Annotated in this window: 108 protein-coding genes, 1 pseudogene and 1 riboswitch (2 of these 110 cut by a window edge); of the genes and pseudogenes, 71 read left to right on the forward strand and 38 right to left on the reverse strand. The window is 73.3% G+C overall.

Annotation, left to right across the window (positions count from 1 at the left end; all coding sequences use genetic code 11):
* From aroC to ACIOGZ_RS17700, 6 genes are all read left to right on the forward strand, one after another.
* A protein-coding gene (gene aroC / locus ACIOGZ_RS17675) for a chorismate synthase (protein ID WP_350877858.1) crosses the window boundary here: on the forward strand, positions 1–1,016 show its 3' portion. It extends 169 nt beyond the left edge of the window; only the last 1,016 of its 1,185 coding nucleotides appear in the window; its start codon lies beyond the left edge, outside the window; the stop codon is at positions 1,014–1,016.
* Positions 1,013–1,534, forward strand: a complete 522-nt coding sequence (locus ACIOGZ_RS17680; RefSeq protein WP_063346780.1) for a shikimate kinase — start codon at positions 1,013–1,015, stop codon at positions 1,532–1,534. The genes aroC and ACIOGZ_RS17680 overlap by 4 nt, the downstream gene beginning before the upstream one ends.
* Positions 1,527–2,636: a 3-dehydroquinate synthase gene (gene aroB / locus ACIOGZ_RS17685; protein ID WP_363583114.1), complete on the forward strand. Its 1,110-nt coding sequence runs from the start codon at positions 1,527–1,529 to the stop codon at positions 2,634–2,636. The genes ACIOGZ_RS17680 and aroB overlap by 8 nt, the downstream gene beginning before the upstream one ends.
* 8 nt (positions 2,637–2,644) lie before the next feature.
* Positions 2,645–3,073: a type II 3-dehydroquinate dehydratase gene (gene aroQ, locus ACIOGZ_RS17690; protein WP_063350970.1), complete on the forward strand. Its 429-nt coding sequence runs from the start codon at positions 2,645–2,647 to the stop codon at positions 3,071–3,073.
* Between the two features lie 79 nt (positions 3,074–3,152).
* Entirely contained in the window at positions 3,153–4,007 is an 855-nt protein-coding gene (locus ACIOGZ_RS17695; RefSeq protein WP_363627478.1) for an AAA family ATPase, read from the forward strand.
* Positions 4,008–4,087: 80 nt separating this feature from the next.
* Entirely contained in the window at positions 4,088–4,897 is an 810-nt protein-coding gene (locus tag ACIOGZ_RS17700; RefSeq protein ID WP_400986383.1) for an Fpg/Nei family DNA glycosylase, read from the forward strand.
* Between the two features lie 54 nt (positions 4,898–4,951).
* Here ACIOGZ_RS17700 and ACIOGZ_RS17705 read toward each other — a convergent pair whose 3' ends face one another.
* The gene (locus ACIOGZ_RS17705; RefSeq protein WP_363583120.1) at positions 4,952–5,335 is read right to left on the reverse strand and encodes a metalloregulator ArsR/SmtB family transcription factor; all 384 of its coding nucleotides are present in this window, start codon (positions 5,333–5,335) and stop codon (positions 4,952–4,954) included.
* 81 nt (positions 5,336–5,416) lie between these two features.
* Positions 5,417–5,631: riboswitch (cobalamin riboswitch) on the forward strand.
* 29 nt (positions 5,632–5,660) lie between these two features.
* Here ACIOGZ_RS17705 and ACIOGZ_RS17710 point away from each other — a divergent pair.
* Positions 5,661–6,773 (forward strand): HoxN/HupN/NixA family nickel/cobalt transporter, encoded by a 1,113-nt coding sequence (locus ACIOGZ_RS17710; protein WP_363583272.1) that lies wholly within the window; start codon positions 5,661–5,663, stop codon positions 6,771–6,773.
* A 112-nt stretch (positions 6,774–6,885) separates the two neighbouring features.
* On the opposite strand, the gene rpmG is transcribed toward ACIOGZ_RS17710, so the two are convergent.
* Positions 6,886–7,050, reverse strand: coding sequence for a 50S ribosomal protein L33 (gene rpmG, locus ACIOGZ_RS17715; RefSeq protein ID WP_363618280.1), 165 nt, complete (start codon positions 7,048–7,050; stop codon positions 6,886–6,888).
* Between the two features lie 125 nt (positions 7,051–7,175).
* On the opposite strand from rpmG, the gene rpmB reads away from it, so the two are divergent.
* From rpmB to ACIOGZ_RS17765, 10 genes are all read left to right on the forward strand, one after another.
* Positions 7,176–7,412, forward strand: coding sequence for a 50S ribosomal protein L28 (gene rpmB, locus ACIOGZ_RS17720; RefSeq protein WP_363627479.1), 237 nt, complete (start codon positions 7,176–7,178; stop codon positions 7,410–7,412).
* Positions 7,412–7,717, forward strand: coding sequence for a 30S ribosomal protein S14 (rpsN, locus tag ACIOGZ_RS17725; RefSeq protein ID WP_363627480.1), 306 nt, complete (start codon positions 7,412–7,414; stop codon positions 7,715–7,717). Before rpmB ends, rpsN begins: the two co-directional genes overlap by 1 nt.
* 5 nt (positions 7,718–7,722) lie before the next feature.
* Complete coding sequence (locus ACIOGZ_RS17730; protein WP_400986386.1) at positions 7,723–8,889, forward strand: CobW family GTP-binding protein; 1,167 nt, start codon at positions 7,723–7,725, stop codon at positions 8,887–8,889.
* A 12-nt stretch (positions 8,890–8,901) separates the two neighbouring features.
* Entirely contained in the window at positions 8,902–9,138 is a 237-nt protein-coding gene (gene rpsR, locus ACIOGZ_RS17735; protein WP_363583130.1) for a 30S ribosomal protein S18, read from the forward strand.
* A 53-nt stretch (positions 9,139–9,191) separates the two neighbouring features.
* Positions 9,192–9,365, forward strand: a complete 174-nt coding sequence (gene rpmF, locus ACIOGZ_RS17740; protein WP_063346769.1) for a 50S ribosomal protein L32 — start codon at positions 9,192–9,194, stop codon at positions 9,363–9,365.
* A gap of 90 nt (positions 9,366–9,455) precedes the next feature.
* On the forward strand, positions 9,456–10,562 hold the full coding sequence (locus tag ACIOGZ_RS17745) for a M24 family metallopeptidase (RefSeq protein ID WP_400986387.1): 1,107 nt from the start codon (positions 9,456–9,458) through the stop codon (positions 10,560–10,562).
* 79 nt (positions 10,563–10,641) lie between these two features.
* Entirely contained in the window at positions 10,642–11,205 is a 564-nt protein-coding gene (efp, locus tag ACIOGZ_RS17750; RefSeq protein WP_350877845.1) for an elongation factor P, read from the forward strand.
* Between the two features lie 4 nt (positions 11,206–11,209).
* Positions 11,210–11,647: a transcription antitermination factor NusB gene (gene nusB / locus ACIOGZ_RS17755; protein WP_063346766.1), complete on the forward strand. Its 438-nt coding sequence runs from the start codon at positions 11,210–11,212 to the stop codon at positions 11,645–11,647.
* A gap of 159 nt (positions 11,648–11,806) precedes the next feature.
* Positions 11,807–12,634, forward strand: a complete 828-nt coding sequence (locus ACIOGZ_RS17760) for a thioesterase family protein (RefSeq protein ID WP_363583134.1) — start codon at positions 11,807–11,809, stop codon at positions 12,632–12,634.
* Positions 12,635–12,854: 220 nt separating this feature from the next.
* The gene (locus tag ACIOGZ_RS17765; RefSeq protein ID WP_400986389.1) at positions 12,855–13,796 is read left to right on the forward strand and encodes a hypothetical protein; all 942 of its coding nucleotides are present in this window, start codon (positions 12,855–12,857) and stop codon (positions 13,794–13,796) included.
* Between the two features lie 124 nt (positions 13,797–13,920).
* Here ACIOGZ_RS17765 and ACIOGZ_RS17770 read toward each other — a convergent pair whose 3' ends face one another.
* A complete protein-coding gene (locus tag ACIOGZ_RS17770) occupies positions 13,921–14,424 on the reverse strand; it encodes a transcriptional regulator (protein ID WP_031072501.1) in 504 nt (167 codons plus the stop codon).
* Positions 14,425–14,754: 330 nt separating this feature from the next.
* Between ACIOGZ_RS17770 and pyrR the strand changes: the two genes are divergently transcribed.
* The 14 genes from pyrR to ACIOGZ_RS17840 all read left to right on the forward strand — a co-directional run bounded on the left by pyrR (position 14,755) and on the right by ACIOGZ_RS17840 (position 31,467).
* Positions 14,755–15,402, forward strand: a complete 648-nt coding sequence (gene pyrR, locus ACIOGZ_RS17775; RefSeq protein WP_363583138.1) for a bifunctional pyr operon transcriptional regulator/uracil phosphoribosyltransferase PyrR — start codon at positions 14,755–14,757, stop codon at positions 15,400–15,402.
* Between the two features lie 5 nt (positions 15,403–15,407).
* On the forward strand, positions 15,408–16,382 hold the full coding sequence (locus tag ACIOGZ_RS17780) for an aspartate carbamoyltransferase catalytic subunit (RefSeq protein WP_363583140.1): 975 nt from the start codon (positions 15,408–15,410) through the stop codon (positions 16,380–16,382).
* Complete coding sequence (locus tag ACIOGZ_RS17785; protein ID WP_400986391.1) at positions 16,379–17,683, forward strand: dihydroorotase; 1,305 nt, start codon at positions 16,379–16,381, stop codon at positions 17,681–17,683. Before ACIOGZ_RS17780 ends, ACIOGZ_RS17785 begins: the two co-directional genes overlap by 4 nt.
* Entirely contained in the window at positions 17,680–18,246 is a 567-nt protein-coding gene (locus tag ACIOGZ_RS17790) for a hypothetical protein (protein ID WP_363583142.1), read from the forward strand. The genes ACIOGZ_RS17785 and ACIOGZ_RS17790 overlap by 4 nt, the downstream gene beginning before the upstream one ends.
* Positions 18,243–19,460: a glutamine-hydrolyzing carbamoyl-phosphate synthase small subunit gene (gene carA, locus ACIOGZ_RS17795; protein ID WP_363583144.1), complete on the forward strand. Its 1,218-nt coding sequence runs from the start codon at positions 18,243–18,245 to the stop codon at positions 19,458–19,460. Before ACIOGZ_RS17790 ends, carA begins: the two co-directional genes overlap by 4 nt.
* Positions 19,453–22,761 (forward strand): carbamoyl-phosphate synthase large subunit, encoded by a 3,309-nt coding sequence (carB, locus tag ACIOGZ_RS17800; RefSeq protein ID WP_363583146.1) that lies wholly within the window; start codon positions 19,453–19,455, stop codon positions 22,759–22,761. Before carA ends, carB begins: the two co-directional genes overlap by 8 nt.
* Positions 22,762–22,867: 106 nt before the next feature.
* Entirely contained in the window at positions 22,868–23,983 is a 1,116-nt protein-coding gene (locus tag ACIOGZ_RS17805; RefSeq protein WP_363583148.1) for a quinone-dependent dihydroorotate dehydrogenase, read from the forward strand.
* Between the two features lie 100 nt (positions 23,984–24,083).
* Complete coding sequence (gene pyrF / locus ACIOGZ_RS17810) at positions 24,084–24,917, forward strand: orotidine-5'-phosphate decarboxylase (protein ID WP_350877835.1); 834 nt, start codon at positions 24,084–24,086, stop codon at positions 24,915–24,917.
* A 365-nt stretch (positions 24,918–25,282) separates the two neighbouring features.
* Positions 25,283–25,609 (forward strand): integration host factor, actinobacterial type, encoded by a 327-nt coding sequence (gene mihF, locus ACIOGZ_RS17815; RefSeq protein WP_063346755.1) that lies wholly within the window; start codon positions 25,283–25,285, stop codon positions 25,607–25,609.
* Between the two features lie 48 nt (positions 25,610–25,657).
* On the forward strand, positions 25,658–26,215 hold the full coding sequence (gene gmk / locus ACIOGZ_RS17820; protein WP_350877834.1) for a guanylate kinase: 558 nt from the start codon (positions 25,658–25,660) through the stop codon (positions 26,213–26,215).
* A gap of 37 nt (positions 26,216–26,252) precedes the next feature.
* Positions 26,253–26,519 (forward strand): DNA-directed RNA polymerase subunit omega, encoded by a 267-nt coding sequence (gene rpoZ / locus ACIOGZ_RS17825; RefSeq protein ID WP_030240625.1) that lies wholly within the window; start codon positions 26,253–26,255, stop codon positions 26,517–26,519.
* A gap of 150 nt (positions 26,520–26,669) precedes the next feature.
* Entirely contained in the window at positions 26,670–27,917 is a 1,248-nt protein-coding gene (gene coaBC / locus ACIOGZ_RS17830) for a bifunctional phosphopantothenoylcysteine decarboxylase/phosphopantothenate--cysteine ligase CoaBC (RefSeq protein ID WP_400803551.1), read from the forward strand.
* Positions 27,918–28,067: 150 nt separating this feature from the next.
* Positions 28,068–29,276: a methionine adenosyltransferase gene (metK, locus tag ACIOGZ_RS17835; protein WP_350877833.1), complete on the forward strand. Its 1,209-nt coding sequence runs from the start codon at positions 28,068–28,070 to the stop codon at positions 29,274–29,276.
* A 94-nt stretch (positions 29,277–29,370) separates the two neighbouring features.
* Complete coding sequence (locus ACIOGZ_RS17840; RefSeq protein ID WP_400986393.1) at positions 29,371–31,467, forward strand: primosomal protein N'; 2,097 nt, start codon at positions 29,371–29,373, stop codon at positions 31,465–31,467.
* 191 nt (positions 31,468–31,658) lie between these two features.
* On the opposite strand, the pseudogene ACIOGZ_RS17845 reads toward ACIOGZ_RS17840, so the two are convergent.
* Positions 31,659–32,200, reverse strand: a pseudogene (locus ACIOGZ_RS17845) (hypothetical protein); the annotation flags it as partial.
* 288 nt (positions 32,201–32,488) lie between these two features.
* On the opposite strand from ACIOGZ_RS17845, the gene def reads away from it, so the two are divergent.
* The 3 genes from def to ACIOGZ_RS17860 all read left to right on the forward strand — a co-directional run bounded on the left by def (position 32,489) and on the right by ACIOGZ_RS17860 (position 35,542).
* A complete protein-coding gene (def, locus tag ACIOGZ_RS17850) occupies positions 32,489–33,034 on the forward strand; it encodes a peptide deformylase (protein WP_063346750.1) in 546 nt (181 codons plus the stop codon).
* Positions 33,035–33,074: 40 nt separating this feature from the next.
* Positions 33,075–34,019 carry a methionyl-tRNA formyltransferase gene (fmt, locus tag ACIOGZ_RS17855; protein WP_363583154.1) on the forward strand — a complete coding sequence of 315 codons (945 nt, stop codon included), beginning with the start codon at positions 33,075–33,077 and terminating at the stop codon, positions 34,017–34,019.
* 89 nt (positions 34,020–34,108) lie between these two features.
* Complete coding sequence (locus ACIOGZ_RS17860; protein WP_363618305.1) at positions 34,109–35,542, forward strand: transcription antitermination factor NusB; 1,434 nt, start codon at positions 34,109–34,111, stop codon at positions 35,540–35,542.
* Between the two features lie 60 nt (positions 35,543–35,602).
* On the opposite strand, the gene ACIOGZ_RS17865 is transcribed toward ACIOGZ_RS17860, so the two are convergent.
* The 6 genes from ACIOGZ_RS17865 to ACIOGZ_RS17890 all read right to left on the reverse strand — a co-directional run bounded on the left by ACIOGZ_RS17865 (position 35,603) and on the right by ACIOGZ_RS17890 (position 40,121).
* Entirely contained in the window at positions 35,603–36,073 is a 471-nt protein-coding gene (locus ACIOGZ_RS17865; protein ID WP_400986394.1) for a hypothetical protein, read from the reverse strand.
* Positions 36,074–36,209: 136 nt separating this feature from the next.
* Positions 36,210–36,542 carry a sulfurtransferase TusA family protein gene (locus tag ACIOGZ_RS17870; RefSeq protein WP_363583160.1) on the reverse strand — a complete coding sequence of 111 codons (333 nt, stop codon included), beginning with the start codon at positions 36,540–36,542 and terminating at the stop codon, positions 36,210–36,212.
* 160 nt (positions 36,543–36,702) lie between these two features.
* Complete coding sequence (locus ACIOGZ_RS17875; RefSeq protein ID WP_400986396.1) at positions 36,703–37,248, reverse strand: MarR family winged helix-turn-helix transcriptional regulator; 546 nt, start codon at positions 37,246–37,248, stop codon at positions 36,703–36,705.
* A 72-nt stretch (positions 37,249–37,320) separates the two neighbouring features.
* A complete protein-coding gene (locus ACIOGZ_RS17880) occupies positions 37,321–37,674 on the reverse strand; it encodes a DUF6204 family protein (RefSeq protein WP_363583164.1) in 354 nt (117 codons plus the stop codon).
* Between the two features lie 84 nt (positions 37,675–37,758).
* Positions 37,759–38,460, reverse strand: a complete 702-nt coding sequence (locus ACIOGZ_RS17885; protein WP_400986397.1) for an alpha/beta hydrolase — start codon at positions 38,458–38,460, stop codon at positions 37,759–37,761.
* A 191-nt stretch (positions 38,461–38,651) separates the two neighbouring features.
* Positions 38,652–40,121 carry a serine/threonine-protein kinase gene (locus ACIOGZ_RS17890; RefSeq protein ID WP_400986399.1) on the reverse strand — a complete coding sequence of 490 codons (1,470 nt, stop codon included), beginning with the start codon at positions 40,119–40,121 and terminating at the stop codon, positions 38,652–38,654.
* Between the two features lie 171 nt (positions 40,122–40,292).
* Between ACIOGZ_RS17890 and ACIOGZ_RS17895 the strand changes: the two genes are divergently transcribed.
* Both ACIOGZ_RS17895 and ACIOGZ_RS17900 read left to right on the forward strand, forming a co-directional pair.
* Entirely contained in the window at positions 40,293–41,807 is a 1,515-nt protein-coding gene (locus tag ACIOGZ_RS17895) for a hypothetical protein (RefSeq protein WP_400986401.1), read from the forward strand.
* 123 nt (positions 41,808–41,930) lie between these two features.
* Positions 41,931–42,740 (forward strand): alpha/beta hydrolase, encoded by an 810-nt coding sequence (locus ACIOGZ_RS17900; protein ID WP_363583172.1) that lies wholly within the window; start codon positions 41,931–41,933, stop codon positions 42,738–42,740.
* Between the two features lie 78 nt (positions 42,741–42,818).
* Here the strand turns inward: ACIOGZ_RS17900 and ACIOGZ_RS17905 are convergent, their stop codons facing one another.
* The 5 genes from ACIOGZ_RS17905 to ACIOGZ_RS17925 all read right to left on the reverse strand — a co-directional run bounded on the left by ACIOGZ_RS17905 (position 42,819) and on the right by ACIOGZ_RS17925 (position 47,534).
* Positions 42,819–43,424: a hypothetical protein gene (locus tag ACIOGZ_RS17905; protein ID WP_400986403.1), complete on the reverse strand. Its 606-nt coding sequence runs from the start codon at positions 43,422–43,424 to the stop codon at positions 42,819–42,821.
* Positions 43,421–44,563, reverse strand: coding sequence for a serine hydrolase domain-containing protein (locus tag ACIOGZ_RS17910; protein ID WP_400803536.1), 1,143 nt, complete (start codon positions 44,561–44,563; stop codon positions 43,421–43,423). Before ACIOGZ_RS17910 ends, ACIOGZ_RS17905 begins: the two co-directional genes overlap by 4 nt.
* Before the next feature lie 153 nt (positions 44,564–44,716).
* Complete coding sequence (locus ACIOGZ_RS17915) at positions 44,717–46,237, reverse strand: glycosyl hydrolase family 18 protein (RefSeq protein WP_400986405.1); 1,521 nt, start codon at positions 46,235–46,237, stop codon at positions 44,717–44,719.
* A gap of 206 nt (positions 46,238–46,443) precedes the next feature.
* Positions 46,444–46,677 (reverse strand): DUF397 domain-containing protein, encoded by a 234-nt coding sequence (locus ACIOGZ_RS17920; protein ID WP_363583180.1) that lies wholly within the window; start codon positions 46,675–46,677, stop codon positions 46,444–46,446.
* Entirely contained in the window at positions 46,674–47,534 is an 861-nt protein-coding gene (locus tag ACIOGZ_RS17925; protein ID WP_363583182.1) for a helix-turn-helix transcriptional regulator, read from the reverse strand. Before ACIOGZ_RS17925 ends, ACIOGZ_RS17920 begins: the two co-directional genes overlap by 4 nt.
* Before the next feature lie 178 nt (positions 47,535–47,712).
* On the opposite strand from ACIOGZ_RS17925, the gene ACIOGZ_RS17930 reads away from it, so the two are divergent.
* The 4 genes from ACIOGZ_RS17930 to ACIOGZ_RS17945 all read left to right on the forward strand — a co-directional run bounded on the left by ACIOGZ_RS17930 (position 47,713) and on the right by ACIOGZ_RS17945 (position 50,792).
* A complete protein-coding gene (locus ACIOGZ_RS17930; protein ID WP_363583184.1) occupies positions 47,713–48,156 on the forward strand; it encodes an ATP-binding protein in 444 nt (147 codons plus the stop codon).
* On the forward strand, positions 48,153–48,344 hold the full coding sequence (locus ACIOGZ_RS17935; protein ID WP_350887235.1) for a hypothetical protein: 192 nt from the start codon (positions 48,153–48,155) through the stop codon (positions 48,342–48,344). The genes ACIOGZ_RS17930 and ACIOGZ_RS17935 overlap by 4 nt, the downstream gene beginning before the upstream one ends.
* Before the next feature lie 18 nt (positions 48,345–48,362).
* On the forward strand, positions 48,363–49,103 hold the full coding sequence (locus ACIOGZ_RS17940) for a hypothetical protein (RefSeq protein WP_363583186.1): 741 nt from the start codon (positions 48,363–48,365) through the stop codon (positions 49,101–49,103).
* Between the two features lie 240 nt (positions 49,104–49,343).
* Positions 49,344–50,792: a PLP-dependent cysteine synthase family protein gene (locus tag ACIOGZ_RS17945; protein ID WP_400986408.1), complete on the forward strand. Its 1,449-nt coding sequence runs from the start codon at positions 49,344–49,346 to the stop codon at positions 50,790–50,792.
* Between the two features lie 65 nt (positions 50,793–50,857).
* On the opposite strand, the gene ACIOGZ_RS17950 is transcribed toward ACIOGZ_RS17945, so the two are convergent.
* Positions 50,858–51,592 carry a TetR/AcrR family transcriptional regulator C-terminal domain-containing protein gene (locus ACIOGZ_RS17950; protein WP_363583190.1) on the reverse strand — a complete coding sequence of 245 codons (735 nt, stop codon included), beginning with the start codon at positions 51,590–51,592 and terminating at the stop codon, positions 50,858–50,860.
* 100 nt (positions 51,593–51,692) lie between these two features.
* Here ACIOGZ_RS17950 and ACIOGZ_RS17955 point away from each other — a divergent pair, with 100 nt between their 5' ends.
* From ACIOGZ_RS17955 to ACIOGZ_RS17965, 3 genes are all read left to right on the forward strand, one after another.
* Entirely contained in the window at positions 51,693–52,664 is a 972-nt protein-coding gene (locus tag ACIOGZ_RS17955; protein WP_363627496.1) for an ATP-binding cassette domain-containing protein, read from the forward strand.
* Positions 52,664–53,485: an ABC transporter permease gene (locus ACIOGZ_RS17960; protein WP_363583194.1), complete on the forward strand. Its 822-nt coding sequence runs from the start codon at positions 52,664–52,666 to the stop codon at positions 53,483–53,485. Before ACIOGZ_RS17955 ends, ACIOGZ_RS17960 begins: the two co-directional genes overlap by 1 nt.
* A 112-nt stretch (positions 53,486–53,597) precedes the next feature.
* A complete protein-coding gene (locus ACIOGZ_RS17965) occupies positions 53,598–54,584 on the forward strand; it encodes an aldo/keto reductase (RefSeq protein WP_363583196.1) in 987 nt (328 codons plus the stop codon).
* A gap of 70 nt (positions 54,585–54,654) precedes the next feature.
* On the opposite strand, the gene ACIOGZ_RS17970 is transcribed toward ACIOGZ_RS17965, so the two are convergent.
* From ACIOGZ_RS17970 to ACIOGZ_RS17990, 5 genes are all read right to left on the reverse strand, one after another.
* Positions 54,655–58,878: a hypothetical protein gene (locus tag ACIOGZ_RS17970; RefSeq protein WP_400986409.1), complete on the reverse strand. Its 4,224-nt coding sequence runs from the start codon at positions 58,876–58,878 to the stop codon at positions 54,655–54,657.
* Between the two features lie 74 nt (positions 58,879–58,952).
* A complete protein-coding gene (locus ACIOGZ_RS17975) occupies positions 58,953–59,990 on the reverse strand; it encodes a hypothetical protein (protein ID WP_400986410.1) in 1,038 nt (345 codons plus the stop codon).
* Positions 59,987–60,283, reverse strand: a complete 297-nt coding sequence (locus ACIOGZ_RS17980) for a DNA-binding protein (RefSeq protein ID WP_363583201.1) — start codon at positions 60,281–60,283, stop codon at positions 59,987–59,989. The genes ACIOGZ_RS17975 and ACIOGZ_RS17980 overlap by 4 nt, the downstream gene beginning before the upstream one ends.
* On the reverse strand, positions 60,280–61,032 hold the full coding sequence (locus tag ACIOGZ_RS17985) for a hypothetical protein (RefSeq protein ID WP_400986411.1): 753 nt from the start codon (positions 61,030–61,032) through the stop codon (positions 60,280–60,282). Before ACIOGZ_RS17985 ends, ACIOGZ_RS17980 begins: the two co-directional genes overlap by 4 nt.
* On the reverse strand, positions 61,023–61,802 hold the full coding sequence (locus ACIOGZ_RS17990; protein WP_363583205.1) for a hypothetical protein: 780 nt from the start codon (positions 61,800–61,802) through the stop codon (positions 61,023–61,025). The genes ACIOGZ_RS17985 and ACIOGZ_RS17990 overlap by 10 nt, the downstream gene beginning before the upstream one ends.
* Positions 61,803–62,039: 237 nt before the next feature.
* Here ACIOGZ_RS17990 and ACIOGZ_RS17995 point away from each other — a divergent pair, with 237 nt between their 5' ends.
* Positions 62,040–62,756: a cyclic nucleotide-binding domain-containing protein gene (locus tag ACIOGZ_RS17995; RefSeq protein ID WP_363583207.1), complete on the forward strand. Its 717-nt coding sequence runs from the start codon at positions 62,040–62,042 to the stop codon at positions 62,754–62,756.
* A gap of 17 nt (positions 62,757–62,773) precedes the next feature.
* Here ACIOGZ_RS17995 and ACIOGZ_RS18000 read toward each other — a convergent pair whose 3' ends face one another.
* On the reverse strand, positions 62,774–63,232 hold the full coding sequence (locus tag ACIOGZ_RS18000) for a hypothetical protein (RefSeq protein ID WP_400986412.1): 459 nt from the start codon (positions 63,230–63,232) through the stop codon (positions 62,774–62,776).
* 94 nt (positions 63,233–63,326) lie between these two features.
* Between ACIOGZ_RS18000 and ACIOGZ_RS18005 the strand changes: the two genes are divergently transcribed.
* From ACIOGZ_RS18005 to ACIOGZ_RS18015, 3 genes are all read left to right on the forward strand, one after another.
* Positions 63,327–63,956 (forward strand): TetR/AcrR family transcriptional regulator, encoded by a 630-nt coding sequence (locus ACIOGZ_RS18005; protein WP_363583211.1) that lies wholly within the window; start codon positions 63,327–63,329, stop codon positions 63,954–63,956.
* Between the two features lie 112 nt (positions 63,957–64,068).
* Positions 64,069–64,653, forward strand: a complete 585-nt coding sequence (locus ACIOGZ_RS18010; protein WP_400986447.1) for a DUF4188 domain-containing protein — start codon at positions 64,069–64,071, stop codon at positions 64,651–64,653.
* 69 nt (positions 64,654–64,722) lie between these two features.
* Entirely contained in the window at positions 64,723–65,514 is a 792-nt protein-coding gene (locus ACIOGZ_RS18015) for a C39 family peptidase (RefSeq protein ID WP_363583213.1), read from the forward strand.
* A gap of 66 nt (positions 65,515–65,580) precedes the next feature.
* On the opposite strand, the gene ACIOGZ_RS18020 is transcribed toward ACIOGZ_RS18015, so the two are convergent.
* On the reverse strand, positions 65,581–66,432 hold the full coding sequence (locus ACIOGZ_RS18020) for an SCO6745 family protein (RefSeq protein ID WP_363583215.1): 852 nt from the start codon (positions 66,430–66,432) through the stop codon (positions 65,581–65,583).
* Positions 66,433–66,696: 264 nt separating this feature from the next.
* Between ACIOGZ_RS18020 and rpe the strand changes: the two genes are divergently transcribed.
* Both rpe and ACIOGZ_RS18030 read left to right on the forward strand, forming a co-directional pair.
* Positions 66,697–67,380: a ribulose-phosphate 3-epimerase gene (gene rpe, locus ACIOGZ_RS18025; RefSeq protein WP_363583217.1), complete on the forward strand. Its 684-nt coding sequence runs from the start codon at positions 66,697–66,699 to the stop codon at positions 67,378–67,380.
* 206 nt (positions 67,381–67,586) lie between these two features.
* Positions 67,587–68,546, forward strand: a complete 960-nt coding sequence (locus ACIOGZ_RS18030; RefSeq protein WP_363627503.1) for a pirin family protein — start codon at positions 67,587–67,589, stop codon at positions 68,544–68,546.
* 25 nt (positions 68,547–68,571) lie between these two features.
* On the opposite strand, the gene ACIOGZ_RS18035 is transcribed toward ACIOGZ_RS18030, so the two are convergent.
* Both ACIOGZ_RS18035 and ACIOGZ_RS18040 read right to left on the reverse strand, forming a co-directional pair.
* Entirely contained in the window at positions 68,572–69,234 is a 663-nt protein-coding gene (locus tag ACIOGZ_RS18035; RefSeq protein ID WP_400986414.1) for a hypothetical protein, read from the reverse strand.
* Positions 69,231–69,791, reverse strand: coding sequence for a sigma factor-like helix-turn-helix DNA-binding protein (locus tag ACIOGZ_RS18040; RefSeq protein WP_363627504.1), 561 nt, complete (start codon positions 69,789–69,791; stop codon positions 69,231–69,233). The genes ACIOGZ_RS18035 and ACIOGZ_RS18040 overlap by 4 nt, the downstream gene beginning before the upstream one ends.
* 422 nt (positions 69,792–70,213) lie before the next feature.
* Between ACIOGZ_RS18040 and ACIOGZ_RS18045 the strand changes: the two genes are divergently transcribed.
* Positions 70,214–71,032, forward strand: coding sequence for an SAM-dependent methyltransferase (locus tag ACIOGZ_RS18045; protein WP_400803489.1), 819 nt, complete (start codon positions 70,214–70,216; stop codon positions 71,030–71,032).
* Positions 71,033–71,299: 267 nt separating this feature from the next.
* Here the strand turns inward: ACIOGZ_RS18045 and ACIOGZ_RS18050 are convergent, their stop codons facing one another.
* A complete protein-coding gene (locus ACIOGZ_RS18050) occupies positions 71,300–73,915 on the reverse strand; it encodes an ABC transporter permease (protein ID WP_400986416.1) in 2,616 nt (871 codons plus the stop codon).
* Between the two features lie 391 nt (positions 73,916–74,306).
* Here ACIOGZ_RS18050 and ACIOGZ_RS18055 point away from each other — a divergent pair, with 391 nt between their 5' ends.
* From ACIOGZ_RS18055 to ACIOGZ_RS18075, 5 genes are all read left to right on the forward strand, one after another.
* Positions 74,307–74,429: a hypothetical protein gene (locus tag ACIOGZ_RS18055; protein ID WP_363585920.1), complete on the forward strand. Its 123-nt coding sequence runs from the start codon at positions 74,307–74,309 to the stop codon at positions 74,427–74,429.
* Positions 74,430–74,446: 17 nt separating this feature from the next.
* Positions 74,447–77,053: a hypothetical protein gene (locus tag ACIOGZ_RS18060; RefSeq protein WP_363585921.1), complete on the forward strand. Its 2,607-nt coding sequence runs from the start codon at positions 74,447–74,449 to the stop codon at positions 77,051–77,053.
* 52 nt (positions 77,054–77,105) lie between these two features.
* Positions 77,106–78,059, forward strand: a complete 954-nt coding sequence (locus ACIOGZ_RS18065) for a Gfo/Idh/MocA family oxidoreductase (protein WP_363585922.1) — start codon at positions 77,106–77,108, stop codon at positions 78,057–78,059.
* Positions 78,060–78,522: 463 nt separating this feature from the next.
* The gene (locus tag ACIOGZ_RS18070) at positions 78,523–78,831 is read left to right on the forward strand and encodes a hypothetical protein (protein WP_400986418.1); all 309 of its coding nucleotides are present in this window, start codon (positions 78,523–78,525) and stop codon (positions 78,829–78,831) included.
* Positions 78,832–78,981: 150 nt separating this feature from the next.
* Positions 78,982–80,442 carry a DUF2079 domain-containing protein gene (locus ACIOGZ_RS18075; RefSeq protein WP_400843229.1) on the forward strand — a complete coding sequence of 487 codons (1,461 nt, stop codon included), beginning with the start codon at positions 78,982–78,984 and terminating at the stop codon, positions 80,440–80,442.
* Between the two features lie 169 nt (positions 80,443–80,611).
* Here the strand turns inward: ACIOGZ_RS18075 and ACIOGZ_RS18080 are convergent, their stop codons facing one another.
* On the reverse strand, positions 80,612–81,196 hold the full coding sequence (locus ACIOGZ_RS18080) for a hypothetical protein (protein ID WP_363627509.1): 585 nt from the start codon (positions 81,194–81,196) through the stop codon (positions 80,612–80,614).
* A gap of 309 nt (positions 81,197–81,505) precedes the next feature.
* Positions 81,506–82,558 carry a bile acid:sodium symporter family protein gene (locus ACIOGZ_RS18085; RefSeq protein ID WP_363627510.1) on the reverse strand — a complete coding sequence of 351 codons (1,053 nt, stop codon included), beginning with the start codon at positions 82,556–82,558 and terminating at the stop codon, positions 81,506–81,508.
* A gap of 124 nt (positions 82,559–82,682) precedes the next feature.
* On the opposite strand from ACIOGZ_RS18085, the gene ACIOGZ_RS18090 reads away from it, so the two are divergent.
* Positions 82,683–83,561 carry a LysR substrate-binding domain-containing protein gene (locus ACIOGZ_RS18090; protein ID WP_363585927.1) on the forward strand — a complete coding sequence of 293 codons (879 nt, stop codon included), beginning with the start codon at positions 82,683–82,685 and terminating at the stop codon, positions 83,559–83,561.
* A gap of 70 nt (positions 83,562–83,631) precedes the next feature.
* On the opposite strand, the gene ACIOGZ_RS18095 is transcribed toward ACIOGZ_RS18090, so the two are convergent.
* The 4 genes from ACIOGZ_RS18095 to ACIOGZ_RS18110 all read right to left on the reverse strand — a co-directional run bounded on the left by ACIOGZ_RS18095 (position 83,632) and on the right by ACIOGZ_RS18110 (position 87,756).
* The gene (locus tag ACIOGZ_RS18095) at positions 83,632–84,819 is read right to left on the reverse strand and encodes a cytochrome P450 (RefSeq protein ID WP_400986420.1); all 1,188 of its coding nucleotides are present in this window, start codon (positions 84,817–84,819) and stop codon (positions 83,632–83,634) included.
* A gap of 21 nt (positions 84,820–84,840) precedes the next feature.
* Positions 84,841–85,599: a class I SAM-dependent DNA methyltransferase gene (locus ACIOGZ_RS18100; protein WP_400986421.1), complete on the reverse strand. Its 759-nt coding sequence runs from the start codon at positions 85,597–85,599 to the stop codon at positions 84,841–84,843.
* 76 nt (positions 85,600–85,675) lie between these two features.
* Positions 85,676–86,815 carry a YcaO-like family protein gene (locus ACIOGZ_RS18105; RefSeq protein ID WP_400986422.1) on the reverse strand — a complete coding sequence of 380 codons (1,140 nt, stop codon included), beginning with the start codon at positions 86,813–86,815 and terminating at the stop codon, positions 85,676–85,678.
* Positions 86,812–87,756 carry an aKG-HExxH-type peptide beta-hydroxylase gene (locus ACIOGZ_RS18110; protein ID WP_363585931.1) on the reverse strand — a complete coding sequence of 315 codons (945 nt, stop codon included), beginning with the start codon at positions 87,754–87,756 and terminating at the stop codon, positions 86,812–86,814. Before ACIOGZ_RS18110 ends, ACIOGZ_RS18105 begins: the two co-directional genes overlap by 4 nt.
* An 867-nt stretch (positions 87,757–88,623) precedes the next feature.
* Between ACIOGZ_RS18110 and ACIOGZ_RS18115 the strand changes: the two genes are divergently transcribed.
* From ACIOGZ_RS18115 to ACIOGZ_RS18135, 5 genes are all read left to right on the forward strand, one after another.
* Positions 88,624–88,968 (forward strand): ferredoxin, encoded by a 345-nt coding sequence (locus tag ACIOGZ_RS18115; RefSeq protein WP_363585932.1) that lies wholly within the window; start codon positions 88,624–88,626, stop codon positions 88,966–88,968.
* 6 nt (positions 88,969–88,974) lie between these two features.
* Positions 88,975–90,135 carry a glycosyltransferase family 4 protein gene (locus ACIOGZ_RS18120; protein WP_400986424.1) on the forward strand — a complete coding sequence of 387 codons (1,161 nt, stop codon included), beginning with the start codon at positions 88,975–88,977 and terminating at the stop codon, positions 90,133–90,135.
* A 43-nt stretch (positions 90,136–90,178) separates the two neighbouring features.
* Positions 90,179–91,600 (forward strand): N,N-dimethylformamidase beta subunit family domain-containing protein, encoded by a 1,422-nt coding sequence (locus ACIOGZ_RS18125; RefSeq protein WP_400803470.1) that lies wholly within the window; start codon positions 90,179–90,181, stop codon positions 91,598–91,600.
* Positions 91,601–91,687: 87 nt separating this feature from the next.
* Complete coding sequence (locus ACIOGZ_RS18130; protein ID WP_363585935.1) at positions 91,688–93,037, forward strand: nucleotide sugar dehydrogenase; 1,350 nt, start codon at positions 91,688–91,690, stop codon at positions 93,035–93,037.
* A gap of 15 nt (positions 93,038–93,052) precedes the next feature.
* Positions 93,053–93,985, forward strand: coding sequence for an NAD-dependent epimerase/dehydratase family protein (locus ACIOGZ_RS18135; protein WP_400986425.1), 933 nt, complete (start codon positions 93,053–93,055; stop codon positions 93,983–93,985).
* 17 nt (positions 93,986–94,002) lie between these two features.
* On the opposite strand, the gene ACIOGZ_RS18140 is transcribed toward ACIOGZ_RS18135, so the two are convergent.
* Positions 94,003–94,830: an aldo/keto reductase gene (locus ACIOGZ_RS18140; RefSeq protein WP_400986427.1), complete on the reverse strand. Its 828-nt coding sequence runs from the start codon at positions 94,828–94,830 to the stop codon at positions 94,003–94,005.
* Between the two features lie 217 nt (positions 94,831–95,047).
* Between ACIOGZ_RS18140 and ACIOGZ_RS18145 the strand changes: the two genes are divergently transcribed.
* Together ACIOGZ_RS18145 and ACIOGZ_RS18150 are read left to right on the forward strand one after the other, a co-directional pair.
* Positions 95,048–95,341, forward strand: a complete 294-nt coding sequence (locus tag ACIOGZ_RS18145) for a helix-turn-helix transcriptional regulator (protein WP_363585938.1) — start codon at positions 95,048–95,050, stop codon at positions 95,339–95,341.
* Between the two features lie 39 nt (positions 95,342–95,380).
* The gene (locus ACIOGZ_RS18150; RefSeq protein ID WP_363585939.1) at positions 95,381–95,560 is read left to right on the forward strand and encodes a hypothetical protein; all 180 of its coding nucleotides are present in this window, start codon (positions 95,381–95,383) and stop codon (positions 95,558–95,560) included.
* 36 nt (positions 95,561–95,596) lie between these two features.
* Here the strand turns inward: ACIOGZ_RS18150 and ACIOGZ_RS18155 are convergent, their stop codons facing one another.
* Positions 95,597–95,971: a helix-turn-helix transcriptional regulator gene (locus ACIOGZ_RS18155; protein WP_363585965.1), complete on the reverse strand. Its 375-nt coding sequence runs from the start codon at positions 95,969–95,971 to the stop codon at positions 95,597–95,599.
* A 697-nt stretch (positions 95,972–96,668) separates the two neighbouring features.
* Here ACIOGZ_RS18155 and ACIOGZ_RS18160 point away from each other — a divergent pair.
* A complete protein-coding gene (locus ACIOGZ_RS18160; protein ID WP_400986429.1) occupies positions 96,669–99,227 on the forward strand; it encodes an SdrD B-like domain-containing protein in 2,559 nt (852 codons plus the stop codon).
* Positions 99,228–99,262: 35 nt separating this feature from the next.
* Positions 99,263–100,132 carry a hypothetical protein gene (locus ACIOGZ_RS18165; protein WP_400986430.1) on the forward strand — a complete coding sequence of 290 codons (870 nt, stop codon included), beginning with the start codon at positions 99,263–99,265 and terminating at the stop codon, positions 100,130–100,132.
* A gap of 42 nt (positions 100,133–100,174) precedes the next feature.
* On the opposite strand, the gene ACIOGZ_RS18170 is transcribed toward ACIOGZ_RS18165, so the two are convergent.
* Positions 100,175–101,539, reverse strand: coding sequence for a nitrous oxide reductase family maturation protein NosD (locus tag ACIOGZ_RS18170; RefSeq protein WP_400986432.1), 1,365 nt, complete (start codon positions 101,537–101,539; stop codon positions 100,175–100,177).
* Positions 101,540–101,570: 31 nt separating this feature from the next.
* On the opposite strand from ACIOGZ_RS18170, the gene ACIOGZ_RS18175 reads away from it, so the two are divergent.
* Positions 101,571–102,779, forward strand: coding sequence for a Dyp-type peroxidase (locus ACIOGZ_RS18175; RefSeq protein WP_400986433.1), 1,209 nt, complete (start codon positions 101,571–101,573; stop codon positions 102,777–102,779).
* Positions 102,780–102,855: 76 nt separating this feature from the next.
* On the opposite strand, the gene ACIOGZ_RS18180 is transcribed toward ACIOGZ_RS18175, so the two are convergent.
* On the reverse strand, positions 102,856–104,085 hold the full coding sequence (locus tag ACIOGZ_RS18180) for a cytochrome P450 (protein WP_363585944.1): 1,230 nt from the start codon (positions 104,083–104,085) through the stop codon (positions 102,856–102,858).
* 149 nt (positions 104,086–104,234) lie between these two features.
* Positions 104,235–105,812: an FAD-dependent monooxygenase gene (locus ACIOGZ_RS18185; protein WP_400986434.1), complete on the reverse strand. Its 1,578-nt coding sequence runs from the start codon at positions 105,810–105,812 to the stop codon at positions 104,235–104,237.
* 105 nt (positions 105,813–105,917) lie between these two features.
* Here ACIOGZ_RS18185 and ACIOGZ_RS18190 point away from each other — a divergent pair, with 105 nt between their 5' ends.
* Both ACIOGZ_RS18190 and ACIOGZ_RS18195 read left to right on the forward strand, forming a co-directional pair.
* A complete protein-coding gene (locus ACIOGZ_RS18190; protein ID WP_400986435.1) occupies positions 105,918–106,541 on the forward strand; it encodes a TetR/AcrR family transcriptional regulator in 624 nt (207 codons plus the stop codon).
* 64 nt (positions 106,542–106,605) lie between these two features.
* Entirely contained in the window at positions 106,606–107,148 is a 543-nt protein-coding gene (locus ACIOGZ_RS18195) for an MOSC domain-containing protein (protein ID WP_363585947.1), read from the forward strand.
* 96 nt (positions 107,149–107,244) lie between these two features.
* Here ACIOGZ_RS18195 and ACIOGZ_RS18200 read toward each other — a convergent pair whose 3' ends face one another.
* Complete coding sequence (locus ACIOGZ_RS18200) at positions 107,245–107,577, reverse strand: heavy-metal-associated domain-containing protein (protein ID WP_400803447.1); 333 nt, start codon at positions 107,575–107,577, stop codon at positions 107,245–107,247.
* Between the two features lie 250 nt (positions 107,578–107,827).
* On the opposite strand from ACIOGZ_RS18200, the gene metF reads away from it, so the two are divergent.
* The 3 genes from metF to ACIOGZ_RS18215 form a co-directional block, all read left to right on the forward strand.
* The gene (metF, locus tag ACIOGZ_RS18205; RefSeq protein WP_363627526.1) at positions 107,828–108,766 is read left to right on the forward strand and encodes a methylenetetrahydrofolate reductase [NAD(P)H]; all 939 of its coding nucleotides are present in this window, start codon (positions 107,828–107,830) and stop codon (positions 108,764–108,766) included.
* A 103-nt stretch (positions 108,767–108,869) separates the two neighbouring features.
* Positions 108,870–110,033 carry a permease gene (locus tag ACIOGZ_RS18210; protein ID WP_363627527.1) on the forward strand — a complete coding sequence of 388 codons (1,164 nt, stop codon included), beginning with the start codon at positions 108,870–108,872 and terminating at the stop codon, positions 110,031–110,033.
* A 210-nt stretch (positions 110,034–110,243) separates the two neighbouring features.
* Positions 110,244–111,016, forward strand: the beginning of a protein-coding gene (locus tag ACIOGZ_RS18215; RefSeq protein WP_400986436.1) for a heavy metal translocating P-type ATPase. It continues 1,468 nt past the right edge of the window; the window shows 773 of its 2,241 coding nt (coding positions 1–773); the start codon lies at positions 110,244–110,246; its stop codon lies off the right edge, out of view.

Below are 111,016 nucleotides of genomic sequence, written 5' to 3' on the forward strand. Positions count from 1 at the left end.
ACGAGGTGACGTTCCTCGGCGGCGTCCGGCACGGCGAGACCATGGGCAGCCCGGTGGCGGTCATGGTCGGTAACACCGAGTGGCCGAAGTGGGAGCAGGTCATGTCGGCCGACCCGGTCGACCCCGAGGTGCTGGCCGGTCTGGCCCGCAACGAGGCGCTCACCCGCCCCCGCCCCGGCCACGCCGACCTGGCCGGCATGCAGAAGTACTCGATCGACGAGGCCCGTCCGATCCTGGAGCGCGCCAGCGCCCGTGAGACGGCCGCCCGGGTCGCGCTCGGTGCCGTCGCCCGCGCGTACCTGAAGGAGACCTGCGGGATCGAGATCGTCAGCCACGTGGTCGAGCTGGCCGCCGCCAAGGCCCCGGCCGGTGTGCTGCCGCTGCCCTCGGACGAGGCGCGGCTGGACGCGGACCCGGTCCGCTGCCTGGACGCCGACGCCTCGAAGGCGATGGTCGCCGAGATCGACCAGGCCCACAAGGACGGCGACACCCTCGGCGGCGTGGTCGAGGTGCTCGCGTACGGCGTGCCGGTGGGTCTGGGCTCGCACGTGCACTGGGACCGCCGGCTGGACGCCCGGCTGGCCGCTGCGCTGATGGGCATCCAGGCGATCAAGGGCGTCGAGGTCGGCGACGGCTTCGAGCTGGCCCGGGTGCCCGGCTCGCAGGCGCACGACGAGATCGTCCCGACCCCCGAGGGCGTCAAGCGCACTTCCGGCCGCTCCGGCGGCACCGAGGGCGGCCTGACCACGGGCGAGGTGCTGCGGGTGCGTGCCGCCATGAAGCCGATCGCCACCGTGCCGCGGGCGTTGCAGACCCTGGACGTGCGCACCGGCGAGCCGGCCAAGGCGCACCACCAGCGCTCGGACGTCTGCGCCGTGCCGGCCGCCGGGATCGTCGCCGAGGCGATGGTCGCGCTGGTGCTGGCCGACGCGGTGAACGAGAAGTTCGGCGGTGACCACGTCTCCGAGACCCGCCGCAACGTGCAGGGCTACCTCGACAACCTGATCATCCGATGACCGTTCCGGTCGTTGTGCTGGTCGGCCCGCCCGGCAGTGGCAAGTCCACCGTCGGGCGGGCCCTGGCCGAGCGCCTGGGCGTCGGCTTCCGGGACACCGACGCCGACATCGAGGCGCTGGCCGGCAAGCCCATCCCGGAGATCTTCATCGACGAGGGCGAGCCGCACTTCCGCGAGCTGGAGGTCCGGGCCGTGCGCACGGGCGCCACGGAGCACGACGGCGTGCTGGCACTCGGCGGCGGCGCGGTGATGGCCGAGGCCACCCGCGCCCTGCTGCGCGAGCTGCCGGTCGTCTTCCTGGAGGTCCCGCTGGCGGACGCGGTCAAGCGGGTCGGCCTGGACGCCCCGCGCCCGCTGCTGGCCATCAACCCGCGGGCCCGCTGGCGCGAGCTGATGGAGGCCCGCCGGCCCCTCTACCTGGAGGTGGCCACCGCCGTCGTCGACACCGCCGGCCGCACCCCCGAGCAGGTCGCGGACGCCGTACTGGAAGCACTGGAGCTGAAGACCCCCCATGACTGACCCCATCGTCAGGATTCACGTCGGCGGCAGCGCCGGCCACGACCCGTACGACGTGCTGATCGGGCACCAGCTGCTCGGCGAGCTGTCGGCGCTGATCAGTCCCCCCAGTCTGGGGACAAGAGGCGCCAAGCGGGTCGCGATCATCCACCCCGAGGCGCTGGCCGCCACCGCCGACGCCATCCGCGAGGACCTGCTCGGCGAGGGCTACGAGGCGATCGCGCTCCAGGTGCCCAACGCCGAGGACGCCAAGAGCGCCGAGGTCGCCGCGTACTGCTGGTCGGTGCTCGGGCAGACCGGCTTCACCCGCAGCGACGTCGTCGTCGGCCTCGGCGGCGGCGCCACCACCGACCTGGCCGGCTTCGTCGCCGCGACCTGGCTGCGCGGCGTCCGCTGGATCTCCATGCCCACCACGTTGCTCGGCATGGTCGACGCGGCCGTCGGCGGCAAGACCGGCATCAACATCGCCGAGGGCAAGAACATGGTCGGCGCCTTCCACCCGCCGGTGGGCGTGCTGGCCGACCTCGACACCCTGGCGACCGTGCCCAAGCACGACTACGTCTCCGGCCTCGCCGAGGTCATCAAGTGCGGCTTCATCGCCGACCCGGCCATCCTCGACCTGATCGAGGCCGACCCGGAGGGCGCCAAGACCCCGGACGGCACGCACACCGTCGAGCTGATCCGCCGCGCCATCCAGGTCAAGGCCGACGTGGTCTCCGGGGACCTCAAGGAGTCCGGCCGGCGCGAGATCCTCAACTACGGCCACACCCTCGGCCACGCCATCGAGCGCAACGAGCGCTACAAGTGGCGGCACGGCGCCGCGATCTCCATCGGCATGGTCTTCGCCGCCGAACTCGGCCGCCTGGCGGGCCGGTTGGACGACGAGACGGCCGACCGGCACCGCACCGTACTGGCCTCCGTCGGCCTGCCGCTGCGCTACCAGGCGGACGCCTGGCCGAAGCTGCTGGACGCCATGAAGATCGACAAGAAGTCGCGCGGCGACCTGATCCGCTTCATCGTCCTGGACGGCCTCGGCAAGACCTCCGTCCTGGAGGGCCCCGACCCGTCCCTGCTGGTCGCCGCCTACGCGGAGGTCTCGGCGTGACCAGGGTCATGGTGCTCAACGGCCCCAACCTCGGGCGGCTCGGCAGCCGCGAGCCGGACGTCTACGGCGCCACCTCCTACGCCGGGCTGGTCGAGCGCTGCACCGCGCTCGGCAAGGAGTTCGGCTTCGAGGTCGAGGTGCACGAGACCAACTCCGAGCAGCAGATGGTGGAGTGGCTGCACGAGGCGGCCGACGGCAAGGTGCCCGTGGTGATCAACCCGGGCGCGTTCACGCACTACTCGTACGCGATGCGGGACGCCGCCTCGCAGCGCACCGCGCCGCTGATCGAGGTGCACATCTCCAACCCGTACGCCCGGGAGACCTTCCGGCACACCTCGGTGATCGCCGCGGTGGCCTCCGGCACCATCGCGGGGTTCGGGCTCGGCTCGTACGAGCTGGCCCTGCGCGCCCTGGCCGAGCAACTCACCACGCGCTGACGCCTGGTCAGCGGCCCGGCGGCGGACTGTGCCCGCCGCCGGGCCGCCGTGTAGTCTCCCCGCTGAGAGGTGTCGGGAGGTGACCGTGACGCAGTACGCCGGGGGTGGGCAGGTCCCGCCGCGTCCCGTCGCTCCGCCGGGGCCGCAGCCGTCGGGGGCCGCCGCGCCGCCGCCGGTGCCGCCCGCTCCGGCTCCTGTTCCCGCCGCCGCGCCGCCGGTTCCGGCCGCTCCGGTGCCGCCCGCTCCTGTTGCCGCGCCCGCCCCGGCCGCACCCGCGCCCGGCGCGCCGGTCCCCGTCGGGTCCACCGGGCACTTCGTGCTGCCCTCCGGCACGCCCGTGCAACTCCCCGCCCACCCGCCGCAGCGGCACGCGCCCACCAGTCCGATCGCCGTCCTGCTGATCGGCCCGGCCGGGGCCGGCAAGACCACCGTCGCCCGGTACTGGGCCGAGCGCCGGCCCAGCCCGACCGCGCACATCAGCCTGGACGACGTCCGCGAGTGGGTGCAGTCCGGCTTCGCCAACCCGCAGTCCGGCTGGAACAACGCCTCCGAGGCGCAGTACCGGCTGGCCCGCCGCACCTGCGGCTTCGCCTGCCGCAACTACCTCGCCAACGGCATCTCCTGCATCATCGACGACGCCGTCTTCCCGGACCGCCCGGCCATCGGCCTCGGCGGCTGGAAGCGGCACATCGGCCCCGGCATGATCCCGGTCGTGCTGCTGCCCAGCCTGGACTCCGTGCTGCACCGCAACGCCCGGCGCGGCGGCACCCGGCGGCTCGGTGACGAGGAGGTGGCGCGGATCCACGGCCGGATGGCCGGCTGGTACAACTCCGGGCTGCCGATCATCGACAACTCGTACCTGGACGTGGCCGGCACCGCCGCCGAGCTGGACCGCGTCATCCTGGCCCGGCTGATGGGCATGCCGGTGCGCTGATCTGCGACGATCCGGCGGTGTCGGTGCCGGCTGCGATGATGTGCGGGTCCTGTCGAACCACCCCGGGGGAGCTGACGCCCGTGCCGGAAGGCCACATCATCCACCGCCTCGCCGCCGAGAACCGGAAGGCCTTCGGCGGCCGCCCGGTCGAGGTGTCCAGCCCGCAGGGCCGGTTCGCCGACGAGGCCAAGGCCATCGACGGGCAGCTGCTCACCGCGGCCGAAGCCGTCGGCAAGCACCTGTTCCTCGGCTTCGAGGAGGGCGCCTGGGTGCACGTCCACCTCGGCCTCTACGGCGGCTTCGCCTTCGGTACCGGGCCCGCGCCCGAGCCGGTCGGCCTGGTCCGGCTGCGGCTGGCCAACGACGACGGCTACGCGGACCTGCGCGGCCCCAACACCTGCGCGCTGGTCACCGGAGCGGAGAAGGCCGCCGTCGCCGCCCGGCTGGGCCCCGACCCGCTGCGCGCCGACGCCGACCCGGAGGCCGCCTGGCGCCGGATATCGGCCAGCCGGACGACCGTCGCCGCGCTGCTGATGGACCAGAAGGTGCTGGCCGGGGTGGGCAACGTCTACCGGGCCGAGGTGCTGTTCCGCCACGGGATCAACCCGCACCGCGCCGGCCGCGACCTCACCCGGGGCGAGTGGGACGCGATCTGGGCCGACCTGGTCGCCCTGATGCACGAGGGCGTCGGCGCGGGCCGGATCGACACCGTCCGCCCCGAGCACACCCCCGAGGCGATGGGCCGCCCGCCGCGCGTCGACGACCACGGCGGCGAGGTGTACGTCTACCGGCGGGCCGCGATGCCCTGCCTGGTCTGTGGCACCGACGTCCGGACGGAGCAGCACGCCGCGCGCAACCTCTTCTGGTGCCCCGCCTGCCAGGCGGCCTGACCGCGTTCGAGGGTTGCTCCGGCCGGGCCCCGGCGCGTCCTCCGGGGGAGCCGGTCAGACGACGGCCGCGCTGGGCTCGTGGTGTTCGGCGGCGGCGCACGCGTCGAGGAGGGGGCGCAGGGCCTCGTCCACGAGCCGGTAGCGCACGATCCGCCCGTCCTTGTCCCCGGTGACCACGCCCGCGGTGCGGAGCAGCCGCAGGGCCTGGGACACGGCGGGGTCGCGCATGCCGGTGGCGACGGCGAGGTCGGAGACGGCGAGCGGGCCGGCCCGGTGGAGGGCGAGCAGGAGGGCGAGCCGCCCGGGGTCGGCGAGCAGGGAGAACCGCTCGGCCCAGGTGCGGACGTGCGCGGGGTCGCCGATCGCGGCGATGGCCTCGCAGACCCGGTGTCCGTCGATGGTGCGGTGGCCCGCGCGGTCGGCCGGTACGAGATGCATGCGCACATTGTTGCAGGAGGGGGCCTGTGATCCTGGACACCTGCGCAGGTGCGCAGCCTTGCAAGGGTGGGTCCTGGCCCCTACGGTGTTCCCCGCCGTGGTGCTCGGGAAGACCGGTGACGGATCCTCAGGGGTCCCAGTCCGGAGCGGCCCTCGCCACTGTGATCGGGCCATCGTGATCGTCGACGATGGAGAGACGTCCGTACCCACGACGCCACTGGGAGCCTCGCGCACCTGGGAAGGCGGGTACGGGACCCCCGTAAGCCAGGAGACCGGCCACGGCATCTCACGAAGTGTTTCCACGAGGTGCTGGAGCGTGACCCGAATGACCCTGCCCGAAACCGCCGCCGCCGAGGCGCCGGCGACACCGTCCGTGCTGCCCACGTTCCGCTGGAAGCGCGAGGACACCGTCCGCACGGCCGGGCTGATGGGGGTGATCCTGGCCATGCACGTGGTGGCCTTCGGGACGCTCGTCTTCCTGGTCGCGCCCCACAACTACGCGGTCGGCACCCAGGTCTTCGGGGTGGGCCTCGGGATCACCGCGTACACCCTCGGCATGCGGCACGCCTTCGACGCCGACCACATCGCGGTGATCGACAACACCACCCGCAAGCTGATGGCGGACGGCAAGCGGCCGGTCTCGGTCGGCTTCTGGTTCGCCCTCGGGCACTCCTCGATGGTGGTGCTGATGGCCGCCCTGGTGGCGGGCGGCGCGCAGCTGGCCAGCACGCTGATGGACGACGACTCGGCCACCCACAAGTGGCTCGGGATGGTCGGCACGACGGCCTCCGGCGCGTTCCTCTACCTGATCGGCGCGCTCAACCTGGCCGCGCTGCTCGGCATACTCAAGGTGTTCCGGGCGATGCGGGCCGGGTCGTACGACGAGGCGCAGCTGGAGGAGCACCTCAACTCGCGCGGCTTCATGGCCCGGGTGCTGAACCGGGCGACCCGGTCGATCACCCGGCCCGGGCAGATGTTCCCGGTGGGCATGGTGCTGGGGCTGGGCTTCGACACCGCGACCGAGGTCACCCTGATGGTGATGGCCGGGTCGGGCGCGGCGGCCGGGCTGCCCTGGTACGCGATCGTCTGCCTGCCGCTGCTGTTCGCGGCCGGGATGAGCCTGTTCGACACCCTGGACGGGACGTTCATGAACTTCGCGTACCAGTGGGCCTTCGCGAACCCGGTCCGGAAGGTGTACTACAACCTGACGATCACTGGGCTGTCGATCGCGGTGGCCTTCGTCATCGGCACCATCGAACTGGTCGGCGTGCTGCACGAGAAGCTCGATCTGACCGACCCGGTCACCGGCTGGATCGCGGGCATCTCGCTGGACAACGTCGGCTACGCGATCGCCGGGCTGTTCGTGGTGGTCTGGGCCGCGGCGATCGCCTACTGGAAGCTGGCCCGGGTGGAGAAGCGCTGGGTGGCCGCCGAGTAGCGACGGCTGCGATCAGCGACGGCAGCGATCAGCGACGGCGCCTCCCCCGGGATCCCGGGGGAGGCGCCGTTTCGTCGCTGCGGGCCGGTGCCGGTCGTCGGGCGGGCGGGGTTCAGCGCTCTTCGCGGAAGTCGACGTGCCGGCGCGCGACCGGGTCGTACTTGCGCAGGACCATCCGGTCCGGGTCGTTGCGGCGGTTCTTGCGGGTCACGTACGTGTAGCCGGTGCCGGCGGTGGAGCGGAGCTTGATGACGGGGCGCAGTTCGCTGCGGGCCATGGGTGTCCTCCCGGGTTGGCGGGGTGTTCGGGGCTGGGGCGAAACCGTACACCGAAATGGAAGTCATTTTCATCTGGTGTAACGTGGGCTCCGTCCCGCCCATTCCCGGACGCCAGGGAGCACCCATGTCCGCCCACTGCCAACTCACCGGCCGCCAACCCGGATTCGGCAACGCGATCTCGCACTCGCACCGCCGCACCCGCCGCCGCTTCGACCCCAACATCCAGCACAAGCGCTACTGGCTGCCCGGTGAGGGCCGGTACGTCCGGCTCGCCCTCAGCGCCAAGGGCATCCGCACCATCGACACGATCGGCATCGAGGCCGCCGTCGCCCGCATCCGCGCCCGAGGGGGGAAGGTCTGATGGCCAAGCAGAGCAAGATCGCCAAGAACGAGCAGCGCCGCGCCGTCGTGTCCCGGTACGCCGAGCGCCGCGCCGAGCTCAAGCGGATCACCGCCCACCCCGGCACCGCCCCCGCCGAACGCGCGGACGCCCAGGCCGAACTCGCCCGCCAGCCCCGCGACGCCAGCGCCACCCGGATCCGCAACCGCGACGCCGTCGACGGCCGCCCCCGTGGCTACCTGCGCGCCTTCGGCCTCTCCCGGGTCAACCTCCGCGTCCACGCCCACGCCGGCCACCTGCCCGGCGTCCGCAAGGCCAGCTGGTGAGCGGCGTGGACGGGATCAAACTGCCCGTGGTGGTCGTCGCCGGACTGCACGCCGACGAACGCCGCGCCGCCGTCCGGGAGTTGGCGGCGGCAGCGGTGGACGCGGTGGTCCTCCACCATGACCTGCGGGAGGCCTCGCAGGGCGTCGTCCGCCGTGAACTGCGCGACGCGGGAGGCGGGTTCGACGTCGCCGACGTCCCGCTGGTGAACGACTGCCCCTGCTGCGCCCTGCGCGAGGACCTGCTGCCGCGACTGCTGCGGATCGCCGACGAGGGCCGGTACGGGCTCGCGATCGTCGAACTGTGGGGCGGCAGCGACCCGCACCCGGCCGTCGAGGTGATCGCCGGGGGAGAGGCGGACGGCCGCCACCTGGAGGACGCCGTCGAACTCGCGGGCGTGGTCACGGCCGTAGACCCGGACCGGCTGATCGGCGAACTCTCCGTCTCCGACGACCTGGTGGAGCACGGCGAGCACACCGCCGTCCAGGACCAGCGGACCCGCGCGGAGGCGCTCGCCCACCAGGTCGAGTACGCCACCACCCTCGCCGTCCCGCGCGCGACGGCGCACGCGCCCGGGCTCGCGTTGCTCCGCCAGCTCCACCCCACCGCCCGGGTCGTCCGGCTCGGCACCGGGGCGCTCACCCGGGCCGCCCTCGGCGGCTTCGACGTCGCCGCCGCCCGCGACCGGGTCAACCCGGCGATCGCGCTGCTCCCGCAGGAGAGCGACGAGGCCGGCGTCACCACGCTGGTCTGGGAGCGCCGACGCCCGCTGCACCCCGAGCGGCTGCACCGGGCGCTGGAACTGCTCGTCCCCGCCGCCCAGCGCAGCCGCGGCCGCTTCTGGCTGGCCAACCGGCCCGACCTGATGCTCGCCTGGGACGCCGCCGGGGCCAACCTCGCCGTCGAGGAGTGCGGCCCCTGGCTCACCTCCCTGCCCGACGCCGCCTGGGAGCTCTACCCGCCCGCCCGCCGGGCCGCCGCCGCCCTCGACTGGCACCCTCTGCACGGCGACCGGGTGCAGCAGCTCAGCTTCACCGCGGAGGGCCTCGACGTCGACGGCGTCACCGGGCTGCTCGACTCCTGTCTGCTCACCGACGCCGAACTCGCGGCGGGCGAACCCGGCTGGAAGGCCCTGCCGGACGCCTTCCGGGACCTGCTCGACCCCGTTCACTAAGGAGCCGTCACTGTGCGTAAGCGACCGAACCCGCCCAAGGCCCGGCCGAACCCGTTGTTCACGGCCGGCATCGAGTACATCGACTACAAGGACACCGACCTGCTGCGGCGCTTCGTCTCCGACCGCGGCAAGATCCGGAGCCGCCGCGTCACCCGGCTCACCGTCCAGCAGCAGCGCGCCGTGGCCAGGGCCGTCAAGAACGCCCGCGAGATGGCCCTCCTCCCGTACGCCGCCGGCACCACCCGGTAACCGGACCACCGTCACCACCGCCACCACCGTCACCACCCGACAAGGAGCCCCCGATGGCCGTCCCCAAGCGCAAGACGTCCCGCAGCAACACCCGGCACCGCCGGGCCCAGTGGAAGGGCAAGGCCCCGAAGCTCGTCCCGATCACCCTCAACGGCCGCGAACTGCTCGTCCCCCAGAACCTGGTCCCCGCCTACCGCCGCGGCCTGATCGACCCGGAGGGGGCGTAGCGACCACGGAGGGGGCGTGCGGGGGTGGGGGCGCGCCCTGTCGGGGGTGCTCGGCGGGCGGATCGGAGTGGGGGTTCGTAGGCTCGACGCATGTCTGATGCGTACGCGGGTCGGCGGGAGCGGGTGAGGGAGCACTGCAGTGCGGCCGGGGCCGATGCGGCGCTGATCACCCGGGCGGCGAACGTGCGGTATCTGACGGGCTGCGCGCCCTGCGGGGCGACGCTGCTGCTGACCCGGGAGCGGGTGCTGCTGGCAGTGCCGGACGATCTGCCGGCGGACGACACCGGGGAACACCTGATCGCGCCGGACGTCACCCAGGTGCCGGTGGCGGCCTCGGCGGACACCGCCCTGGCGGCGGCCGCCGCCGCCGTGCGACTGGGCGTGGCGGACCTGGCGGTGGAGGAGCACGACCTGACCGTCAGCCGCCACCGCGCGGTGGCGGGCCTGGCGGAGGGGGCCCGGCTGGCCGACCTGGGGCAGGTGGTCGAGCGGCTGCGGGTGGTCAAGGACGAGCACGAGATCGCCGACCTGCGGATCGCCGCCGAGATCGCCGACCAGGCGCTCGGCGAACTGCTGGAGTCGATCCTGGTCGGCCGCACCGAACGGCACCTGGCGATGGAGCTGGAACGCCGGATGATCGACCACGGCGCGGACCGGGCGGCCTACCCGGTGTCCGTCGGCACCGGCAGCCACTCCGGCCAGCCCGCCCACCAGCCGACCGACCGCCGGGTGGAGGAGGGCGACTTCCTCACCGTGGTGATGGGCGCCCAGTACCGGGGCTACGGCGTCTCCACCGCCCGGACCTTCGTGATCGGCGCCGCGCCCGCGCCCTGGCAGGTGGAGCTGCACCGGCTGGTGTTCCGGGCCCAGCGGGCCGCCCGGGAGGCGCTCGGGCCGGGCGTGGAGCAGTGCGTGCCCGACCGGGCCGCGCGGCAGATCCTGGAGGCGGCCGGCCACACCGAGACCTCCCCGCACCCGGTGGGCCACGGCATCGGGCTGGAGATCCGGGAGGCGCCGCGCCTCGGTCCGTCGGACATGGGTAAACTGGACAGCCGCGTGCCGGTCACCGTCGGCCCAGGGGTCCACCTCCCGGGCAAGGGCGGTGTCCGGATCGAGGACACGCTCGTGGTGCGTCCCCCAGAGGAGGGCGGGCCCGAGCTGCTCACCATCACCACCAAGGAGCTCCTCGCCCTGTGACCGCGGCCGCCCGTCGGCCGTCGGCGGCAGGACGCAAGCCTTGGTTCCTTGACAGCTATATCCAGGAGTAAGTGCGCCCGTGGCTTCCACGAACGATCTCAAGAACGGCATGGTCCTCAAGCTGGAGGGCGGCAAGCTCTGGTCCGTCGTCGAGTTCCAGCACGTCAAGCCCGGCAAGGGCCCGGCCTTCGTGCGCACGAAGCTCAAGGAGGTCCTGACCGGCAAGGTCGTCGACAAGACCTTCAACGCCGGCACCAAGGTCGAGACCGCCAACGTCGACAAGCGCGGCATGCAGTTCTCGTACAAGGACGGCGAGAACTTCGTGTTCATGGACACGGACACCTACGACCAGATCGTGGTCGAGCCGGCCGTCGTCGGCGACGCCTCCAAGTACCTGCTGGAGGGCTTCGAGGCCCTGGTCGCCATGTACGAGGGCTCCCCGCTGTACATCGAGCTCCCGGCCTCCGTCGAGCTGCTGATCTCCCACACCGAGCCGGGCGTCCAGGGCGACCGCTCCACCGGCGGCTCCAAGCCGGCCACGCTGGAGACCGGTGCCGAGATCGCCGTGCCGCTCTTCATCGTCACCGGTGAGAAGATCAAGGTCGACACCCGCGACGGCAGCTACCTCGGCCGGGTGAAGTAAGTCCGTGTCGGCCGCACGTAGCAAGGCCCGCACCCGGGCCTTCCAGATCCTCTTCGAGGCCGACCACCGCGGGGTCGACCCGCAGCGGGTCCTCGCGGACTGGGTGGCCCGCGCCCGCGAGCCGAAGCCCGACGAGGGCACCCCGCAGGTCGGCGAGTACACCATGGAGCTGATCGAGGGGTACGTCCAGCACGCTCGCCGGATCGACGACCTGATCTCGCAGTACGCGGTGGGCTGGACCCTCGACCGGATGCCGATCGTGGACCGCAACGTCCTGCGGCTCGGCGCCTACGAGCTGATCTGGGAGGACGGCGTCCCGGACGCGGTCGTCCTGGACGAGGCCGTGGAGATCGCCAAGGAGTTCTCCACGGACGACTCCCCGGCCTTCGTCAACGGCCTGCTCGCCCGCTTCCTGGAGCTGAAGCCGAGCATCCGCCGGTAGGTCCCGACCACCGGCGGTGGTGAGACCCGCAGAACGGCCGCTGGACCCGGATTCCGGGTCCAGCGGCCGTCGCGCGTTTCACCCGGGCGGCGTAAGGTGGTGCCCTACTCGCCAGTAACTTGGCGTTCGGAAACCCGCAGTGAAGGGCAGGCCACCCCCATGACCACCGCGACCCGCAGCGAGTTCGACCAGGGCATCGCCCTGACCCGGCACCCTGACGAGCCCGGCCGCTACGAGGCCGAACTCGGTGCCGGCTGGCAGATCGGCGGCGGGGTCAACGGCGGGCTGCTGCTCGCCGTCGCCGGACACGCGCTGTCGCTGGAGCACGGCGACCACCCCGACCCGGTGTCGATCAGTGGTTACTACCTGTCCGCCTCCACGCCCGGCCCGGCCACCGTCCGCACCGAGGTGCTGCGCACCGGCCGCGGGCTCTCCACCGGCACCGCCTCGCTCAGCCAGGACGGCGTGGAGCGGCTGCGGGTGGTCGCCAGCCACGGCGACCTCTCCACCGCCGACGGCGAGGTGCGCACCAGCGCCGTGCCGCCGCAGCTGCCGCCGCCGGACCAGTGCGTCGGCGTCGAGCACGCGCCCCGGGAGCTGATCGCCCAGGCCGAGCTGCTGGAGCGTTTCGACCTGCGGCTGGACCCGGCCACCATCGGCTGGGCGCTCGGGCAGCCGTCCGGCAACGGGCGGATCCAGGGCTGGTTCCGGCTCGCCGACGGCCGCGATCCCGACCCGCTGCTGCTCCTGCTGGTCGCCGACGCGCTGCCGCCGGTGACCTTCGACCTGGGCCTGCCCGGGTGGGCCCCGACCGTCGAACTGACCGTCCACCTGCGGGCCAGGCCGGTCCCGGGCTGGCTGCGGGTCACCCACGCCACCCGCAACGTGGCCGGCGGGTACTTCGAGGAGGACGCCGAGGTCTGGGACGAGTCCGGCCGCCTGGTCGCGCAGTCCCGCCAGCTCGCCCGGGTGCCGCGGACGGCGTGAATCACATCGTCTTACCGTCGGTTACATTCCTGTGACACGCCGTACGTGTGCGGCGCGCGCGGATGGGGAGATAGACGGTCAGCGGCGAGCCGGCCGCTGACCGTCACCCGCCGACGGTACCCGTCGATGCCAGGAGCCATCCCGTGAGCGAGCGCAGCGAGCGAACCACCGAGAGGCGCGCAGGGGCGCAGGCCCGTGCCGAGCGCAGCGAGGTGGGCGCATGAGCCGCAACGGCCGTGCCCGCCGCAACTCCGACTGCACCGCCGGCGGCCCGCGACCCACGGTGCGGGCGCCGCACCAGCGGCGGCGGGCCGAGGGGGCCGAGCAGGCGTTCGTCATCGGGATCCTGACCAGCGCGGCCGACTTCGCCCGGGCCCGTGCCTGGGGGCTGTCGAACGCCGCCGCCCACGAGCACTACCTGGCCGAGACCGCCGAGCTGCTGGCCGACGCCCTGGAGCGCTTCGACACCGTGCGGGCCCGGATGTTCCACCCGCAGGACTTCGCGGAGTTCTGCGTGCTGCACGGGCTGGACCCGGCCGAGCCGCTCGCCCGCGATCGCTACCTGGTCAATCCGCCGTTGCAGACCCAGCTGTTGGCCTATCAGGGCGAGGAACTGGCCGGGGACTTCGTGCCGCGCCTGGTCCGGGCCCGGGAGAACGGGCTGACGCTCTGCCACGCCGACCTGCTGCTGGACGGCGGCCTGTCCGGGGCTGCGGGCGAGGTCGACGAGGAGCACGCCCGCTGGGTGCGCGCCGCCCGCCAGCGCGGCGCCGAGGTGTTCCGCCGGATGCTGGTCGGCGCGGGCGCCGGGGTGTACGAGCTGCGGCTGCGGGTGGACGCGCCGGGCGGGCGGCTGACCGCGGCGGCCCGGGTGCTGCAGTGGGAGGACGGCGTGGTCCGGATCAACGACGAGGACCTGGAGCTGGTCTGCGCGGTGCTGTGCGCCGGATTGGCGCTGGAGCTGCCGGGGGTGGCGGTGCTGCACGGCTCGCAGGGCTCGGTGGCGGCGGGCGGCGCCCGTGGCGGAGCCGCCGACGAGCACTTCCTGCCGGCCTCCTGGGCCTGGTCGAGCGGCGGGCAGGACTGGGCGCCGGCTGCCGGGCCGGTGCGGCTGGACGGCGTGGCGGCGCAGCCCGGCTACAGCCTGGGGACGGTCTGCTGAGCCGGCCGTGGACGCGCGACGGCGCGGCCCCCGGGATGCGGGGTGCCGCGCCGTGACGTTTCTGCACGGCCCGGGGCGTGGCCCGGACCGCGGACCGAGCCGGCGGGAGCCGGTGCGGCGAGCGTCAGCTCGCCTCCTCCTCGCGCACCGCGCGGCGCGCGTCGGGGTTCAGCACGCCCCAGGAGATCAGCTGCTCGGTGAGGATCGACGGCGACTGGTCGTAGATGACCGCCAGGGTGCGCAGGTCGTCCTGGCGGATCGACAGCACCTTGCCGTTGTAGTCGCCGCGCTGGCTCTGGATCGTCGCCGCGTAGCGCTGCAGCGGGCCGGCCTTCTCGGACGGGACCTGGGTCAGTCTCTCCAGGTCGAGCACCAGGCGCGGCGGCGGCTCGGCCGCGCCGCCGGGGGTGCCGCCGGGCAGCAGCTCCTGCACCGGGACGCCGTAGAACTCCGCCAGCTCGGCCAGCCGCTGCACGGTGACCGCACGGTCGCCGCGCTCGTACGAGCCGACGACGACTGCCTTCCAGCGCCCCTGGGACTTCTCCTCGACACCGTGCAGGGAGAGACCCTGCTGAGTGCGGATCGCTCGGAGCTTGCCTCCGAGTTGCTTCGCGTAGTCGCTGGACATTGATCTCCCCGGACGAGATTGCTTCGCGTTCAGTGGTGGGTCACGGACGATTGCCGACGCCGTTACCGGTGGGTTCGACGTCCGTCTCGTAACTCACTGTGAGGTTACGTAGAGTAAGGTAGCTGCGTCAAGCCGAATGGGGCAGTCGTGCGAATGGCCCGCATCCGCGGCGCGTCCGGGGCGTGAACCCGGCGAAGCGGAATGGTGCGTGTCCGGTTGCCTCCCGGCCCGCTGCTAGGATGGCTCGAAGCCCGCGCCCGGTCGGCGGGGGCAGTCCCAGACATCCTTTAAGGCCCGTCCAGTGAGGCGGGGAAGGAGGTCCGCTTCGGCATGACCACACACCAAGATTCGACGCCGCGACCGCCGCACCAGGTGCTGGACGGCACGGACATCGCCCGGGTCGTCACCCGGATAGCGCACGAGATCGTCGAGCGCGCCAAGGGCGCCGAGGACGTCGTGCTGCTCGGCATCCACACCAGGGGCGTCCACCTCGCCCGCCGCCTGCACGGCCGGCTGGCCCAGATCACCGGGCGCGAGATCCCGCTCGGTGCCCTGGACATCACCATGTACCGGGACGACCTGCGGCTCAAGCCCGCCCGCGCCCTGGAGCACACCGAGATCCCGTCCGGCGGCATCGACGGCAAGCTCGTCATCCTCGTCGACGACGTGCTCTTCTCCGGCCGCACCATCCGGGCCGCGCTCGACGCGCTGAACGACATCGGCCGCCCGCGCGCCGTCCAGCTCGCCGTCCTGGTCGACCGCGGCCACCGCGAGCTGCCGATCCGGGCCGACTACGTGGGCAAGAACCTCCCCACCTCGCTGCGCGAGGCCGTGCAGGTGCGCCTGTCCGACAGCGACGGCGTGGACGCCGTGCTGGTCGGCGACCGCGACTACACCGATGCGTCGCGCTCCGCGCGCGATGAACAGGGTTCGCAGGCCCTGGCCTCCCAGCCGTCCGAACCGCACCTTTCGGAGTAACCCGCGTGAAGCGCCACCTCGTCTCCGCCGCCGATCTCACCCGCGACGACGCGCTGCTGATCCTGGACACCGCCGAGGAGCTGGCCCAGCTCTCCGGACGGGCCGTCAAGAAGCTGCCCACGCTGCGCGGCCGGACCGTCGTCAACCTCTTCTTCGAGGACTCGACCCGCACCAAGACCTCCTTCGAGGTCGCCGAGAAGCGGCTCTCCGCCGACGTCATCAACTTCTCCGCCAAGGGCTCCTCGGTCTCCAAGGGCGAGAGCCTCAAGGACACCGCGCTCACCCTCCAGGCGATGGGCGCCGACGCGGTCGTCGTCCGGCACCACGCCTCGGGCGCGCCGGCCCGTCTCGCCCAGTCCGACTGGCTGCACGGCAGCGTGATCAACGCCGGTGACGGCACCCACGAGCACCCCACCCAGGCCCTGCTCGACGCCTTCACCATGCGCCGCCACCTCAACGCCGGGCTGGGCCACGACCTCGCCGGGCGCCGGGTGACCATCGTCGGCGACATCCTGCACAGCCGGGTCGCCCGTTCCAACGTGCACCTGCTGACCACCCTCGGTGCCCAGGTGACCTTCGTCGCCCCGCCGACGCTGCTGCCGATCGGCATCGAGAACTGGCCCTGCGAGGTCAGCTACGACCTGGACCGCGTGCTCCCCAAGACGGACGCGGTGATGATGCTGCGGGTGCAGCGCGAGCGGATGAACGCCGCGTTCTTCCCGACCGAGCGCGAATACAGCCGTCGCTACGGCCTGAACGGCACCCGGATGTCCCAGCTGCCCGAGCACGCCATCGTGATGCACCCCGGCCCGATGGTGCGCGGCATGGAGATCACCGCCGAGGTCGCCGACTCGCCGCGCTGCACCGTGGTCGAGCAGGTCGCCAACGGCGTGTCGGTCCGGATGGCCGTCCTGTACCTGCTGCTCGGGGGAGCCACCCTCAACGACGCCCGCACCGACTCCGTGGAGACCGCTCAGTGACCACCTACCTGATCCGCAACGCCCAGATCCTCGGCGGTGCCCCGCAGGACCTCCACCTCGCCGACGGTGTGATCAAGGCGATCGGCACCGACCTGGCGGTCGAGGCGGACATCGAGATCGACGCCAGCGGCCTGATCGTGCTGCCCGGTCTCGTCGACCTGCACACCCACCTGCGCGAGCCCGGCCGCGAGGACGCCGAGACCGTGCTCACCGGCACCCGGGCCGCCGCGATGGGCGGCTTCACCGCCGTGCACGCGATGGCCAACACCACCCCGGTGGCCGACACCGCCGGCGTGGTCGAGCAGGTCTGGAGGCTCGGCCAGGAGGCCGGCTACTGCGACGTGCAGCCGGTCGGCGCCGTCACCGTCGGCCTGGAGGGCAACAAGCTCGCCGAGCTGGGCGCGATGCACGAGTCCGCCGCGAACGTGCGGGTCTTCTCCGACGACGGCAAGTGCGTGGACGACGCGGTGCTGATGCGCCGCGCCCTGGAGTACGTCAAGGCCTTCGACGGCGTCGTCGCCCAGCACGCCCAGGAGCCGCGGCTCACCGAGGGCGCCCAGATGAACGAGGGCCAGGTCTCCGGCGAGCTCGGGCTCGGCGGCTGGCCGGCCGTCGCCGAGGAGTCGATCATCGCGCGGGACGTGCTGCTCGCCGCGCACGTCGGCTCCCGGCTGCACGTCTGCCACGTCTCCACCGCCGGTTCGGTCGAGATCATCCGCTGGGCCAAGGCCAAGGGCTGGGACGTCACCGCCGAGGTCACCCCGCACCACCTGCTGCTCACCGACGAGCTGGTCCGCTCCTACGACCCGGTCTACAAGGTCAACCCGCCGCTGCGCACCGCCGAGGACGTCCAGGCGCTGCGCAAGGCGCTCGCGGACGGCACCATCGACGCCGTCGCCACCGACCACGCGCCGCACCCGGACGAGGACAAGGACTGCGAGTGGGCCGTCGCCGCGATGGGCATGGTCGGCCTGGAGACCGCGCTGTCGGTCGTGCAGCAGACCATGGTGGACACCGGCCTGCTGAACTGGGAGGGCGTCGCCGACCGCATGTCGCACCGCCCGGCCCGGATCGGCCGTCTCGCCGGACAGGGCCGTCCCGTCTCGGTCGGTGAGCCGGCCAACCTGGTGCTGTTCGATCCCGCGTACCGTGGTGCCGTGAACCCGGACAGCTTCGCCACCCGTAGCCGCAACACCCCCTACAAGGGCCTTGACCTGCCCGGACGGGTGCACGCCACCTTCCTGCGCGGGCGCGCCACCGTGCTGGCCGGCGAGCTGGCCGAGCAGGGCGGGGCGGCGTGACCGGCCCGGCCGCGCTCGCCCAGGAGCAGGCCAAGGTCACCAACTGGCCCGGGTACATCGGCTGGGCCGTCGGCCTGCTGATCGTCATCGGGCTCGTCTACTGGCTGATGCGGCAGGGCTGGAACTGGCGGCGCACCCTCCAGTCCGGCATCCCGCCGCTGCCCGCCGTGCCGGCCGGCGCCGGGCGGACCATCCTGGAGACCAGCGGGCGGTACCACGGCTCCACCACCGCCGGGAACTGGCTCGACCGCGTCGTCGCGCACGGCCTGGGCACCCGCAGCCGCGCCGACCTCACCCTCGGCGAGGACGGCCTGCTGGTGCGGCGCCCCGGTGACGTCGACCTCTGGATCCCGGCCGGACACCTGACCGGTGCCCGCACGGACTCCGGGATCGCCGGCAAGGTCGTCCCGGCCGGGCTGCTCGTCGTCACCTGGACGCACGAGGGCACCGAGCTGGACTCGGGCTTCCGGGCCGACCACCCGGACGAGCACGCCGCCTGGGTCGAGGCGATCGCCCAACTCGCAACACGTACGAAGACGAAGACGGAAGAGGCCGCTCAATGACCGCACCTGCCCCCACCACGCAGCGCCGACGGCGGGAGCGCACCCCCGCCGTGCTCGTCCTGGAGGACGGCCGGACCTTCCGCGGCGAGGCCTACGGCGCGACCGGCGAGACCTTCGGCGAGGCCGTCTTCAACACCGGCATGTCCGGCTACCAGGAGACCCTCACCGACCCGTCGTACCACCGCCAGGTGGTCGTGATGACCGCCCCGCAGATCGGCAACACCGGCTGGAACGACGAGGACGACGAGTCCAAGCGGATCTGGGTCGCCGGGTACGTCGTGCGCGACCCCGCCCGGGTGGCGTCGAACTGGCGCTCCACCCGCTCGCTGGACGAGGAGCTCGTCCGCCAGGGCGTCGTCGGCATCAGCGGCATCGACACCCGGGCGCTCACCCGCCACCTGCGCGAGCGCGGCGCGATGCGCTGCGGCATCTTCTCCGGCGAGGCGCTGACCGACCAGGCCGAACTGCTCGCCCGGGTGCAGCGGTCGCCCGAGATGAAGGGCGCCGACCTGTGCGCCGAGGTGGCCACCACCGAGGCGTACGTCGTGCCCGCGATCGGTCCCGGCGGCGAAGCCCTGCCCATCGGCACTGCGGAGTTCACCGTCGCCGCGCTGGACCTCGGCATCAAGGGGATGACCCCGCAGCGGATGGCCGAGCGCGGCATCGAGGTGCACGTGCTGCCGGCCAACTCCACCCTGGAGGACCTCTACGCGGTCCAGCCGGACGGCGTGTTCTTCTCCAACGGCCCGGGCGACCCGGCCACCGCCGACCACCAGGTCGCCGTCGCGCAGGGCGTGCTGGAACGCGGGACCCCGTTCTTCGGGATCTGCTTCGGCAACCAGATCCTCGGCCGCGCGCTGGGCTTCGGCACCTACAAGCTCAAGTACGGCCACCGCGGCATCAACCAGCCGGTGCAGGACCGCACCACCGGCAAGGTCGAGGTGACCGCGCACAACCACGGCTTCGCCGTGGACGCACCGCTGGACCGGGTGAGCGACACCCCCTTCGGGCGGGTCGAGGTCTCCCACGTCTGCCTCAACGACGACGTGGTCGAGGGCCTCCAGGCGCTCGACGTCCCCGCCTTCAGCGTGCAGTACCACCCCGAAGCGGCGGCCGGCCCGCACGACGCGGCCTACCTCTTCGACCGGTTCGTCGAGCTCATGCGAGGCGACGACAAGCACAGCGTGAAGCTCATGGAGGGCCAGCGTGCCTAAGCGCACTGACATCAAGTCCGTCCTGGTGATCGGGTCCGGCCCGATCGTGATCGGCCAGGCCGCCGAGTTCGACTACTCGGGCACGCAGGCCTGCCGCGTCCTCAAGGCCGAGGGCCTGCGGGTCGTGCTGGTCAACTCCAACCCGGCCACGATCATGACCGACCCGGAGATCGCCGACGCCACCTACGTCGAGCCGATCACCCCGGAGTTCGTCGAGCGGATCATCGCCAAGGAGCGCCCCGACGCGCTGCTGCCGACCCTCGGCGGGCAGACCGCGCTCAACACCGCGATCTCCCTGCACTCGGCCGGCACGCTGGAGAAGTACGGCGTCGAGCTGATCGGCGCCGACGTGGTGGCGATCAACAAGGGCGAGGACCGCCAGCTGTTCAAGGGCGTCGTCGAGGCGGTCAACGCCAAGATCGGCCACGGCGAGTCCGCCCGCTCGGTCATCTGCCACTCGATGGACGACGTGCTGGCCGGCGTCGACACGCTCGGCGGCTACCCGGTCGTCGTGCGCCCCTCCTTCACCATGGGCGGCGCCGGCTCCGGCTTCGCCCACGACGAGGAGGACCTGCGCCGCATCGCCGGCCAGGGCCTGGCCCTCTCGCCGACCACCGAGGTGCTCCTGGAGGAGTCCATCCTCGGCTGGAAGGAGTACGAGCTGGAGCTGATGCGCGACAAGAACGACAACGTCGTGGTCGTCTGCTCCATCGAGAACTTCGACCCGATGGGCGTGCACACCGGTGACTCGATCACCGTCGCCCCGGCGATGACCCTCACCGACCGTGAGTACCAGATCCTGCGCGACATCGGCATCGCCGTGATCCGCGAGGTCGGCGTCGACACCGGCGGCTGCAACATCCAGTTCGCCGTCAACCCCGACGACGGCCGGGTCATCGTCATCGAGATGAACCCGCGGGTGTCGCGCTCCTCCGCGCTGGCCTCGAAGGCGACCGGCTTCCCGATCGCCAAGATCGCCGCCAAGCTGGCCGTCGGCTACACGCTCGACGAGATCCCCAACGACATCACCGAGCAGACCCCGGCCTCCTTCGAGCCGGCCCTCGACTACGTCGTGGTGAAGGTTCCCCGGTTCGCGTTCGAGAAGTTCCCGAGCGCCGACGCCACGCTGACCACCACCATGAAGTCGGTCGGCGAGGCCATGGCCATGGGCCGCAACTTCCCCGAGGCGCTGCAGAAGGCGCTGCGCTCGCTGGAGAAGAAGGGCTCCCAGTTCTCCTGGACCGGCCCGGTCGGCGACAAGGCCGAGCTGCTGGTCAAGGCGGTCGTGCCGACCGACGGCCGGATCAACACCGTGATGCAGGCCATCCGGGCCGGCGCCACCCCGGAGGAGGTGTTCGAGGCCACCAAGATCGACCCGTGGTTCGTCGACCAGCTCTTCCTGCTCGACGAGATCGCCGGCGAGCTGACCGAGGCCGCCGAGCTCACCCCCGAGCTGCTGCGCCACGCCAAGCGGCACGGCTTCTCCGACCAGCAGATCGGCGAGATCCGCGGCCTGAAGCCGGACGTCGTCCGCGAGGTCCGGCACGCGCTCGGCATCCGCCCGGTGTTCAAGACCGTCGACACCTGCGCCGCCGAGTTCGCCGCCAAGACCCCGTACTTCTACTCGTCCTACGACGAGGAGAACGAGGTCGCCCCGCGCACCAAGCCGGCCGTGATCATCCTCGGCTCCGGCCCGAACCGCATCGGCCAGGGCATCGAGTTCGACTACTCCTGCGTGCACGCCTCCTTCGCGCTGGCCGACGCCGGGTACGAGACCGTGATGGTCAACTGCAACCCGGAGACCGTCTCCACCGACTACGACACCTCCGACCGGCTCTACTTCGAGCCGCTCACCCTGGAGGACGTGCTGGAGATCGTCCACGCCGAGCAGCAGGCCGGCCCGCTGGCCGGCGTGATCGTCCAGCTCGGCGGCCAGACCCCGCTCGGCCTGGCCCAGGCGCTCAAGGACAACGGCGTGCCGATCGTCGGCACCCAGCCCGAGGCGATCGACCTCGCCGAGGAGCGCGGCGCCTTCGGCCGCGTGCTGCGCGACGCCGGCCTGCCCGCCCCCAAGCACGGCACCGCCTTCTCCTTCGCCGAGGCCAAGGCCATCGCCGACGAGATCGGCTACCCGGTGCTCGCCCGCCCGTCGTACGTGCTCGGCGGCCGCGGCATGGAGATCGTCTACGACGAGGCCTCGCTCGCCTCCTACCTGGAGCGCCACGCCGGCCTGATCTCCGAGCACCCGGTGCTCATCGACCGCTTCCTCGACGACGCGGTGGAGATCGACGTCGACGCGCTCTACGACGGCACCGAGCTCTACCTCGGCGGCGTCATGGAGCACATCGAGGAGGCCGGCATCCACTCCGGCGACTCCGCCTGCGCGCTGCCCCCGATCACCCTCGGCGGCTACGACATCAAGCGCCTGCGCACCTCCACCGAGGCCATCGCGCGCGGCGTCGGCGTCCGCGGCCTGATCAACATCCAGTTCGCACTGGCCGGGGACATCCTGTACGTGCTGGAGGCCAACCCGCGCGCCTCCCGCACCGTGCCGTTCACCTCCAAGGCGACCGCCGTGCCGCTGGCCAAGGCCGCCGCCCGGATCTCGCTCGGCGCCACCATCGCCGAACTGCGGGCCGAGGGCCTGCTCCCGGCCGAGGGCGACGGCGGCACGCTGCCGGCCGACGCGCCGATCGCGGTCAAGGAGGCCGTGATGCCGTGGAGCCGCTTCCGTGACATCCACGGCCGCGGCGTGGACACCGTGCTCGGCCCGGAGATGCGCTCGACCGGCGAGGTCATGGGCATCGACAAGGTCTTCGGCACGGCCTACGCCAAGGCCCAGGCCGGCGCCTACGGCGCGCTGCCGACCAAGGGCAAGGTCTTCGTCTCGGTCGCCAACCGCGACAAGCGCAACCTGGTCTTCCCGGCCCGCGCGCTGGTCGGCCTCGGCTTCGAGGTGCTCGCCACCGCCGGCACCGCCGAGGTGCTGCACCGCGGCGGCATCCCGTCCACGCTGGTGCGCAAGCACAGCGAGGGCGAGGGCCCCAACGGCGAGCGGACCATCGTCCAGCTGATCCACGACGGTGAGGTCGACCTCATCATCAACACGCCGTACGGCACCGGCGGGCGCCTCGACGGCTACGAGATCCGCACCGCCGCCGTGTCCCGCGGCGTGCCCTGCCTGACCACGGTCCAGGCGATGGGCGCGGCCGTCCAGGGCATGGACGCGCTGCTGCGCGACGAGGTCGGGGTGATGTCGCTCCAGGAGCACGCCGCGCTGATCAACGCCGGCCGCAAGTAGCACCACCGCAGTGGGGGGCACCGAGGCCGGCCGGGTGCCCCCCACTTCCATGCCCTGATCCGGGTGCTCACGCCCAGATCCGGGCCCTGATCCGGGAGTTGGGTTTTTGTACAAGCTGCTGTTCGACCTCGTCTTCAAGAAGATGGACCCCGAGAAGGCCCACCACCTCGCCTTCTTCTGGATCCGGCTCGCCTCCTCGGTGCCCGGCCTGCGCACGCTGGTGCGGCTGGTGCTCGCCCCGCGTGACCGGGCGCTGCACACCACCGCCCTCGGCCTCGACCTGCCGGGGCCGTTCGGCCTGGCGGCCGGCTTCGACAAGAACGGCGTCGGCATCGACGGCCTGGCGATGCTCGGCTTCGACTACGTCGAGATCGGCACCATCACCGGCGAGCCCCAGCCGGGCAACCCGACGCCCCGGCTGTTCCGCCTGGTCGAGGACCGCGCGCTGATCAACCGGATGGGCTTCAACAACCAGGGCTCGGCCCGGGTCGCCGCGCGCCTCGCCGCCCGCCCGCACACCAGCTCCACCCCGGTGATCGGCGTCAACATCGGCAAGACCAAGGTGGTCGAGGAGGCCGACGCCGTCGCCGACTACGTCAAGTCCACCGAGCGGCTGGCCAAGTACGCCGACTACCTGGTCGTCAACGTCAGTTCGCCGAACACCCCCGGGCTGCGCAACCTCCAGGCCGTGGACCACCTGCGCCCGCTGCTCTCCGCCGTCCGCGAGGCCGCCGACCGCACCACCGCGCACCACGTCCCGCTGCTGGTCAAGATCGCCCCCGACCTGGCCGACGAGGACGTCGACGCGGTCGCCGACCTCGCCCTGGAACTGGGCCTGGACGGCATCATCGCCACCAACACCACGATCGGCCGCGAGGGCCTGCGCGCCGACGCCGCCCGGGTCGAGGAGATCGGCATGGGCGGCCTGTCCGGCGCCCCGCTCAAGGCCCGCGCCCTGGAGGTGCTCCAGCGCCTGCGCGCCCGGACCGGGGGCCGGCTGACGCTGGTCTCGGTCGGCGGCGTCGAGACCGCCGAGGACGCCTGGCAGCGGATCGTCCACGGCGCGGACCTCGTCCAGGGCTACAGCGCCTTCATCTACGAGGGCCCGTTCTGGTGCCGCCGGATCCACCGGGGCCTCTCCGCCCGGATCCGGGCCGCGGGCTTCCGCGACCTGGCCGCCGCCGTCGGCAGTGCCGTCGACGGCACCAGGGCCGCCTCCTGAACCACCGTGCGGCCCCGGCCCGTACGACGCCCCGTACGAGCCGCGCACGACCTCCGTACGGCCTCCGTGCGGCCTCCCCACGACCTTCCGGAAGGACGACATGACCCTCGCCCCGTTCGGCGCCCGGCTGCGCCAGGCCCTCGACACCCGCGGCCAGCTCTGCGTCGGCATCGACCCGCACGCCTCCCTGCTCGCCGCCTGGGGGCTCGGCGATGACCTCGCCGGCCTGGAGACCTTCAGCCGCACCGTCGTCGAGGCGCTGGCCGACCGGGTGGCCGTGCTCAAGCCGCAGGCCGCCTTCTTCGAGCGCTTCGGCAGCAAGGGCGTCGCGGTGCTGGAGAAGTCCGTCGAGGAGGCCAGGGCGGCCGGCGCGCTGGTCCTGATGGACGCCAAGCGCGGCGACATCGGTTCCACCATGGCCGCCTACGCGGAGGCCTTCCTGTCGCCCGGCAGCCCGCTGTTCTCGGACGCCGTCACGGTCAGCCCGTACCTGGGCTTCGGCTCGCTGCGCCCGGCCCTCGACCTGGCCCGCGCGCAGGGCTGCGGCGTGTTCGCGCTGGCGCTCACCTCCAACCCGGAGGGCCACGAGGTGCAGCGGGCGGTCGGCGCGGACGGCGAGTCGGTCGCGGCCTCGGTGCTGCGGCAGCTGGCGGCGGAGAACGGCGACGCCGCCCCGCTGGGCTCCTTCGGCGCGGTCGTCGGCGCGACGCTCGCCGACGCGGGCGTGGAACTGGCCATCAACGGCCCGCTGCTGGCCCCCGGGATCGGCGCCCAGGGCGCGACGATGGCCGACCTGCCGCGGGTGTTCGGCGCCGCGGTGATCAACGTGGTGCCGAGCGTCAGCCGGGACGTGCTCAAGCACGGTCCGTCGGTGGCGGCCCTGCGCTCGGCGGCCGAGCGGTTCGTCGGCGAGTACGCGGACGCGGTGAAGTAGCGGCGATCGAGGGCGCGAGCGCGTAGCGGGGCGATGACCCTGCGCAGTGTGCGCAGCCCGGCGAGGGTCCCCGGACCTCCCCGGAGTTGACGTGAGCGCCGTCACATTGGCGGTGTCAAAGTTTCGCAATCGCGGTCATTTTGCCCTGGAAAGTCCTGGTCGGCCTTGGCTGACCAGGACTTTTCGTGTTCTTTTCCTGACGTGGCGCCGCAATCCGGGTAGTGTCCGGCGATAGGTCATCGGCGAGCCGCGAAACCCGTAGCTCCCGCAGGTCAAGGGCCCTCTGGTTCCCCTTGCGGACGGTGTCCTGGGATCCAAACCAGTCATAGCTCAATCCCTTCCTTCCACACCCTGAGGTGAACGGCGTGGCTCTTCCGCCCCTTACCCCTGAACAGCGCACCGCCGCGCTCGCCAAGGCCGCCGAGGCTCGCCGGGAGCGCGCCGAGGTCAAGAACCGGCTCAAGCACTCCGGCGCCTCCCTGCACGAGGTGATCAAGGCCGGAAAGGCCGAGAACGACGTCATCGGCAAGATGAAGGTCTCCGCACTGCTGGAGTCCCTTCCCGGCGTCGGCAAGGTCCGTGCCAAGCAGATCATGGAACGCCTCGGCATCAGCGAGAGCCGGCGCGTCCGCGGCCTCGGTACGAACCAGATCGCCTCCCTGGAGCGGGAGTTCGGCGGCGGTGCCGCCTGACCGTGCCCCGTGGTCCCGGGACCGTCCGCGATCCGGGATAATCGGTGCATGAGTGAGCGTCCGCGGCTGACCGTGCTCTCCGGCCCTTCGGGGGTCGGCAAGAGCACGGTCGTCGCTCATATGAGGAAGCAGCACCCCGAGGTCTGGCTCTCGGTGTCGGCGACGACCCGGCACCCGAGGCCGGGCGAGCAGAACGGGGTCCAGTACCACTTCGTCGACAACGACGAGTTCGACAAGCTGATCGCCAACGGCGAGCTGCTGGAGTGGGCCGTCTTCGCCGGCAACCGCTACGGCACCCCGCGCTCGGCGGTGCTGGAGAAGCTGGAGCGCGGCGAGCCCGTCCTGCTGGAGATCGACCTCCAGGGCGCCCGCCAGGTGCGCGAGTCGATGCCCGAGGCGCAGCTGGTCTTCCTGGCCCCGCCGAGCTGGGACGAGCTGGTCCGACGGCTGACCGGTCGGGGCACGGAGTCGCAGGACGTGATCGCGAAGCGGCTGGAGGCGGCCAAGGTCGAGCTCGCGGCCGAGCCCGAGTTCGACACGACCCTTGTCAACACCTCCGTCGAGCAGGTAGCGGCCGAACTGCTAGCCTTGCTCGGTGTAGCCTGACCTGTCTGTCTTTTCCACCCTTTCGGAAGGTTTTCGCGTGTCCTCTTCCATGACCGCGCCCGAGGGCATCATCAACCCGCCGATCGACGAGCTGCTTGAGGCCACCGACTCCAAGTACAGCCTCGTGATCTACGCCGCCAAGCGCGCGCGCCAGATCAACGCGTACTACTCCCAGCTCGGTGAGGGCCTGCTCGAGTACGTCGGCCCGCTGGTCGACACCCACGTGCACGAGAAGCCGCTGTCGATCGCGCTGCGCGAGATCAACGCGGGCATGCTGACCGCCGAGGCGATCGAAGCCGCCTGAGGCGGTCTCCGAAGCTTGTGGAAGGGCCCGGCGGAATCGTTTCCGCCGGGCCCTTCGGCGTTCCCGGGGGCTGTGGGATCGACCACGGTGCGCGCGGTGGCTGAGGGGCCGTAGGGTGTGCACGTCCCAGGAGTGGAGGAGAGCGGGAGTATGAGCGCGACTTCGGACCGGAGCGGGTCGGCGGACGCGCCGCGCGTCGCCCTCGGCGTCAGCGGCGGCATCGCCGCCTACAAGGCGTGCGAGCTGCTCCGCCGGTTCACCGAGTCCGGCCACCAGGTCACCGTGGTGCCCACCGAGGCCGCGCTGCACTTCGTCGGCGAGGCCACCTGGGCCGCGCTCTCCGGCCGCCCGGCCGCCACCGAGACCTGGGAGCGCGTGCACGAGGTGCCGCACGTGCGGATCGGCCAGCAGGCCGACCTGGTCGTGGTCGCCCCCGCCACCGCCGACCTGATCGCCAAGGCCGCCCACGGCCTCGCCGACGACCTGCTCACCAACACCCTGCTCACCGCCCGCTGTCCGGTCGTCCTGGCGCCCGCCATGCACACCGAGATGTGGGAGCACCCCGCCACCCGGGACAACGTCGCCACGCTGCGCCGCCGGGGCGTGATCGTGCTGGAGCCGGCCGTCGGGCGGCTCACCGGCAAGGACACCGGCAAGGGGCGGCTGCCCGAGCCGTCCGCGATCTTCGACGCCTGCCGGGCCGTGCTGCGCCGGGGCGGGGCCGCCCCGACCGACCTGGCGGGCCGACACGTGGTGGTCTCGGCCGGCGGCACCCGCGAGCCGCTGGACCCGGTGCGCTTCCTGGGCAACCGCTCCTCCGGCAAGCAGGGCTACGCGCTCGCCGTGACGGCCGCGGCCCGTGGGGCGCGCGTGACGTTGGTCTCGGCCAACGCGGAGCTCGCCGACCCGGCCGGGGTCGACGTGGTGCACGTCTCGACCGCGCTGGAGCTGCGCGAGGCGGCGCTGAAGGCGGCCGCGTCGGCCGACGCCGTGGTCATGGCCGCGGCCGTGGCGGACTTCCGGCCCGCCGAGTACGCCAGCGGCAAGATCAAGAAGGTCGAGGGGGTCGAGCCGGCGCCGGTCGCCCTCGTCCGCAACCCCGACGTCCTGGCCGAGCTGGCGGCGCACCGCGCCCGTTCGGGCCAACTCGTGGTGGGTTTCGCGGCGGAGACCGACGACGTGCTCGCCAACGGCCGCGCCAAGCTCGCCCGCAAGGGCTGCGACCTGTTGGTCGTCAACGAGGTGGGCAACGGCAAGGCCTTCGGGACGGACGTCAACGAGGCCGTGGTACTGGGCTCGGACGGCAGTGAGACGGCCGTTCCGGTGGGCCCGAAGGAGGCGTTGGCGGACGTGGTCTGGGACCTGGTCGTCAAGCGGCTGGAAACGATCGGCGGCTGATCAAGCCCTGCTGGAGATCGGTCGCGATTTCCGGAAGCGGGTGACGTTCGGCGGAGGCATCCCGTTAGACTCCAGGAATCAAGTCTTTCCGGATGTCCCCGGTTCGCCGGGGGCCTTCAGTCAGCAGCCGCTGCAACCCCAGGGAGCGCTGTGTCTCGCCGCCTGTTCACCTCGGAGTCCGTCACCGAGGGACACCCCGACAAGATCGCTGACCAGATCAGCGACACCATCCTTGACGCTCTCCTCCGGGAGGACCCGACCTCCCGGGTCGCCGTGGAGACGCTCATCACCACCGGCCAGGTGCACGTGGCCGGCGAGGTGACCACCAAGGCGTACGCGCCGATCGCCCAGCTCGTCCGGGACAAGATCCTGGAGATCGGCTACGACAGCTCCAAGAAGGGCTTCGACGGCGCCTCCTGCGGCGTGTCGGTGTCCATCGGCGCGCAGTCGCCCGACATCGCCCAGGGCGTCGACACCGCGTACGAGGCTCGGGTCGAAGGCGACGAGGACGACCTGGACAAGCAGGGCGCCGGCGACCAGGGCCTGATGTTCGGCTACGCGTCCGACGAGACGCCCGAGCTGATGCCGCTGCCGATCACCCTCGCGCACCGCCTCTCGCGCCGCCTGACCGAGGTCCGCAAGAACGGGACCATCCCGTACCTGCGCCCCGACGGCAAGACCCAGGTCACCATCGAGTACGACGGCGACAAGGCCGTCCGCCTCGACACCGTGGTGGTCTCCACCCAACACGCCAGTGACATCGACCTGGAGTCGCTGCTCACCCCGGACATCCGCGAGTTCGTGGTCGAGCCCGAGCTGAAGGCGCTCGCCGAGCAGGGCATCAAGCTGGTCACCGAGGGCTACCGCCTGCTGGTGAACCCGACCGGCCGCTTCGAGATCGGCGGCCCGATGGGCGACGCCGGCCTCACCGGCCGCAAGATCATCATCGACACCTACGGCGGCATGGCCCGCCACGGTGGCGGCGCCTTCTCCGGCAAGGACCCGTCCAAGGTCGACCGCTCGGCCGCGTACGCGATGCGCTGGGTGGCGAAGAACATCGTCGCCGCCGGCCTCGCCCGCCGCGCCGAGGTGCAGGTCGCGTACGCGATCGGCAAGGCCGAGCCCGTGGGCCTGTTCGTCGAGACCTTCGGCACCGAGACCGTGCCGGTGCTGACCATCCAGAAGGCCGTCACCGACGTCTTCGACCTGCGCCCGGCCGCGATCATCCGCGACCTGGACCTGCTGCGCCCGATCTACTCCCAGACCGCGGCGTACGGCCACTTCGGCCGTGAGCTGCCCGAGTTCACCTGGGAGCGCACCGACCGGGTGGAGCAGCTGAAGGCGGCCGTGAAGGACTGAACGGCCTGATCGTCCGGAAGCGGCGCCTACCTCCGGGCGGGGTGGGCGCCGCTTCTGTGCGTTCTGTCGGTGTGACCTGGTAGTACTGGGAGCGATGAGCAGCACAGGGGAGACGGAGAACACGGAGAACGGGGCCGAGCCGGAGCAGCTGGCGTTCATCCGGGAGACGGTCAAGCGGGCCAAACCCCGGACGTGGCGCGGCGCCAAGCGGGCCGAGCACCTGCCGGTGGCCCGGGTCGTGGTGGACAAGGGCGTGCTCACCATCGACAAGTTCTTCGACTACGAGGTGCCGGCCGCGATGGCCGAGGAGGCCCGCCCGGGCGCCCGGGTGCGGGTGCGCTTCGGCGCGCGCGTGGTGAAGGGCCAGCGCGAGGGCGGGGAGCTGCACGACGGGTTCATCGTCGCCCGGCTGGAGAAGAGCGACTTCCCCGGCCCGCTCGCCCCGCTCGCCCAGGTGCTGTCGCCCGAGCCCGTGCTCACCCCCCAGCTGCTCCGGCTCTGCCGGACCGTCGCCGACCGCTACGCCGGCACCCTCGCCGACGTCCTCCAGCTGGCCGTCCCGCCCCGCCACGCCAAGGCCGAGGCGGAGCCCTCGCCGCCGGCGCTCCCGCGCCCCCCGGCCCCCGCCCCCGGGGGCTGGCAGCGCTACCCGGCCGGGCCCGACTTCCTCGCCGCGCTGGCCGACGGCGGCTCGCCGCGCGCCGTCTGGGCGGCGCTGCCCGGCCCCGGCTGGCCGTACGAGATCGCGCGCGCCGTCGCCGCCACGCTGGCGGGCGGGCGCGGCGCGCTCGTCGTGCTGCCCGAGGGGCGGTCGGTGGCCCGGGTCGACCAGGCGCTCACCGAACTGCTCGGCGCGGGCCGGCACGTGGCCCTGGAGGCCGACCTCGGCCCGCGCGAGCGTTACCGGCGCTGGCTGGCGGTGAGCCGCGGCTCGGTGCACGCCGTGATCGGCACCCGCGCCACCATGTTCGCGCCGGTGCGCGACCTCGGGCTGATCGTCGTCTGGTCCGACGGCGACAACAGCCACAGCGACCCGCGCGCCCCGCACCCGCACGTGCGCGAGGTCGCGCTGCTGCGCGCCGCCGACGAGGGCGCGGCCGTGCTGCTCGGCGGCCACGCCGTCACGGTGGAGGGCGCGCAGCTGGTCAGCACCGGGTGGGCCCGCCCGCTGACCGCCGACCGGGAGACCGTGCGCCGGATCGCGCCGCGGGTGCGGACCGTCACCGACCAGGACCAGCACCGCGACGGCGCGGCCCAGGCCGCCCGGCTGCCCTCGGTGGCCTGGGAGGCCGCCCGGGAGTCGCTGGCCGCCGGGCGCCCGGTGCTCATCCAGGTGCCCCGGCGTGGCTACGTGCCCCGGCTGTCCTGCGGGCGCTGCCGCACCCCCGCCCGGTGCCGGCGGTGCGAGGGCCCGCTGGAGGCGCCCGCGGCCGACGCCGCGCTGAACTGCGGCTGGTGCGGGGAGGCGGAGACGGACTGGCACTGCCCCGAGTGCGGCTCGTTCCGGCTGCGCGCCCAGGTGGTCGGCGCCCGGCGCACGGCGGAGGAACTGGGCAAGGCGTTCCCGCGCATCCCGGTGCGCACCTCCGGGCGGGACGCGGTGCTGGCCACCGTCCCGGACGAGCCGTCGCTGGTGATCTCCACGCCCGGTGCGGAGCCGGTGGTGGACGGTGGTACCGGGTACGGGGCCGCGCTGCTGCTGGACGGCTGGGCGCTGCTCGGCCGGCCCGACCTGCGGGCCGGGGAGGAGACGCTGCGGCTCTGGTTGACGGCCGCCGCGCTGGTCCGGTCCGCCGAGGAGGGCGGCTCGGTGGTCGTGGTCGCCGAGCCGTCGGCGCGGCCGGTGCAGGCCCTGGTCCGCTGGGACCCGCTGGGCCACGCCGGGCTGGAACGCGACGAGCGGGCGCAGCTGCACTTCCCGCCGGTGTCGCGGATGGCGTCGGTCAGCGGCAGCCCGGCGGCCGTGGCCGACCTGCTGGGGCTGATCCGGCTGCCCTCGGAGGCGGACGTGCTCGGGCCGGTACCGGCCCCGGCCCTGCGCGGGGAGGAACAGGAGCGCGCGCTGCTGAGGGTGCCGCCCGGGCAGGGGGCGGCGCTGGCGGCGGCCCTCAAGGCGGCGCAGATCGCGCGGATCGCGCTGCGGACGCCGGAGGCGGTACGGGTGCGGGTGGATCCGACCGACATCGGGTGAGGCCGGCGGGGGCGGGGTGAGTGGCCACCCCGCCCCGGATGGCGCTGGTCGGACGGCGGCGTCAGCCGCGCAGCGGGATGCCGGTGCGGTCGACCGGGGTGCGCTCGGGGGTGGTGCGGTCGACCGGGGGGCGGTCGAGGTTGCCGCGCTCCGGGGTGGTGCGGTCGAGCGCGGTGCGCTCCAGGGTGCCGCGCTCCAGGGCGGTGCGGTCGAGGTTGCCGCGCTCCAGGGCGGTGCGGTCGAGGCTGCTGCGGTCCAGGCCGCCCTGGCGGGCCGCCGGGACGGTCGCCGCCAGGCCGCCGGACGGCGCGGCGGGCAGCTCCTCCGAGCGGTCCGGGCGGCTCTGGCCCGGGACGGCGCCGCTGGCGGCGAGGAGTTCGCTGGTCGGGCGGCGCATCCCGTACCGGCGGTGCACGGCCTGCTTGGTGACCCCGAGGGCCGAGCCCACCGAGTCCCAGGAGAAGCCCAGCGCCCGGTCGAACTCGACCGCCGCCGCGACCAGGGTCTCCACGCTCTCCCTCAGCTCCTGCGCCAGGCGCACGGTCGGCGCGGGCGCCCGCCCGTACACGACGAAGCCGGCCGACGTGCTGGGCCGGCGCGGACGGTAGACGTTGCCCAACTGGGCGGTGAGCGTCCGCAGCGCGTCGACCTGCCGCCTCACCCGCTCGATGTCCCGCACCAGCAGGTGCAGGCTCGCCCGCGCCCGGGCGTCGTGGTTGATCTGCTCGGCCATGGCCTACGTGCCACCTTCCGTACGGTTCGGCTCGGCCGGGGCGCGGTGTCCCGTGCGCCCGGCCCCGGTCAATCTCACTTGACCAACGCCGAAGCGGGGGCCGGGGTAACGCCGCCGGGCACACTCGGGATATGCCAGAAGCCGGTGCCGGGGTGGGGGAGGGGCGTTCGGGGCGGTGTGAGGAGCCGGGTGAGGGCATGGGCGGCGGGCGCGGTGCGTTGCATAGACTTGCCGGGAACCCGTAGTTGCCCGCAGCCCCGCACCCTCGACGGACAGGAGCCCGTACCCGTGGCGATCCAGCCGATCCGGCTCTTCGGAGACCCCGTCCTGCGGGCCACCGCCCAGCCGGTGACCACGTTCGACAAGGAACTGCGCACCCTGGTCGGCGACCTCACCGAAACCATGCTCAACGCCCCCGGCGCCGGCCTCGCCGCGCCCCAACTCGGCGTCTCCCTGCGGGTGTTCACCTACCACGTGGACGGTGTCACCGGGCACCTGATCAACCCGGACCTGTCGCTGACCGAGGAGGAGCAGGACGGCCCCGAGGGCTGCCTCTCGCTGCCCGGACTGCGCTACGACACCAAGCGCGCCTACGGCGTGGTCGCCAAGGGCTTCACCATGTACGGGGATCCGGTCACCCTGGAGGGCACCCAGCTGCTCGCCCGCTGCATCCAGCACGAGACCGACCACCTCGACGGCATCATCTTCATCGACCGGCTCGACCGCGAGCAGCGCAAGGCCGCGCTGAAGGCGATCCGTGACACCGACTGGGGCGGCGCGCCCGCGCCGGTCGTCAAGGTCTCCCCGCACAGCACGTTCGGCGCCGCGCGCTGAACCCTCTGATCTCCAACGTTCTTTTGCAGAAAGGCACTTGATGCGTCTCGTCTTCGCCGGCACCCCCGAGGTCGCCGTTCCCGCCCTGGACGCCCTGCTCGCCTCCGACCGGCACGAGGTCGTCGCGGTGGTCACCCGCCCCGACGCCCCCGCCGGGCGAGGGCGCAAGCTGGTCGCCAGCCCCGTCGCCCAGCGCGCCGAGGAGGCCGGGATCGAGGTCCTCAAGCCGGCGAAGCCCAGCGACCCGGAGTTCGTCGCCCGGCTCACCGAACTCGCCCCCGACTGCTGCCCGGTGGTCGCCTACGGCGCACTGCTGCGCCCCGGCACCCTGGAGATCCCCAAGCACGGCTGGGTCAACCTGCACTTCTCGCTGCTGCCCGCCTGGCGCGGCGCGGCCCCCGTCCAGCACGCCGTGCTGGCCGGCGACGAGGTCACCGGCGCGGCCACCTTCCTGATCGAGCAGGGCCTGGACTCCGGTCCGGTCTACGGCGTGATCACCGAGGAGATCCGCCCGACCGACACCAGCGGCGAACTGCTCACCCGCCTCTCGGTGTCCGGCGCGCGCCTGCTCACCGCCACCATGGACGGCATCGAGGACGGCTCCCTGCACGCCCTCCCGCAGCCGGCCGAGGGCGTCACGCTCGCCCCGAAGATCACCGTCGAGGACGCGCGCGTCGAGTGGAGCCACCCCGCCCTGCGGATCGACCGCGTGGTGCGCGGCTGCGCCCCGGCGCCCGGCGCCTGGACGGAGTTCCGCGGCGAGCGGCTGAAGATCACCGGGCCGGTGAAGCTGCTGACCGACTCGTCCGCCCTGGCGCCCGGGGAGCTGGCCGTGGTCGGCAAGAACAGCGTGCGGGTCGGGACGGGCAGCCACGAGGTCGAACTCGGGGAGGTCCGCCCGCAGGGGAAGAAGGAGATGCGGGCGGCGGACTGGGCGCGCGGGGCGCGGCTGGAGTCCGGGGAGCGCTTCGGCTCCGAGGGCTGAGGCTCAGGTTTAGCGTTACTGTTCGTCCAATAACCACTGATAATCCTCTGATAACCACCGATAACCACCGCAGCACCTTGAGGCATCCTGTGACCACCCCCAGCGCCCAGCGCGCCCCCCGCCCGCACCGCCGCCCGAAGAAGGACCCGGCCCGGATCGTCGCGTTCCGCGCGCTGCGCGCCGTCGACGAGCGCGACGCGTACGCCAACCTGATCCTGCCGTCGCTGCTCCGCGAAGCCGAGCAGAAGGGCATGGACCGGCGCGACGCCGCCCTCGCCACCGAGCTCGTCTACGGCACCCTGCGCCTTCAGGGCACCTACGACGCGATCATCGCCGCCTGCATCGACCGGCCGCTCGGCAAGGTCGACCCGCCGGTCCTGGACGTGCTCTCGCTCGGCGCCCACCAGCTGCTCACCACCCGCATCCCCAGCCACGCGGCGGTCTCGGCCACCGTCGAGCTGGCCCGGGTGGTGCTCGGCGACGGCAAGGCCAAGTTCGTCAACGCCGTCCTGCGCCGGATCAGCGCCCACGACCTGGACGCCTGGATCGAGAAGGTCGCCCCGCCGTACGAGAAGGACGCCGAGGACCACCTCGCCGTCGTCCACTCGCACCCGCGCTGGGTCGTCTCCGCGCTCTGGGACTCGCTCGGCCGCTGGCAGCCCGACGCCTCCGGGCGCAGCGCCCTGGAGGACCTGCTGCGCGCCGACAACGCCCGGCCCGAGGTGACCCTCGTCGCCCGCCCCGGCCGGGTCGACGTCGGCGAACTCGCCGACGCGCTGCCCGAGGCCGAGCCCGGCCGCTGGTCCCCGTTCGCGCTGCGGCTCGCCGAAGGCGGCGACCCGGGCTCGCTGGAGGCCGTCCGGGACAACCGGGCGGGCGTCCAGGACGAAGGCAGCCAGCTGGTCGCCCTCGCCCTGGCCAACGCCCCGCTGGACGGCCCGGACCGGCTCTGGCTGGACGGCTGTGCCGGCCCCGGCGGCAAGGCCGCGCTGCTCGCGGCGCTGGCCGCCGAACGCGGCGCCGGGCTGGTCGCGAGCGAGAAGCAGCCGCACCGCGCGCGGCTGGTCGCCCGGGCGCTGGAGGGCAACCCCGGCCCGTACACGGTGATCACCGCGGACGGCACCCGCCCGGCCTGGCGCTCCGGAGGCTTCGACCGGGTGCTGGTCGACGTGCCGTGCTCCGGCCTGGGCGCCCTGCGCCGCCGCCCGGAGGCGCGCTGGCGCCGCCGCCCCGCCGACGTCGCGGCCTTCGGCCCGCTCCAGCGGGACCTGCTGCGCTCGGCGATCGACGCCACCCGGGTCGGCGGGGTGGTCGGGTACGCGACCTGCTCGCCGCACCTCGCGGAGACCCGGGCCGTCGTGGACGACGTGCTGCGGGCCGAGGGCGGCCGGGTCGAGTGGATCGACGCGCGCCCGCTGCTGCCGGGCGTCCCCGCGCTCGGGGACGGGCCGGACGTGCAGCTCTGGCCGCACCTGCACGGGACGGACGCGATGTACCTGGCGCTGCTGCGGCGGACGGCGTGATCCGGTGATCCGGTGATCCCGTGATCCGGTGATCCGGGGGGACTGGGGAGGGCGGTGCGCTCAGCCGGGTGAGGGGGGCTGCGGCCGGGCGGGCGTGGGCCCGGGGAGGTCGGTGAGGAGGGCGTGGGCCTGGGCGCGGAGGCGGTCGACCGGGGGGTCCTCGCAGATCACCTCCAGGCCGAGCCCGCTCGCCTGCCCGAAGTGGTAGTACGACTGGTAGGCGAGGTAGGGGCGGTGGCCGTCGGTGGGGTCCAGCCCGACGGCGAGCGTCGCGAAGTGGGTGCGCTCGTTCTCGGTGCGCTCGAACTCCGTCCGGGAGAGCCGCCATTCGAACTCGTACGGCTCCGGATCGGACGGCAGGTCCAGCAGCGCCTGGGCGAGCCGGCGGACGTCGTCCGGCCCGGCGAACGGGAGCGACTCGGACCAGCGGGGCGCGGCGGCGAGCAGCTCCCAGCCGTCGCCGTTGCGGCTGACGGACAGTGCCCACTCGCCGTCCTGGTCGTGCCAGTGGCAGCTGAGGATCGGATCCATGGTGGTCAACCTCCCTGTGAGGCTTGGCCGTTCGGCTCTCCCCATCGTGGCACACCGGACCGCCGAAGGGAGCCGGGCGGCCGGCGGTGGGCGGGGGCGCGTGGGGCTTTCGGGCCGAGGGCGGGGGCCGGGGTGGTCAGTCGGTGGCCGGGGTCGGCGCGGGGTGCCAGGGGCGGTCGGCGCGGGTCGGGCGGGCCGCGGCGGTGAGGCGCAGGGCGTACACCTCGCGGTCGGTGGCCGGGTGCGGGACGGGGCCGAGGTAGTCGTGGCCGGTCAGGTGGCACCAGGCGGGCAGGTCGAGGGGGGCGGCGGGGTCGGTGGTGTGGATGTGCACCACCGCGCCGGCGGGCAGGTCGGCGATCCGGGCGCGCAGGCGCAGCAGCAGTTGGACGCAGAGCAGGCCGGTGCCGTCGACGGTCAGGTCGGGGGCGGGTTCCTGGCCGGGCTGCTGTCCGGGGGTGTGGGTCATGGGGTTGCTGCCCTTCGCGGTGGTGCGGCGGTGCCGGGGTGCAGGGGTGCAGGGGTGCCGGGCTCAGCCTAGGCGCCGGGACGGTGCGGTACGCGGCGCCGTTCGGGATCTGGCGGTTTCGTAGTCCGACAGTCCGACAGTCCGACGGTTCAACAGTCCGTTAGTCGCGGGCTGTGGCCGCCCCCGGCCGCTGGTCGGGGGCGGTGCCGCCGAGGCGGGTGAGCAGGACGGCGAGGCGGTCGAGGTCGTCGGGGCTCCACTGGTCGGCCGCGAAGAGGTCGGCGGCGACCTTCCGGGCCGTGTACAGCATCTCGGCGAGCCGGTCGCGGCCGGTCGGCGTCAGGGCCGCGTAGGCGACCCGGGCGTCGCGGGCCGCCGCCTCCCGGCTCACCAGGCCGATCCGCTCCAGCGGTGCCAGTCCGCGGGTGACGCCCGAGGCGGTGAGGCCGAGGGCCTCGGCGAGGTCGACCCGGCGCATCCGGCCGCCGGGGGCGTGGCCGAGGTGGAGCAGCAGGGTGAAGTCGGACAGGCTCACGCCGTGCAGGCCGCCGAGGCTCGCGTCGAAGCGCTTGGCCACGGCCGCCTGGGCGCGGACCAGCCGCAGGGCGGTGTCCAGCGGGTCGGGCCGGGTGCCCGGGTCGGCCGGTGGGTCGGCCGGTGGGTCGGCCGGTGGGTTCGTGTGCGGGTCGGCGTGCGGATCTGTCATTGCTACCTCCTTGACTACTCAAGCATACCGGTGCGGCGAGCCGTCAAGGAGGTAGCGGGAGGGGGGAGGGGGCTAGCCGGCGTTGGCGGCGCGGCGCTGCCGCTTGCCGAGCGGTGCCTGCGAGAGGTCCTCGGCCTGGGACCGCAGGTTCTTGTAGCCGTAGCCGCGCTCGGCCAGCCAGGCCCGTGCCGCCTGCTCGGCCCGCTCGGCCGCCGCCAGGATGTCCTCCTCCGCCTCGCCCGAGTCGAGGAAGCGGAAGGTGAAGGCGGCCCGCGCGCCGAGGTCGTAGCTGAGGTGTCCCTCGCGGGTGAAGGCCGCGCGCAGCACGTCGTGTTCGGGCGCGCGGGCGAGGAGTTCGGCGTGCTGCTCGACGCTGAGGTCGTCGAAGACGCCGCGCACCATGATGCGGAAGGTTCGAGTGGTCATCCCCCGACCATAGGCAGGACGGACGGCCGACCGCCAACCCGATTTCGTGCCGCTCGCTGGTCGACAGTGGGTTCCCGGGCGGACCTAGGCGCGTCTGCCGGGCAGGCGGGTGCAGACGGTGCCGGAGGCGAGCGGGGCCGGTTCGGCCTTGAGGGCGTCGAGGGTGAAGTCCGTGGTGAGGGCGCTGATGTCGGCGGTCTGCCGGATGAGGTAGTGGTTGGCGCCGGGGGCTTCGTAGCGGGCGAGGTCGGGGACGACCGGGCGGGCCCGCAGGGCGTATTCGAGGGACTGGTTGGCGTTGGCGGCGCTGTGGTCGCCGGTGCCGTGGACGATCAGGACGCGTCGGCCGGCGAGGTGGTCGACGGGGTCGCCGCTGGGCAGCCAGGGCGCGATGCCGGCGACGCCGACGACGTTCGGGTGCCCGGCGCACCAGAAGGCGGCGCGCCCGCCGAGGGAGTTGCCGATGAGGACGACGGGTACGTCGCCGTAGCGGCGGGCGAGTTCGTCGAGGGCCCAGCGGGTGTCGACGGCGGTGTCGGCGTCGGCGCCGTTCCAGCCGCTGTAGCGGTAGCGCAGCAGGTGGACGGCGAGGCCGTGCGGGCGGCCGCGGTCGGCGAGTTCGGCGGTGAGGTCGCGCAGGCCCAGTTCGGCGACCTTCAGCGGTCCGCGCCGGCTGCGCAGGAACCCGCCGGGCAGTAGCAGGGCGACGCCGTCGACCCGCCCCGTCCCGTCGTCGCCGAGTCGTGGGGTCAGTTGTGCGGTGCGCGGCCGCTGCGCCTGGAACACGCGAAATCCCTCCCTGGTGTCTACCTCCGGATTCTACGGTTCGGCGGGCGGGTCGCGGTGCGCGTGCAGGGGCCGCAGGGCCCAGCCGGTGGCGCGGGTGCGGGGCCCCCGTGGGCCCGGCCTGGCGGGCGGGGGGAGGGCGTTGGGTGGGCGGGCCAACTCGCCTGCGGGTGCGAGGCGTTGGGGCGAGGTCAGGAGCGGCGGCCCGGCTGGTCGCCGCCGCCGGTGGAGCGGCTCCGGCCGGAGAGCAGTTCCTGCATGCTCGGGAGCTTCCGGCGCTGCGAGCCGGTCTGCGAGCCGGTCTGCGGGCCGCTCTGAAAGCCGGTTTGCGTGCCGGCGGGCGGGGCGATCGAGCGGCGGGGTTCGGGGGCCGGGCCGAGGCCGGCCTTGGCGGCCGCGTCGGCGAGGAAGTCGGAGGCCTGGCGGCGGGCGTTGTCGACCGTGCGGCGCAGGCTCTCGGCGTCGTTGCGCAGCTTGTCGGTCTGCCGGCGCAGCAGGTCGGTGCGCTGTTCGGCCTCGGTGAGCTGCTTGAGGCTGGCCGCCGCCCGGGCGGCGGCCTCCCGTTCGAGCTCCTCGCCACGTTGCTGGGCTTCGGCGACGATCTGTTGTGCCCGGGCCTCGGCGCGGGCCCGCTGGTCGGCGAGGTCCTGGTCGAGCCGGCGGCGCCGCTGGGCGATGCTGGTCTCGAATTGCAGCGCGACCTGGGCGGCCTGGTCGCGGGTGCGCTGGAACAGCGCGTCCGCCTCCTGCCGGCGGGCGAGGACGTACGGGTCCTCCTCGGCGGCGGGGACGTCCCGGACGGTGGCGTGGTAGCCGGCCGGGGGCCGTTCGGCCTGCTCGGCGAGGTGGAGCAGGCGTTCGGCGACCTGGTCGGCGTGCGGCGGCCGTCGGTCGGGGTCCTTGGCGAGCAGTTCGAGGACGAGGGTGTCGACGTCGGCGGGCAGGCCGGGCTGGAGGGTGCCGGGGGCGGCCGGGTGGACCTCGCCGTGCTGGCGGATGAGTTCGTAGAGGGTGCCGCGGAACGGCGTGCGGCCGGTGAGGAGTTCGTACAGGAGGCAGCCGAAGGCGTAGAGGTCGGAGCGGGCGTCGAGGCCGCCGCTGTCGAAGCGTTCGGGGGCCATGTAGGCGGGTGTGCCGACGATGACGTTGGTGCTGGTGATGCCGTCGTCGGCGGTGCCGACCCGGGCGATGCCGAAGTCGACGACCTTGACCTCCCCGGACGACTGGATCATCACGTTGGCCGGCTTGACGTCCCGGTGGACGACGCCGGCCCGGTGCGCGGTGGCGAGGGCCTGGGAGATCTGGACGGCCCAGGTGAGGGCCTGGCGCAGGGGCAGCGGTCCGTCGCCGAGGTGGCGGCTGAGCGGGGCGCCGTCGAGCAGTTCCATGACCAGGAAGTAGAGCGGCCGGCCGGCCTCGTCGTGCCGGCCGAAGTCGTGCACGGTGACGATGGACGGGTGGTTGAGCGCGCCGGCGGTGGCCACCTCGCGGACGAACCGGGCCGCGTCCTTGGGGGTGTTGTTGCTGCCCGGGAGCATCACCTTGACGGCGACGAGCCGTTGGATCCGCGCGTCGCGGGCCTTCCAGACCGCGCCGAAGGCGCCCTCGCCGATCTGCTCGACCAGCTCGTACCGCCCGTCGAGTACGTCGCCCGGCTGCATCCCCGCCCCTTTCACGCCCCCGGTGCCGCGCCCCGGCCCCCGGGTCAACCTACCGTCCGTCGCCGGGGCCGGGAGTTTTCCGTTGTCTTTGTTCAGGATCGAGCCAGGCTCTGCGATCATCCGATGATCGTCGTTCGTGCGTGGGCGGCGCTTGACGGGGGAGTGACCGACATGGCCGAGGGGCCCGTGGACAGTGCCGCCGGGGCCGGGCGGGCCCGCAGGTCCGTCCGCCTCGCCAGGGGCGGGTTCGCCATGGACAAGGAGGCCTGGATGGTGGTCTCCGGCGGGGTGCTGGGGGCCATGTTCGCGAGCATGGGCCTGGCCGTGCTGATCGGGCCGTCCCAGGGGTACGGCGGCGAGAGCCTCGACTTCATGGGCATCGTCAGCATCCTCGGCCTGATGCCCTGCGGGGCCGGCCTGCTGTGGGCGCTGCTCCACCCCCGGCGCGGCCTCCCCGCGGTCGCCGTGGGGATCCTGTTCGGGCTCGCCGCGTTCGTCTCCTTCGCCGGGACCGGCCTCAACGACGCCTGGGAGGCGCCGCTGGACCGGCCGTCGTCGATCCGCGCCGTCGGCAGCTGGACCAGCGGGGACGTGGTGGTGCGGGTCCGGCCCGACCAGGTGGTGGCCTACCGCGGCACCACCGGGCAGGTCGCGTGGCGGTGGACGCCGCCGGGCGAGGACTCCGTCTGCGCCATGAGCCGCGGGACGGGCCACGGCCTCGGACTGCTCGGCCACTCCCCGCACGACCGGCCGTGCGCGGCGGTGACGGCGCTCAACCTCGCCGACGGCAAGGCCGCCTGGACCGCCGCGGCGGACGCGCCCGGCCGCGTCGGGGACACGGCGGCGCCCGATCTGCTCGCCGTCGCCGGGGACGAGGCCGTCCTCCAGGAGCGGACCGGCTGGCGCGCGGTGCACCTGGCCGACGGGCGCGCTTCCTGGCGCGGCGACGCGGACGCCGGCTGCTCGCCGTTGCAGGTGGCGGGCGGGGCGGCGGAGGTGGTGACGGTCGCGCAGTGCGGCGACGCCGCGCCGGTGCTGCGGTCGCTGGCCCCGGCGGACGGGCGGGAGCGGACCCGGGTCGCCCTGCCGGTCACGGGCGGGCTGAAGGACGTCGCGGTGGTCTCCACCGAGCCCCTCGCGGTCTGGGTCGACGCGCAGGGCGAGCGCGGGACGCACGCCGTGCTCAGCTTCGACGGGGCGGGGCGGCAGCGGGCGTCGATCCCGGTCGCGGGGGACGAGTACGACCTCGACGTCATGCTGGGCGGCGCCCACGCGTACGACGCGTTCGCCGCCCGCCCGCTGTTCGGCGGGGTGGTCGTCGGCGACCAGCTGATCGTCCCCGGCGAGAAGCCGGACGACGTCCGGATCAGCGGGGGGAAGAACCCCAGCCGCATCGCCACCGGGCGCCTGGTCGCCTACTCGCTCGCCGACGGCGGTAAGCGCTGGACGTCCGGGCTGGACGACCAGGTGACGGGGCTGCTGGTGGACGGCGCGTCGGTGTGGGCGCTGACCCGGGACAAGCTGACCCGGGTCGACGCCGCGACCGGGCGGAAGAGCAGTGAACTGGACGTCAACGACTCCAAGTCCGTCCACCCGGTGGACCTGTCGGTCTCCGGGCCCGGCCGGTTCACGGTGGTGGCGGAGGACGGCACGCGGGACGAGCCGCCGGCTCGGGGCATGGGCTGAGCTTGCGGGGCGCTTGATCGCCCGTTGTTCGTCACGCTCGGTCACGGCCACGGCCCGGGGGTGCCGCCCCGAGCGGCTGTGTCAGGCTGGTGGGGGAGCACCGCCGAGATCGGGAGGCTCGTGATGGCCGAGATCAGGGTGAACGGGGTGTCGCTGCACTACGAGGCCCGTGGCGAGGGGCCCGGCGTCGTCCTGGTGCACGGCTCGTGGAGCGACGCCGACAGCTGGGCGCGCGTGATGCCGGGCCTGGCCGAGTCGACCACCGTCGTCGCCTACGACCGGCGGGGCCACAGCCGCAGTGAGGACCCGCTCACCCAGGGTTCGGTCCACGAGGACGCGGCCGACCTGGCCGGGCTGATCGACGGGCTCGGACTCGCGCCGGCGTTCGTCTGCGGGAACTCGTACGGTTCGCTGATCACGCTGCGGCTCGCCGCCGCCCGGCCCGACCTGCTGCGGGGGATCGCCGTGCACGAGCCGCCCGGCGCCGGCATCCTGCTCGCCGACCCCGAGCTGAGGCCGGTCGCCACCGCGCTCGCCGACCGGATCACCGCCGTCCGGGAGCTGCTGGAGCAGGCCGAGTCGGCCGCGGCGGCGGAGCTGTTCGTGGAGACGGTCACCTTCGGGCCGGGGGCCTGGGCACAGCTGCCCGCGCCGGTGCGGCACACGTACGTGCGCAACGCGCCGACCTACCTGGACGAGCTGCGGGACCCGGACGCCCTGGACCTCGACCTGAACGCGTTGGCCCGCTTCACGGAACCGGCTCTACTCACGCAGAGTGACAACAGTCCGCCGATGTACGGCGAGGTGCTGGACATCATCGACCTCACCCTGTCGAAGGTGGAACGACACCTGTACCGGGGTGCCGGCCACGCACCGCACCTGTCGCAGCCGGAGGAATGGGTGCGGGTGGTGCTGCCGCGCGCCCTGGCGTGAGCCCCCACTCCGGGAGCGCGCCCGGCCCGTTGCGCGCTGGGGCGTAACGGGCCGGGCGTAACGGGCCGACCGCACGCGTCAGTTGGGCGAGGCGCCCCAGCCGTCGTCCGGGAGGGTGCGGTCCGGCTCGGGGCAGTCGGTGTGGTCGTAGCCCCACAGCAGGGCCTTGTTCAGCACCCAGTCGTCTGGCGGCGGCGCGTCATCATGGCCCTCGGGGGCCGCGTGGCCGTCGCGGGCCTGGTGGCCGTCGCGGTCGGTGAGGACGAACGCCACCCGGACCTCCTCGGCCACCGCCACCTCCAGGGTGCGCTGGTCGGGGACGTTCTCGTACGTCACGGTCTCCCAGCGGCAGCCGGCGGCGGTCAGCGCGGCGATCAGGGCCGACTCGGTGACGTGCGTGTCGAGCGTCAGCAACCCGCCACCGGCCAGCGGGAGTTCGAGTTCGCCGTGCCACACGGGCAGGGACAGCGACTGGAGCCGGCGGCAGTGGCAGAACACCGTCTGCACGTCGCCCCAGCTGAAGCCGTGCGGCCAGCGGGACTCGCGGTGGATCCGCCCGCCGTCCCAGGGATCGCCGTAGTGGCCGGCGAGTTCGGGCAGCGGGGCGTTGTAGCGCAGCCCGTCCGGACCGTCCAGGCCGCCGGTGGCCGCCAGCGCGGTGAGCCGCGCGAGGAAGTCCGTCATCCCAGGCACCCGCGCACCGCCTCGATCAGCCGGTTGGCGCGGGCGTCGCCGTGGCCGATCATCCGGTTGGCGACGTAGCCGAAGCCGACGCCGAACTCGTCGTCCCCGAAGGCGAACTGGCCGCCCGCGCCGTCGTTGCCGAAGCTGCGCGCGCCCAGCAGCGGGCGGAAGGCGGGGGAGTCGAGCAGCAGGCCGGAACCCCAGCGGGCGCCCATGTCGAAGCCCAGGAAGCCCGCGCCGGAGGAGACTTCGCGCACCGCGTCGGTGACGGTCTCGTGCGAGAGCAGGCGCGGGCCGCCGTCCAGGCCGGTGGCGGCGGCCGCGTACAGCCCCGCCAGCCCGGTGGCGGAGGCGACCGCGCCCGCGCCGGGCAGCTCGATCGCGTGCAGGGCCGGGTCGTTCCAGCCGTGCGGCACGTCCAGGCCGGGGAAGACCAGGGCGCCGTTCATCGTCACGATCCGGGTCAGCAGGTGCTCCGGGCCGGGCATCGGACGGCGGCCCTCCGCCTCCACCAGCCGGGCCAGGCGCGGGAGTTCACTCTCCGGCAGGCCGATCCGGACCGGCAGGCCGAGCGGCTCGGCGATCTCCTTGCGGAGGAACTCGCCCGGCGTGAGCCCGGTGATCCGGCGGATCACCTCGCCGACCGCGAAGCCCAGGACGTGGCCGTGGTACTCGTAGGCCGTGCCGGGCTCCCAGAGCGGCTCCTGCGCCTCGATCGCGCGGACGACGGGAGCCCAGCCGGCGATCTCCTCGAAGGACAGCACCGCGTCCAGGGCCGGGATGCCCGCGCGGTGGCCGAGGATCATGCGGGTGGTGATGTCCTGCTTGCCGTGGCGGGCGAACTCGGGCCAGTAGCGGGCGATCGGCGCGTCGAGGTCGAGGCGGCCCTGCTGGGCGAGCAGGTGGGCGCTGATGCTCACCGCGCCCTTGGCGCAGGAGAAGACCGGGACGACGGTGTCCTGCGTCCAGGCCCGGCCGGTGCGTTCGTCGGCCGTCCCGCCCCACAGCTCGACCACCTTGCGGCCGCCGGAGAACACCGTGACGGCGGCGCCGAGTTCGGGGAACTCGTCGAAGTTGCGGGCGAAGACGTCCGCCACGGCGCCGAACCGTTCGTCGGTCCAGCCCTGGTACTGCTGCATGGTGTTCCGCCCCGTTCCTTCGTTCACGTGGAGCCGCTGGCCCCAAGATCGTCGACCGGACCACGGTACGGCGTCGGGGCGGTCGGCACGACCGGTTTCCCACCCGGGCGGCGGTGGGGAGCCGGCGCCCGGGCGGTGGTCCGTCGCCCGCCGTCAGCTGCGGCCGGTGACGTAGAGGGGCTTCATGTCGACGGCCGTCGCGGTGGCGGTGTGCCCCAGGCCCTCGCGGGCGGCGTTGGTGAGCACGCCGGGGTCGGCCTCGGCGTGCTCGGCGAACAGGCCGCCGAGGCCCCGGGCGCGGGCGTACTCGGCCTTGGCGCGGACGGAGCGCGGGGTGTCGAGGGAGAGGAAGACGCCGGTGCTCGGGTTGTGGAGGTAGTCGGCGTCGGCGGAGATGTCCGTGTACAGCTCGAAGCCGTTGCGGCCCTCGCCCTGCTCCAGGTCGAGGTAGTTGCGCAGCACGTCGGCGTAGGTGCTCGTGCCGGGGGCGAAGGAGCCGACCGTCTGGCCCGACGCGGTGTCGTACGTGCCGCGCAGGGGCGAGCTGCGGGTGAGCCGGGCCCGCTTGGCGTTGCGGGTGGTGGTGGCGTAGCCGAGGTGGATGCGGTGCGGGGCCACGCCGGCGTGCTCGATCAGGTGGGTGACGGCGTTGTCGACGCAGTCCGTCTGGCTGCTGCTCGGGTCGCGGCGAAGCGAGGTGTGGTGCCCGAGCCCGGCGGACCAGGGGCTGCCGAAGAAGTCGAAGGACATCAGGTCCAGCCGGTCGGCGCCGGCCTCGACCAGGAGCGGGACGTTCATCGCGTCCAGTTGGGCGGCGGAGGCCGGCACCGCGACGGCGATCGTCGCGCTCCGGTCGGCGGCGGACAGCGCGGCCCTGGTCTCGCGGATGAGTTCGGCGAAGTTCCCGGCGTCCTCCGGGCCGTACCCCGCCTCCGGGGCGCCGGCCGAGCCGGGCCAGCGCCAGTCCAGGTGGAGGGTGGAGAACATCGGGAAGGCGCGGAAGATCCGTACCACGGACTGGGCGAACCGCCGCCGGGAGGCGGGCTCCTGCGCGATGGCGTGGAAGGCCTCGCTCAGGTCCCAGCCGCCGATGTGCAGTCCGACCGCGAGGTCCGGGTTGCGCTCCTTGAGGCGACGGGCGGCGCCCAGCAGGCCCTGGGCCTGCTGCTGGGTGAACAGGTCCTGGTAGTCGTTGGAGACCCAGCCGTCGAACCCGTAGCCGAGGTAGGCGGCCGCCGCGCTCCAGGCGTCGATGAAGGTCACGGCGCCGCGCTCGGAGGAGGCGATGCCGAAGTCCTGGGCGGCCTGGGCGGTGGCGGGCCCCAGGCTGCCCCGGCCGCCGACGAGGCCGACCAGGCCGACCACGATCTCGTCGAAGGCGCCGTTCGCGGCCTCCAGCCGGGTGACGTCCGCGCCCGGCCCGCCGGTGGGTCCGCCGGTGTCGTCGGTCAGGCGGCTGTCGTAGGCCCAGGTGGTGTCCAGGAAGCCGGACACGGTCTGCTCGCCGCTGCGCCGGTAGGTGTTGAAGGCGGGCTTGGCGACCCGGCAGGGGGTGAAGGAGAGCTTCGAGTCCTCCCGCGCCGGGTCGAAGCCGTTCATCTCGTACGTGCGCTCGGCCGCGTCCACCGCCTGGCCGTTGAGGCCGGGGTCGGACGGGTACACCAGCTCGCTCATGGCATGCGCTCCCTGTGGTGGGGATGACGGAATGCGCCCGGATCGACGCCGGGCGTGATCACGCTTGGGAGCGTAATGGCGGGAGCTGTGCGTGTGGGGCGGTTCGGACGAACTGGTTGACGGTCGATCAGATGAGCGGTAATGCCGACGCCGCTCACCGCAGGGCATGCGGTGAGCGGCGCAGGGTGGTGCGGGGCGGTGGCCAGTTAGGCGGTGAAGCGGGGGTCGCGGGCTTCGATGGCCTGGACGAAGGCGGTCCATTCGGCCTGGTCGAAGGCGAGGTGGGGGCGGCCGGGGTTCTTGTCGTCGCCGAGCCAGACGTCGCCGTTGGGGAAGCGGGCGATGATCACGCAGTTGCCATTGGAGTCGCCGGAGAAGGGGGACTTGGCCCAGTCGGCGTCGGCGGGGTTGTGGTTGTACGGGTCGCGCTTCTCGCTCACGTGATCTCTTCCAACTTGCGTTCAAGGGCGGCAATGGTGGCGGTCGGCGAAAGCGCGCACCGCTTCAGCCGAGCGAAGGCCCGCTCGGCCCGACGGACTTCACGTCCCGATTTACGCGGGAGCATACCGCCGACGGCTTCGACGAATGCGAAGCTCTCACCTGGCTCCCCAGGGAAGCGAAGAAGCGTAAGCCCCGACGCCAGAATCCCAGGTCGCCCAGCGCTGAGCGGAACCATGCGAAGGATGACGTTGGGGTACTGAGCCACCTTGAGAACGTGCCGGATCTGACCGGCAAGAACCTCTTCGTCGCCGCCGACGAGTAGGGCCACCTCGCCAAAGTAGGCGTCGAGATTGAGTAGTGGCGCTTTGGTGAGCCTGCGTTGGCGAAGAATGCGGATCTCGGCAGCAGCCTCGTTCTGGTCCTCGCTGAGACCGTCGAGACCGGCGGCGATCACCTCGCGTGCGTAATCCTCGGTCTGCAGCAGTCCAGGGAAGGCCGACAGGTAGTAGTCGAGCATCTGAGTGGCATCGGCCTCAAGACTGAGGTACTCGGCGAAAGCGGAGCTGATCGTGTCGGCAAACTCGTGATCCTGCCACCAGTGCCGTGAAGGGCCGTCAGTGGCCAACGCCTCGATCTCTGCCCTTTCCGGGCCGGTGATCCCGCAGTGGTCCATGAACGCGGCCAAGTCAGCTGCGGTCACCGGCAGCAGCGCCCTCTCGACCTTGCTGAGTCGAGCCGGGTTCCAGCCCTTCAGGCCGGCGGTCACGTCGGCGAGCGTCTTGTTGTTCTCTGTGCGCCATGCTCGTAGCTCGTCTCCGAGCCGGATCTGCCTGATCGCTGACGGGTCCTTGCTCAACGCGCCCCTCCCTTGGTCTGCGGCCCCAGTCTTGCTGGCCGTGCTACAGGGCTCAAGCCAAGTCCAAGATCAAATAATTTATTTTTCTCTTGGCATTGTTCGGGTTGCAAATTCGATTTTCGATGCCCCACACTCACTGTGACCGCACGAACACGCCACTGAAGGTGTGGGGTGACTCATGTCCACCTTGCGTAACCCGGTCCTCCGAACCTGGGAGACCACCCTCACCGAGCACGAGACCTCGGTCCGTACCGCCCGCCGCCTGGTCCGTGACCAGCTCACCTCCTGGGGCTGGGCCGGTGACCCGGTCGACGACCTCGTCCTCATCGCCTCCGAGTTCGTGACCAACGCCGTCGTCCACGCCTGTCACGGCGACGGCGAAGTCCGGCTCTACCTCCAGGAGTTCGACGGCGACTGCCGCCTCGAAGTCTGGGACCCCCGCAGTGACCTCCCGCTCCTGGAGCGGCGTCCGGGCCGTTTCAACGAGTGCGGCCGTGGGATCGAACTCGCCCGCCGGCTCGCCGTCGACTTCGGGGTGATCGCGCGGTGCGGCACGGGCAAGCGCGTCTGGGCGCGCGTCCTCCGTACCGCGAACAGCAACGTTCCCTCGCCCGAAAGTTGAGCGTCATCAAGCTCGCCACCACGGCTGCGATCACCGCCGCCAGCCTCGCCCTCGCCTGCTTCGCCTCGGACCTCGTTCCGCCGCGCGAGCCGGCCACCGCCGACGTCGTCTGGTGGACCACCCTGGCCGCCGCCCTGATGACCGGCATCAACCGCCACAGCGACAACTCCGACGACGACAACGACTGAACCGAGGCCGCTCACCCCATGACGACCATGCACCCCGCCGCCATCGCCTTCCGCGACCCGGCGGCCCTCCGCGCCCGCTGCGACATCGGCAACGTCCGCAGAGTCCACGGCGAGCCCGACTACGAGAACGGAGCCCTCGTCCCCGCCGGCGACTGGTCCCCGCTCCCCGAGGACCACCCCGAGCGCTACGCGCCAGGCCCCTTCACCAAGGACAGCGGCCTGGTCGAGTTCTTCCGCCTCCCCGGGACCGTCACCGACGTCCACACCGTCGCCGCGCTCGTCGGCCTCCTCGGCGATCCGCTGCACGTTGCCCTGGACGAGGCCGACGACCCGCCCGGCGAGTTGGTCACCCACCGGTTGCCCGAGAACGGCCTGTGCCTCGGCCTGCATGTCGACAACCACCAGAACCTGCCGTACCCGGACCGCGACACCGCCCGCCGCCGCCTCTGCGTCAACCTCGGCCCCGGCAGCCGCTACCTCCTGCTCGCGGACACCGACATCAAGTCCATCTGCCGTACCGTCCACGACCGTTACGAGACCCACTGCCCCCACACCGACGACCTGCGGATGTTCGTCGCCCTGCGCAAGCCGCTCAAGCTGCTGCGGGTCCGCATCGACCCGGGGGAGGGCTGGCTCGCCCCGACCGCCGTGCTGCCGTACGACGAGTCCACGGAAGGTGTGGAAGGTCAGGGCCGGTGGTCCACCACCGCGTCCTGGCTCGGCCACTGGGGGCGCGACCTCTTCGACCCGCTGATCTGATCGCGCGCCGATCACTCTCCGCACACACCCCGATCGGCGGGGCGGGCGCAGGCCGCACCGTTGCGCACTTTGGAGCGCGGCAAATCTGAGGGGCGCGCAAGAGGCACCACGCGCCTCTGTTCGCGCCCCTTTGAGGTCGAGAACCCTCGCACGCCCGGCCCCGACGATCCGGGGCTGCCAGCGACTATCTGACCGCGCGTTCGGGCAGGCTCGGGCGGACACCGATCGAAGGAGGCCGTGATGGCCGCAGTGCACGAATCCGTACTCGACGCGATCGGCGGGACACCGCTGTTCCGCCTCGCCCGGCTCGGCGCCGGACTGCCCGCGCCGATCTACGCCAAGGCCGAGTTCCTCAACATCGGCGGCAGCGTCAAGGACCGCGCCGCGCTGTCCATGGTGCTGGCCGCCGAGCGGGACGGCCTGCTGCGGCCGGGCGGGACGATCGTCGAGGCGACCTCCGGCAACACCGGCATCGGGCTGGCCATCGTCGGGCGGCAGCGCGGCTACCGGGTGATCGCCGGGGTGTCCGACAAGTCGGCGCCCGAGAAGTCCGACATCCTGCGGGCGTACGGCGCCGAGGTGGTGCTCGCCCCGACGGCCGTGCCCGCCGAGGACCCGGCGCACCTGTTCAACGTCGTGCAGCGGCTGGTGGAGGAGATCCCCGGCGCCTGGCTCGCCAACCAGTACGACAACCTGGCCAATCCTGACGCCCATGTGCGCACCACCGGTCCCGAGATCTGGGAGCAGACCGGCGGCCGGGTGACCCACTTCGTCGCGGGCGTCGGCACCGGCGGTACCGTCACCGGCACCGGCGGGTACCTCCAGCAGGTGTCCGGCGGCTCCGTGACCGTGATCGGCGCCGACCCGGAGTCCTCGATGTACGGGGGCGGGGACGGCAGCCCGTGGTTCGTCGAGAGCATCGGGCACTTCCTCCACCCCGGCACCGTCGAGGACCGCTGGCCGCAGGCCTACCGGTCGGAGGTGGTGGACGCCTTCGAACGCATCCCGGACCGCGAGTCGCTGCTGACGGCCCGTCGGCTCGCCCGCGAGGAGGGCATCCTGGCCGGTCCTTCCTCGGGCACGGCGGTGGCGGCGGCGCTGCGGGTCGCGCGGCGGCTCGGGCCGGACGACCTGGTGGTGGTGCTGCTGCCGGACTCCGGGCGCTCGTACCTGTCCAAGGTGCACAGCGACGACTGGATGCGGCAGTGGGGCTTCCTGGAGGCGGAGGCGGAGTCGGAGGCGGCGAACAGCCTTCGGTCGCTGCTCGCCGGGGCCGGCCCGCTGGTCGCGGTCGACGCCGGCGCGACGGTCGGCGAGGCGCTGGAGGCGCTGCGCGCCGTGCCCGACGGGGTGGCGCCGGTGGTGCTGGCGCGGGCGGCGAGGCCGTACGGGGTGAGCGCGACGGAGGTGGTCGGCTCGGTGTCGCGGGCGGTGCTGGCGGCTGCGCTAGCGGACGGCGGCGCCAAGCCGGGCGATCCGTTGGGCGGTCCGTCGGGTGAATCGCCGGGTGATTCGCCGGGTGGTCCGTTGGGCGCACTGCTCGGGCCGGCGCTGCCGGCGGTGGGCGTCGGGCAGTCGCCGGCCGAGGCGCGGGCGGCGCTGGGGGGCGCGCACGAGGCCGTGTTGGTGCTGGTCGACGGGCGGGCGGTGGCGGTGCTGTCGCGGGCGCGGCTTGGGGGCGGGGCTTGAGGGCGCGGTTTGGGGGCGGGGCCTGAGGGCGGGGCCGTTCGGCGGGCTCAGCGGGCTCAGCGGGCTCAGCGGGGCGTCGGCGGGGCCAGGATGGCCGTGATCACCCGGTCCAGCGAGCGGTCGAAGGCGGCGTCCGGATCGGAGGGCGGTCCGGACGCCGCGAACGCCTGGGCCAGGTGCGGGTATTCGCCGCTCATGGCGGCCCGGGTGAGGTAACCGACCAGCTCCGCCTGCCACTTGGCGCCTGAGGCCGCCGTCTGCTCGTACTGGGCGTACTGGCAGACGAAGCCGTTGAACAGGGCCATGGCCTCCATCCGGGCGCCGCCGTCCAGGCCGGTGGAGGCGGTGACGGCGAGGAAGTGGTCGGTGTAGCGCAGGGCGTTGGGGCCGATGCCCGGGCGGGCGAGCACCAGGGCCGGCAGCCAGGGGTGGCGGCGGAAGATGGCGAGTTGCTGGCGGGCGAGCGCCGCCAGGTCGGCGCGGACGTCGCCGCTCGGCGCGGCCGGCAGCTCGTACTCGGCGGTGACGGCGTCGAGCATGAGGTCGAGCAGGTGCTCCTTCTTCGGCACGTAGTTGTAGAGCGACATGGTGCCCGCCCCGAGGGCGGCCGCGACCCGGCGCATGGAGGCGGCGTCCAGGCCCTCCGCGTCGGCGATCTCGACGGCCGCGGCGGCGATGGACGTCCGGCTGTGGGCCGGTTTCGGTCCGCGGCCGGTGCGTTCGGGGCGCAGCCAGATCAGTTCGGGCGCCTCGGGGGCGGCCGGGCGCTCGCTGGTGCTGGGGGGTTCGTTGGACGGCACTGGATGATCACCTCGCCCCCCATCTTAGATACGTACGACGTACGTAGTAGCATCTGACCCACGCTTCTACGTACGCTGTACCTAGAGAAGGGGCAGAGCCATGTCCGACACCGCCCGACCCGCCATCGAGATGGCAGGCGTGGAGAAACGATTCGGGACCACCGAGGCCCTCCGCGGCCTCGACCTCGCCGTTCCCGCCGGCACCGTCTGCGGGTTGCTCGGCCCCAACGGCGCCGGCAAGACCACCGCCGTCCGCGTCCTCGCCACCCTCGTCGCCCCAGACCGGGGCACCGTCCGCGTCGCCGGCCACGACGTCGTCAGCGCCGCCGAGGACGTCCGCCGGGCCATCGGCCTCGCCGGGCAGTACGCCGCCGTCGACGAGGGCATCACCGGGCGCGACAACCTCCACCTGTTCGGTCGGCTGCACCGCCTCGGCGCCCGCCGCGCCCGTGCCCGCGCCGACGAACTGCTCGAACGCTTCGACCTCACCGAGGCCGGCGACCGGCTCGTCCGCACCTACTCCGGCGGCATGCGCCGACGCCTCGACCTCATCGCCAGCCTGGTCACCAGCCCCCCGGTGCTCTTCCTCGACGAGCCGACCACCGGGCTCGACCCGCGCAGCCGTCAGGAAATCTGGGACACCGTCAAGGAGTTGGCCGACGGGGGCACCACCGTGCTGCTCACCACCCAGTACCTGGAGGAGGCCGACCGGCTCGCCGACGACATCGTCGTCGTCGATCACGGCGCCGCCATCGCCACCGGCCCACCGGCCCGGCTCAAGGCCGCGATCGGCAGTCAGCTGTCCGTCACCCTCGCCGACCCGGCCCAACTCGCCGCCGCCGCCGTGGTGCTGTCCACCCTCTCGGGCGGCGACGCGCACGTGGACGCGGCCGAACGGACCGTGACGGTGCTGACCCAGCCCGGCGTGTCCGTCCTGCTGCCCTCGCTGGTACGGGAGTTGGACACCGTCGGGATCACCGCCGAGGACGCCGCCGTACGGGCCCCCTCGCTGGACGACGTGTTCCTCGCGCTCACCCGCGAATCCGCCGAAACCCTGAGGAGGGCCGCCTGATGGCCGCCGTGTACGCCCCCGCGCCGATGCCGTCCCGCCCCGCCCGGCTGGCCGTCGACACCTGGACGTCGATGCTCCGCATCCTCCTCAACTACCGCCACTCGCCAGGCCTGTTGGCCGCCTCGCTGGGCGTCCCCGTGATCATGGTGGTGGTCTTCGGGTACGTCTTCGGCAGCGCCATGCGGATCCCGGGCGGCGGCGACTACCGCGAGTTCCTGATGCCCGGCCTGTTCGCCATGGTCGCCACCAACGGCGTCATGGTGACCATGGTCGGCGCCGCCCGCGACGTCGGCCGCGGCATCACCGACCGGCTGCGCTCCATGCCCGTCTCCCGCACCGGACTGCTGCTCGGGCAGACCCTCGCCGACCTGCTGGTCAGCGTCGTCGTCCTGACCCTCCTCGCGCTCGTCGGCCTCGCCGCCGGCTGGCGCGTGCGCGAGGGCGCCGGGGACGCGGCGGGCGCGTTCGCCCTGCTGCTGCTCTTCCGCTTCGTGATGACCTGGGTCGGCACCTGCCTCGGCCTGGCCATCGGCAAGGAGGACGCCGCCGGCCAACTCTCCGTCGCGGTCTTCCCGATCGCGATGGTCACCAACGCCTACGTCCCCACCGGCGGCATGCCCGGGTGGCTGCGGGTCGTCGCCGACTGGAACCCGGTCAGCGCCGTCGTCCAGGCCTGCCGCGAACTTTTCGGCAACCCCTCGGCGGCCGGCGACGCCTGGCCCATGCAGCACGCCGTCCTCGCCTCGGTGCTCTGGAGCGGTCTGCTGCTCGCGCTCTGCATGCCGCTCGCCGTACGGAAGTTCGCGACGCACGGGCGCTGATCGGGGCGGTCGGTCGTTCATCCGTCCGTCCGTCCGTAAGTCCGTCCGCTCACCCGTTTCGTCTGACGGAATGTGCTGGACACCGCTGCCGGTACGGTCGAAGGTGGGCGCCATGGAGTACACCCACCTCGGCCGCACCGGCCTGACCGTCTCCCGACTCTGCCTGGGCACCATGAACTTCGGCCCCCACACCGAGGAGTCCGAGGCCCACCGCATCATGGACACCGCCCACGAGCGGGGCATCAACTTCTTCGACACCGCCAACGCCTACGGCCGCGACAGCGAGGGCAACCTCAGGGGCCGGACCGAGGAGATCATCGGCCGCTGGTTCGCCCAGGGCGGCGGCCGCCGCGAACGCACCGTCCTCGCCACCAAGGTGTACGGGCCGATGGGCGACTGGCCCAACGAGGGCAAGCTCTCCGCCCTCGCCATCCGCCGCGCCGTCGAGGCCAGCCTGCGGCGCCTGAACACCGACCACATCGACCTCTACCAGATGCACCACATCGACCGGGACACGCCCTGGGAGGAGATCTGGCAGGCGATGGAGGTCCTGGTCGCCCAGGGCAAGATCATCTACGTCGGCTCCAGCAACTTCGCCGGCTGGCACCTCGCCCAGGCCCAGGAGGCCGCCCGCTCCCGCCACTTCCTCGGCCTGGTGAGCGAACAGTCCCTCTATAACCTCCTCGACCGCACCATCGAACTGGAGGTCATCCCCGCCCTCCAGCACTACGGCCTCGGCCTGCTGCCCTGGTCCCCGCTGCGCAGCGGCCTCCTCGGCGGCATCCTCCGCAAGGAACGCGAAGGCACCCGCGTCCGCGGCGCCCTGCCCCAGGCCGACGCACTCCTCGCCACCCACCGCGACCGCCTCCAGGCCTACGAGGACCTCGCCGCCGACCTCGGCACCGAGCCCGCCGACCTCGCCCTCGCCTGGCTCCTCACCCGCCCCGCCGTCACCGCCCCCATCATCGGCCCCCGCACCCCCGCCCACCTCGACGCCGCCGTCGCCGCCCTCGACCTGAAGCTCGACCAGAAGACCCTCGACCGCCTCGACGAACTCTTCCCCGGCCACCAGCCGGCCCCGGAGGACTACGCCTGGTAGCCGCGCACGGGCGCTGTCCTGCCCCGGCGGTACGACCGGGGCAGGACAGCGGGGCAGGACATCGGCGAGGTCAACCGGCGCCGTTCGAGGAGGCGTCGGGCCAGTCGGTCAGGCCCAGCTGCGGCCATCTCGTCGCCGGTACCCTCCGGTTAGTCGATGGCCCGGGGCACGGCAGTGTGTGGACCGAACCCGAGTCGAGGACGCAGTACGACGACCAGCTCGCTGCCCGCGCCTCACCTGGGTCGACCAGCGTCACGGCCCAGAGCAGCACGCTGTCGTCCCCGGGCAGGCGGTCGACGGCGGATCCTGCGAGGAGGATGGCATTGGGCCCTCCGCCGGCGAACCCGGGATCGGTCAGTAGGAGGCCACCTGTGGACGGGTCGGTGAAGTCCAGATGGTGGCCGGTCCAGTGACCCCTGAGCGCCTCCGTGAGCCGGCGGCTTGGGACGGGCTGGGAGACCGGGTCGGCGAAGCGCCCGTACGCCGGCGGCCCGGCTTGGCTCCCCGGGTGATTGACGACGGTCGGCAGCGGGGCAGACCAGTCGACGCGCGGCACGCCGAACTCGGGTCGGGTGTAGTACTCCGCCAGGAAGCTGTGGCCCGGCCAGCTCTCCAGGGGCCGCAGCCGCCTCGGCACGCCGTCGCCCTGCGTCAACGCCCCGCTGAGTGCGCTCCGTGGCACCAGGTGTGACTCGACCCGCAGCACGGGAGGGATCCGGGGGATCCGGTGCGCGGGCGAGGCATGCCGCCAGGAGTCGGTGAGGCGGATGATGTGTGGCGGTAGATGCAGACGTGGCAGATCCTCCTTCGGCTGGTCCTCCTCGCTGCGCAGGTGGTGGAGGCCGTTGAGCAGCAGCCATGGTGCGCCGGTGGGATCGGAACGGATGAGCACCTCTGTCAGAGCTGCCGGAGGTCCGACCGTCGAGGCCCGCGCCTCGGCGGCCGAGAATGGCGGTGTCCACCAGTTCTCTGATCGTGCAAGGGTGTTGAGACGGGTTCTCCACCTTGCGCCAAGAGTCGGATCGACGGCGCGCCGACAGTATCGGGCCTCCTCCTGTTCTTCCGGATCCGGCGGGGACGCCGTCTGCAGGACACGGGTGGCCTGTTCGGCGAACCACTCCTGTTGAGCACGCTGGAGGGCCTTGGCCACGGCGGGGCTGGAGGTGTCGAACTCCCCGGCGTCGGTTCTGTGGAGAAGTCGGCTGGGCAGTCCGAGGGTGAGGAACCACGCCCGAGAGGCCAGCCAGGACTGACGGGGCCTCGGGCTTTCTTCCTCGAACGGACACCAGGAGAGCGTCGAGGCCGCCCGCGCGATGATTCGGCTGCCGAAGGGGAGGACCGCTACACGCGGGCGGCGCAGAGGGACGGCGGGGAAGGTGCTGTCTGCGATGGCGTCCGGGCGGAGCACCCCCCGGACGGCGAGGACCGCGTCGTGGATGCGCAGGTGCGGCCAAGCGATCGCACGCGTGATCGCAGCTGTGATCGGATCCGTGATCCGGTGGTCCGAGCCCGTGGGCGAGCTGCGGGCGAGGGCCCCGTATGCGGCGAGCCAAGTCGCCTCCGCCACGAGTTCGTCCCGGTGGTGGCCCGATCGGGTGAGCTGTCGGCCGATCAGTTCCGGCCGGTTCACCCAGAGGTCCGCCGCCGTGCGAATGCAGGCGTCGCGGAAGCTGTGGTGGCCGACGCCGGAGAGCCAGAGCAGCAGAGAGGTGACCTCTTCGACCACTGCGTCGCCCCGAGGGCCGATGGATTCGGCCCAGTGGACGAGCCTTCGGAGAAGGGCGATTCCGTTCGGATCGGCGAGGAGGTCGACGATGGGCCCCGCGAATCGGCGCTCAAACCGGCTACGGCGCCAGGCGGTCAGCTGATCCTGCAGGAACTCCACGCCCAGCGGGTGCTTGTGGCAGGTCGCGTTCACCAGGATGGAGTACAGCGCATTCGGGGCGGACCCGGGGTCGCGAAGCTGCCGGATCAGGAAGGCCCGGGATGAGCGGCCGGCCCGCTTCGGGTCCCGGCCCTCCAGTGACTCCAGAACCGCGCCGGCGACGAGGGACCGATGTCGACGGGGCACCAGGTCCGACAGCTCGGCGCCCTCGACGACATGCGGTGTCGCACCTGCCAGCGCCTCCAGCATCCTTTGGTGGTCGGCACGTTGGCCGGACTCCGGATCGCCGTCGCGCGCCCGGTGCGCCGCGTGAACGATCCGGGCGACGGCCCTGGAGGGACGTCGGCCACGAAGCAGGTTCACGGCTCGGACGTGTTCGGCGAACCGCTGGATCGCGAAGCGGACGTGCCGGGTGTTCGGATCCAGGGCCAGTACGCCCGCGTTCTCCAGCCAGCGCAGGAGCACGGCCGGATCGCTCAATCCGGGAGTGTCTGCCAGCACCTGGCAGGCTGCGCGGTATTCGAGGGTGCCCTCCTCTCCGACCTGCTCGGACAGGACCTCGCAGGCGAGGGTGACCAGGGGCGCCGGGGTCGGCGACGGACCGGCGCGGAGCGCGTGCGCCGCGTCCAGGTGTGCGGCGTAGTCGCCGTCGAGGATGAGCAGCCAGGACTGGAAGAGGTCGCCGACGGTCGGTGTGACGATCGGCCCAGGGGCCGGCTGAGGGGAGCGGTGCAGGCACCAGGCCAGCACGGCGAGCATCAGCGGTCGGCGCAGTTCGGAGACGTCCGGCGGGAGCAGCAGTTCCGGGAGCCCGTACATGTCCTGGTACACCCGCCAGGCCTGGCCTGGGCGGGAGATCCCGGGATTCCAGAGGAAGCCATGAACCCGGGTGACGGCCGCCTCCGAGGTGCCCACGGGGCCGGCCGGCCGGGTGTCCATCCGGACGGTGCCGACCAGAGTCACCAGTGGGTAGCGCCGCACCAGTTCGGCCAGGGAGGCGAACGCCGTCCGGACGTCCCCGTGCAGGCAGCGGACCTCGTTCAACGCGTCGATTGCGAGCACGGCGCGACGGCCGGTCAGCAGGGCCTGTTGTTGGAGGGCCGCGAGCAGGTCGCGCAGGCCGTGGGCCCGGGTGCCGGGTGAGACCCGACGGGGGAGTTGGGCCTCGAAAGCCTCGTCCGGACCGAACTCGTGTCCACAGACGAAGGCCGTGGGCGCGCCGTCCGTGATGCGTTCCTGGACCCAGCCGCCCAGCCCGTAGGACTTGCCGGTTCCCCAACCGCCGCCGACGAGGAGGGCGCCGGTCTGTCGGGCCGCGAGGGCGGGGTCGTCGCATACGGTCCGGAGCCGGTGCCCGCAGGTCTGGAGGTCGTCGAGCGCGGCGAGCAGACGGCCCACGGAAGCGCGTTGCACGTACGGGAGCGAGTCGAACGGTTTGGCGGCGCACACGGCGGCCAGCAGCTCGTCGTACATGGCGGTGATGCTCTCGGTCACCCGGCCGCAGAGTTGGAGCACCTGGTCGATCTGTCTGCGAACGGACTGCGGGTCGGTTCGGCTCTCCGTGTTGAGCAGGTTCGCGGTCGCGTCCAGCTGTTCGGCGCAGAGGGCGCGGTCGCTGTCGGAACGGGTCCATCTCCGGCCGGCCTGCGCTGCCGGACCGGCGGACGGTGCGGGCAGGTCGTCGAGCGCCGGGCGCCAGCCATCCCATACCCGAAGGACGGATGCGGTCTCGGCAAGCCGGTTCGCGAGTACCGAAGGGTCGTCGAGCTCGGCGAGGGCGTCGGACAGGAAGGTGGCGAGCGGCGGAGGCTGGATGTCGACCCGTCCCCGATGGCGGCGAACGGTGCGGGCGGCGGCCGCGGCGTGCCGGTGAAGGTCGGACAGCCGTAGGTAGGCGGGGTCGAAGTACGCCGGAATGGCCTCCTCGGCGAGCGATACGAGGGCGCGCTCGATATCGCTTCTGGTGTAGGCGAGGAACCGCATGGGCGAACCGGGGCGCGCACGGTCGACCTGCGCCGCCCACCGCTCGGCCGCCGCCCGCCACTGCTTCGTGCCAGGTGCGGCGCCTCCCCCGGCGGTGAGGTCCTGCGGGAGGAAGACCAGGAGGTCGGTGAGGTCAGGGTGGTGGGTGAGGGCCGATTTGATGGACTCGTCCACGGCACCGAGCGCGGAGCTCAGTTTTCCGTGGTACTTCGCCTGGATCCCGACCATCCGACCGTCCGCGAGCCGCGCGCAGGCCTCCAGTCCGCCGTCCGGGGGCCGGAGAGCCAGCAGCGTCCCGGCGATGGCGGGGGCGAAGTCGCGTTCGAGGATCGCGGGGAAGAGATGGACGCAGAGCTTCTCGAACACCTGGGCCGGTGCGGCCCCGAGGTCGCTACGGAGCCGGGTGAGATCTACTCCGAGAGGCAATTCGCAGTCCTTTCCGCGGAGCTTGGCCTGTGGAGGGGGACGGCGCGGGGAACCGACGGCCCCCGCGCCTCAGGTCACGCCAGAGAACGGGCGATGCGGTCCCAGGTCTCGACCTGGGCCATGGCATCGGTGACGAGGTCGAGCGCGGCGGCGATGTCTCGGCCCGGCCCGTGGAGAGTGGGAGCGGTGGTGGTGAGCCAGTCCAGGGTGATGCGGAGGAGCCGGAGGGTTTCGAGAGCCTCGCGGGCGAACCGGGACATGTCGGTGAGCTGGCGTGCGACGTCACGGTTCTGGATGTTGTCGCGGGTCTGTGGGTGGTGGTCGAGTCTGCTGAGCGCGGTGTGTACGGCGGCATCGATGTCGGGAATCAGCGCGGCGAACTCCGCAGCGCAGGACCTGAGTTCCACGGCGGGGCGGGCGATCGCGGTGCTGAGGCGTTCGGCTGCCGTGCCGTCCGGTGCGGTAGCCAGGTCCGGCACGAGCTCCTCGGCGAGCGCGGCGATGTCGTTCACCAGCCCGGTGACCGCCTTGAGGCCCTCGGTCAGTGGGGGCATGGTCGTCTGGAACGTGGCGAAGAGGTCGGTCGGGGTGGTGACGGCGGTCGGCGTCGGCTCCTGCCGGGAACGGAGGCCGAGCAGGATCCGAACGGGGAGGAACGGCGTGAAGCCGTCCCGGAGGGCTCGGACCAGTGCGCCCTGGAGATCCCGGCGGGCGTGTGCGAGACCGGTCTCGGATCGCTCGAACACGACCCTGCCAGTGCGTGGAAGGCCGGGCGGTTGCCGATTGCGTTCACCGATCTGGAGGGTGGGCCGCCCGGTGGTGTGGCGCAGACCGAGCTCGTACATGACGGACGGCCTGCCGTCGGTCACGTCGGCGATGACGATATCGGCCCCGAGTACCTGCCGGTAGCGCAGCTCGTCCGGCTGGGCAGGGTCCGAGCGGAGTGGCCGGAGACCGAGGGCGGCACAGGCGGGGCGGACGATCCGCTGGTAGACCTCCAGGCCGGCGTCGTACGCGTTGCGGTCCCCGGCGGGACCGATCACGACACAGGTCAGGTGGCCCTGGGAAGGCTCCGGGACACTGGGCTTGGGTACCGTGGCCGCAGCGATCATGCGAGGTCCTTCCAGCTGAGCCCCGGGAGCGGTGGCGCAATTGTCAGGTGGGACAAGTCATCCTCATAGATGGGGAGTTCATCGATGCCGAGGGCGCTGAGCAGTCCGACGGTGGGCACCCGGTAGCGGTGCCCGGCGCGGACCACCGGGCAGGGGAAGACTCCGCGGTGAACGAGGTTGTAAGCGGTGCCCAGACAGATGCCGAACGCGCGCGCGGCGGTCCGCAGGTCGACGGCCAGTGGGAGCCCGAACAGCTCGGGGAAGGTGAGTGCCCCCTGGGCGTGGGTGGTCATCGGTCGGCCCCCGCCGGGCGGAGGGGGAGCGTCCCGAGCCGCGGGCCCCGGCGGCGCCGATGGGCGTGCTGGACGACCTCGCGCAGACCGAGATGGTCGGCGAGTTCGCCGAGCCGCGCGCCCTCGATCGCCGAGCGGGAGGAGAGGCGCAGCGGTGCGGTCAGGCCGTCCGGGCGGTCCGGCGAGGTGATCGCGAGATCCCACAGGTCCTCGGCCGATTCCGAGGTGCGGGCGTCGGCCACCGCGACGATGTCCTCGACCGGCCGTCCGCCCGAGGCCGAGCGGCGGGCGAAGTCCCATCCCCGGCGGCCCGCAGCCTTGAGCAGCTGCGGGCCGACGTCGGGGTCGTCCGGGGAGACCTCGGCCAGCCGTTCGATCAGGGCGAGCATGACCTCGGATTCGACATCGCGCCGGTCCGCGCCCAGCCGGGCGGAGGCCTGGCGGGCGACCCGCTGAAGCCGAGGCAGGGCGAGCCAGACCACGGCCTCGACCCACCCGGCTACCTCCGTCGAGCCGATGGCCATGGCCAGCGAGTCGTGCTGAGCGAGTGCGACGGCACGACGCCAGATCTCGCGGCGCAGCGACTCGTCAACCGGCTGCTCGTACAGGGCTGCGCGCGCCTGCGGCAGCTCGAGGAGGCGGGTTGCTCCGCCGACCTCGACCTGGAGAGCGTTCGGCCGCAAATGGGCGGCGCTGGTCACCCGCTGGTGGATGACGTCGAGCACACTGTTGTACGTGATCAGAGCCATGGGGCGGTTCCTCCAGTCGAACGGTGCGGGTCGATGTAGGGCTTGAGCGCCGAGTGAAAGCGGTTGATCGCTCGGGAAAGCCTTCCGACTTCCCTGGGCGGCTGGTGTGGGGCGCTGTCGGGGGCGATGAGGAGGTTGCCTGAGGGGGTGGGGATGTACAGCCACGCCCGACGGGCGAACTCCTTGTCGGGGACGGTCGCCAGGATGCGGCGGAACCGGTCGGGGTGCAGGCCGGTGTGCCGGGACACGACCGCGTCCTCGTACACCCGGTCGGAGACGATCGCCACCAGGTGCGTCGTCTCCTCGCTGGCCTTGGCCAGGACGGCCTTGACCTCCTGGGAGTCGAGCAGTCGGTGCAGTTCGTTCCTCGCGGGCCCGTTCCCCTCGCCGGGTACGCCTTCGGGCGCCACGTGGCCGGAGTGGACGCTGACCCGCATTCGCAGTCGGACGTGGCCCGAATCGGCGTTGTGCTTGGCGAGTTTCTCGTCGAGGCGGTCGAGGAAGGGGTGGACGACGAATCCCAGCAGTGTGGGATCGAAGCCGAACGTGACCCCGTCGCCGGAGTTGACGGGGAACCGCTTTGTGGTCCGGAGGTCGTCGAGGCCGGCTGCGGTGAGGGCGGCGTCCAGGATCTCCTCAAGGTAGGCACTGACCGGCGCGTGGACGGCGCCGGGCAAACTGGTGAAGCCCTTCAGGTCGACGCAGAGCAGGCCGGAGAGCGGCGGCAGGGGCCGACTGACGATGCCGGGGAGTGACGGGGGTTCGGGCATGGCGGTCTCCAGGAACGCAAGGTTCGGCGGTCGCCGGGCTGACGACGAAGAGTCTGCGGTCGGCCGGCGAGGATTAGGGGGCCCGCGACCCCTTAGCCATGTGTCCTGCGCCACACCTGGTTCGTGGCCGGCGAAGGGGCGCGGCAGGGTAGCAGCCGGTGCCGGGCGGATCGCGCCTCATGCGCCAACTCGTCCTACCCGGGCCTTGGTTGGCGATCGCTCCCCTAATCTCCCGCCATGAACTTGTGCAACAACTCCTCGTCGGGGCTGCTCATGGGCCCGAACCGGACCTTTCAGGCGCTCGTGGGGCCGGCCGCGTGGAACGGCGTCCTCAAGGGCACCGAGCGGAGGAAGCTTCCGGCGGGCCGGAAGCTGGTGGGGCAGGGCGACGTGGGCGCCTTCGTGATCGTCGTGATCAGAGGTGTGGTGAGGGTCGACCAGATCGGGGGTCGTGCCGGTGCGGGTAAGCGGCTGCTTGCCTTCCGGCGTGGCGGCGACCTCATCGGGGACCTCGCGGTGCTCGGTTTCGGCGTGCGGACGGCCACGGTGACGGCGTACACCGACTGTGAGGTGGCGATCGTGCCCGGGGAGACGTTTCGGAGCCCCGGTTTCCAGCGCGACTACGGTTTGGCGATCTCGTCGTACATCGCCGGCCGACACTGGGAGGCCCAGATGCTGGCGCAGCCCGGCGACAACCGGGCCCGGGTCGCATGGGTCCTTGTGCCGCTGCTCGACCACGAGGAGGGGATTACGCGGAGTGTGGCGAATGACGTCCAACTTCCGGTTGTCCAAAGGGATCTCGCAAGTTGCCTGGGCATCGGCGCCAAGCAGGTACGGCAGGTCGTGTCGGTGACGCCGTTCGGCGGGACGCTGGCCGGTCGGCGGGGGCGGCTCGTGGTCGAGGACCCCGAGGGTCTGCGCGCCGCCGCCGCGCGGCTCGGCGGACTGTCGTGAGCGGTTGACGGCCGTTGTCACGTCGCGGCGATCAGGGCGGCGCCGGTCTCGAACACGTGGTGCCAGGCCTGGTCCAGGAGGTAGGCGCCGTTCATGCCGTGGTCGGCGAGCCGCACGAAGTCTCCCCGCCGGGTGAAGTCGGCCGCCCGGCGGAGGGGTTCGCGGCGGTCGGCGAGGTAGTGGGTGGCGGCGGACAGCGCGAGGGCGGCGAGGAGGCGGCGGGGTTTGGGGCGGAGGCCGAGGGCGCGGGTGCCGAGGAGGAGGGCGGCGGCCTGGGTGGCGGTGTAGGCGGCGACGTGTGCGGTGCAGGCGCGGCGGCCGGCCGGGGTGGGCCGGCCCTTGGTGCCGGCCTGGTGGTCGGTCTGGATCCAGTGGTCGGCGAGGGTGGCGGAGGCGCGGAGGAGGGCGTAGGCGGCGGCGAAGGCGGCGGCGCGGGAGGCGGGTCGGGGGGTGGAGGCCGGCGTGGGCACGGGCATGGGCATGGGCGTAGGTGCGGGCGTGGGCATGGGGCTCCGATCGGTGGGGTGACGGTTTCCTGGTGGGGCGGCCTGCTGTGGTAGCAAGGCAGGCATGACGGAACGGCCTGGCGGGCGCAGCTCGTACCACCACGGATCGCTGCCGGAGGCGCTGGTCGCCGCGGCGTTCGAGCTGCTGGACGAGTACGGGCAGGAGAAGGTGAGCATGCGGGAGGTGGCGCGGCGGGCCGGGGTGTCGGCGGGGGCGCCGTTTCGCCACTTCGCGGACCGGCAGGCGTTGTTGACGGCGCTGGCGGACCGGGTGCTGGCGGACTTCGCGCGGTGCCAGGAGGCCGAGGTGGCGGCGGTGGATCCGGCCGGGGGGTCGGCCGGGGGGTCGGTGATGCGGGCGGTCGGGCTCGGGTTCGTCCGGTACGCGCTGCACCATCCGCACCGGTTCGATCTGGTGCGTTCGCGGGTGTTCGTGGCCTCGCGGGAGCCGGAGCTGCGGGATCAACTGGACGGCATGGACAGGGCGTTCACCGGTCTGATCGTGGCGGACCAGGAGGCGGGCCGGTTGCGCCCGGGGGATCCGGGGCTGATGGGGCTGGCCGGGCAGGCGCTGGTGTTCGGGCTGGCGCAGATGATCGTGGACGGCTACCTGCCGGAGGAGGAGGCGGAGGAGCTGGCCGGGAAGGTGCTCGACACCTTCGGTCAGGGAATCGCCAACCTTCCTTCGCAGTAACCGATTTGTGCGTGCAGTGAGCCTTGACCGGGTTTCCCGGCCCTGATGTAATCACCGATTACATGGGGTGCGGGAGGCTGAGATGTCCATGGGAACGACGTTCGTCCGATCGATGTTCGCCAAGCCGACGCCGGGCTACACCACCGCGGGCGCCACCGGCGACACCGTGGTGCTGCTGATCGGCATGCGGATCAACCGCTTCTGGGCCGTCCACCACTGGGGCCCGGTGATGTTCGCGATGTTCCGGATGCTGTACGAACTGGGGCGCAGCCCCGAGCGCGGCCTGCGCGGACGGATCCTGCTCACCGCCTCGCCGCGCACGTACTACGTCGTCCAGTACTGGGAGTCGAAGGAGAAGCTGTACGGCTACGCGAGCGCGCCGGACGGCTTCCACCACAGCGTCTGGGGCATCGTCAACCGCAAACTGCGGGAGGGGAAGGCCCGTCGGCACGTCGGGCTGTGGCACGAGACGTACGTGGTGCCGGAGGGCGGGTACGAGTCGATCTACTTCGACATGCCGCCGTTCGGTCTCGCGGGCGCCACCGGCTCCCTGCCGCTCGAGGCGCGCGGGCGCCGCGCGTCGCAGCGGCTGGCCTACCGGTCGGGGGAGGGCCCGCAGGGCGGCTCGAAGGAGGGCCGGCAGGAGGGCTCGAAGGAGGGCTTGAAGGAGGTCTCGGGGGAGCGGGTGCCCGAGTAGGGGTGCTCACCGGGCGCTCAGGGAGTGTCGCGGGTCGGCCCGGGCGCTGCGGCGTGAGAGCGTCGGGGGATGGCGGAGGAGCAGGGCGGGATGCCGGCGGGCGCGCCGAGAGGTGTACGGGCGGGCGCGCCGACCGGCGCATCGACCGGGGCACCGGCGGGCGCACAGGCGGGCGGCGCACCCACGGGCGGGCCGGTGGTGCACGAGGTGCCGTACCACGCGCAGTGGGAGTCGGCCGAACTGGTGCGGGTGATCATCGACGGGCAGGTCGACGCGGCCGAGGACCCTCGGTGGGGGCAGTCCGGTGCGGCCACCCCGGAGGAGTACGCGTGGTGGTCGTGGCGGCTGTGCGGGGTGGCCTGCCTGCGGATGGCGCTCGACCACTGGTGGGGCCTGGCGCCGCCGGCGCTCACGCTGGCCGGGGAGTGCGTGGCGGCGGGGGCCTACGTCCGGGACGGCGAGAGCCTGCGCGGACTGATCCACACGCCGTTCGCCGACTACGTCCGGCGGCGGTGGGGACTGGCCGCGCAGGCACGGGAGTTGGCGCCCGCGGAGCTGGCGGCCGAGGTGGCCGGCGGGCGGCTGGTGATGGTGTCGGTGCATCCCGCGATCCGGGAGCCGGCCGGTCCGGCACCGGTGCGGCGGGGCGGACACCTGGTGCTGGTGGTGGGCGCCACGGACACGGCGGTGGTGATCCACAACCCGTCCGGATTCCCGGGGGAGTCGCAGTCCTTCGCGCACGTGCCGTGGCGGTCGTTCGAGCGCTTCTACGCCGGGCGGGGGATCGTCCTCGGCCCGCCGGGCGCGGGTGGCGCGGGTGGCGCCCGATCGGTTCCCGACCAGCAACCGGTCGGGAGCTGACCGGCGGCTGGTCGGGACCTGATCAGCCCCTGATCAGGAGCTGATCGGGGGCTGATCAGGGGCTGATCAGGGGTTGTCCGGCAGGCCGGCCGGGTTGACCGGGAGCTGGCTGCGACAGAGCGCCGATATCGGCTTCAACGCGGCGGCCAGGCGGTCGAGTTCGGCGCGCGGGTAGTCCTCCCAGACCCGCGCGGCGGCCAGGTCGGTGGCGGCCTCCAGGGACTGGTGCCGGATCCGGCCGAGTTCGGTCACCGAGCCCGCCGTGGTCAGCCAGCCCCGCTCGACCAGGCGCGCCGCGGCCGCGTCCCACTCCTCGTCCGTCCAGCCGCGCATCGGCTGGAGCATCTCGCGCCGGACGTCCATCGCGCACCGGACCACCAGCGCCTCGCACCCGTCCAGGCCGGCCGCCACCAGGGCCGCCACGTGGCCGTCCCCGCGGTGCTCGCGCATCACCGTGGCGGCCTGCCACAGCCGTTCGTACAGGCCGGAGGGGCGGGGCAGCGCGGCGTTGGCGGCGGCCAGCACCCGGCCGACGCAGTCGAGCCGGCCAGCGGCCCGCTCCAGGGCCTCCACCACCAGTTCGACCTGCGCCGGGTCCACGTGCTCCAGCAGCCGGGCCAGCGCCCCCGCCGAGCCCTTCAGCCGGGCGGCCAGCGCCTCCTCCGGGCTCGCGTGCGTCCACACCTCCGGCAGCGCGCGCTCGACCATCGCCGGGGAGAAGCTGAAGAACGCGGCGATCACCGGCGGCGCGTCCACCGCACCCAGCGGCGCCGACCGGCTGGCGAAGTAGCCGCGCCAGCCGCCGTGCAGTCCGGCCGCCTCGTAGGCCTCGCGGCTCTCGGGCAGGAAGTAGGTGACGGAGTGCACCGGTTCGAAGAGCCACCACAGGGCACGGGCGGGGTGGACGAGATCGGCCATCGAAGGACCTTCCTCGGAGAGGGGCGGGGCGAACCCGGCCGGACGGGGCGGCTCGGCGGGCGCCGACGGATCGGGCGCGCGCGGGCCGCTTCAGTGCTGATGACCACGGCGGCGGCCACGGTAATCCCGGACCGGGTGTGATGACGGTCACGGGGAGGTCCCGGTGTGCGCCCGGCGGGGCGGCGGCGCGAGATGATGGGACGAGGTGCCCGCTCCCGGGACGCCGCAGCCCTCCAGTGAACCCTCGTGTGAAGGTAGTCGGTAATGGCGCAGATCAACCCCAGCATCCTGTCCGCGGACTTCGCCCGGCTCGCCGACGAGGCCGAGGCCGTCAGGGGCTCGGACTGGCTGCACGTCGACGTGATGGACAACCACTTCGTCCCCAACCTCACCCTCGGCATCCCGATCGTCGAGTCGCTCGCCCGCGCCACCGACATCCCGCTCGACTGCCACCTGATGATCGAGGACCCGGACCGCTGGGCCCCCCAGTACGTCGAGGCCGGCGCCGGCTCCGTCACCTTCCACGTCGAGGCCGCCGCCGCGCCCGTCCGCCTCGCCCGCGAGATCCGCGCCAAGGGCGCCCGCGCCTCCATGGCCCTCAAGCCGGGCACGCCCATCGAGCCGTACGAGGACCTGCTGCCCGAGCTCGACATGCTGCTGATCATGACCGTCGAGCCCGGCTTCGGCGGCCAGGCGTTCCTCGACATCATGCTGCCGAAGATCCGCCGCACCCGGGAGCTGATCGCCAAGCACGACCTGGAACTGTGGCTCCAGGTCGACGGCGGCGTCTCCGCCGGCACCATCGAGCGCTGCGCCGAGGCCGGCGCCGACGTGTTCGTGGCCGGCTCGGCGGTGTACGGGGCCGAGGACCCGGCCGAGGCCGTGCGCAAGCTGCGGGAGCTCGCGACCAAGGCCTCGGCGGACGCCTGGTGGGCCTGCGGGCACTGAGCCCGGGCGGAGCCGTTCAGAGACGGAGCCGTTCAGGGGCCGGGCCGTTCAGAGACGGGGCTGTTCAGGGGCCGGGCCGGCCGTCATCCAGGGGCCCGGCCGGCCTGGCCCGCCCGGCGAGGGGTGGAGGATCCAGCGGTCGTCAGGGATGATCGTTGGCGAACGCCCCTCGCCCGGCCCCTCTCCGCACGGTGGTGGAACCGCACATGAGCAACCTCGACCGCAAGCCCTCCCCGACCACCTGCGGCCGCGAGGCCGACACCGGACCGGTCAAGGATCTGTTGACCGGACGTCAGGTCCAGCTCGGCGAGAGCACGATGGTCCGCCGACTGCTCCCCAACCTGGGCCGCCGGATGGTCGGCGCCTGGTGCTTCGTCGACCACTACGGACCCGACGACATCGCCGACGAACCCGGCATGCAGGTCCCGCCCCACCCCCACATGGGCCTCCAGACGGTCAGCTGGCTCCACCAGGGCGAGGTGCTGCACCGCGACAGCCTCGGCAGCCTCCAGACCGTCCGCCCGTACGAACTGGGCCTGATGACCTCCGGCCGGGCGATCTCCCACTCCGAGGAATCCCCGCGCCCGCACGCCCGCTACCTGCACGGCGCCCAGCTCTGGGTCGCCCTCCCGGACGCCCACCGGCACACCGCCCCCACCTTCGAGCACCACGGCGACCTGCCCGTCGTCACCGCCCCCGGCCTGCACGGCACCGTCATCCTCGGCACCCTCGACACCGCCACCTCGCCCGGCACCGCCTACACCCCCCTCGTCGGCGCCGACCTCGCCCTCACCGAGGGCGCCGACCTCAAGCTCCCGCTCGTCCCCGACTTCGAGTACGCCGTCCTCTCCATGTCCGGCAGCGTCGACGTCGACGGCGTCCGCGTCGAACCCGGCTCCATGCTCTACCTCGGCTGCGGCCGCCCCGAACTCCCCCTCCACGCCCGCACCGACGCCGCCGTCCTCCTCCTCGGCGGCGAACCCTTCGACGAGCAGATCCTCATGTGGTGGAACTTCATCGGCCGGTCCGGCGAGGAGATCACCCGGGCCCGCGAGGACTGGATGTCCACCGCCCGCTTTGGTGACGTCCACGGCTACGCCGGCGACCGGCTGCGGGCGCCGGAGCTCCCCGCCCTTCCGCTGAAGGCGCGGGGGCGCGTGCGCTGAGGCAGGGAGACGGGGTTCGCGGTCGCTAGCGTTCGTCGGTGAGGTCGCGGACGAGGGTGCTGCTCATCTGGGGGAGTTCGCCGTACTCGGGGTCGTCGCCGGCGACGGGGAGTTGGTGGATCACGGCCGCGAGGCGGGGGGGCAGCTTCACGTCGAGGCCGTAGTGGCACCGGGTGAGGATGTCGGTGAGCACCTGGGCCGGCAGCAGTGCGTGAGGAGTGCTCAGGACGCGCTGTGGCGGGCGGGGGTTGGTGGCCAGTGCTTCGGCCTGTTGGCGCCAGACTTCCGCGTCCAGGAACTCCCCGATGCTGCGGTGCAACAGGCTCAGGAACGACGCGGAGGTGTAGGAACCGCCGCCGGCCGCGAACTGCCACCAGAACTGGGCGCCGTCGCGATGGCCCGCGACGTACAGCAGCGCGCCGAGGACGAGGGCGCCCTCGGGGTGGATCTGCTCGGCGTTGACGAGGAGGCCCAGGGAGGCCGCGGCGGACGGCATCGAGAGGACCAGGGACGCGGCGAGGTCGAGTTCGTGGGCCGCCTGCTTGTGCTCGGAGGACAGCGGACTCGGGGCGGTCAGCAGCCGCTCCCAGGAGACGCCCGTGCCCCCTGGCTGCGGTCGCGGGGCCCGGGTGGGCAGGTGGATGCCGGCCATGTTCGGGTGCAGGGCCCGGTCGTGCTCGGTGCTCACCGGCTCTCCCCGCGTCGGCCGCCGAGTGCCGCGGCCAGACGGTCGAGAGCCTGGCTCGCGGTCGAACGGACGTTGGCCTCGGTCGTCCCCAGGCAGTCGGCGATCTGCTCGTCCGGCAGGTCGAGCAGGTAGCGCAGCACGATCACGTCGTGTCGCCGCTCGGACAACCGCCGCAGCGCGACGTACAGTTGCTCGTGACTGCCCCCGGTCTCCATCAGGTGCTGCGCCCGCTCGGCGGCGATCCGCACGGCGTAGACCCACCCGGGGACGCTCGCCTGGGTGGGCAGCGGCTCGCCGTTCATCATCAGTTCCGCCAGGGTGGCGCCGATCTCCTCCTTGAGGATCGTCCAGGCGTGGAACGGTGGGATCTTCTCGCGCAGGATGCGCGGCCACTCCTTCCACACGCGGACCTTCGCGATCTCCACCGCTCTGTGTGCGGCGTCGTCGTCGCGAAGGCGCGCGCGGGCGAACCCGGTCCACGCCCCCTCGTGCGTGTCGCAGAACGCGTCGAACGTCAGGCGGTCCCGGTCTCCGACCACCCAGTCGCTCTCGGTCACGTCCCATTCCTCCCCTGCGGCACGCCTGTCGGCTGCCGTCCGGCGCGGGCCGCCGACCGTGGCTGAACCCCACGGCCGTGCGGCGGTCACAGTGGGAACTCGCTTCCCTGGTAGGAACATTAAGGCGGATTGGATGCCGAGATGTTAAACCGCGACAAGGTGTTTCGAGATCAGACATAAGGTGCGGCGGATGATGGAGATACCGTGCGGAACATGGTCAGAGTGAGTCACTACATGCTCTGATTCGGTCGTCCTGCTTCACGGTCGCGTCGTCACCGGCGGCGGCCCTTGCTTGGCCGTTCGGGCGTGTGGGCATAGTGGAAGGGGCCGCGCCAGGGTCCGCCACCGTTCGCCACGGTGGCACGGGCGCGGATCGGTCCTGTCCTGCGCAGGGCGAGTCGATGACGTATCAGGGGGAACGCATGACGGACGGCACCGCCAGGACCGACGACGTAGAGGTCAACCTCGACATACACCTGGCCCACTCGGCACGGATGTACGACTACTACCTCGGCGGCACGACGAACTTCCCCGCCGACCGTGAGGCCGCCGGCCGGGCCCTGGCGGTCTTCCCCTACGCCCGCTCCGCCGCGCGCGCCAACCGTGCCTTCATGCGCCGGTCGACGCAGTTGCTCGCCGAGGCCGGGATCCGGCAGTTCCTCGACATCGGCACCGGGATCCCCACCTCGCCGAACCTGCACGAGGTCGCGCAGTCGGTCGCACCGGACGCCAAGGTCGTCTACGCCGACAACGACCCGATCGTGCTCCTCCACGCTCAGGCGCTCCTGCGCGGCACCGAGCAGGGCGTCACCGCCTACGTGCAGGCCGATGTGCGCGAGCCCGGTGACCTGTTGGACTCGGCCCGGGCGATCCTGGACTTCACCCAGCCGATCGCGCTCAGCATGAACGCCCTGCTGCACTTCGTGCCGTTCGATGCCCAGCGGATCACCGAAGGACTCAAGGCACAGCTGCCCAGCGGCTCCGCGCTGGTGGTCAGCCACTTCACGCAGGACTTCGCCGCCGAGGAGACCGCTCGGCTCATCCAGGTCTACACCGCCGCGGGAACCCCCGTCGCCGCCTGCACCCGTGACGAGTTCGCGCAGTTCTTCACCGGCTGGAACCTCCTGGAGCCGGGTGTCGCGGCCACTCCGCGCTGGCACCCGGCGGCGCCTGCGGACGACACCGAGCACATCACCGACGCAGCGGCCTCCTGCTACGGGGCCGTCGCCATCCGCCCCTGAGCCGTCCTCCCAGTCCGGCAGCTTCCAGTCTGGCAGCTTCGAAGCCCGGATGTTCAAGCCCGTACATCGGCATTCCGGGACCCGGGTGCGCCCACCGCCGGTGGCGGCAGGAGTCGTTGTCAGTCGCGGTCAGCGGTCAGCGGTCAGCGGTCGGCGGTCGGCGGTCGGCGGTCGGCGGTCGGCGGTCGGCGGTCGGCGGTGAGCGGTGAGCGGTGAGCGGTGAGCGGTGAGCGGTCGGCGGGCCGCATCAGCCGCTCGCCGGGCGGCTCACTCGCGCCCGCCGATCGCGTCGACCGGCGCCGGCCGCAGGGCGGACCGGGTGGCCACCGCGATCGAACCCCAGGAGAGCGCGACGGTGACCGCCACGATCGCGACGAGGCCGACGAGGCCGAAGGGGGAGACGGACGGAACGGGTGACTCCGTCAGCCCGAGGCTGATGCCGACCAGGGGCGGGATCGTCGCCAGCAGACCGAACAGCAGCGCCGAGAAGACCACGATCCTGGCTTCGCCGTTCATCATCGCGCGGACCTGGGCCCGGTCGGCGCCGATGAGTTGCAGCATCGCGAACTCGCGCACCCGCGCCGCCGTCGCCATCACCAGGGTGTTCACCACGGCGATGGCGATGTAGCCCAACAGCACGGTCTGGAACAGGAGGTTGAGCGCCCAGTCACCCGAACCGCCGCCCCCGGGCGCGGCCTTGAACGCCTCCTGGCCGCCCACCTGGACCGTCGGGTAGCGTCCGACCGCGCCGCGCAGCGCGTCGGCGAGCGCCTTCGGGTCGGTCCCGTCCGCGGACCTGACCAGCACGGCGGTGTCGACCCGCGCGGTGGTGTGCGCGACGACGAGGTCGTTGGGCAGGGTGACGTCCCCGAAGCCCGAGCCCCGCTCGTAGACCGCCACCACCCTCGGCCTGACCGCCGTGCCGTCGCCGAGCCGCAGGTCGACCGTCCCACCGCGCTGCGCATGGACGGTGTCCGCGACGGCGCGGCTCAACGCCACCGTCTCGCCGCGCAGTTCCGCGGTGTCGCCCTCGACCACCTTGAGGTCCATGGTCTCGGAGAGCCGTTCGGGCGCGACGCCCTGGGCGGCGAAGACCTTGGTCGCGGTGCTGTCCTCGGACGGGAACGTCAGCAGCACCCGCATCCGTGCCACCGGCGTCGCCACGGCGGCGCCGGGCACGCCGCGCACGCCGTCCACGACCTCCGGGGACACCCCGGCGCCGGACGACGAGGTCAGCACGTGGTCGGCCCGCAGGCCGGCGTCGAGTTGCTCCTGCGACGCCGCGATCGTCGTGGAGGCGCCGAACACCTGCACGGCGGCCAGGGTCACGCCCATGGCCAGCGGGGTGACGGCCGAAGCGAGTCGCCGCGCATCGGCTCGCGCGTTGGCCTGGGCGAGGAAGCCGGGGGCCTTGGACTGCCGGTTCAGGCGCGGGCCGAACAGCACGACGGCGCCTCTGATCAGCAGCGGGCCGACACACCCCAGCGCCACGACGAACAACAGGACCGCGCTCGCCGCGGTGTCGGCGGCGGAGTCACCCGACACCGCCACCTCGCCCGAGGTCAGCAGCAGCCCGAGCGGGACGAGCAGGAAGCCGATGGCCAACCGGACCCGGCCGATCCTCCCGGGCTCGACGGCGGCGTCCCCGAGCGCCTCGACCGGGCTGGTCCCGGACACCCGGCGCGCGACCAGCCAGCCGCCGAGCCGGGCGCTGGTCATGCACAGCACCAGCGAGGCGAGGAAGGGCAGCCACCCCACGTCCATCCGGAAGTCCGCGGGCATCGCGCCCGCGAGGACGAACACGCCGCGCATCACGAACGCGATGACGACGCCGGGGATCGCGCCGACCAGGGCGCCCGCCAACGACACCAGGGTCATCTCGGCGCCGATCATCCGGTGGATCTGCCGGGGCGTCGCGCCGATGGCACGCAGCAGGGCCAGTTCGCGCCCGCGCTGCCGCACCGACAGCGCGAGCGTGCTCGCCACCACGAACACCACGATCAGCACCATGGTGCCGCCGAACGACGCCGACGTCTCGACCACCAGGCTGCGGGCGTCGCCCACGTCCAAGAACTCCACGTCGCCGCGTTCCGCGCCGGTGTGGGCCACCACGCCCGGCACGGCGGCCGTGATCCTGCCGGCCAGTTGCTCCGGGGTGACGTCGGGCCCGGCCCGCACACCGATCGCGTCCACCCGGTCCGGACGGCCGGACAGCTCGGCCGCCCGGCCGTCGGTGAAGAACACCGCGGACTGGCGGCCCAACTCGCCCCCCGGCGGGGCGGCGACGCCCACCACGCGGTACGGCGACGCGACCGAGCCGACCACGAGCCGCACCGTCGCGCCGGGCGACACGTGGGCGCGCGCGGCGAGCCCGGCGTCGAGTACGACCTCGTCGGGCCCGGCGGGCGCGCTGCCCGCACGCACCGCGAACGGCCCGAGCACCGCGGCGGACCAGCCGTGCCCGACCACGGGGAAGCCGTCCGGGCCGCCCACCGCGCGGCCGTCCGGGGCCAGCACGCCGACCTCGACGTCGACATCGCCGACGGCGGAGCGGACACCGGGCACGGCGGCGACGGCGGCGACCTTGTCGGCGGGCAGCGTGACGCGCTCGCTGTAGCGGACCTCGGAGCTCTCGTCCAGCCAGTACGACTGCTCTCCGCCGAGGACCACCGCCGCGCCCGAGTAGCGTTCGGGGGCCACCCCGCTGCTGAGCCCGGACATCAGCAGGATCCCGCAGGCGGTGATCACCGCCGAGCCCGCGGCGATCGCGACGAAGGAGCCGACGAAGCCGCCCTTGCGCCCCCTGATCGTGCTCCAGGCCAGCGACAGGCCCTTGCGGTCCGGCACCACGAGGCGGACCAGCCGTCGGATGCGGCGGATCACCGCGCGCCCAGGTACGTCACGCGCGCCGGGACCTGCCCCGAGGCGTGCCGGCGCGGCTCGCCCGCGAGCCGCAACGGCGGCGTGCCGATCTCCTCCACGGTCGGCGTGGTCATCGGGCTGCACACCCGGGAAAGGCACTCCTGCCGGAATCGGACGGTCCCACTCCGGGAGTGCGGGCGCCACGATCCAGTCCGACGCGTACGACATCCGGCGCCGGTATCAGGCTCCTTGACGAACCGTAACTCCTCGACGCCGCACCCCAACGGATCGACCAGTCGGCGGATGCGGCACGCCACGCAGGTTGAGACATGCTCGGGGAGCCTACCCGAGGCCCCGCCGCGCCCCGTCGTCGTGGCCGAGGAACGCACGGGGTCGGCCGTCTGAAATCCCCATGGACGAGATTGTGGCGCCGCAGCAATCACTGACAAGATTTCAGCACGGCATCCTGTCGCGGGAGATGCCGCCGAACCGACCGTGGCTCGACGCACGTCTGGAGGCCGCATGGCACGGGTGAACCTGAGGGCTGCATTCATGAGCGGCCTTTCGTCCACCGTCACGGCTCAGCAGGTCTTCACCAACCGGGTCGACGAAGTGGCCGCATTCGCCCGGTCGGTCGACGAGCTTCACCGGATGCTGGACGAGGCCGAGGTCTCGCCGGTCGTGGACCGCGGGCAGGGCCGCCGCAATGTGCTGACCTTCTACGGCGTGGGTGGCATAGGCAAGACGACACTCTCCCACGAGCTGGAGCGCCGCCTCCTCGCCGAAGCGCGGGAGAAGGAGCGCGACGACGTGGTGACCGTGCGGATCGACCTCTCGGAGGAGGGCGCCGGCGACATCGAGAGCCTGTTGCTGCGTCTGAGGGCCGCCCTGGGCCAGTTGGGGAGCCGTTGGCCGGCCTTCGACCTGGCACTGGCCTCCTACTGGGCTCGCGCCCACCCCGGCGAGGCCTTGCAGGAGTTCCTGGACGCCTCGCCGGCGCTGCGGCGCGCCTCGCGGAGCATCGCGCTGGGCGACCAGATCGCGGAGGCCGTGAAGCAGGTCGACCCGGGTGGTCTGGGAGGTCTGACCGGACTGGCCCACCGGGCCGCGCTGGTCACGTACCGCGCTGTCCGGGACCGGGTGCGGGAGGGCCGGCTGCTGGCCGACTGCGATCTGTTCGCCGAACTGGTCGAGGCGGACGCCGACTACGAGACGCTCTCGTACTTCCCGTACCTGCTGGCCTGGGACTTGGAACGGCAGCCCCGGGGCGGTCGGCCGGGCCGGCGGCCCCGGGTGTGCGTCTTCCTCGACACCTTCGAGGTGGTCAACGGTCAGGCCGATCGCGCAGTGGAACGGTTCGTCCAGCGCTGCGCCTATCTGATGCCGAACGTGCTGTTCGTCATCACCGGCCGGAACCGGATCGACTGGGCCGACTCGGGTGCGGGCGGCGAGCTGGACTTCACCGGCCCGGAGTGCTGGCCCCATCTGCACTTCAGCAACGACACGGCCGAACCACGGCAGCACCTCGTGGGGTACCTGTCGGACTCCGACGCGGACAGCTATCTCCGTGAGGCCCTCGTCCGGGACGGTGAGCCCGCGATGTCGGCGGAGATCCGGGAACGCGTCATCTCCGGCGGCCAGGGGCTTCCCCTGTACCTGGACCTGTCGGTCTCCCACTGCGCCGCCCTGCTGGCACGCGGTGGGCAACCTTCCGTGGCGGACTTCGGCGGCTCGTTCACAGCCGTCGCGACCCGGTCGATCAGGGACCTCCCCCGGGAGGAACGCGACCTGGTCCGAACAGCCGCGCTCACCGACCGGGTGGGCGCGGAGCTGCTGCGCGCCGGTCAACCCGGAGTCTCCGACGGGAGCGTGGCACGGTTCCTTCGCCGACCGTTCCTGACACACGACGACGCCTATGCGTTCCCGTACGCGTTGCACGTGGCGTTGCGGCAGGCCATCGGCGAGGCGGACCGGACGCTTCCTGACGGTTGGTCGGATCGTGACCGCAGTGAGGTCGCCGCCCGGCTGCTGAGCTGGCTGGGCGAACGCCTGGGCGCCTCCGGCGGGCGGGTGGCGACGGCGCAAGCCCTCGAAACCGGGCTCAAGCTCTCTGCCGAGCACGGTGTCTTCGACGACTGGATGGCGCTGGCCACGCAGCGACTCGTCGAGGCCGGCCAGTGGTCGGAGCTCGGAGCCGGTCTTACCGGCGCCCCGGTGGGCCTCCCCGAGTACCGGGCGATCCGGGCCGCCATCCGGGGAGTCCAGCTCCGCCGGACCGGCCGCGTCGAGGAGGCGATCGAGTTGCTCGGCGGCGCGGCCGGAGGCGTGCGGCACGGTGGCCGAACGGCACAGCTGGTCCGCATCCACCTCGCCCACGCCCTGCGCAACCACGGCGACTACACGCAGGCCGCGGAGATCTACCGGGGCTTGGTGGGGGGCGAGTTCGACGCGGCCGCCCGCTACTGGCTCAGCGACTTCGACTACCTCAACGGGCGGTTCGCGGCCGCTCTCGCCTCCCTGCATGAACAACCGGTCCGTGGCCCGGAGGACGAAGGCGAACGGCTCCGGCTGACCGGGCACATCTGGCGGGTCAACGCCCGCTTCGAGGAAGCGACTTCCGTCTACCACGAGGCGATCGGCCTGGCGCGGCGCGAGGGACTGGCCGCCGCAGAGGCGAAGGCACTCGCCAACCTGGCGCAGACCGCCTGCTGGTCCGGGGACACGGCAGCCGTCGCCGACGCGGCGGGCCGGGCCCGGGAACTGCTCGACCTGGTGCCCAACCCCGTCGAACTGGTCAAGCTCCGGTCCGCCGAGGCGGTGGCCCACGCCATGGCCGGCGACGTCGGCGCTGCCCGGTCCGCAGTAGGAGACACCCGGCATCTTGCGGACGGGATCGCTTACCGGGGCGGCCACAACCTGGCGGACGTGGCCGAGATCCTCCTCGGCGTCCTCGCCGGTGACCACGAGGGTGCTCGTCGCACGCGATCCGAGCTCGATGCGCGCACCCGTACGTCCGGAGGCAACACCTACTGGGTTCCCATCGCGACCTCCTGGATCGACGGCTCCCTCGCAGCCGCGGAGCACCTGCCTGCCGTCGGCTGGGTGGACGGCCCCGTCGCGTCGTTGGGTCGCTGGGCAGCGGTGGTGACACGTCGATGACTCTCCCCGGCCCCCGCACCTCGGCCGAGTCGTCCGGAGAAAGCAGAGTTTGATGACTGACCTCGTGAGCGTCGGCCTCGTCGGCGTCGGCACCATCGCACAGACCCATCTCACAGTCCTGGCCGAACGGGCCGATGTACTGGTCGAGTTCACGGTCGATCCGAACCGGCCGGAACCGCCCTCGTTCCGTGGAACCACCCCGCGTCACTACGCCGGCCTGGACGACGCGCTCGCGGAGCACCGACCCGATCTGCTCGTGCTCGCCACTCCCACGCACACGCACGCGGAGCTGGCGGCCCAGGCTCTCCGGCTCTCCACGGCCAAGGTGCTGGTCGAGAAACCCCTCGTCCACGACCTCGCCTCGCTCGGGCGGATCCGCGCGCTGGACGAAGCGGTCGACGTGCGGGGCCGGTTGTTCACCGCGCACCACTTCGCCTTCTCTCCGGAGGTCGGCTGGGCGGCGGAACTGCTTGCCGAGCACCCCGAGTGGGGGCCCGTCACGGCCGTCACCTCCGCGTTCTACGACCCCTACGTCCTCAAGGGCACCGATGCCTACGAGTCCTACGGCTCCAGCTGGATGGACTCCGGGGTGAACCAGCTCAGCATGCTCACCCGCCTGGTCGACCTCACGGCGCTCACCTCCGCCCGGCAACTGGACGGCGGCGCCAGCGCGTGGTGCATCGCCGAGTACCGGTCCCGGGGCGAGTCGGGCACCGCACGTCTGCGCAGCAGCTGGCTCACGGGCTCCAGCAGCAAGGAGAGCAGTCTGGTCTTCGGCCGGGCGGGCGTGGAGGTGTGGATCGACCACACCTCCATGACCGGCTTCGCAGCCCGGGACGGTGACCTGCTCGCCGCCTTCGGGACGGACGGTCGGACGGCCCGGAAGGTGGCCCATTACCGGCCGCTGTACGAGAGCCTGCTCTCCGACCGCCCCGACCCGGTCCTCGGGTTCGACGCGGCTGCGAGGATCACCGAGATCCATCACGCGGCGCCCGGCGCGGAGTAGTCCCCGGGGCGGGACGTTGCGACGAGCACCCGCGGGCGCTACCAGGGGGTCAACTCGCCGACCTGGTCGGCGGCCTCCTTCCTCGGGCCGGTCGTGGCGGTTGGAGAGCCGCAGGGCCCGGCGGTTCGCCTCCAGTCACCGGACGGTCTGCGCGTGGGGCCTGCGGGGCCTCCGGCCGGTGGGCCGTGCGCAGTGACAGTTGTCATGTGGTTCGGGAAAAAAGATCACTGACGAAGTGCCAGGCCGGTGGGGGAGGCTGGCGGTACGGCGGATCGCGGCGGATCGCGGGCGGTGACCGCAGGGCACGCGACAGACGGGGGAGTGGGCACGAAGGTGTTGGTGGCCGAGGCCGGGCTCGGGGGGCTCTGCCTGGCGCACGGGCTGCTCCGGGCCGGCGTGGAGGTTGCGGGTCCTTGAGCGGGAGGAGGGGGCGCACAGCCGGTACCAGGGCTTCCGGATCGGCTTGAACGAGCACGGGCGCGCCGCGCTGCGCCAGTGCCTGCCGCAGCGGCTGCACCCCCTGCTGGAGGCCGTCACGGGCCCGATGGCGGGCGAGCGGCGCGTGGTCGACCAGCAGTTGCGCGAGCTGCGCCGGCTCGGCGCGGTGGACGGGGGAACCGCCGTCGACCGGCACGTGCTGCGCCAGCTGCTGCTGGCCGGGCTGACCGCCGTCGCCGGGTACGAGCGGCGGATGATCGACTACGGCTTCGCGGCGGTCGCCGACAGCCTGGAACGCCTGCCGGACTTCGCCCCCCGCGCACCGGTGTCCTGACCGCGCGCACGCGAGCGCACCCGCGTACGCGGGCACGGGGGCGTCACGGTTCCTGAAGGTGTGCTCAGACTTCTTCAGCGGATCTTCAGCGGGTTGGTCGGAGGCTTCTGGGGTCACTCCCCCGTCCGCCTCGTCGCAAGTGAGCCCCCGTTGTCCCTGAGCCCGATCCGTGCAGCCCGCGCCACGGCCGAGACCCGGCCCGTGCCCGAACGGCGGCGGCCCGCCGCCGAGGGGGCGGGGGCGGCCCTGCTGCCCTGGGCGCTCGCCGCCGTGCTGTTCGCCGCCTACACCGCGCTGTCCGTCTCCCGTCACCTGCACCTGCGGACGAACGGCTTCGACCTGGGCATCTTCGAGCAGGCCGTCCGCGCCTACGCCGAGGGCCGCGCGCCGGTCTCCGAGCTGAAGGGGCCGGGCTTCCACCTGCTCGGGGACCACTTCCACCCGATCCTGGCCACCCTCGCACCGTTCTACCGGGTCTTCCCCTCCGCGCTCACCCTGCTGGTCGCCCAGGCGGCGCTGGTCGCCGTGTCCGCCGTCCCCGTGACCAGGGCCGCGGTGCGGGCGGTCGGCCGGTGGGCGGGCGCGGGCATCGGGGTGGCGTACGGGCTGTCGGTCGGCCTGCAACAGGCCGTCGGCTTCGACTTCCACGAAATCGCCTTCGCCGTACCACTGTTGACGTTCTCTCTGGAGCGGCTGATGCTCCGGCAGTGGCGGTCGGCGGTCGGCTTCGCCCTGCCGCTGCTGCTGGTCAAGGAGGACCTCGCGGCGACGGTCGCCGTCATCGGCTGCTACCTGTTCTGGCACGGCCGCCGCCGACTGGGCGCGGGCGTCGTCGCGCTCTCCGCCGCCACCCTGCTCCTGGTGCTGCTGGTCGTCATCCCGGCCCTCAACCCGGACGGCGCCTACACCTACCTCTCCAGCGTCGACGGCCCGGCCGGCAACCCCGTGACCAGGCTGCTCCTGCCCGGCGAGAAGTGGCACACCGTCGTCACGATTCTGGCCCCCACCGCGTTCCTGGCGCTGCGCTCCCCGCTGATCCTGCTCGCCCTGCCGACGCTGGGCTGGCGCTTCTGGTCCACCAACCCGTCCTACTGGGGGACGGACTTCCACTACGGCGCCGTCCTGATGCCGATCGTCTTCCTCGCCTTCGTCGACGCCCTGACCCGGCTTCGGCTCCGGTTCCGGGCCCGGCACGGCCTGCGGCGGTGGACGGTCCGCGGTTCCGTGGCCGTCGGGCTCGCCGTGACGGCCGCCGCCCTGCCCTCGCAGCCCCTCGCGGAGCTGGCCCGCCCCGCCACCTGGCAGCGCGACGCGACCGTCGACGCGGTGAGCGCGCTGCTGCGCCGGATCCCGGACGGCGCCGAGGTGGCCGCCGCCAACGGCTTCGCGGCCCAACTCACCGGCCGCACCCGGGTCTACCTCTTCCCCCGCTACCCGGGCGCCCCCGGCGCGCGGCCCGACTGGGTGGTGGCAGCCGACCACCCGCGGGACGGGCTCCTCTCCGCCCGCGACGAGGCCGAAGCCCTCCGCGCCCTCCCCGCCGCCGGCTACCGCCCCGTCGCGAGCGCCGCCGGCATCACGGTCTACCGGCTCACCGACCCTGCGGGCTGACCCGGGGCGGTGGTCGGACGACGGGAGGCGTGGTGACAACTCGACGCCAACGTGCGGTGGTTGCGCCGACGCGCGCAGGGCCCGCCACCTGCGGGGTGGCCCTGCGCGCGTCGGAGGGACGACAGGTCAGCGGGACGGAGGGGCGGAGGGACGGCAGGTCGGCCTGGTGTCAGCTGAAGGCGGCGTCGGCGGTCAGCGTCGACTGGGCGATGGGCTGGCCGACTCCGAGCAGGACGTCGACGCAGTTGTCCAGGATCGGCTGGTCGCTGTCGATGTTGAGGACGGTGGTCAGGTTCTCCCCGGCCAGGCGGGTGGAGGAGCCGGTGACGGTGCCGGTGAGGGTCCCGGCCCCGTCGACGTCGACGACGGCGATGTCGGTGATGGTGCTGCTCGCCTGCGTGCCGTCCTTCAGGTTCCAGGTGAAGGTCGCGGTGGAACCCGGCGCCATGGCCGGCGGCGTCAGCGGGTTGCAGCTGAGCGTGCCGAACTTGAGCGTCGCGGTGACGGTGCCGCCCGTCACGGCCGTCGGGCCGCCCTGGGAGTCGAGGCAGCCGCTCACCGTCCCGCCGATCGCCACGGTGGTGGCCTCCGGGCCGGCCGAGAGCGGCGGGCTGAAGTTGACGGCGGCGTTCACGGTGCAGTTCAGGATTTCCGCGGCGGCCGTCGGGGCGGCGTCGGCGACCGGTGGCACGGCGGTGCACAGGGCGGCGGCGAGAACGGCGGACACGGTGACGGCGCTTCGGCGTACGGACACGTGGATTCCCTTTCTTTCGTCGGACCGGGGGTGAGGCCCTCGCACTCGGAGCGGGGTGGGCCGAAGGGGGACGGTGGCACGGCGCGAGGAATTCCGGCCGTCGCCATCCCGGGGATCCCGCCGATACGCCTCGAATGGTCCAGCGCTGCGGTCCGGCCCTCCGGCGTGGGCGGACACCGGGCGGGCGGACACCGGGAAGGTGGCGGCCGGCCGGTCGACGGAGGGGCGCCGGGCCCTGGTCGACCTCGGCACCGTGAAGTGGTTCAACGGCCGTTCACGTCGTCGGCCGCTGAGGGCGCGCGGCGTCCGTCAGGCCACGTGGTCGAGGGCCGGCGCGGCCGTCGGCTGTGCCGTGGCCCCGGCGCCCTCGGCCTGCGCGCCCCAGCGGCGGGCCAGGACGGCGCAGACCATCAGTTGCAGCTGGTGGAAGAGCATCAGCGGCAGCACCATCAGCCCGGCCGCCGGGCCCGGGAAGAGGACGGTGGCCATCGGGACGCCGCTGGCCAGGCTCTTCTTGGAGCCGCAGAAGACGATCGCGACCAGGTCGCCCCGGCCGAACCCGAGCCGGCGGCCGACCAGCAGCGTCGCGGTCAGGACCAGCCCCAGCAGCGCCGCCTCCACCCCCAGCAGTGCCGCCAGTCGGGGCAGGGAGAGGGCACCCCACACCCCGCCCACCACGGCGGCGCTGAAGGCGCTGTAGACGACCAGCAGGATCGAGCCGCGGTCGACCAGGCCGAGGACGGCGCGGTGGCGGGCCATCCAGGCGGCGATCCAGCGGCGCAGCACCTGGCCGGCGGCGAAGGGGAGCAGGAGTTGTTCGGCGATCTCCAGCACGGTGCCCGGCGAGACGCCGCCCTTGGTGTGCAGGAGCACGGCGGCGAGCAGCGGGGTCAGGACGATGCCGAAGAGGCTGGAGAAGGTCGCGCTGCAGACCGCCGCGGCCGTGTTGCCGCGGGCGATGGAGGTGAAGGCGATCGAGGACTGCACGGTGGAGGGCAGCAGGGTCAGGAACAGCAGGCCCTGGTAGAGCTGTGGCGACAGCACCGCCGGCACCAGCAGGTGGGCGGCCACCCCGAGCAGGGGGAAGAGGCCGAAGGTGACCGCGAGCACGGTGCCGTGCAGCCGCCACTGCCTGAGCCCCTCCCAGGCCTCGCGGGCGGAGAGCCGGGCGCCGTAGAGGAAGAACAGGACGGCGACCGCGCCGGTGGCGGCGTCCGAGAAGGCCGGTGCGGCGCTGCCGCGGGCGGGGAGCAGGGCGGCCACTGCCACGGTGCCCAGCAGGGCGGCGATGAACGGGTCGACCCGGAGGCGGGCGGGGCGGCGGGGCAGGTGGGAGCGGAGCGGGTGGTTCGGGCGAGGCATGGTTCTCCGCGGTGGCGGTTCGGGTGGGATGGCCCCAGCCTGCCGCCCGCCGGGGTGATTGTGAATCCCGCTGGCGGCACTCACTGTCATCATGATCCGTGATATCAGCGGATAGAATGGCTAGATGTTCGATCCGGTGCAGTTGAGGTCCTTCCTCGCGGTGGCCCAGACCGGCGGTTTCACCCGGGCCGCCCAGCGGCTGGGGCTGCGGCAGTCGACGGTCAGCCAGCACGTGCGGCGGCTGGAGACGGCCGCCGACCGGCAGCTCTTCCTGCGCGACACCCACTCCGTGCAGCTCACCGGCGAGGGCGAGGCCATGCTCGGCTTCGCCCGGACGATCCTGGAGGCGCACGAGCAGGCGCTCGGCTACTTCGCGCGGACGCAGGTGCGCGGGCGGGTGCGGTTCGGCGCCTCGGAGGACTTCGCCCACACCGAGCTGCCGCAGATCCTGCGGAGCTTCCGGCGGAGCAACCCCCAGGTCGACCTCGAACTCACCGTCGGCCTCAGCGCCGTGCTCTACGAGCAGCTGGCCGACGGACGGCTCGACCTGGTACTCGGCAAGCGCCCGCCCGGCGGCGGCTCACAGGGGCAACTGGTGCGGCAGGACAAGCTGGTGTGGATCGCGGCGGAGGACTTCCGGACGGACCCGGCGGAGCCGCTGCCGCTGATCGTCTACCCGCCGCCCAGCTTCACCCGGGTCCGCGCCCTGGAGGTCTGCGAACGCGACGGGCGGCCCTGGCGGATCGCCTGCACCAGCACCAGCCTCTCCGGGGTCCGGGCCGCCGCGCTGGCCGGCCTCGGGGTGGTGCCGCACGCCCGCAGCCTGATCCCGTCGGGCCTGCGGGTGCTGCCCGACCAGCCGGGCCTGCCCAGCCTCGGTACCATCGAGTTCGCCCTCACCACGGGGCGCACCACGGCGCGCGGCCCGGCCCGGGTGCTGGCCCAGGCGGTCCTCGCGGACGCGTTCCGCCTGCAACGCGCACCGGAGCGGGCGGAGCCGTGACCGGGGGTGACGGCCGGGCGTTCCTGCGGCCGTGATCCCCCGGGGGGCGGGCCGGCCCGGGGTGCGGGTGTCACCACCCCACGGGCAGGGTGCGCGGGGCCCGGGTGATCTGGCCGCGTTTCCAGTCGGGGGCTCCGGCCGCGTGGAGGGTCGGGAAACGGGCGACGAGACCGGACAGGGCCTCCTGGAGCTGGACCCGGGCGAGTTGCGCGCCGACGCAGAAGTGGGCGCCGTGCCCGAAGGCCAGGTGTGACGGGGTGTCCCGGGTGAGGTCGAGCAGGTCGGGCCGGTGGTGGACGCGTTCGTCGTGGTTGGCCGACGAGGTGAGCGCGATCACCGCCTCGCCCTCCTTGACCGTCACCCCGCCCAGCACCACGTCCTCGGTGCTCACCCGCAGGTTGGCGCCCACGGTGGCCTGCGCGTACCGCAGCAGCTCCTCGACCGCACCGGGGATCAACGCGGGCTCGCGGCACAGCAGTTCGTAGCGTTCGGGCTGTTCCAGCAGCAGGTGGACCAGACCGGCGAGGCGGTCCGAGGTGGTGCCGTAGCCGCCGGTGAGCAGGACGATGCAGAACGAGATCAGTTCGCCCTCGCTCAGCCGGTCGCCGTCGTCGCGGGCCGCGATGAGGGCGCTCAGCATGTCGTCGGCGGGGTGGGCCCGTTTGGCGGCGACGAGCCCGGTGAGGTAGCCGGTCATCTCCTCCACGGCCGCCATCACCTCGGCGTCCGTCAGGGCGGTGACGCTGCGCACCGCGTCGTCCCAGGCGTCGAGCCGGTCGCCGTCCACGCGGGGTGTCCCCAGCAGGTCGCAGATGACGGTCAGGGGCAGCGGCCGGGTGAAGTGCGCGACGAGGTCGGCGGGGCGCGGGCGCGGTGCCAGGGCCGTCAGCAGGTCGCCGGTCAGGACGGCGATGTCGCGTCGCATCGCCTCCGCCCGGCGGGCGTTGAGCGCGGGCGAGACCAGTCGGCGCAGCCGGGAGTGGTCGGGCGGGTCGGCGGCCAGGATCGAGTCGGGCAGCGTGGTCGTGCGGTTGATCCGGGGGCCCGTTCCCCGGGTCGCGCGGGTACGGCTGAAGCGGGGGTCGGCCAGGACGCGGCGGACGTCGGCGTGCCGGGTCACCAGCCACGCGGTGTCGCCGCTGGGCAGCCGGACCCGGACGACGGGTTCCTCGCGGCGCAGCCGGGCGAATTCGGGGAGCGGTTCGAGCCCGTCCCGGTGCGGGAAGGGGAAGGGCTCGATGTGTTCGGTCCGGCTCACGCGGCTCTCCATCGGTGGCGGTCAGGGGCGTTCGTAGACGGAGACGTGGTAGGCGCTGTCGCGGGTGAAGGGCGCTCCCGCCCAGTCGCCCCAGCGTTCCTTGAGTCGAAGCCCGGCCCGGCCCGCCATCAGGTCGAGCTCGCCGTGGCCCGCGTAGCGGAACTCGACGTGCAGGTGCCGGGTGCGGCCGTCCTCCTGGATGACGTAGTGCGAGCGGTAGCGCTGGGTCGACGGGTCGAGGCGGCGGTGGCAGAGCACCAGGTGGTCGTCGCCCTCCGCGACGACCTCGGGGCCGGTGGCCGCCGCGAGGGCTTCGGGCACGTGGGCGTCGAGGACGAGGAGGCCGCCGGGGGCGAGGTGCGCCGCCGCGTTGGCGAAGCAGCGTGCCTGGGTGGCCTGGTCGGGCAGTTCGAAGAACGTGCCGCCGCCGAGGAAGACCAGGGTGTAGCTCCCGTCGACCGGCACCTCGGCGAAGTCGCCGATCGTCACGGGGATGTCGGCGCCCCCGGGTTTGGCCCGCAGCCGTCGGACCATGCCCTCGGAGCCGTCGACCCCGTGCACGTCGATCCCGCGCGCCTTCAGCGGCAGGGCCAACCGGCCGGTGCCGATACCGAGTTCGAGGACGGGCCCGGCGCCGGCGAGGGCGGTGAGCGCGTCGACCGTCGCCCCGCTCACGCCGGGCTTCGCGAACCAGCGGTCGTACGTCTCCGCGAACTCGGTGGCGTAGCCGGGCCCGGGGTCCGAAGGGGGCGGGCCCGAACGGGCGGGGTTCAAGGGCACGGGGTTCACGGGGGCGGGGTTCACGGGGGCGGGGTTCACGGGGGCGGGGTCCGAAGGGGCGGGGTTCACGGGGCTCCTAACCGAAGGGGTGCGGGCGACCGGGGCCGGGGCCGGAGGGCAGCGGGAGGGTGCCGGGGGCGATCACGCGAACCACCCGGACCCCGGCGTCGCGGGCGGGTTTCGCGGTGGTCTCGACGAGGACCACGTCCTGGCCGGTGTGCCCGGCGAGGACGTGCAGCGGGTCGGTGTGCCGGGCGAGGGCGTGCTGCGGGCCGGTGCGCCCGGCGCTGCCGGGCCGACCGGCCGGGGGCGGCCGCACACCCCACAGGCGCAGGCTGTCCTGGCGGTGGAACGTCCAGAGCGCGTGCTGGACGGCGGTGGCGGGGGGAGTGGCACCGTGCCACCGCTCCCAGGTGCGGCGCGCGACCTGCGTCCGCATGCTCCAGCGCACCATCACCGCTTCGTAGGCCGCCTTCTCGACCAGGGCCCCGATCGTGTCCGCCGGCCCGCAGCGGGCCCCGAACGCCTGGCCGGTGCCGTCGGCCCGGTGCACGCACACGACGGCGCAGGCGGTTCCGGCGGGGGCGGGAACGGTGAACGCGGTCGCCACCAGCTCACCGGCCCGCAGGAACGCGGCCAGCGGCGGTGGCGGGACGGCAGGGAGCAGGCTCGGCGGCCGGTCGGAGAGCCCGTACCAGCTGCGGCGCACCAGGTCGCGTTCGAGCACCTCCCAGGCCGCGTGCCGCGCCGCCGCGGCGGGGTCGGGGTGCGCGGCGATGCCGGTGGAGCCGGCGGCGGGCGCGGCGTCGCAGCCGGCCGGGGGGCGGTGCTGCAGGAAGGCCGAGCCCGCCGGGACGAGCACCTCCGCGCCCCGGACGGTGCGACCGCGCACCCACAGCCGGCGGGCGTCGGGCCGCACCGGCGGGGCCAGCGCGGGTACGCCCTGCCGGCGCAGCTCCCGGTGGGTGGTGACGACCTCGGCGGCCGTCTCGGCCTCGCGCCCGGCCAGCACGTTTCCGAGGCGTTCCAGGAGTTCTCCGCGGGCTCCGGTGGCGACCTGGTCCCGGTCGTGCCCGGCGGCGCTGCCCACCAGCACCGGCGCGCCGTCCGCGGCGCTCGTGCCCTCGAACGCGGGCGACCGGGCGGCGACGCGGGCGAACAGCAGCTCCGGCTGGTCGGGGTAGGGGGTGAACACCTGGGGCGTCCACGCCGTCACGCGGGCCCCCCGAGGACGGTGGTGCACTGGGCGAGCACCCGCCGGCCGTGCGCGGTGAGGGTCTCGGTGTGGGCGGTCAGGGTGGTCACGGCCTGGTGCGCGGAGGCCAGCAGGTCCTGGTGCCGGGCGTCGACGGCCGGGCCCAGACCGGTGAGGCGCCGGTAGAGCAGCACGCTGCGCGCCAGGACCACGGTCTGCTGGAAGAGTCCGGTCAGCGGCCGGGGGTCGGCCCGCAGCGGAGTGGCGACCAGCAGGTCGGTGTGCCGGCCCGGCGCGTCCGGGTCGGCGGGCCGGTCGGGCAGCAGGAACGGTTCTGCGAGGGCGGCGGCGTTGCACCTGGTGTGCGCGCCCTCGTGCACCAGCGCCTCGGCGAACCGCACCGGACCGGGCAGCCCGGCGGCGCTCGCCGTCAGCCGCGCGCGGTGGACGAGGACGGCACCGTGCACGGTGAAGTCGGTGTACCCGTCGATGGCGTCGCCCGTCAGCAGCGCGACCTCGGTGACCGACTCCCGCACCTCGGCCGCGGCCTCGGGCCAGACCCGTGCCAGCAGGCCGAGGGACTGGGCCAGCGCCTCCCGCTCGGACCCGCGCCACCGGACGGCGTCGGCGGTGACCGGCGCGCCGTCCGCGCCGGCGCGGGCCGGGATGGACCGCAGCGCGCGGGCCACACTGCGGCTCAGGTGGTCCTGCGGTTCGGCCGGGCCGAAGACGGGCGGCGGCACGTGGTCGAGCCGGGCCGCCAGCGCCCGCCGCAGCTCCGGGGACAGCGGACCGGACCGCAGTGCCTGTTGCACGGTGTGGACGGCGTCGACGGCCGCCGGATGACGCAGTCCGTCGCCCGGCGGTGACGGCAGCTCCGCCCGGTCGAGCACCGCGCGCAGTCGTTCCAGCAGCCGCGCCCGGTCCTCGACGGCCTCGTGGGCGTCCGGTTCGACGTCCATGCTCTCCCTTCCCAGCTCCTGGTCCCTGCTCCTGGACTGGCACCTGCCTCCCGGACAAAGGACGTGCGGCGGGGCGCGAAGGCCCGCCGCACGGCGCGCAGGTCCCTAGTCGCGCGAGGGGACGTCGACCATCAGCGCGAGTTCGGGGAGGTCTTCTTCCACGACCTGCTCGATCTCCTCGTTCATCGAGGACTCCCTTCACCTCACCGGCCCCACCGTTCTCGGCAGGAGTCACCGGCGGTGTCATCGTCCGGGAGGGGGCTCGGCGCCGCCAAGGGTGAGCGGCGGGACACGGTGGGTGTACCGGCCTACGTGGAGGAGTCCGGAATCCGGGCTTGCCGCCCGAACCGCGGGAACGGGATTCCGCACGGGGATCGGAGTGAAATACCGGGCGGGCGCGGAATTTCCGGAGAAGGGGCCCGCACTCGGTCGTCTGCGGTTTTCGCGGATTTCGCCCCGCGGTGATCGGCCCGGGGCGCATCATCCGGACGGTGGTGGTTTCGCCTCGGCGGCGACCACGGGCGGTGGCGCCTTCCACCCTGTTCCGGCCAGGTCGGTCGGGCCGGACGCGGGCGAAGACGGCCGGATGACGCGGCCTTCCGCTCGGCCGGAAGGGTAGGTAATTTGAGGTCGGCGACCCCCCGTACCACCGGGGCACCACCAGCAAATCGCGCATCTCCGATGGGCAATTGAATGCGCGTCAGTTCGTGTGCGGTGAATTGTGGCGGGTGGGTTCGAAGGGGGTGGAAACGTCGGTCGGGGCGAAAGCGCCGGGTGCGCCCGCACACGGCGTCGCGCGTGCTCGGGTGGACACGGCCCTTCGCCTCCCGGAGGCGGAGCGGGAACGCAGGACGGAGGGGGGAGCCCATGGGAGGCGACTGGCGGATCGAGGTCGACGGCCGTCGGTGCATCGGTTCGGGGGTGTGCACGAGCACCGCTCCCGGGCGCTTCACGATCGACGACACCCGGCGATCACGGCCGACCGCCGGCGAGATCGCCCCCGACGAACGGGTGCTGGACGCGGCGTTCACCTGCCCGATGGAGGCCATCTCGGTCGTCGAGCGGAGCAGCGGCCTGACCCTCTTCCCGGACGCCGGGCCGCCCGCGGCCGACCGGGAGGAGACGCCGCCGGGCCCACCGGAGCCCGCCCCGCCCCGCCGGCCCGCCGCCGACCCGCACCGGTTGCCGGTGCCCCCACCGATCGAGGAGTAGACCGGAGTGCGCATCGCCTACCTGCACGGCGGCACCATCCCTTCGTTCTTCGCCAACGGCGTCCAGGTGATGCGGATGTGCGACGCGTTCACCGCCGCCGGGCACGACGTCACCCTCTACACCGCGCCCGGCTCGTACCCGGCCGACGACGCGTACGCCTACTACGGCGTCCGTCACCGCTTCCCCATCCGCGCCGTGCCCATCCCCGAGGACACCCCGGCCGGCTACTGGCGGCGCGCCGAACGGGTCCGGGACCTGCTGGCCGGTGACACCGCTCCCGACCTCGTCTACGGGCGCGACCCGTACGGCCTCGCCGCCGCGGCGGACCTCGCGCCCTTCGTCTACGAGGTGCACCAGATCCGCCGGGACGTGTCCCCGCCCGGGACGGAGCACCGACTCCTCGGCCACCAGCGGCTCGCCCGGGTCGTCGCGATCACCCACGCGCTCGCCCGCGACTTCCAGGAGGCCCACGCCGCCCTGGGGCCGCTGCCGATCCTCGTCGCCCCCGACTGCGCCGACCCGCCCGCCCCGCCGACCGCGGCCGCACCGACGCTGCCGGGCCGCCCGGACGTGCCGCGGATCGGCTACGTCGGCCACCTCTACGACGGACGCGGGATCGACCTGATCCTCGAACTCGCCGACCGGCTCCCCGGTCTGGACTTCCACCTGATCGGCGGCGCCGCCGAGGACCGGGCCCGCTGGGAGGGATCCTGCGGGCTGCCCAACGTGTTCTTCCACGGGCACCGCCCGCCGGCCGAACTCCCCTCCTACTACCCCTCCTTCGACGTCGTCCTCGCCCCGTACCAGCGGAAGGTCTACACCTGGGGCAGGCTCGGCGAGACCGGGCGCTGGGCCTCGCCGATGAAACTGTTCGAGTACATGTCCCACGGCCGCCCGATCATCGCCTCCGACCTCCCCGTCCTGCGGGAGGTCCTCCAGGACGGCGTCAACTGCCTGCTGCGCCCGCCGGACGAGCCGGACGCCTGGGCCGACGCCCTGGCCGGACTGGTCGCTGACGGGGCCCTGCGTCGCGCCCTCGGCGACGAGGCCCGGCGGCAGCTCCTGGACCGGTACACCTGGCGGCGCCGGGCCGACCGGGTGCTCGCGGGCCTCCCGGGGCCGCGGGGTGAATCATCGCCGAACAAGCATGCGGCGAACGGATTCTGACAATCAGTCAAGAAGGTGCCGCCCTCCCCGGTTGGAGAACCGCATGCCCCAAGCGCAGCGCGAGGCCGCGTCCGCCGCCGGACCGGCCGTCGACGGATACCCGGCCCGGCCGAGCGTGCGGGCCGGGGACACCCTGCGGCTGCACGTGTCGACCCGCGCGGCCCGGTTCCGGGCCGACTTCTTCCGCTGCGGCGCCCGCATCCGCCACCTGGGCTCCGTCCAGGGGCCGGGGCGGTACGCGCCGCCCGGGCGGCACGACCAGGACTGGCGCTGGCCCGGCCACGACGTCACCATTCCCGCGGACTGGCCCTCCGGGGTGTACATCGCCGTGCTGAGCCCCGCGACGACCGCGCCCGCGGACCCGGCGCCGCCCGGCGCCGAGGCCCTGGACGCGCGCCGCTCCCGGATCCTGTTCGTGGTGCGGCCCCGGGAACCCGCCCGGACGTCGCGCATCCTCTACAAGGTGCCGGTCTTCACCTACCACGCCTACAACCGAAGTGGCGGCGGATGCCTGTACGGCCCCCTCCACCACGACGAGGCCGCGCTGCGCGCCGGCACCAGGACCGTCAGCCTGCGCCGCCCGGGCGGCGGCATCGGCGGCCCGGTCAAGGGCCACCCGGACGCCCACGACCCGCGCACCCCCCGGCAGACCTTCGCGCACTGGGACGCCCCGTTCATCGCCTGGTTCGAGGCCGCCGGCTTCGCGGCCGACTACTGCACCGACCTCGACCTGCACGAGTCACCCCGACTCACCGACGGCTACCGGCTGTTGATCTCCGCCGGCCACGACGAGTACTGGAGCGAGGACGTCCGCCGCAACGTCACCGCCTTCCGCGACCGGGGCGGCAACTTCGCGCTGTTCGGGGCGAACACCTGCTGGTGGCGGGTGACGGTGAGCGGCGACGGCGCCGCCCTGCGCTGCGCCAAGTACCCGCCCGGCGTCCGGGACGTCGACGTCGACCGACTGCGCGGTTCCCCCGGCCACTGGTGGGAGTCGGACCCGGAGAACGCGCTGACGGGCGTCAGCTACCGCAGCGGCGGCGGCCACTGGGCGGGCCGCCGGGCGCCGCTGGGCTTCACCGTCCAGCACACCGACCACCCGGTCTTCGCGGGCACCGGACTGCGGGACGGCGACGTCCTCGGCGCCGGACACGCCCTGGTGGGCTACGAGTGCGACGGCGCCGCCCACCGCCGCGACGCCGCCCACCGGGCGGTGGCGACCGGAGCGGACGGCACGCCCGCCGGCTTCACCATCCTGGGGGTCGCCGACCTGCCCACGGACCCGGCCGCCGGCTGGCAGTTCGCCGCCCGCGAGGACCCGGACCCGGGCCGGGCCGCGACCTTCGGCCTGTACACCAGGGGCGGCACGGTGTTCACCGCCGCCACCACCGACTGGGCCCGCCTCCTGCCCCTCGACCCGCAGGTGCGCGCCATCACCCGCAACGTCGTCACCCTGCTGTCCTGAGGCCCGGACGGCACCCGCCGCCCCGCCGGGCAGTGGTCTTGCGCATGCCGATACAACTGGGGCGGTTTCGCCCGGAGGGGAACGTGTATGCCCGCACGGCAGGACACCGGCGACGCCGCGGCGCACCGCCTGAGCGCTCGCGCACCGTCCGTCCCGTCGACGCCTCCCAGCCGGGTGGTCGTCGTCGGCCAGGGCTACGTGGGGCTGCCCCTGGCGGTCCGCGCGGCGCAGGCCGGCCACCGCGTCGTCGGCTTCGACGTGGACAAGCAACGGGTCGGGCAGCTGCGCGCGGGAGAGTCGTACGTCCTGGACGTCCCCTCCGCGCGCCTGGCTCCGCTGCTCGCCTCCGGGGCCTACCGCGCCAGCACCGACCCGGCGGACTGCGGCGGCTTCGACATCGCGGTGATCACCGTCCCCACCCCGCTGCGCGAGGGACTGCCGGACCTCTCGCACGTCGCCGAGTCGGCCCGCACGCTGGGCGTGCTGCTCCGGCCGGGCGCGATGGTCGTCCTGGAGTCGACCACCTACCCGGGCACGACCGAGGAACTGGTCGGGCCGATCCTGGAGGAGATGTCCGGGCTGGTGGCCGGCCGGGACTTCCACCTGGGCTACAGCCCCGAGCGGATCGACCCGGGGAACCCGCGCTGGCGCCTGGAGAACACGCCCAAGGTGGTCTCCGGGGTGAACCGGACGTCCCTGGAGCGCGTCCAGGCGTTCTACGGTTCGATCGTCGACGCCGTCGTACCGGTCACCACCTGCCGCACCGCCGAGCTGACCAAGCTCCTGGAGAACACCTTCCGCCACGTCAACATCGCCCTGGTGAACGAACTCGCCATGTTCGCCCACGAGTTGGGTGTCGACGTGTGGGAGGCGATCGACGCCGCCAGCACCAAGCCGTACGGCTACCTGCGCTTCGTCCCCGGCCCGGGCGTGGGCGGGCACTGCCTGCCGATCGACCCGTCGTACCTGTCCTGGTGGGCGGAGCGCACGGCCGGCCGCACCTTCCGGTTCGTCGAACTCGCCAACGACGTCAACAGCCACATGCCCGACTACGTCGTGCGCCGACTCGTCGACGCCCTCGCCCGGCGCGGCAAGACCGTCGAAGGCTCCCGGGTCCTGCTGCTCGGCCTCTCCTACAAGGCCAACACCAGCGACGCGCGCGAGACCCCCTCCGCCCGCGTCGCCGAACTGCTCCTCGCGATGGGCGCGCAGGTGCACGCGGCGGACCCGCACGTCGTCCACCCGCTGCCCGCACCCGCCGACGCGCTCGACGGCGTACGGATGGTGGCCGCCACCCCCGGTGAACTCGCCGCCGCCGACTCGGTGGTGCTGCTCACGGACCACGACGCGTTCGACTACGACACCATCGCCGCCTGCTCCACGTACGTCCTGGACTGCCGCCGACGCCTCAGCGGCGACAACATCGACATCCTCTGACAGGGAGGGACCGGCATGAAGATCGCGATCACCGGCGGCGCCGGATTCATCGGCAGCAACCTCGCCCACACCCTGGCCGAGTGCTCGCAGGTGTCCGAAGTCCGGATCGTGGACGACCTGTCCACCGGCTCCAAGGACAACCTCGCCCCACTCGCCGTCCACTTCCTCGAAGGCAGCGTCCTGGACGCCGCCCTCCTGGACCGCGCGTTCCACGGCATCGACGCGATCGTGCACCTGGCGGCGCTCCCGTCGGTACCCCGGTCGGTGAACGACCCCGTCGCCAGCCACCACGCCAACGCCACCGGCACGCTGTCCGTCCTGGAAGCCGCCCGACGGGCGGGCGGCGTGCAGGTGATCGCCGCCTCCTCGTCCTCCGTCTACGGCGCGAACCCGCGCCTGCCCAAACACGAAGGCCTGCTCCCGGCTCCGATGAGCCCGTACGCCGCGAGCAAACTCGCGGGCGAGGCGTACCTGAGCGCCTACCACCACTCCTACGGCCTGCCGGTCCTCCCGTTCCGCTTCTTCAACGTCTACGGGCCCCGGCAGCCCGCCGGGCACGCCTACGCCGCCGTGGTGCCGGCCTGGATCAGCGCCGCGACCACCGGCCGGCCCCTGGTGGTGCACGGCGACGGCGGCCAGACCCGCGACTTCACGTACGTCGCCACCGTCTGCCGCATCCTCGCCCGGGCAGCGCTGCGCACCGTCGCCGACCCCGAACCGGTGAACCTCGCCTACGGCACCCGCACCTCCCTGCTGGACCTGATCGCCGAACTCGAACTCGCCACCGGGACGACCCTGCACCCGCAGCACACCGCGGCCCGCCCCGGAGACGTCCGGCACTCCCAGGCGGACAACACCCGGCTGCGCACCCTGTTCCCCGAGGTCGAGCCGACCACCCTGCGCGAGGGCCTGGAACAGACCGTCGGGTGGTTCCGCGGCAGGGCCTGAGGCCCCCGTGCCCCTGGTCAGCCCCGGTGGTCGAAGGTGTCCGGGTCGGGGCCGATCCGGCCCCCGTCGGCGAGGGCGGCGATGGCGGACAGGTCCTCCGGGCCCAGGGCGAAGTCGAAGACGCCGATGTTCTCCCTGATCCGGGCCGGGGTCGCGGAGCGGGGGATCACCAGGTTGCCGAGCTGGAGGTGCCAGCGGATGACCACCTGGGCCGGCGTCTTCCCGTACCGGTCGGCGATCCGGGCGAGGGCGGGCTCGGCGAGCAGCCGGCCGCCCTGGGCGAGCGGGCTCCACGCCTCGGTGGCGATGGAGTGCTCGGCGGCGAGCGTGCGCATCCGCTCCTGGGGGAGGTAGGGGTGCAGCTCGATCTGGTTGACGGCCGGGACGACGCCGGTCTCCGCCAGCAGCCGTCCGAGCGTCGCGGCGGTGAAGTTGGAGACGCCGACCGCCCTGGCGCGCCCCTCGGCGTGCAGCAGCTCCAGGGCCCGGTACGACTCGACGTACCGGTCCTGCCGGGGGAGGGGCCAGTGGATCAGGTAGAGGTCCACGTAGTCGGTGCCCAGGCTGCGCACGCTCGCGTCGAACGCGCGGAGGGTGCGGTCGTAGCCCTGGTCGGCGTTCCCCAGCTTGGTGGTGAGGAAGACCTCCGGCCGGGGGATGCCGACGTCGCGGACGGCCCGGCCGACGCCCTCCTCGTTGCGGTAGACCCGGGCGGTGTCGATGCGGCGGTAGCCGGCCTCCAGCGCGTGGGTGACGGCCGTGTAGGCCTGGTCGTCGGTCAGCGGCCAGACACCGAGGCCGACGCGCGGGACGGCGGAGCCGTTGTTGAGGACGAGGCGTTGCACGGGGCGGGCCTTTCCGTTCCGGGGTACGGCGGCGGCTTGCCCTTCGAGTGTGTCGCCGCAGGCCGCTCCGAGGAAGACCGCCCGGGTGGTGACGGACGGTCAGATTCGTTGTGCCGCCCGAAGCGCGCGCGGGTTCGCCGCTGAACCCGACGGTTCCCCGGTCGCGTTACGAAGGCTAGAGCAGCCGGCTGACGCGGACAGGGAAAGGTCGGGAAAGATGCGATTTGGCGACATGCTGCACGGACACCGGAAGCACCGGGGCCTGACCCAGCAGCAACTGGCCGATCTCGCCACGCTGAGTGTTCGCGCGGTGCGCAACCTGGAACGGGGCGGGGCGCTGCGGCCCCGGCGGGAGACGGTGCGGCTGCTCGTGGACGTGCTGCGGCTGGACGCCGACCAGCGGGCGCAGTTCGAGTCGGCGGCGTTCGAGTCGACGGCGTTCCCCGAGGGGCCGGGCGCGGCGCCCCGTGATCGCGGCCCCGGCTTGCGGGGGCCCGGGGCGCGCGTTTGAGTGGGAAGGTACCGGCGGAATCGGGGGCGAGGAGGCGCCATGTCGCACCACAAGTCCAACAAGGACGTCGAAGGCGACCCGGACACCGGGCACGGGCGCGGTCTGCCCCGGCGGCCCGACGAGGAGGAGCTCGACGAGCGCACCGAGGAGGACCGCGAGGAGGTGGGCCTGCCCCCGGACCCGGACGCGGACGACCGGCCCGAGCAGGGCCGGCGGTAGGGGCCGGGGCCACTGCCGAGCCCGGCCGGAGCCGCGCTACGGGCCGGTGGGGTCGCCCGTCTCCCCGGTCCTGGTCGGCCGGGTGTGGACCTTGGCGACGCAGGCCGGGAGGGCGGCGGCGTGGTCGTGGTCCCGGGCCCGGTACGCGCTGGGGGTCTCGCCGACCAGCTGGGTGAACCGCGAGCTGAACGAGCCCAGCGAGGTGCAGCCGACCGCCATGCAGACCTCCGTCACGCTCAGGTCGCCGCGCCGCAGCAGTGCCTTGGCCCGCTCGATCCGGCGGGTCATGAGGTAGCCGTACGGGGTCTCGCCGAAGGCGGCGCGGAAGCTGCGGGAGAAGTGGCCCGGCGACATCAGTGCGGTGTGCGCCAGCGCCGGCACGTCCAGTGGCTGGGCGTAGTCGCGGTCCATCCGGTCGCGGGCCCGCCGCAGCCGGGCGAGGTCGGGTAGGGGGAGTCGGGACACCTGGGGCACGTCTGCCACGCTACCCGCCCGGTCCGACAGGGTCGCGCGGAGGCGTGCGCCGGCCGCCGCCCCGGGCCGCCTCCCCGCCCCGTCCGCTCCCGCGCCCCCGCTCCCGCACCCCCGTTCCTGCGCCCTGCCCTGCACTGTCCCCGCACCCCCGTTCCTGCGCCCTGCCCTGCCCTGCGCTGTCCCCGCGCCCCGCCTCCGCACCCCACCGCCTTGTCCGGACGAATTCCGGTCAAAGGCGCTGTTTTCGAGCAGGGCGGCCGGTATCGGACGAACGGGTCCAGATTCGAACTGGTGGTGGAGTGGGTGTGCCGCTCTTGTCGCGCGTGCACATGAACTTTCGTCAATTCCCTTGCGGATATATTAGATTGCCGGTCTGCTGATGAACTCCTGATCGGCCCGGGTGTGATAACCCGTCGATGATGAGAGCGGGACATTGGGACGAACGAGGAAGCGAACGAGGTGCGCCGCGCAGGTCGCGGCGCTGACGGTGGGACTGTCCGCCGCAGCGCTGGTGACGGCGCCGGCGGCTTTTCCACAACCCGGCGACGGGACGGTGACCGTCCGGGTGATCCGGGCGGTGGACACCAGTGGAGTGTGGACACCAGCCCTGGAGCCAGGGCTCGCGGGCGTGAAAGTGACGCTCACGGATGACGCCGGGGTCGCGATCGAGGGGGTGACGGCGGCCGACGGGACGGTCACGCTGGCCCCGGCGACGGCCAAGCCGTCCGGGGGCAAGTACCGGGTGCAGGTGGTGAATCCGAAGCCCGGGGTGCTGTTCCCGGCGTTCGCCTCGCGGCAGGGGCTGGACGGCGCGCCGACCCAGCTGAGCAGCAACGAGGAGTTCGTCGACCTCTCGGGCGGCAAGAACGTGGCGTACACCACCGGGCTCTGGAACCCCGGTGACTACTGCCAGAAGAACGCCCCGCTGGTCACGACCTGCCAGCCGATGGACCGCGAGGGCGGGGCCCAGCGCACGCTGGTCTCCTTCCCGTACAGCGCGCGTGGCCAGGACGGCGAAGGCGTGACCGCCACGAACCTCGCCACCAACGCCGATACCGGCACGCTGTACGGCATCGCCTGGAACAAGGCCGACCGGCGGTTGTTCTCCTCGGCGGTGGCCAAGCGCACCACCGACTACGGCCCGGGCGGTGCCGGGGCGGTCTACGTCACCGACATCGCGCAGAAGAAGACGACGCTGTTCACCACCGTCCCGAACGCGGGCTCGACGGCCCACGGCGGCGGTACCGACGACGCCTTCCTCGACACGCCGGGCAAGGAGAGCCTCGGCGGCATCAAGATCACCGACGACGGCAAGGACCTGTTCGTCGTCAACCTCAACGACCGCAGGCTCTACCGCTACAACGCCACCCTGCCGGCCGCCGGGAGCCCGACGGCCTCCTACCCGATCCCCGACCCGGGCTGCCCGGCGGCGGGGGACTGGCGTCCGTTCGGCCTCGGCCTCCAGGACGGCACCGGCTACCTCGGCGGAGTGTGCTCCGGCGAGTCCACCGGCAAGCTCACCGACCTGCGCGCGGTGGTCCTGCCCTTCGACCTCGCCACCGGCGTGTTCGGCAAGCCGGTGCTGGACCAGCCGCTGGACTACCCGCGCCAGTCCACCGTCGGTTCGGGCCCGTGCGACGGTGCGGGCTGGTTCCCGTGGACGAGCACCTACCCGACCACGCAGAACGGCCGCCCGTGCGGCAGCGCCACCATCGCCAAGCCCGAGCCCGAGTTGGGCGAGATCACGTTCGAGACCGACGGCTCGATGCTGCTGGCCTTCCGCGACCGCTTCAGCGACCGCGCGCCGGGCGCCCCGGTGCCGGGCTTCGTCGCCGTCGTCATGTCCGGCGGGGACCTGAACAAGGCCTGCCGGGCGAACGGCACGTACGTGATGGACACCAACAACGGGTGCGGGCTCGCCCCCCGGGGCACCCGGTTCTTCGACACGACCTGGGGAGGCCACCGCAACACGGCGTTCGCCGGCATGGCGCTGTCCAAGGTCGAGAGCACCGTCGCGGTCTCCGCCTTCGACCCCAACCACACCGCTCTCGGGTACGGCACGTCGTTCCTCCAGCGGGCGAACGGCCAGCAGGACCCGCAGTTCGGTTTCCGGCTCAACCCGGCCGGGACGATCGCGCCGTTCGGCAAGGGCGCCTCGATGGGCGACCTGGAGGTGCTCTGCGACCAGGCGCCGCTGCAGATCGGCAACCGGGTCTGGTACGACCCCGAGCGCAAGGGCATCCAGAACCCGGGCCAGCGCCCCGTCGAGGGCGCGACCGTCCACCTCTACGACGAGTCGGGCAAGCTGGTCGGCACGACGAAGACGACGAAGCGCGGCGAGTACTACTTCGACGACTCGAACGTCACCGGCGGTCTCAAGCCGAGGACCAAGTACACGATCCGGCTCGACAACCCGGCGGACTACGCCAAGGGCGGGCCGCTCTACCAGTGGGTGCCCACCGACGCGGACGTCGGCGACAACCACTTCATCGATTCCAAGGGCCTGGTGCCGCCCGGTACGAAGTTCCCCGAGCGGGCGCTGACCACCGGCGGGCCGGGCGAGAACGACCACACCTTCGACTTCGGGTTCCGGCAGCAGGAGGGCGCGCTGCGCCTGGTCAAGCACGACCAGGACGGCAAGCCGCTGGCGGGGGCGAAGTTCCAGCTGTGGCACGACACCAACGGCACCGACGGGTTGCAGACCGGCGGTGACAAGCCCGACACGGCGGTGGGCGGCCCCTGCACGACCGGCGCCGACGGCCTCTGCCAGGGCGCCGGGGTGCCGGGGACGTACTACTGGCAGGAGCTCAGCCCGCCCGACGGCTACGCGGCTCCGGACACCACCGTGTTCGGCCCGCTGGCGCTGACCTCCGACAACCTCGCGGACGGTGTCTCGGTGACGGCGGTCAACCGGCTGCTGCCCACCCCGACGCCGACCCCGACGCCGACCAACTCGTCGAGCCCGCCGAGCCCGTCGAGTTCGCCGAGCACGCCGGAGCGGACCACGCCGCCGGGGCCGACGGAGTCGCCGAGCCCGTCGACGGCGAACCCGCTGCCCCCGCCCGGGGGACAGCTGCCCAGCACCGGCGCCAGTGCCCTGGTGCCGCTGGGGATCGTCGGCGGCGCGGTGCTGGTGGCGTCCGGCGGTGCGCTGGTCCTCGTCGCCCGTAAGCGCAGGGCGCGGCACCAGTAGGAATAGGAAGCGGTGAGGAGGGGCGGGCCCGTGGCGTGAGTCATGCCACGGGCCCGCCCGCCGCTCGTTCGCACGACGGTGACGACGAGCATGACGGCGACGACGAGCACGACGGTGATGACAAGGAGGAGGGCTGCCAGATGGCCCGCAGGAAGATCGGGAAGAGGGCGCGGTTGCGCCTGCTCGTCGGGGTGGTCGGCGCGGTGGTGGTCGCCGGGGCCACGGTCCTCGGGGTGACGGCCTGGGGCGAACCGGAGGAACGGGCGGTGACCATGGACGAGGCGTCCCGGCTGGCGCTGTCCCGGCTGACGCTGTACCAGGCCAGCCCGGCGGCGGTGGTGCTCACCGCGGCGGAGGGCGGCGGCGTGCAGATCCGGGTGGAGGGGGTGGTGGACTACCGCACCCGCCGGGGAGTGGGCCGCTACCAGGTCTCCGGGGCCTCGGGTCAGCTCGACCACGGCCTGATCATCTGGGACGGCGACGGCCTCGGGCTGGCCCCGGAGCCGGCCGGCTCCGGCCCCGCCTGGGAGCAGGCCGAGCACGTCCCCCGCTCCGGCTGGTCGCCGCGCTCCTACACGGCGGACCCGCTGGACGCCGGGCTCGGCCTGCTGGTCCGCCTCGGCGCGGACCGGCCGGACAACCCGCTGCTGCTCGCCCAGTCCGGGGCGCGCCTGCTCGGCCGGGACCGCATCGACGGCCGCGACTACGACCGCTTCTCGGGCCCGCGCGCCCAGGGCGCAGCCCCGGACGGCGGGCCGTCGCCGCTGACCTACTGGGTCGACGGCGCCGGCGCGCTGCGCCGGGTCACCATGCGGATGTCCGGCCTGGGCACCCCGACGACCGTCGACCTCACCGGGCGGCAGGACGGCGTGCGGATGCCGGAGGCGCCGTGGGCCGCCGGGTGAGGCCCCGGGGCCGCCGGGGCTGCGGCTCACCGGGGCCCGGGCTCACCGGGGTTGCGGCACGGCGGCGGTGTCCGTGGGCAGGGCGTAGCGGTCCGGGTCGACGGGCCCCGGAAGGTCCGTCGCCGGCCGGCCCGGCGCCGACGGGTCGGGCAGGGAGGGCTGCGCGTCCGGGGCCCGCACCTGGTGGAACGGCACGCCGGGCGGCGCCATGACGGTGGCGGGCCGGCCGCCGGGGAGCGGGCCGCGGCCCTGCGCCCCGCACGCCGCCAGGCCCTCCAACTGCTCCGGGCTCTGGGTGTCGGGCGTGTTGCCGGTGAAGCAGTTGCCGGGGTCGGTGGAGGCCAGCACGAGGTCGACGCCGTTGCCCGTGGCGCGGTTGCCCTCGACGCGGTTGCCGCTCGCCGGGTGCCCGGGCGGGTCGGTGACGATGACCCCGGCGGCGCGGTTCCCCTGGACGAGGTTGCGCAGCACCTGGTTCGCGGTGCCGCCGCCGATCCCGAGGCCGATGCCGAAGCCGCCGTCCGCCTGCTCCGGGGTGTCGGCGGCGTTGTTGTCGGCGATCACGTTCCCGGCGATCACCGCGCCGTGCTGCGGGGCGAGGGATTCCAGGTCGTTGGAGTTCACCGTCACGCCGACCCGGTTGCCGACCACCCGGTTGCCGAGGATGCTGAGCCCGTCGGAGGCGTTGGTCAGCTCGATGCCGACCGCGTTGCGGTCCACGGTGTTGCCGTGCACGAGGGTGTCGCAGGGCTTGCACTGGCCGACGTAGATCCCGGAGTCGGCCTGCCCGGAGGCGTAGGAGTCCTCGATCACGCCGCCGCGCGCGTCGAAGGCGTAGATGCCGTACAGGCCGTTGTCGTACGCCGTCACCCGGGAGGCCCGGAAGCCCTGGACGGGCGGGAAGCGGTTGGTGTCGAGCGGGTCGTACGCGGAGCCGCCGGCGCCGTGCCGTTGCAGGTGCTCGTCGGTGACGCCGGTGAACAGGACGCCGTTGGCGAGGTAGCCGTGCACGGTGAGGTTCTCCACCACCGAGCCGGCGCCGGTGACGGTGATGCCGTTGACGAGCCGCACCCCGCCGTCGAGGACGACGCCGTTGCGGTCCGTCCCGCGCAGGACGATGCGCGGCTTGGTGATCCGGACGCTCTCCGGGTACACGCCCGGGTGGACCAGCACCGTGTCGCCCTCGCGCGCGACGTCCACGGCCTGCTGCACGGTCGGGAAGTCCTCCGGGACCTGGACGACCGTACCGGCCGGATGGCGCGCCTCGTCGGAGGAGGAGCCCGATGCCGCGCAGCCGGCCAGCGCCAGGGTGGCGGCGAGCAGCGCCGCGGACAGCCGTCGCAGCGGTCTCGTCGCACGTGCAGGTGAGGGTCGGTGGGTGAGTTGACGCATCATCGGGATTTGCATGAGAGGTGTTCTATCGTCTCCAATGTCGCCCATGCATGCCGAAACCGGAAAAGTGCGGAAACAGACGGAAGCCGCCGGATCCGGTGTGGAGCGGAGGGCGCTGCTCGCGGCCGGAGCGGTGCTCGCCGCCGGACTCGGCGCCGGCGTCCAGGCGTTGGCGCACGGCGGCCACGAAGGCGCCGCGCCGCACCCGGCGGCCCCGCCACCCGGACCGGCACCCCTCTTCCACGGCCCCCGCCAGGCCGGCGTGACCACACCGCCGCAACCCGCCACCCAGCTGCTGGCCTTCGACCTCGCACCCGCGACCACCGCCGGCGGCCGGGACGCCCTGCGCGGCCTGCTCGCGGACCTCACCCGGCTGCTGGCCGCCGCGACCGCCGGGAGCTCGCCGGACCTGCGGCTCCAGGGCGCCGAACCGGCCCGGCTCACCAGCCTGGTGGGCGTCGGCCCCGACCTCGCCGCCCGGCTCGGCCTGAACGTCCCGACCGCGCTCGCCGACCTGCCGGCCTTCGCCGGCGACCGCCTCGACCCGGCGCGCGGCGGCGGCGACGTCCTCCTCCAACTCTGCGGCGCCGACCGCTGGACGCTGACCGTCGTCGCCGAACTCGCCACCACCGCCGCCCGCGCCGCCGGGGCCACGCCCCGCTGGACCCAGTCCGGCTTTCTGCCCGCCACCGCCCCGGGCACCACCGCCCGCAACCTGTTCGGCTTCAAGGACGGCACCGCCAACCCCGACGAGTCGACCGCCCGGCAGTGGGTCTGGGGTCCGGCGGGGGCGCACGAGAACGGCACCGTCCTGGTCTACCGGCGGATCCGGATGGACGTCGCCGCCTTCGCGGCCCTCCCCGCGGACCGGCGCGACCTGGTCATCGGCCGCCGTGCGGGCGACGGCGCCCCGCTCACCGGCAGCGCCGAACACGACGAACCGGACGTCTACGCCAAGAACCCGGACGGCTCCTACGTCATCCCCGCCACCGCCCACGTCCGGCTCAGCAGCCCCCGCCTCGACGGCGGCGCGCGCATGCTCCGCCGCGGCTACAGCTACGACGACGGCCCGGACGACCGCGGCCTGCTCTTCTGCGCCTTCATGCGCGACCCCGCCCAGTTCACCCGCGTCCAGACCCGCCTCGCCACCCGCGACGCCCTCAACCCGTTCGTCCAGCACCAGGCCTCCGCCGTCGCCTACGTCCTCCCTGGCGCCCCCGAGGGCGCCACCCTGGGCGAGCAGCTCTGGGGCTGAGGGGGAGCAGGGGCTTGCCCGCGACGGCCCGGGGGCCGGCGCGGGCTGCTCGCTGCGGGCGGCCCGGCGCCCCCGGCTACCAGGTGACCGGCAGGTGGGCGGGGCTGCGGGTGGTGGTGCCGAGTTGCCAGGTGAGCCGGTCGACGGGGGTGGTGAGGCGCAGGCCCGGGAGGGCGGCGGCGAGGCGGCGGAGGGATTCGCGCATTTCCAGGCGCATCCGCCAGGCGCCGAGGCAGTAGTGGGGGCCGGCGCTGAAGGCGAGGGTCGGGGCGGGCAGCGGGTGGTCGAGGCCGGCGTCGAGGCCCTCGGGGAAGACGGCGGTGTCGCGGTTGGCGCTGCCGAGGCTGACGGCGAGGACGGCGCCGGCGGGGATCCGGACGCCGCCGAGGTCGACCGGTTCGGTGGCGCGCCGGGTGGTGGCCTCGTCGTCGCCGAGCGGGATGAAGTGGAGGAGTCGTTCGGTGACGCGTTCGGTGGTGTCGGGATCGGCGAGTCGGGGCCACTGCTCGGGGCGTTCGCCGAGCAGGTAGACGAGGGCGTTGCCGAGGGCGCCGGTGACGCTCTCGTTGCCGCTGGCGGTGAGCCCGCAGACCAGGTAGACGAGTGATTCCTCGGGGACGCCGCCGTCCTGGTCGGCGGCCTGGACGAGGCGGCTGACCAGGTCCTCGCCGGGGTGGTGGCGGCGGCGGGCGATCAACTCGCCGGTGTAGGCGGCGTATTCGGCGAGCGCCTCGGCCGGGTCCAGGGTGCCGTCCGCCGCGTCGCCACTGTCGTCCGGGGTGCCGCCGTCGTCCGGGGTGCCGTCGGCGAGGATCGCCCTGGTCCAGCGGCGGAGCCGTTGCTCGTCGAGGCGGTCCGGGCCGTCGCCGTCGAGCCCCATCAGGCGGCTGGTGACGGCGAAGGGCACCGGCCGGGTGAAGGCGGTGACCAGGTCGGCGGGGGTGCCGCCGGCCGCGAGGGCGTCGACGGCCTGCTGGACGCTCTCCGCGACCCAGGGCTGCCAGCCGGCGATGGCGCGCGCGGTGAAGGCCCGTTGGACGGTGCTGCGCAGCCGGCGGTGTTCCGGCCCGTCCTGGTTGAACATCGACGCCGGGTTGCTGGAGACGTCGGCGCCGCCGCCGGGGGTGCCGACGGTGGCCAGGTCGCCGCGGGTGAAGCGGGGGTCGGTGAGGGTCTGGCGGACGTCGTGGTAGCGGGTGACCAGCCAGGCGGGGGTGCCGTCGGGGAGGGTGGTGGGGTGGGGCGGCTGGGCGGGGGTGACGGGGAGTCGGTGCAACGGGGGGAGGGCGGGTGCGGCGGTGGACATGGGTCCCTTCGGGGTCGGCGGTCCGGCGCGGGATGAGAATCCAACTGTCTTATTTACGTAGATCGTTGGATTCCGCTGCTGCTTGTCCAGTTGGTCCCGATGGTAGCGATTCCACCTCCCCCGGTCAGGGTTTCACCGGGCCCGGCCCGTCAGCCCGTCAGTGGGCCGGTCCGTCGGTCGGCCAGCCCGAGGTCGCGCAGGTGGGCGGTGAGCGCGGCCGGGTCGACCGCCCCCGCGGTGAGCCCGACGTGGCCGTCGGGGCGGACCAGTACGACGGCGTCGCCGTCGATCCCGTAGGCGCGGCGGGCGTGGCCGCCGGGGTCGAGGACGCCGGCCCGGTGCACGCCCGGGAGGTCGGGCAGGGCGGTCAGGGCGGGGTGCTCGCCGAAGGCCAGCAGGGTGGCGTGCGGGCCGCGGAAGAGGTCGAACAGGCGGGTGGGGGCGCCGTCGGCGGTGGCGCAGGGCGCGTCCGGGGCGCGGTCCCCGGCGCGGATGCCGGTGGCGTCGTCCAGGTCGCGGCCGAGCGGCCCGCCCCGGTAGTGGACGGACAGCCCGGTGAGGTCGGCGCCGGCCGAGTTGGCCAGGCTGAGGAGCTGGTCGGTCAGGGCCCGGGCCCCGCCGTCGCCGCTGAACAGTGCCCGGTGCTGGGCGGAGGAGGCGGCCAGGACGGCGCGGGCGACGGGCAGCCGTTCGGCCTGGTAGCTGTCGAGGAGCGGGTCGGGGGCGCCGCGCAGCGCCGCCGCCAGCTTCCAGCCGAGGTTGTGCGCGTCCTGGATGCCGGTGTTCATGCCCTGGCCGCCGGCCGCGGACTGACAGTGGGCGGAGTCCCCGGCGAGGAACACCCGGCCCTCGCGGTAGCGCTCGACCATGCGTACGGTCGGCCGCCAGACGGTGGACCAGGTCGGCTCGTGCAGCCGGGCGCCGGGCAGGCCGGCCCGTTCGGCGAACAGCTGCCGGAAGGTGTCCAGGGTGGGGGCGGGCAGCCGCCCGTGCCCGTCGGGGGTGACGGAGGCGTGGACGGCCCAGGTGTCGTCCTGGCGCAGCGGGACCAGTACCAGGGCGCCGACGCCGAACCGGGGGTCGTCCCAGACGTGCAGGGCGTCCGGCGCGAACCCGTCCAGGCGCATCGTGGCCATCAGGAAGCGCTCCTCCTCCCAGGTCTCGCCGAGGAACGGGATGCCCGCGAGTTTGCGGACGGTGCTGCGGCCGCCGTCGCAGCCGACCAGGTAGCGGGCGGCGATCCGCTCGGTGGCGGCCCCGGCGCGCTCCCCGTGCTGGACGATGGCGAGGACGCCGTCCCCGTCCTGGGTGTGGTCGACGAGCCCGGTGTCCAGTTCGACCCTGACGCCGTAGTCGGCGAGCCGGTCGCGCAGCACGGCCTCGGTGTGGTGCTGGGCGAGCATCAGCAGGCCGCCGTAGGGGCGGTCGGGGGTCGGGGCGTTGGCGGGTGCCGGGTCGACCTCGTGGCGGAGCCGGTCGCCCCGGTAGCTGCGGATCTTGAGGTTGAGGTCGCCGCGGGCGAGGATCTCGCCGGCCACGCCGAGGTCGTCGAACACCTCCAGCGTCCGGGGGTTGACGCCCTTGCCGCGGACGCCGCGGTCGCGGAGGGCCGGGTCCCGTTCGATGATCCGGCAGTCGACTCCCGCGCGGGCCAGTCCGACGGCGAGCGTCAGTCCGACCGGGCCGGCGCCGACCACGAGGACGTCGGTCGTACGGGCAGTGCTCATGGCGGGCCCCTCCTCGACATAAGATACGAAGCGTTTCTTAATCTCGACTGTAGACTCGGCCCGATAAGAAACGCAACGTATCTACAGGGATGGGTGCGGACCTCGGTGACGACCGGCAGCACAACGGAGGACGGACCGGCGGGCGGCAGGGCCTCCCGCCGGCGCGGCGACGAACTGGAACAGGCGATCCTCGACGCCGTCTGGGCCGAACTCGCCGACCACGGCTACGACCGGCTCACCATGGACGGTGTCGCCGCCCGCGCCCGGACCAGCAAACCGGTGCTCTACCGCCGCTGGCCCAACCGCGCCGCGCTGGTCGTCGCCGCCCTCGGCCGCAACGCCCCCGACTACCGGGAGCCGCCCGACACCGGCGAACTGCGGGCCGACCTCTCGCTCTTCCTGCGCAGGCTGCTGCACCGCTTCGACGACCTGCCGCAGGACGCCGTGCACGGCCTCCTGGTCGACCTGATGCGCGACCCCGAACTGCGCGAGCACTTCCGCGGGCTGGTCTCCCAGGGGCCGGTGGGCGGCCTGACGGCGATGCTGCGCCGCGCCGCCGACCGGGGCGAGATCAACCCCGCGCGGCTCACCCCCCGCACCTGCTCCCTCCCGCTCGACCTCCTGCGCGAGGCCGCCCTGCTCGGCGGCGGCGTCCCGCCCGACCACGTCGTCGACGAGATCCTCGACGAGGTCGTCCTGCCGCTGCTCAGGGCGCCCTCCGCGGGCTGACCCGCGAGGCCGGGGTCCTATGCTCGGAGCCGGTCGAACATCCGTACGCGAAAGGGGTCCGCGCATGAGCGGCAGCGTGGTGGCGGTCAGCAGCAGCGCCGAGTACTCGTTCACCAAGCCGAACCGTGACGGCATCGTGCTGCTCGCCGGGCTCGGGGTGGAGGGGGACGTGCACGCCGGGGTGACGGTCAAGCACCGTTCGAGGGTCGCCCAGGACCCGGACCAGCCCAACCTGCGCCAGGTCCACCTCATCCACGAGGAGCTCCTCACCGAACTCGGCGAGTCGGGCTTCGCGGTGGCGCCGGGCGCGCTCGGCGAGAACATCACCACCCGGGGCCTCGACCTGCTCGGCCTGCCGGTCGGCGCGGTGCTGCGGATCGGCCCCGAGGCGGTGCTGGAGGTCACCGGCCTGCGCAATCCGTGCCGGCAGATCGACGCCTACCGGCAGGGGCTGTTGAAGCAGGTCGTCGGGCGTGACGAGAACGGCGCCGTCGTCCGCCGGGCCGGCATCATGACCATCGTGCGCGCGGGCGGACCGGTCCTTCCCGGCGACGCGATCTCGGTGGAGCTGCCGCCCGGCCCGCACCGCCCGCTCGACCGGGTCTGACCGGCTGCCCGGCCCGCATCCCGCCAGGCATACCCCCGCCCCGTACACCGAACGCCCCCGACGGCCCTGCCGCCGGGGGCGTTCGGCCGACAGGGCCTAGCCGAGGCGGCCGACCAGGTCGTAGCCGGCCTCGTCCACGGCGGCGGCGACGGCCTCGTCGGCGAGCGGCAGGGTGCTGTCGACGGTGACCTTGCCGGTGGCGAGGTCCACGGCGACGTCGGTGATGCCGTCGATCTTCCGCAGTTCGGCGGTCACCGAGGTGACGCAATGGCCGCAGGTCATGCCCTTCACCTGGAAGACGGCCCGCCCGGCGGTCCCGGTGGCGGGGGCCTCGGTGGCGCCGGTGCCGCAGGAGCCGCAGCAGGAGGCGGTGGTCTCGGCGGCGGTCTCGGTGGCGGGGGACTCGACGGTGGCGGTGGTCTCGGACATGGGGGTGCTCCTGTCATCAGTGCCCGGCGCCGGCCGCGGGTGCGGCCGGCCGCTTCGCCTGGAGAACGTACCATACCCCCCAGGGGTAATTGAGGGCGGCGCCCGCGACGGCCGCGAACGGACTCGACCGATCGTCAACCGATCCTTGTGGCACTCTCGTTGCGCCCTTCCGGCAGGGTGGAAGCGGCCGCCCGCATCCCGGCGGCCGGCGCCGGCAGGCGGCCGATCCCATCACCCGAGGTGACACCCCATGGACCACACCACCCGACCCGGAGCGCGCGGGCCGCGCGGACTGCGCGAGATCCTGGCGGCCGGCGAGCGGACGTACTCCTTCGAGTTCTTCCCGGCCAAGGACGACGCCGGTGAGCGCTCCCTGTGGGCCGCGATCCGGCGGGTGGAGGCGGTCGCGCCGACCTTCGTCTCCGTCACCTACGGCGCCGGCGGCTCCTCGCGCGACCGCACCATCGAGACCACCGAGCGGATCGCCGCCCAGACCACGCTGCGGCCGGTGGCCCACCTGACCGCCGTCGGCCACTCCACCGCCGAACTCCAGGCCGTCCTGCGCCGCTACGCGGACGTCGGGATCCGCGACGTCCTCGCCCTGCGCGGCGACCCGCCCGGCAACCCGAACGGCGTCTGGCAGCCGCACCCCCGGGGCCTGCGGCACGCCGCCGAACTGGTCGAACTGGTCAAGGGCTGCGGCGCGTTCACGGTCGGGGTGGCGGCCTTCCCGGAGCGCCACCCGCGCTCGGCGGACTGGGCGGACGACATCCGGCACTTCGTCGCCAAGTGCCGGGCGGGCGCCGACTACGCCGTCACCCAGATGTTCTTCGACGTCGAGCACTACCTGCGGCTGCGCGACCGGCTCGCCGAGGCCGGCTGCGACACCCCGGTCATCCCGGAGATCATGCCGGCCACCGACGTCCGCCAGATCGCCCGCTTCGCCGAACTCAGCGGCGCCTCCTTCCCGGCGGGCCTGGCCGCACGGCTGGAGGCGGCCCGCGGCGACCGGCCGGCCGCGCACCGCATCGGCGTCGACCACGCCACCCGGATGGCCGAGCGCCTGCTCCGCGAGGGTGCGCCCGGCCTGCACTTCATCACGCTGAACCGCTCCACCGCGGCCCTGGAGATCCACCGCAACCTCGGGCTGGACCGGCCGGCGTGGCCGGCCCCGCTGGCGGCGGCCTGACGGGGGAGTGCCGCCCCCGGCGAGGTGCGAGGGGTGATACCCGGTACGGGTATATGGTGCTCGGCGCTGGCGAACCCGGGGCACCAGGGAAGGCGGACCCACCATGCACGCGATCCTGCACGCGCTGTCCATCGCCGGATCGATGACCTGGGAGATCACCTGGGCGCTGATCCTCGGCTTCCTGTTCTCCGCCGTCGTCCAGGCCGTCGTCCGCAAGTCCACCGTCGTCCGGCTGCTCGGCGACGACCGCCCCCGCACCCTCGGCGTCGCCGCGCTCCTCGGCGCGGCCTCCTCCTCCTGCTCGTACGCGGCCGTGGCCCTCGCCCGCTCGCTGTTCCGCAAGGGCGCGGACTTCACCGCCGCGATGGCCTTCGAGATCGCCTCGACCAATCTGGTCGTCGAACTCGGCGTCATCCTGGCCCTGTTGCTCGGCTGGCAGTTCACGGCGGCCGAGTTCGTCGGCGGGCCGGTGATGATCCTCGTCCTCGCCCTGCTCTTCCGGCTGCTGCTGCGTGACCGGCTGCTGCGCGAGGCCCGCGCCCAGGCGGAACGCGGCCTGGCCGGCTCGATGGAGGGCCACGCGGCGATGGACATGTCCGTCGCCGGGGAGGGCTCCTTCACCCGGCGGCTGCTGTCCCGGCGGGGCGTCACGGCCGTGTCGCACGTGTTCGTGATGGAGTGGGCGGCCATCCTCAAGGACCTCGTCCTCGGGCTGCTCATCGCCGGTGCCATCGCCGCCTGGGTGCCGGACTCCTTCTGGCAGGCCTTCTTCTTCGCCGACCACCCGCTCGTCGGCCGGCTGTGGGGTCCGCTGGTCGGTCCGGTGGTGGCGATGGCGTCCTTCGTCTGCTCGATCGGCAACGTGCCGCTCGCGGTGGTGCTGTGGAAGGGCGGGATCAGCTTCGGCGGGGTCGTCGCGTTCATCTTCGCGGACCTGCTGATCCTGCCGATCCTCAACATCTACCGGAAGTACTACGGGCGCCGGACGGCCCTGTTCCTGCTCGGCACCTTCTACGTGGCCATGGTGGTGGCCGGCTACACCGTCGAGTTCCTCTTCGGCGCGCTCGGCCTGGTCCCCGACCGGCGCGAGGCCGAGATCCCGATGGCGGGCATCGAGTGGAACTACACCACCTGGCTGAACATCGCCTTCCTGCTCCTCGCCGCCGCCCTGCTCGCCCGCTTCCTGCGCACCGGCGGCCGCGCCATGCTCCGGATGATGGGCGGCGAGCCCGCGGCCGGGGACGGGCACCGGCACGACCAGCGCTGACGCCCGGCAGCGGGTACCTCCCGGGGGTTTCGGGCCGGGCGGATCGCCGGACCGGAAAATACCAGCCGGGGGTATCGGTCCATGCTTGCCTCGGGTACCCCTAGGGGGTATAAAGGAACCCGACGCCGACCGATACCCCCCTAGGGTATGAAGGCCGGGCCGGAGACGCTCAGCGCGTTCCCGGAACGACGACTGTCACGAGGAGCAACGATGACCACCCAGGCACCCGCCTCCACGGAGGTGGAACTCTCGATCGGCGGTATGACCTGCGCCTCGTGCGCGGCCCGGATCGAGAAGAAGCTGAACCGCATGGACGGCGTCTCGGCGAGCGTCAACTACGCCACCGAGAAGGCGAAGGTCGCCTTCCCCGCGGGCGTCGACGTCGCCGACCTGATCGCCACCGTCGAGGCCACCGGCTACAGCGCCGCGCTGCCGAAGCCGCCGGCCGCCGAAGGCCCGGCCGGGCAGGCCGAGTCGGCCGACGAACTCGCCCCGCTGCGCCAGCGGCTGGTCACGGCGGTGGCGCTCGCGGTGCCGGTGATCGCGATGGCGATGGTGCCGGCCCTGCAGTTCGACAACTGGCAGTGGCTGTCGCTGGTGCTGGCCGCGCCGGTGGTCACCTACGCCGCCTGGCCGTTCCACCGCGCCGCCTGGACCAACCTCAAGCACGGCGCCGCGACCATGGACACCCTGGTCTCGCTCGGCACCGGCGCCGCGTTCCTCTGGTCCCTGTGGGCGCTGTTCCTCGGCGACGCCGGAATGCCGGGCATGCGGCACGGCTTCGAGCTGACCATCGCCCGCAGCGACGGCCCGTCGAACATCTACCTGGAGGCGGCGGCCGGCGTCACCGCCTTCATCCTGGCCGGCCGCTACTTCGAGGCCCGCTCCAAGCGCACCGCGGGCGCCGCGCTCCGGGCGCTGCTGGAACTGGGGGCCAAGGACGTCACCGTGCTGCGCGGCGGGGCCGAGGTCCGGATCCCGGT

This window comes from Kitasatospora sp. NPDC088160 (assembly GCF_044741445.1).
Taxonomy (GTDB): domain Bacteria; phylum Actinomycetota; class Actinomycetes; order Streptomycetales; family Streptomycetaceae; genus Kitasatospora.

Excerpts from the sequence above, each read along its gene's own strand:
- ACIOGZ_RS17680 (WP_063346780.1), top strand. The coding sequence starts at position 1,013 with ATGACCGTTCCGGTCGTTGTGCTGGTCGGCCCGCCCGGCAGTGGCAAG.
- aroB (WP_363583114.1), top strand. The coding sequence starts at position 1,527 with ATGACTGACCCCATCGTCAGGATTCACGTCGGCGGCAGCGCCGGCCAC.
- aroQ (WP_063350970.1), top strand. The coding sequence starts at position 2,645 with ATGGTGCTCAACGGCCCCAACCTCGGGCGGCTCGGCAGCCGCGAGCCG.
- ACIOGZ_RS17705 (WP_363583120.1), bottom strand. The coding sequence starts at position 5,335 with ATGCATCTCGTACCGGCCGACCGCGCGGGCCACCGCACCATCGACGGA.
- ACIOGZ_RS17710 (WP_363583272.1), top strand. The coding sequence starts at position 5,661 with ATGACCCTGCCCGAAACCGCCGCCGCCGAGGCGCCGGCGACACCGTCC.
- rpmG (WP_363618280.1), bottom strand. The coding sequence starts at position 7,050 with ATGGCCCGCAGCGAACTGCGCCCCGTCATCAAGCTCCGCTCCACCGCC.
- rpmB (WP_363627479.1), top strand. The coding sequence starts at position 7,176 with ATGTCCGCCCACTGCCAACTCACCGGCCGCCAACCCGGATTCGGCAAC.
- rpsN (WP_363627480.1), top strand. The coding sequence starts at position 7,412 with ATGGCCAAGCAGAGCAAGATCGCCAAGAACGAGCAGCGCCGCGCCGTC.
- rpmF (WP_063346769.1), top strand. The coding sequence starts at position 9,192 with ATGGCCGTCCCCAAGCGCAAGACGTCCCGCAGCAACACCCGGCACCGC.
- ACIOGZ_RS17745 (WP_400986387.1), top strand. The coding sequence starts at position 9,456 with ATGTCTGATGCGTACGCGGGTCGGCGGGAGCGGGTGAGGGAGCACTGC.
- ACIOGZ_RS17760 (WP_363583134.1), top strand. The coding sequence starts at position 11,807 with ATGACCACCGCGACCCGCAGCGAGTTCGACCAGGGCATCGCCCTGACC.
- ACIOGZ_RS17765 (WP_400986389.1), top strand. The coding sequence starts at position 12,855 with ATGAGCCGCAACGGCCGTGCCCGCCGCAACTCCGACTGCACCGCCGGC.
- ACIOGZ_RS17770 (WP_031072501.1), bottom strand. The coding sequence starts at position 14,424 with ATGTCCAGCGACTACGCGAAGCAACTCGGAGGCAAGCTCCGAGCGATC.
- pyrR (WP_363583138.1), top strand. The coding sequence starts at position 14,755 with ATGACCACACACCAAGATTCGACGCCGCGACCGCCGCACCAGGTGCTG.
- carA (WP_363583144.1), top strand. The coding sequence starts at position 18,243 with ATGACCGCACCTGCCCCCACCACGCAGCGCCGACGGCGGGAGCGCACC.
- pyrF (WP_350877835.1), top strand. The coding sequence starts at position 24,084 with ATGACCCTCGCCCCGTTCGGCGCCCGGCTGCGCCAGGCCCTCGACACC.
- gmk (WP_350877834.1), top strand. The coding sequence starts at position 25,658 with ATGAGTGAGCGTCCGCGGCTGACCGTGCTCTCCGGCCCTTCGGGGGTC.
- coaBC (WP_400803551.1), top strand. The coding sequence starts at position 26,670 with ATGAGCGCGACTTCGGACCGGAGCGGGTCGGCGGACGCGCCGCGCGTC.
- ACIOGZ_RS17840 (WP_400986393.1), top strand. The coding sequence starts at position 29,371 with ATGAGCAGCACAGGGGAGACGGAGAACACGGAGAACGGGGCCGAGCCG.
- fmt (WP_363583154.1), top strand. The coding sequence starts at position 33,075 with ATGCGTCTCGTCTTCGCCGGCACCCCCGAGGTCGCCGTTCCCGCCCTG.
- ACIOGZ_RS17865 (WP_400986394.1), bottom strand. The coding sequence starts at position 36,073 with ATGGATCCGATCCTCAGCTGCCACTGGCACGACCAGGACGGCGAGTGG.
- ACIOGZ_RS17870 (WP_363583160.1), bottom strand. The coding sequence starts at position 36,542 with ATGACCCACACCCCCGGACAGCAGCCCGGCCAGGAACCCGCCCCCGAC.
- ACIOGZ_RS17875 (WP_400986396.1), bottom strand. The coding sequence starts at position 37,248 with ATGACAGATCCGCACGCCGACCCGCACACGAACCCACCGGCCGACCCA.
- ACIOGZ_RS17880 (WP_363583164.1), bottom strand. The coding sequence starts at position 37,674 with ATGACCACTCGAACCTTCCGCATCATGGTGCGCGGCGTCTTCGACGAC.
- ACIOGZ_RS17890 (WP_400986399.1), bottom strand. The coding sequence starts at position 40,121 with ATGCAGCCGGGCGACGTACTCGACGGGCGGTACGAGCTGGTCGAGCAG.
- ACIOGZ_RS17895 (WP_400986401.1), top strand. The coding sequence starts at position 40,293 with ATGGCCGAGGGGCCCGTGGACAGTGCCGCCGGGGCCGGGCGGGCCCGC.
- ACIOGZ_RS17900 (WP_363583172.1), top strand. The coding sequence starts at position 41,931 with ATGGCCGAGATCAGGGTGAACGGGGTGTCGCTGCACTACGAGGCCCGT.
- ACIOGZ_RS17905 (WP_400986403.1), bottom strand. The coding sequence starts at position 43,424 with ATGACGGACTTCCTCGCGCGGCTCACCGCGCTGGCGGCCACCGGCGGC.
- ACIOGZ_RS17910 (WP_400803536.1), bottom strand. The coding sequence starts at position 44,563 with ATGCAGCAGTACCAGGGCTGGACCGACGAACGGTTCGGCGCCGTGGCG.
- ACIOGZ_RS17915 (WP_400986405.1), bottom strand. The coding sequence starts at position 46,237 with ATGAGCGAGCTGGTGTACCCGTCCGACCCCGGCCTCAACGGCCAGGCG.
- ACIOGZ_RS17930 (WP_363583184.1), top strand. The coding sequence starts at position 47,713 with ATGTCCACCTTGCGTAACCCGGTCCTCCGAACCTGGGAGACCACCCTC.
- ACIOGZ_RS17940 (WP_363583186.1), top strand. The coding sequence starts at position 48,363 with ATGACGACCATGCACCCCGCCGCCATCGCCTTCCGCGACCCGGCGGCC.
- ACIOGZ_RS17945 (WP_400986408.1), top strand. The coding sequence starts at position 49,344 with ATGGCCGCAGTGCACGAATCCGTACTCGACGCGATCGGCGGGACACCG.
- ACIOGZ_RS17955 (WP_363627496.1), top strand. The coding sequence starts at position 51,693 with ATGTCCGACACCGCCCGACCCGCCATCGAGATGGCAGGCGTGGAGAAA.
- ACIOGZ_RS17960 (WP_363583194.1), top strand. The coding sequence starts at position 52,664 with ATGGCCGCCGTGTACGCCCCCGCGCCGATGCCGTCCCGCCCCGCCCGG.
- ACIOGZ_RS17965 (WP_363583196.1), top strand. The coding sequence starts at position 53,598 with ATGGAGTACACCCACCTCGGCCGCACCGGCCTGACCGTCTCCCGACTC.
- ACIOGZ_RS17975 (WP_400986410.1), bottom strand. The coding sequence starts at position 59,990 with ATGATCGCTGCGGCCACGGTACCCAAGCCCAGTGTCCCGGAGCCTTCC.
- ACIOGZ_RS17980 (WP_363583201.1), bottom strand. The coding sequence starts at position 60,283 with ATGACCACCCACGCCCAGGGGGCACTCACCTTCCCCGAGCTGTTCGGG.
- ACIOGZ_RS17985 (WP_400986411.1), bottom strand. The coding sequence starts at position 61,032 with ATGGCTCTGATCACGTACAACAGTGTGCTCGACGTCATCCACCAGCGG.
- ACIOGZ_RS17990 (WP_363583205.1), bottom strand. The coding sequence starts at position 61,802 with ATGCCCGAACCCCCGTCACTCCCCGGCATCGTCAGTCGGCCCCTGCCG.
- ACIOGZ_RS17995 (WP_363583207.1), top strand. The coding sequence starts at position 62,040 with ATGAACTTGTGCAACAACTCCTCGTCGGGGCTGCTCATGGGCCCGAAC.
- ACIOGZ_RS18000 (WP_400986412.1), bottom strand. The coding sequence starts at position 63,232 with ATGCCCGTGCCCACGCCGGCCTCCACCCCCCGACCCGCCTCCCGCGCC.
- ACIOGZ_RS18005 (WP_363583211.1), top strand. The coding sequence starts at position 63,327 with ATGACGGAACGGCCTGGCGGGCGCAGCTCGTACCACCACGGATCGCTG.
- ACIOGZ_RS18010 (WP_400986447.1), top strand. The coding sequence starts at position 64,069 with ATGTTCGCCAAGCCGACGCCGGGCTACACCACCGCGGGCGCCACCGGC.
- ACIOGZ_RS18015 (WP_363583213.1), top strand. The coding sequence starts at position 64,723 with ATGGCGGAGGAGCAGGGCGGGATGCCGGCGGGCGCGCCGAGAGGTGTA.
- ACIOGZ_RS18020 (WP_363583215.1), bottom strand. The coding sequence starts at position 66,432 with ATGGCCGATCTCGTCCACCCCGCCCGTGCCCTGTGGTGGCTCTTCGAA.
- rpe (WP_363583217.1), top strand. The coding sequence starts at position 66,697 with ATGGCGCAGATCAACCCCAGCATCCTGTCCGCGGACTTCGCCCGGCTC.
- ACIOGZ_RS18030 (WP_363627503.1), top strand. The coding sequence starts at position 67,587 with ATGAGCAACCTCGACCGCAAGCCCTCCCCGACCACCTGCGGCCGCGAG.
- ACIOGZ_RS18045 (WP_400803489.1), top strand. The coding sequence starts at position 70,214 with ATGACGGACGGCACCGCCAGGACCGACGACGTAGAGGTCAACCTCGAC.
- ACIOGZ_RS18055 (WP_363585920.1), top strand. The coding sequence starts at position 74,307 with ATGGACGAGATTGTGGCGCCGCAGCAATCACTGACAAGATTTCAGCAC.
- ACIOGZ_RS18060 (WP_363585921.1), top strand. The coding sequence starts at position 74,447 with ATGAGCGGCCTTTCGTCCACCGTCACGGCTCAGCAGGTCTTCACCAAC.
- ACIOGZ_RS18065 (WP_363585922.1), top strand. The coding sequence starts at position 77,106 with ATGACTGACCTCGTGAGCGTCGGCCTCGTCGGCGTCGGCACCATCGCA.
- ACIOGZ_RS18085 (WP_363627510.1), bottom strand. The coding sequence starts at position 82,558 with ATGCCTCGCCCGAACCACCCGCTCCGCTCCCACCTGCCCCGCCGCCCC.
- ACIOGZ_RS18090 (WP_363585927.1), top strand. The coding sequence starts at position 82,683 with ATGTTCGATCCGGTGCAGTTGAGGTCCTTCCTCGCGGTGGCCCAGACC.
- ACIOGZ_RS18110 (WP_363585931.1), bottom strand. The coding sequence starts at position 87,756 with ATGGACGTCGAACCGGACGCCCACGAGGCCGTCGAGGACCGGGCGCGG.
- ACIOGZ_RS18115 (WP_363585932.1), top strand. The coding sequence starts at position 88,624 with ATGGGAGGCGACTGGCGGATCGAGGTCGACGGCCGTCGGTGCATCGGT.
- ACIOGZ_RS18125 (WP_400803470.1), top strand. The coding sequence starts at position 90,179 with ATGCCCCAAGCGCAGCGCGAGGCCGCGTCCGCCGCCGGACCGGCCGTC.
- ACIOGZ_RS18130 (WP_363585935.1), top strand. The coding sequence starts at position 91,688 with ATGCCCGCACGGCAGGACACCGGCGACGCCGCGGCGCACCGCCTGAGC.
- ACIOGZ_RS18135 (WP_400986425.1), top strand. The coding sequence starts at position 93,053 with ATGAAGATCGCGATCACCGGCGGCGCCGGATTCATCGGCAGCAACCTC.
- ACIOGZ_RS18145 (WP_363585938.1), top strand. The coding sequence starts at position 95,048 with ATGCGATTTGGCGACATGCTGCACGGACACCGGAAGCACCGGGGCCTG.
- ACIOGZ_RS18150 (WP_363585939.1), top strand. The coding sequence starts at position 95,381 with ATGTCGCACCACAAGTCCAACAAGGACGTCGAAGGCGACCCGGACACC.
- ACIOGZ_RS18155 (WP_363585965.1), bottom strand. The coding sequence starts at position 95,971 with ATGGACCGCGACTACGCCCAGCCACTGGACGTGCCGGCGCTGGCGCAC.
- ACIOGZ_RS18170 (WP_400986432.1), bottom strand. The coding sequence starts at position 101,539 with ATGCAAATCCCGATGATGCGTCAACTCACCCACCGACCCTCACCTGCA.
- ACIOGZ_RS18175 (WP_400986433.1), top strand. The coding sequence starts at position 101,571 with ATGCATGCCGAAACCGGAAAAGTGCGGAAACAGACGGAAGCCGCCGGA.
- ACIOGZ_RS18180 (WP_363585944.1), bottom strand. The coding sequence starts at position 104,085 with ATGTCCACCGCCGCACCCGCCCTCCCCCCGTTGCACCGACTCCCCGTC.
- ACIOGZ_RS18185 (WP_400986434.1), bottom strand. The coding sequence starts at position 105,812 with ATGAGCACTGCCCGTACGACCGACGTCCTCGTGGTCGGCGCCGGCCCG.
- ACIOGZ_RS18195 (WP_363585947.1), top strand. The coding sequence starts at position 106,606 with ATGAGCGGCAGCGTGGTGGCGGTCAGCAGCAGCGCCGAGTACTCGTTC.
- ACIOGZ_RS18200 (WP_400803447.1), bottom strand. The coding sequence starts at position 107,577 with ATGTCCGAGACCACCGCCACCGTCGAGTCCCCCGCCACCGAGACCGCC.
- metF (WP_363627526.1), top strand. The coding sequence starts at position 107,828 with ATGGACCACACCACCCGACCCGGAGCGCGCGGGCCGCGCGGACTGCGC.
- ACIOGZ_RS18210 (WP_363627527.1), top strand. The coding sequence starts at position 108,870 with ATGCACGCGATCCTGCACGCGCTGTCCATCGCCGGATCGATGACCTGG.